The sequence below is a fragment of the Ignavibacteriales bacterium genome (assembly GCA_015709675.1).
Lineage (GTDB): Bacteria > Bacteroidota > Ignavibacteria > Ignavibacteriales > Ignavibacteriaceae > H2-BAC3.
On record CP054182.1, the window covers coordinates 1,211,101 to 1,326,443 of the forward strand.

General features: G+C 45.2%; 95 protein-coding genes and 1 other RNA gene (2 of these 96 only partly in view). 48 read left to right on the forward strand and 48 right to left on the reverse strand.

Annotation, left to right across the window (positions count from 1 at the left end; genetic code table 11):
- From HRU80_04475 to tadA, 6 genes are all read left to right on the forward strand, one after another.
- A protein-coding gene (locus HRU80_04475; protein ID QOJ28169.1) for a carboxypeptidase-like regulatory domain-containing protein crosses the window boundary here: on the forward strand, positions 1 to 1,865 show its 3' portion. The gene continues 553 nt to the left of window position 1, outside the view; the window shows 1,865 of its 2,418 coding nt (coding positions 554–2,418); its start codon lies off the left edge, out of view; its stop codon occupies positions 1,863 to 1,865.
- 236 nt (positions 1,866 to 2,101) lie between these two features.
- On the forward strand, positions 2,102 to 2,485 hold the full coding sequence (locus HRU80_04480) for a hypothetical protein (protein ID QOJ28170.1): 384 nt from the start codon (positions 2,102 to 2,104) through the stop codon (positions 2,483 to 2,485).
- Positions 2,486 to 2,674: 189 nt separating this feature from the next.
- Positions 2,675 to 3,067, forward strand: a complete 393-nt coding sequence (locus HRU80_04485) for a hypothetical protein (protein QOJ28171.1) — start codon at positions 2,675 to 2,677, stop codon at positions 3,065 to 3,067.
- A 326-nt stretch (positions 3,068 to 3,393) separates the two neighbouring features.
- Positions 3,394 to 4,773, forward strand: a complete 1,380-nt coding sequence (locus tag HRU80_04490; GenBank protein ID QOJ28172.1) for a type II secretion system F family protein — start codon at positions 3,394 to 3,396, stop codon at positions 4,771 to 4,773.
- Positions 4,767 to 6,557: a type II/IV secretion system protein gene (locus HRU80_04495; GenBank protein ID QOJ28173.1), complete on the forward strand. Its 1,791-nt coding sequence runs from the start codon at positions 4,767 to 4,769 to the stop codon at positions 6,555 to 6,557. The genes HRU80_04490 and HRU80_04495 overlap by 7 nt, the downstream gene beginning before the upstream one ends.
- Positions 6,558 to 6,667: 110 nt before the next feature.
- A complete protein-coding gene (tadA, locus tag HRU80_04500) occupies positions 6,668 to 7,834 on the forward strand; it encodes a Flp pilus assembly complex ATPase component TadA (protein QOJ30452.1) in 1,167 nt (388 codons plus the stop codon).
- A gap of 500 nt (positions 7,835 to 8,334) precedes the next feature.
- Here tadA and HRU80_04505 read toward each other — a convergent pair whose 3' ends face one another.
- Complete coding sequence (locus tag HRU80_04505) at positions 8,335 to 8,547, reverse strand: hypothetical protein (GenBank protein ID QOJ28174.1); 213 nt, start codon at positions 8,545 to 8,547, stop codon at positions 8,335 to 8,337.
- 48 nt (positions 8,548 to 8,595) lie between these two features.
- Here HRU80_04505 and HRU80_04510 point away from each other — a divergent pair, with 48 nt between their 5' ends.
- The 6 genes from HRU80_04510 to HRU80_04535 are packed head-to-tail and all read left to right on the forward strand — an operon-like array spanning position 8,596 to position 15,309.
- Positions 8,596 to 9,387, forward strand: coding sequence for a hypothetical protein (locus HRU80_04510; GenBank protein QOJ28175.1), 792 nt, complete (start codon positions 8,596 to 8,598; stop codon positions 9,385 to 9,387).
- Between the two features lie 8 nt (positions 9,388 to 9,395).
- A complete protein-coding gene (locus tag HRU80_04515) occupies positions 9,396 to 10,277 on the forward strand; it encodes a hypothetical protein (GenBank protein QOJ28176.1) in 882 nt (293 codons plus the stop codon).
- A gap of 13 nt (positions 10,278 to 10,290) precedes the next feature.
- Positions 10,291 to 11,517, forward strand: a complete 1,227-nt coding sequence (locus HRU80_04520) for a hypothetical protein (protein QOJ28177.1) — start codon at positions 10,291 to 10,293, stop codon at positions 11,515 to 11,517.
- A gap of 3 nt (positions 11,518 to 11,520) precedes the next feature.
- Positions 11,521 to 11,892 (forward strand): response regulator, encoded by a 372-nt coding sequence (locus HRU80_04525; GenBank protein ID QOJ28178.1) that lies wholly within the window; start codon positions 11,521 to 11,523, stop codon positions 11,890 to 11,892.
- The gene (locus HRU80_04530) at positions 11,889 to 14,633 is read left to right on the forward strand and encodes a response regulator (protein ID QOJ28179.1); all 2,745 of its coding nucleotides are present in this window, start codon (positions 11,889 to 11,891) and stop codon (positions 14,631 to 14,633) included. The genes HRU80_04525 and HRU80_04530 overlap by 4 nt, the downstream gene beginning before the upstream one ends.
- Position 14,634: 1 nt before the next feature.
- A complete protein-coding gene (locus tag HRU80_04535) occupies positions 14,635 to 15,309 on the forward strand; it encodes a response regulator (GenBank protein QOJ28180.1) in 675 nt (224 codons plus the stop codon).
- Position 15,310: 1 nt separating this feature from the next.
- Here the strand turns inward: HRU80_04535 and HRU80_04540 are convergent, their stop codons facing one another.
- Positions 15,311 to 16,936 carry a response regulator gene (locus tag HRU80_04540; protein QOJ28181.1) on the reverse strand — a complete coding sequence of 542 codons (1,626 nt, stop codon included), beginning with the start codon at positions 16,934 to 16,936 and terminating at the stop codon, positions 15,311 to 15,313.
- Between the two features lie 51 nt (positions 16,937 to 16,987).
- Positions 16,988 to 18,358 carry a sigma-54-dependent Fis family transcriptional regulator gene (locus tag HRU80_04545; GenBank protein ID QOJ28182.1) on the reverse strand — a complete coding sequence of 457 codons (1,371 nt, stop codon included), beginning with the start codon at positions 18,356 to 18,358 and terminating at the stop codon, positions 16,988 to 16,990.
- 280 nt (positions 18,359 to 18,638) lie between these two features.
- On the opposite strand from HRU80_04545, the gene HRU80_04550 reads away from it, so the two are divergent.
- The 5 genes from HRU80_04550 to HRU80_04570 all read left to right on the forward strand — a co-directional run bounded on the left by HRU80_04550 (position 18,639) and on the right by HRU80_04570 (position 23,839).
- Positions 18,639 to 19,586 carry a hypothetical protein gene (locus HRU80_04550; protein ID QOJ28183.1) on the forward strand — a complete coding sequence of 316 codons (948 nt, stop codon included), beginning with the start codon at positions 18,639 to 18,641 and terminating at the stop codon, positions 19,584 to 19,586.
- A 94-nt stretch (positions 19,587 to 19,680) separates the two neighbouring features.
- Complete coding sequence (locus HRU80_04555; GenBank protein QOJ28184.1) at positions 19,681 to 20,595, forward strand: hypothetical protein; 915 nt, start codon at positions 19,681 to 19,683, stop codon at positions 20,593 to 20,595.
- A 23-nt stretch (positions 20,596 to 20,618) separates the two neighbouring features.
- On the forward strand, positions 20,619 to 22,553 hold the full coding sequence (locus HRU80_04560; protein ID QOJ28185.1) for a hypothetical protein: 1,935 nt from the start codon (positions 20,619 to 20,621) through the stop codon (positions 22,551 to 22,553).
- Between the two features lie 18 nt (positions 22,554 to 22,571).
- Positions 22,572 to 23,279: a hypothetical protein gene (locus HRU80_04565; GenBank protein QOJ28186.1), complete on the forward strand. Its 708-nt coding sequence runs from the start codon at positions 22,572 to 22,574 to the stop codon at positions 23,277 to 23,279.
- 8 nt (positions 23,280 to 23,287) lie between these two features.
- Complete coding sequence (locus HRU80_04570) at positions 23,288 to 23,839, forward strand: hypothetical protein (protein QOJ28187.1); 552 nt, start codon at positions 23,288 to 23,290, stop codon at positions 23,837 to 23,839.
- A gap of 291 nt (positions 23,840 to 24,130) precedes the next feature.
- On the opposite strand, the gene HRU80_04575 is transcribed toward HRU80_04570, so the two are convergent.
- Positions 24,131 to 25,126 carry an NAD(P)H-dependent glycerol-3-phosphate dehydrogenase gene (locus tag HRU80_04575; GenBank protein ID QOJ28188.1) on the reverse strand — a complete coding sequence of 332 codons (996 nt, stop codon included), beginning with the start codon at positions 25,124 to 25,126 and terminating at the stop codon, positions 24,131 to 24,133.
- Complete coding sequence (plsY, locus tag HRU80_04580; GenBank protein ID QOJ28189.1) at positions 25,126 to 25,794, reverse strand: glycerol-3-phosphate 1-O-acyltransferase PlsY; 669 nt, start codon at positions 25,792 to 25,794, stop codon at positions 25,126 to 25,128. The genes HRU80_04575 and plsY overlap by 1 nt, the downstream gene beginning before the upstream one ends.
- 439 nt (positions 25,795 to 26,233) lie before the next feature.
- Here plsY and HRU80_04585 point away from each other — a divergent pair, with 439 nt between their 5' ends.
- The 9 genes from HRU80_04585 to HRU80_04625 all read left to right on the forward strand — a co-directional run bounded on the left by HRU80_04585 (position 26,234) and on the right by HRU80_04625 (position 33,833).
- A complete protein-coding gene (locus HRU80_04585; protein QOJ28190.1) occupies positions 26,234 to 26,404 on the forward strand; it encodes a hypothetical protein in 171 nt (56 codons plus the stop codon).
- Positions 26,405 to 26,415: 11 nt separating this feature from the next.
- Positions 26,416 to 27,249: an IS3 family transposase gene (locus HRU80_04590; protein ID QOJ28191.1), complete on the forward strand. Its 834-nt coding sequence runs from the start codon at positions 26,416 to 26,418 to the stop codon at positions 27,247 to 27,249.
- 367 nt (positions 27,250 to 27,616) lie between these two features.
- Entirely contained in the window at positions 27,617 to 28,600 is a 984-nt protein-coding gene (locus HRU80_04595; GenBank protein ID QOJ28192.1) for a glycosyl transferase, read from the forward strand.
- 6 nt (positions 28,601 to 28,606) lie between these two features.
- The gene (locus HRU80_04600; GenBank protein ID QOJ28193.1) at positions 28,607 to 28,972 is read left to right on the forward strand and encodes an FdtA/QdtA family cupin domain-containing protein; all 366 of its coding nucleotides are present in this window, start codon (positions 28,607 to 28,609) and stop codon (positions 28,970 to 28,972) included.
- Complete coding sequence (locus HRU80_04605) at positions 28,969 to 30,054, forward strand: DegT/DnrJ/EryC1/StrS family aminotransferase (protein QOJ28194.1); 1,086 nt, start codon at positions 28,969 to 28,971, stop codon at positions 30,052 to 30,054. Before HRU80_04600 ends, HRU80_04605 begins: the two co-directional genes overlap by 4 nt.
- A gap of 204 nt (positions 30,055 to 30,258) precedes the next feature.
- A complete protein-coding gene (gene hemW, locus HRU80_04610; GenBank protein ID QOJ28195.1) occupies positions 30,259 to 31,386 on the forward strand; it encodes a radical SAM family heme chaperone HemW in 1,128 nt (375 codons plus the stop codon).
- Between the two features lie 189 nt (positions 31,387 to 31,575).
- Positions 31,576 to 32,241: a methyltransferase domain-containing protein gene (locus HRU80_04615; GenBank protein ID QOJ28196.1), complete on the forward strand. Its 666-nt coding sequence runs from the start codon at positions 31,576 to 31,578 to the stop codon at positions 32,239 to 32,241.
- The gene (locus HRU80_04620) at positions 32,241 to 32,948 is read left to right on the forward strand and encodes a class I SAM-dependent methyltransferase (GenBank protein QOJ28197.1); all 708 of its coding nucleotides are present in this window, start codon (positions 32,241 to 32,243) and stop codon (positions 32,946 to 32,948) included. Before HRU80_04615 ends, HRU80_04620 begins: the two co-directional genes overlap by 1 nt.
- A 159-nt stretch (positions 32,949 to 33,107) precedes the next feature.
- A complete protein-coding gene (locus HRU80_04625) occupies positions 33,108 to 33,833 on the forward strand; it encodes a macrocin O-methyltransferase (protein QOJ28198.1) in 726 nt (241 codons plus the stop codon).
- Between the two features lie 153 nt (positions 33,834 to 33,986).
- On the opposite strand, the gene HRU80_04630 is transcribed toward HRU80_04625, so the two are convergent.
- The 8 genes from HRU80_04630 to aspS form a co-directional block, all read right to left on the reverse strand.
- On the reverse strand, positions 33,987 to 34,235 hold the full coding sequence (locus HRU80_04630; protein QOJ28199.1) for a CopG family transcriptional regulator: 249 nt from the start codon (positions 34,233 to 34,235) through the stop codon (positions 33,987 to 33,989).
- Positions 34,210 to 34,491 carry a BrnT family toxin gene (locus HRU80_04635; GenBank protein QOJ28200.1) on the reverse strand — a complete coding sequence of 94 codons (282 nt, stop codon included), beginning with the start codon at positions 34,489 to 34,491 and terminating at the stop codon, positions 34,210 to 34,212. The genes HRU80_04630 and HRU80_04635 overlap by 26 nt, the downstream gene beginning before the upstream one ends.
- 541 nt (positions 34,492 to 35,032) lie before the next feature.
- A complete protein-coding gene (locus HRU80_04640; protein ID QOJ28201.1) occupies positions 35,033 to 37,099 on the reverse strand; it encodes a VWA domain-containing protein in 2,067 nt (688 codons plus the stop codon).
- 139 nt (positions 37,100 to 37,238) lie between these two features.
- Positions 37,239 to 38,444: a fused response regulator/phosphatase gene (locus tag HRU80_04645; GenBank protein ID QOJ28202.1), complete on the reverse strand. Its 1,206-nt coding sequence runs from the start codon at positions 38,442 to 38,444 to the stop codon at positions 37,239 to 37,241.
- An 8-nt stretch (positions 38,445 to 38,452) separates the two neighbouring features.
- A complete protein-coding gene (locus HRU80_04650; protein QOJ28203.1) occupies positions 38,453 to 39,118 on the reverse strand; it encodes a hypothetical protein in 666 nt (221 codons plus the stop codon).
- A complete protein-coding gene (locus tag HRU80_04655; GenBank protein ID QOJ28204.1) occupies positions 39,118 to 40,095 on the reverse strand; it encodes an aldo/keto reductase in 978 nt (325 codons plus the stop codon). Before HRU80_04655 ends, HRU80_04650 begins: the two co-directional genes overlap by 1 nt.
- Before the next feature lie 21 nt (positions 40,096 to 40,116).
- Positions 40,117 to 40,569, reverse strand: coding sequence for a hypothetical protein (locus tag HRU80_04660; protein ID QOJ28205.1), 453 nt, complete (start codon positions 40,567 to 40,569; stop codon positions 40,117 to 40,119).
- Between the two features lie 89 nt (positions 40,570 to 40,658).
- On the reverse strand, positions 40,659 to 42,428 hold the full coding sequence (aspS, locus tag HRU80_04665) for an aspartate--tRNA ligase (protein ID QOJ28206.1): 1,770 nt from the start codon (positions 42,426 to 42,428) through the stop codon (positions 40,659 to 40,661).
- Positions 42,429 to 42,684: 256 nt separating this feature from the next.
- Here aspS and HRU80_04670 point away from each other — a divergent pair, with 256 nt between their 5' ends.
- Positions 42,685 to 43,083: a response regulator gene (locus tag HRU80_04670; protein QOJ28207.1), complete on the forward strand. Its 399-nt coding sequence runs from the start codon at positions 42,685 to 42,687 to the stop codon at positions 43,081 to 43,083.
- A gap of 517 nt (positions 43,084 to 43,600) precedes the next feature.
- On the opposite strand, the gene HRU80_04675 is transcribed toward HRU80_04670, so the two are convergent.
- Positions 43,601 to 44,206, reverse strand: a complete 606-nt coding sequence (locus tag HRU80_04675; GenBank protein QOJ28208.1) for a hypothetical protein — start codon at positions 44,204 to 44,206, stop codon at positions 43,601 to 43,603.
- An 8-nt stretch (positions 44,207 to 44,214) separates the two neighbouring features.
- Complete coding sequence (locus tag HRU80_04680) at positions 44,215 to 44,778, reverse strand: sigma-70 family RNA polymerase sigma factor (GenBank protein QOJ30453.1); 564 nt, start codon at positions 44,776 to 44,778, stop codon at positions 44,215 to 44,217.
- Positions 44,779 to 45,343: 565 nt separating this feature from the next.
- Between HRU80_04680 and HRU80_04685 the strand changes: the two genes are divergently transcribed.
- Positions 45,344 to 46,081, forward strand: a complete 738-nt coding sequence (locus HRU80_04685; protein QOJ30454.1) for a geranylgeranylglyceryl/heptaprenylglyceryl phosphate synthase — start codon at positions 45,344 to 45,346, stop codon at positions 46,079 to 46,081.
- A 14-nt stretch (positions 46,082 to 46,095) separates the two neighbouring features.
- Here HRU80_04685 and HRU80_04690 read toward each other — a convergent pair whose 3' ends face one another.
- From HRU80_04690 to HRU80_04735, 10 genes are all read right to left on the reverse strand, one after another.
- Positions 46,096 to 46,878 carry a DsbA family oxidoreductase gene (locus HRU80_04690; GenBank protein QOJ28209.1) on the reverse strand — a complete coding sequence of 261 codons (783 nt, stop codon included), beginning with the start codon at positions 46,876 to 46,878 and terminating at the stop codon, positions 46,096 to 46,098.
- Between the two features lie 175 nt (positions 46,879 to 47,053).
- Entirely contained in the window at positions 47,054 to 47,704 is a 651-nt protein-coding gene (locus tag HRU80_04695; protein ID QOJ28210.1) for a T9SS type A sorting domain-containing protein, read from the reverse strand.
- Positions 47,705 to 48,214, reverse strand: a complete 510-nt coding sequence (locus HRU80_04700; GenBank protein ID QOJ28211.1) for a hypothetical protein — start codon at positions 48,212 to 48,214, stop codon at positions 47,705 to 47,707. It abuts the gene before it with no gap.
- A 98-nt stretch (positions 48,215 to 48,312) separates the two neighbouring features.
- Complete coding sequence (locus HRU80_04705; GenBank protein ID QOJ28212.1) at positions 48,313 to 49,476, reverse strand: T9SS type A sorting domain-containing protein; 1,164 nt, start codon at positions 49,474 to 49,476, stop codon at positions 48,313 to 48,315.
- A 98-nt stretch (positions 49,477 to 49,574) separates the two neighbouring features.
- A complete protein-coding gene (locus HRU80_04710) occupies positions 49,575 to 50,738 on the reverse strand; it encodes a T9SS type A sorting domain-containing protein (protein QOJ28213.1) in 1,164 nt (387 codons plus the stop codon).
- Positions 50,739 to 50,836: 98 nt separating this feature from the next.
- Positions 50,837 to 52,006 (reverse strand): T9SS type A sorting domain-containing protein, encoded by a 1,170-nt coding sequence (locus HRU80_04715; GenBank protein ID QOJ28214.1) that lies wholly within the window; start codon positions 52,004 to 52,006, stop codon positions 50,837 to 50,839.
- A gap of 98 nt (positions 52,007 to 52,104) precedes the next feature.
- Entirely contained in the window at positions 52,105 to 53,274 is a 1,170-nt protein-coding gene (locus HRU80_04720; GenBank protein ID QOJ28215.1) for a T9SS type A sorting domain-containing protein, read from the reverse strand.
- Positions 53,275 to 53,298: 24 nt separating this feature from the next.
- Positions 53,299 to 54,534, reverse strand: coding sequence for a T9SS type A sorting domain-containing protein (locus HRU80_04725; GenBank protein ID QOJ28216.1), 1,236 nt, complete (start codon positions 54,532 to 54,534; stop codon positions 53,299 to 53,301).
- Between the two features lie 546 nt (positions 54,535 to 55,080).
- Positions 55,081 to 55,458: a GxxExxY protein gene (locus tag HRU80_04730; protein QOJ28217.1), complete on the reverse strand. Its 378-nt coding sequence runs from the start codon at positions 55,456 to 55,458 to the stop codon at positions 55,081 to 55,083.
- A gap of 29 nt (positions 55,459 to 55,487) precedes the next feature.
- A complete protein-coding gene (locus tag HRU80_04735; GenBank protein ID QOJ28218.1) occupies positions 55,488 to 55,919 on the reverse strand; it encodes an EamA family transporter in 432 nt (143 codons plus the stop codon).
- Positions 55,920 to 56,114: 195 nt separating this feature from the next.
- Here HRU80_04735 and HRU80_04740 point away from each other — a divergent pair, with 195 nt between their 5' ends.
- The 6 genes from HRU80_04740 (at position 56,115) to HRU80_04765 (ending at position 64,820) form a co-directional block, all read left to right on the forward strand.
- A complete protein-coding gene (locus HRU80_04740) occupies positions 56,115 to 56,696 on the forward strand; it encodes a D-sedoheptulose 7-phosphate isomerase (GenBank protein QOJ28219.1) in 582 nt (193 codons plus the stop codon).
- Positions 56,697 to 56,742: 46 nt separating this feature from the next.
- On the forward strand, positions 56,743 to 57,831 hold the full coding sequence (serC, locus tag HRU80_04745; protein ID QOJ28220.1) for a 3-phosphoserine/phosphohydroxythreonine transaminase: 1,089 nt from the start codon (positions 56,743 to 56,745) through the stop codon (positions 57,829 to 57,831).
- Between the two features lie 90 nt (positions 57,832 to 57,921).
- Entirely contained in the window at positions 57,922 to 58,350 is a 429-nt protein-coding gene (locus tag HRU80_04750) for a hypothetical protein (protein ID QOJ28221.1), read from the forward strand.
- A gap of 18 nt (positions 58,351 to 58,368) precedes the next feature.
- Positions 58,369 to 60,957, forward strand: a complete 2,589-nt coding sequence (gene alaS, locus HRU80_04755) for an alanine--tRNA ligase (GenBank protein ID QOJ28222.1) — start codon at positions 58,369 to 58,371, stop codon at positions 60,955 to 60,957.
- Between the two features lie 166 nt (positions 60,958 to 61,123).
- Positions 61,124 to 63,112 carry a T9SS type A sorting domain-containing protein gene (locus tag HRU80_04760; GenBank protein QOJ28223.1) on the forward strand — a complete coding sequence of 663 codons (1,989 nt, stop codon included), beginning with the start codon at positions 61,124 to 61,126 and terminating at the stop codon, positions 63,110 to 63,112.
- A gap of 49 nt (positions 63,113 to 63,161) precedes the next feature.
- On the forward strand, positions 63,162 to 64,820 hold the full coding sequence (locus HRU80_04765) for a hypothetical protein (protein ID QOJ28224.1): 1,659 nt from the start codon (positions 63,162 to 63,164) through the stop codon (positions 64,818 to 64,820).
- Between the two features lie 65 nt (positions 64,821 to 64,885).
- Here the strand turns inward: HRU80_04765 and HRU80_04770 are convergent, their stop codons facing one another.
- Together HRU80_04770 and HRU80_04775 are read right to left on the reverse strand one after the other, a co-directional pair.
- Entirely contained in the window at positions 64,886 to 66,379 is a 1,494-nt protein-coding gene (locus HRU80_04770; protein ID QOJ28225.1) for a T9SS type A sorting domain-containing protein, read from the reverse strand.
- 348 nt (positions 66,380 to 66,727) lie between these two features.
- Complete coding sequence (locus HRU80_04775; protein ID QOJ28226.1) at positions 66,728 to 68,458, reverse strand: T9SS type A sorting domain-containing protein; 1,731 nt, start codon at positions 68,456 to 68,458, stop codon at positions 66,728 to 66,730.
- Between the two features lie 290 nt (positions 68,459 to 68,748).
- Here HRU80_04775 and HRU80_04780 point away from each other — a divergent pair, with 290 nt between their 5' ends.
- The 4 genes from HRU80_04780 to HRU80_04795 all read left to right on the forward strand — a co-directional run bounded on the left by HRU80_04780 (position 68,749) and on the right by HRU80_04795 (position 73,703).
- On the forward strand, positions 68,749 to 69,117 hold the full coding sequence (locus HRU80_04780) for a sulfite exporter TauE/SafE family protein (protein ID QOJ28227.1): 369 nt from the start codon (positions 68,749 to 68,751) through the stop codon (positions 69,115 to 69,117).
- A 127-nt stretch (positions 69,118 to 69,244) separates the two neighbouring features.
- A complete protein-coding gene (locus HRU80_04785; GenBank protein ID QOJ28228.1) occupies positions 69,245 to 71,110 on the forward strand; it encodes a tetratricopeptide repeat protein in 1,866 nt (621 codons plus the stop codon).
- Complete coding sequence (gene clpX, locus HRU80_04790) at positions 71,110 to 72,369, forward strand: ATP-dependent Clp protease ATP-binding subunit ClpX (protein ID QOJ28229.1); 1,260 nt, start codon at positions 71,110 to 71,112, stop codon at positions 72,367 to 72,369. Before HRU80_04785 ends, clpX begins: the two co-directional genes overlap by 1 nt.
- A gap of 152 nt (positions 72,370 to 72,521) precedes the next feature.
- A complete protein-coding gene (locus HRU80_04795; protein ID QOJ30455.1) occupies positions 72,522 to 73,703 on the forward strand; it encodes an asparagine synthetase B in 1,182 nt (393 codons plus the stop codon).
- 99 nt (positions 73,704 to 73,802) lie between these two features.
- Here the strand turns inward: HRU80_04795 and HRU80_04800 are convergent, their stop codons facing one another.
- From HRU80_04800 to HRU80_04830, 7 genes are all read right to left on the reverse strand, one after another.
- Positions 73,803 to 74,051, reverse strand: a complete 249-nt coding sequence (locus tag HRU80_04800; protein QOJ28230.1) for an RNA-binding protein — start codon at positions 74,049 to 74,051, stop codon at positions 73,803 to 73,805.
- A 188-nt stretch (positions 74,052 to 74,239) separates the two neighbouring features.
- Positions 74,240 to 75,583, reverse strand: coding sequence for a DNA repair protein RadA (gene radA / locus HRU80_04805; protein QOJ28231.1), 1,344 nt, complete (start codon positions 75,581 to 75,583; stop codon positions 74,240 to 74,242).
- 4 nt (positions 75,584 to 75,587) lie between these two features.
- Positions 75,588 to 76,316: an NAD-dependent deacylase gene (locus tag HRU80_04810; protein ID QOJ28232.1), complete on the reverse strand. Its 729-nt coding sequence runs from the start codon at positions 76,314 to 76,316 to the stop codon at positions 75,588 to 75,590.
- A gap of 9 nt (positions 76,317 to 76,325) precedes the next feature.
- Positions 76,326 to 77,099 carry a tetratricopeptide repeat protein gene (locus tag HRU80_04815; protein QOJ28233.1) on the reverse strand — a complete coding sequence of 258 codons (774 nt, stop codon included), beginning with the start codon at positions 77,097 to 77,099 and terminating at the stop codon, positions 76,326 to 76,328.
- An 11-nt stretch (positions 77,100 to 77,110) separates the two neighbouring features.
- Positions 77,111 to 77,656 carry a UpxY family transcription antiterminator gene (locus HRU80_04820; protein QOJ28234.1) on the reverse strand — a complete coding sequence of 182 codons (546 nt, stop codon included), beginning with the start codon at positions 77,654 to 77,656 and terminating at the stop codon, positions 77,111 to 77,113.
- The gene (locus HRU80_04825) at positions 77,657 to 79,135 is read right to left on the reverse strand and encodes a response regulator (GenBank protein ID QOJ28235.1); all 1,479 of its coding nucleotides are present in this window, start codon (positions 79,133 to 79,135) and stop codon (positions 77,657 to 77,659) included.
- A 627-nt stretch (positions 79,136 to 79,762) separates the two neighbouring features.
- Positions 79,763 to 82,186: a T9SS type A sorting domain-containing protein gene (locus tag HRU80_04830; protein QOJ28236.1), complete on the reverse strand. Its 2,424-nt coding sequence runs from the start codon at positions 82,184 to 82,186 to the stop codon at positions 79,763 to 79,765.
- A gap of 276 nt (positions 82,187 to 82,462) precedes the next feature.
- Here HRU80_04830 and HRU80_04835 point away from each other — a divergent pair, with 276 nt between their 5' ends.
- Positions 82,463 to 82,741, forward strand: coding sequence for a hypothetical protein (locus HRU80_04835; protein QOJ28237.1), 279 nt, complete (start codon positions 82,463 to 82,465; stop codon positions 82,739 to 82,741).
- Positions 82,742 to 82,789: 48 nt separating this feature from the next.
- On the opposite strand, the gene HRU80_04840 is transcribed toward HRU80_04835, so the two are convergent.
- The 5 genes from HRU80_04840 to hemL form a co-directional block, all read right to left on the reverse strand.
- Complete coding sequence (locus HRU80_04840) at positions 82,790 to 84,160, reverse strand: tryptophanase (protein ID QOJ28238.1); 1,371 nt, start codon at positions 84,158 to 84,160, stop codon at positions 82,790 to 82,792.
- A 653-nt stretch (positions 84,161 to 84,813) separates the two neighbouring features.
- A complete protein-coding gene (locus HRU80_04845; GenBank protein QOJ28239.1) occupies positions 84,814 to 85,872 on the reverse strand; it encodes an IS110 family transposase in 1,059 nt (352 codons plus the stop codon).
- A gap of 214 nt (positions 85,873 to 86,086) precedes the next feature.
- Positions 86,087 to 87,385, reverse strand: coding sequence for an anti-sigma factor (locus tag HRU80_04850; GenBank protein ID QOJ28240.1), 1,299 nt, complete (start codon positions 87,383 to 87,385; stop codon positions 86,087 to 86,089).
- A 3-nt stretch (positions 87,386 to 87,388) separates the two neighbouring features.
- Positions 87,389 to 87,976: a sigma-70 family RNA polymerase sigma factor gene (locus HRU80_04855; protein ID QOJ28241.1), complete on the reverse strand. Its 588-nt coding sequence runs from the start codon at positions 87,974 to 87,976 to the stop codon at positions 87,389 to 87,391.
- An 84-nt stretch (positions 87,977 to 88,060) separates the two neighbouring features.
- On the reverse strand, positions 88,061 to 89,350 hold the full coding sequence (gene hemL, locus HRU80_04860; protein ID QOJ28242.1) for a glutamate-1-semialdehyde 2,1-aminomutase: 1,290 nt from the start codon (positions 89,348 to 89,350) through the stop codon (positions 88,061 to 88,063).
- A 260-nt stretch (positions 89,351 to 89,610) separates the two neighbouring features.
- On the opposite strand from hemL, the gene HRU80_04865 reads away from it, so the two are divergent.
- From HRU80_04865 to HRU80_04885, 5 genes are all read left to right on the forward strand, one after another.
- On the forward strand, positions 89,611 to 91,332 hold the full coding sequence (locus HRU80_04865) for a T9SS type A sorting domain-containing protein (protein ID QOJ28243.1): 1,722 nt from the start codon (positions 89,611 to 89,613) through the stop codon (positions 91,330 to 91,332).
- 285 nt (positions 91,333 to 91,617) lie between these two features.
- Entirely contained in the window at positions 91,618 to 92,787 is a 1,170-nt protein-coding gene (locus tag HRU80_04870; GenBank protein QOJ28244.1) for a DUF3095 domain-containing protein, read from the forward strand.
- Positions 92,788 to 93,150: 363 nt separating this feature from the next.
- Entirely contained in the window at positions 93,151 to 93,837 is a 687-nt protein-coding gene (locus tag HRU80_04875; GenBank protein ID QOJ30456.1) for an FKBP-type peptidyl-prolyl cis-trans isomerase, read from the forward strand.
- A gap of 13 nt (positions 93,838 to 93,850) precedes the next feature.
- A complete protein-coding gene (locus HRU80_04880) occupies positions 93,851 to 95,314 on the forward strand; it encodes a glycosyltransferase family 2 protein (protein ID QOJ28245.1) in 1,464 nt (487 codons plus the stop codon).
- A gap of 26 nt (positions 95,315 to 95,340) precedes the next feature.
- Complete coding sequence (locus HRU80_04885; GenBank protein QOJ28246.1) at positions 95,341 to 96,303, forward strand: DUF4922 domain-containing protein; 963 nt, start codon at positions 95,341 to 95,343, stop codon at positions 96,301 to 96,303.
- 11 nt (positions 96,304 to 96,314) lie between these two features.
- On the opposite strand, the gene HRU80_04890 is transcribed toward HRU80_04885, so the two are convergent.
- Positions 96,315 to 97,415 (reverse strand): AI-2E family transporter, encoded by a 1,101-nt coding sequence (locus tag HRU80_04890; protein QOJ28247.1) that lies wholly within the window; start codon positions 97,413 to 97,415, stop codon positions 96,315 to 96,317.
- A gap of 302 nt (positions 97,416 to 97,717) precedes the next feature.
- On the opposite strand from HRU80_04890, the gene HRU80_04895 reads away from it, so the two are divergent.
- The gene (locus HRU80_04895) at positions 97,718 to 98,377 is read left to right on the forward strand and encodes a fumarylacetoacetate hydrolase family protein (protein QOJ30457.1); all 660 of its coding nucleotides are present in this window, start codon (positions 97,718 to 97,720) and stop codon (positions 98,375 to 98,377) included.
- A 508-nt stretch (positions 98,378 to 98,885) separates the two neighbouring features.
- Here the strand turns inward: HRU80_04895 and ruvA are convergent.
- The 4 genes from ruvA to rnpB form a co-directional block, all read right to left on the reverse strand.
- Positions 98,886 to 99,470 carry a Holliday junction branch migration protein RuvA gene (gene ruvA / locus HRU80_04900; GenBank protein ID QOJ28248.1) on the reverse strand — a complete coding sequence of 195 codons (585 nt, stop codon included), beginning with the start codon at positions 99,468 to 99,470 and terminating at the stop codon, positions 98,886 to 98,888.
- Entirely contained in the window at positions 99,467 to 100,003 is a 537-nt protein-coding gene (ruvC, locus tag HRU80_04905; protein QOJ28249.1) for a crossover junction endodeoxyribonuclease RuvC, read from the reverse strand. Before ruvC ends, ruvA begins: the two co-directional genes overlap by 4 nt.
- Positions 100,004 to 100,026: 23 nt before the next feature.
- Complete coding sequence (gene recJ, locus HRU80_04910) at positions 100,027 to 101,772, reverse strand: single-stranded-DNA-specific exonuclease RecJ (GenBank protein ID QOJ28250.1); 1,746 nt, start codon at positions 101,770 to 101,772, stop codon at positions 100,027 to 100,029.
- 26 nt (positions 101,773 to 101,798) lie between these two features.
- An RNA gene (rnpB, locus tag HRU80_04915) (RNase P RNA component class A) lies at positions 101,799 to 102,226 on the reverse strand.
- A 1,240-nt stretch (positions 102,227 to 103,466) separates the two neighbouring features.
- Here rnpB and HRU80_04920 point away from each other — a divergent pair.
- Together HRU80_04920 and HRU80_04925 are read left to right on the forward strand one after the other, a co-directional pair.
- Positions 103,467 to 104,819, forward strand: coding sequence for a hypothetical protein (locus HRU80_04920; GenBank protein ID QOJ28251.1), 1,353 nt, complete (start codon positions 103,467 to 103,469; stop codon positions 104,817 to 104,819).
- A 116-nt stretch (positions 104,820 to 104,935) separates the two neighbouring features.
- Positions 104,936 to 108,613 (forward strand): S8 family serine peptidase, encoded by a 3,678-nt coding sequence (locus HRU80_04925; protein ID QOJ28252.1) that lies wholly within the window; start codon positions 104,936 to 104,938, stop codon positions 108,611 to 108,613.
- A gap of 347 nt (positions 108,614 to 108,960) precedes the next feature.
- On the opposite strand, the gene HRU80_04930 is transcribed toward HRU80_04925, so the two are convergent.
- The 4 genes from HRU80_04930 to HRU80_04945 all read right to left on the reverse strand — a co-directional run bounded on the left by HRU80_04930 (position 108,961) and on the right by HRU80_04945 (position 113,466).
- A complete protein-coding gene (locus HRU80_04930; protein ID QOJ28253.1) occupies positions 108,961 to 109,698 on the reverse strand; it encodes a hypothetical protein in 738 nt (245 codons plus the stop codon).
- Complete coding sequence (locus tag HRU80_04935) at positions 109,695 to 110,828, reverse strand: Nif3-like dinuclear metal center hexameric protein (protein ID QOJ28254.1); 1,134 nt, start codon at positions 110,826 to 110,828, stop codon at positions 109,695 to 109,697. The genes HRU80_04930 and HRU80_04935 overlap by 4 nt, the downstream gene beginning before the upstream one ends.
- Positions 110,829 to 110,986: 158 nt before the next feature.
- Positions 110,987 to 112,942, reverse strand: a complete 1,956-nt coding sequence (gene ispG, locus HRU80_04940) for a (E)-4-hydroxy-3-methylbut-2-enyl-diphosphate synthase (protein ID QOJ28255.1) — start codon at positions 112,940 to 112,942, stop codon at positions 110,987 to 110,989.
- 8 nt (positions 112,943 to 112,950) lie between these two features.
- The gene (locus HRU80_04945) at positions 112,951 to 113,466 is read right to left on the reverse strand and encodes a DJ-1/PfpI family protein (GenBank protein ID QOJ28256.1); all 516 of its coding nucleotides are present in this window, start codon (positions 113,464 to 113,466) and stop codon (positions 112,951 to 112,953) included.
- Positions 113,467 to 113,684: 218 nt separating this feature from the next.
- Here HRU80_04945 and HRU80_04950 point away from each other — a divergent pair, with 218 nt between their 5' ends.
- Positions 113,685 to 115,343 carry the 5' portion of a DNA primase gene (locus HRU80_04950; protein ID QOJ28257.1) on the forward strand. 225 nt of this gene lie beyond the right edge of the window, so 1,659 of the gene's 1,884 nt are visible here — the first part of the coding sequence; its start codon is at positions 113,685 to 113,687; the stop codon falls past the right edge of the window.

The following is a 115,343-nucleotide window of genomic DNA, read 5'->3' on the forward strand; positions in this document are numbered from 1 at the left end:
ACCGGATCACCCACCGCCGCCAGAGCGTAAACGTGCCTCCGCAAGCCAATTTTGTCGCGTTCGGAACCAATATCAATATATACGATGACCAGGTGCTGCTGCTTGACGAGTTAATATATAGCCCGTTTCATCCGGACGCGCCTGAGTATTATCATTTCACTCTTGAAAAATGGATTAAGCCGGACAGCGTTACCATGATCGCCCGGATCAGGGTTGAACCCGCTTCATCACAGCGGAAGCTTTTCAGCGGTTATGTGGATATCAACGGAGCTACCGGCCGGGTGCTTGAGGCCTCTCTTAAGCCCAATAAAGCCGTGCAGCTTCCTTTCAGCGCTGATCTGAGCTACTGGCAGTCTTTCGGCGAGTTTGATGGATACATTGTGCCGACCGGGCTTCATATAAAAGCGATTGTGCCGGTGGATATCTACTGGGTCTTTGACGCGCGGGTTGATATCTCGATATATACCGTTGCGTACGATTATACGTTTAATAAGAAACTTGACGCGGAGCTTTTTACCCTCAGGCGGGTTGAGATTGACAAGGGAGCGGATGAACTAAACGCTGACTACTGGGATGATAACGGCGTGCTGCCCCTGCGTGAGGAAGAAAAATATGCTTATGAGGAAATACGGCAGCTCAGAGAAAATCCTGACTCCGTTCTTACAAGCACGTTCTTTGACCGGTATATAGGGCCCCTTACCAGAGAGATCGCAAAACTTGACCGCGAACCCTTTTCCGGCTTTGATGATTTCTTCCACTTTAACCGCGTTGGCGCAGTATATACAGGCGCTGGCTTCCGTTACCGGCCCTTTGACCGGCTCAATACCGTCATCAAAGCCGGGTATTCGTTCGCTGATCAAAAACCCCATGGTGATTTTCTGGCTGAGTACTCATTTGATGAGCCGGGCCGCCTGCAGCTTGCGGGTAATATATACAGCCGCCTTAACAGGAGAGATGATCCTTATACGCTGCGCGAACGGGCTATTACGCTGCTTTCCCTTCTCTTTAAGAATGATTATGGTGATTATTTTTATGCATCTGGGTATTCCTTTGAACTGAAGTATGGAATCGGTCAGCTCAGGTTTATCCGGCGAGAAACTTTTGAGCGCCCGACAGTCTTCAAGCTCGGCTTCAGGGATGAAACCCAGCTTCCGGCCGGTGTTAATACTGATTTTGCATTCTTCGGGAGAAAGAGTAGTTACCGGGGCAACCCTGCCGCGCAGCCGGGCCGCCTGCGCTCAATCTACGGTGAGGTGATGTTAAACTATTCACCCGTGCGGAGAATAGGGAATTCTGGTCTGTTTTTATCTTTTGAAACGGCTGATAAAAAACGGCTTACAGGTGATTTTACCTTTTCCAATATCCGGTCTGCATTTTATCTCAGAACGCCCACACTGCCGCTCTGGATGCTTGATTTACGGGTTACGGGGGGCTATAGCATAGGAACGCTGCCCGTGCAGAGATATTATAGCTTTGAGTCTTCAAGTGCCGCCATTGCGCTCCCTGGCGCGCTGAGAGGCATAAAAGAGAAGGAGTTCTATGGCGACCGGTATGCTTCAGTTTTTATAGAGCATAATTTCGGGGAACTGATACCCGGGGTATTACGCATTCCTAATGTGGCTGCTTACGGAATCGAAGTGATCGTGAACGGGTCAGCGGCCTGGAGTGATGTTAAAAACCGGAGTCAGGTTCAAATAACCAATCCGCTTCTCAAAACAACCGCGGAGACAGCCGACAGGTATTACTACGAAGCCGGAATTGGTCTTAACCGCCTGCTCATCTTCTTCCGGTTTGATCTATCAGCACGGCTCTCACAGGTTAGCGGACCCTCATACCGGATTACTTTTTCAACCGCGACGAATTAGAGTTCTGTGCTAACCACCTATTTTTTCCTAATTTCGGGATGCTGCAGGGTGTGAAGAATGCACCGGTAAAAATTACCCCGGAGGTTTTTAAGAAGAAAAGCATTCTCAAAACGGTGCTTGTTTTCTGATAAAAAAGGTCATATTTTATTGCTCTGTCAGTTTCTTTTTGTGGCACGCTTTTTTCTATATAAAGAGAAATTCATCAAACTAAATTTTTTCAAAACACAAAATAAACATTGGGTCAGCAGCAGCTTCTTCTTATTGGAATTACCGTTATACTTACTGGCACAGCTTTGCTTGTGGGTATCAGTATGTACCGCAGTTATGTGACCCAGATTAACAGAGAACAGATATTAAGTGACCTCAATATTATTGGTGCTGACGCACAGGGTTACTACCGGCGTGCCATTCAACAGGGGGGCGGTCAAACCTCATTTCTGAATTATAAAATCCCCTTCGGTTTTCAGGAAAATCCAAGCGGGGTTTATACCATAAAAAGCGTGAGTAAAGATGAAATCGTAATTAACGGGCTGGAGATAGAAGCAGGGGATGACGGTAACCCGATTTCTTATGACGTGACTGTTACCGCGGGGAAGCTAACTTTTACCAAAAACAATTAAAATTCTTGAAAAAACCGGTACTTTTTGGAAAAGGACAGGTAAAAATTACTTGTAACAGTTACCGTTTTTGCTCGCCACGGATATCCATCACCGTTTTTTAGCTTAATTCAAACATCCGGAACTGGCACGATTTTTACATTACTTAACTATAAAATTATTCTCAATCAATAATCTAAAGGAAAAACCACCATGGGTCAGCAGCAATTGCTCCTTATCGTTCTCGGCGTAATTATCGTCGGTATTTCAGTAGTAGTAGGTATTAACCTCTTCCAGACCAGTGCAGTTCAGGCAAACAGAGATGCAGTTATTGCAGACTTAAATGCTTTAGCAGCATCAGCTATGCAGTATTACAAAAAGCCAACCAATCTCGGTGGCGGCGGAAATTCATTCGTTGGTTATGCAATCCCAACCGGAATGGGTTCAAATGCTAATGGTACCTATACAATCTCAGTTGCCGGTAACGCAACAAGCATCACATTCCGGGGTGTAGGAACTGAAAAAGGTGATAACGGTACAGCAGGTGTAACCCACACAGCTGCAGTTACATCAACAGGCGGCATAACCATCGCTAAAACCAACTAATTTTTAGAGATAATACTCTAATTTTTTAGAACAGAGCGGCACACGTTTTTAATGTGTGCCGCTTTTTTATTTTACCATAGGGGGTGAGAGACGTAACCACGGATTCAGTTTCCGGGAGAAACCTGGCTTTTTCCGGTGACCAGCCACCTAAAAAAAGCAGATAGATTCCTGAAATAAGTGACTGAATACTGTGATAAACCTCAGGTTGTGAGCAGGGCTAAGTTATTGAAAAATAAGCAGAAAATAGCCCTGAACTCAACAAATGCTTCAATCTTAGCCAATAATTAATTATATTTCAGGGTTAATGAAAAACAGAAGTTTTATCCATGGTTGAATGCCGTTTCGTCGCTGAAAATCCGTCAGGCAAAGTGCTTTCCGGCAGTCTGGTTGCTGAAAACTTATCCGAAGCAAAGAAGAAAATCAATGCTATGGCGGAGAAAAATCAGCTTAAGATTAAGTCCATTGATAAAAAGGCAGCATGGATTTATACGGCTAAAAAAGGGAACGAAAAGCCGATTAAGGGGGAACAGAAAGCGTTTAACAAGCAGGAAGTAATTGACGCGTTAACCCGGCTTGGGTATGACAAAATCAATGTCAATAAGAAGCTGCTTGATATTAACCCTCCTCCTCCGGTTCAGGATGTGGTCACCTTTGTAAAAATCAGTTCCGAGCTGATGGATCAAAAACTTCCATTCGGCGAAGTGATGAACCTGCTGATTAACGATACCCAGAATAAAACCCTCCGCGATACGCTTAAGGACATCAATAACGAATTAAAAAAAGGGGCGGACAGCCAGGTGGTTTTCAGCCGGTATCAGAGTGTATTCGGGAAATTCACCTCATATATGCTGGGTCTGGCCTCCAAGTCTGGTAATATGGCTGAGATCTACCGTGCCACGGCAAAGTTCCTTGAGCGGCAGATGGAATTTAAGAAGAGTTTAAAGAGCGCGCTGATCAGTCCGTTTGTTACCGTATTTGTATTGATGCTGGCAGTGCTTTATTATATCGGATATATATTCCCGGAAACAGCGCTTATGTTCGCCAAGTTCGGCATTGACCTTCCTCCGATGACTGCCGCAACGCTTGAGCTCAGTGATTTTCTTAAAGCTAATATTTTTCTGATTCTTGGTTCAATTATTGTCCCGATCGTGGTTCTTGGAAGGTTCTTTGCTACACCCAAGGGCAGGATCATGAAAGATAAATATATGCTTAAGATGCCGGTGATGGGCAATCTTATCCATAAAACGGTAATTGAAGTATTCTGCCGGGTGTTTTATACGTTGTATTCAGGTTCAGCAGAAAGCATTGAACCGATCAGAATAGCTGCCGAAGCATCTGATAATGCCTATTTTGAAAGCCAGATTAAAAATGTGGCAATACCTCTGATGGTGAAAAAAGGTATCGGAATAACCGAAGCATTTGCTGCCGCGAATGTATTCACGGAAACCGCGCTTAACCGTTTTCACAGCGGAGAAGAAACCGGCACGCTTAAGAACACAGCCCTGCAGCTTGCCAATTATTATGAAAGTGAAACGGTATTCCGTCTTAAGAGCATCATTGAGCTGATACAGGTTATTATCTCGATGATTATTATGGTTGTCATGATAGGCCTTACGCTGGTTTCAGCAGAAACAGCCACTATTTCACCAGACCCGAACAAAATGAAATCAGTTCTCGAATTTGTAAGAGAGTATCCGGTATGTTAGAAACGAATCTGGAATTCACTGATAAAATCGGTTATCTCCTTTTTAAGAAAGGGATTATCAACAGCGAGGTGCTTGAAAAGGCGCTCCGGTTAAAGAACGAAGACAAATCAAAACAGAAGAGGAATCTCGCGCAGATTCTTGTTCAGGATTTTGGTTATGAGCATGATGCCATTTTTAATGAAGTGGCCAGTCTGTATGCATTCCGCGAAATGGATGTAACCGCCGAAACCATAACGCCTGAAGTAGCCGACCGTATTAAAAAATTTGTAAACGGCGGTGGAGAATCATTAAAGAAAATGATTTTTGAGGTAAAAGTCATCCCCTATAAATATGATGACAGACAGAGGGATAAACTTTTAATAGCGGCCACTGACCCCACTGACCGTAATATCCCGAAAATTGCGTTTGGTCTTAATGCCCGCAAATATGAAGTTATCTATGTCCGCAATAAGGAATATACAAAGCTGGTGGAAAAGCTCTTTCCGCCGGAAAATGAATACCTGAAGCAGCTTGAGGCAAACCCGACCGAGTTTAACGTTGAGATTGAGCAGGAGAAAGACCTCAGCGAGGATGAACTTGAGAATGAAATCAACAAAAGCGCGCTTGTTAATCTGGTGGAAGCAGCGCTTGTTGAGGGAACCCGGAAAGGTATAAGCGATATACACTTTGTTCCCCGTTCAGCAAAACGGACGGATATCATGTTCCGTGTTGATGGTCTTCTGCAGTTATGGCACTCACAGGAGAATACTTCTCCGGAGGCGCTGATCGCGGTGGTCAAAGACAGGTCAAGAGGCATGGACCGTTTTGAGCGCGAGCGTTCACAGGACGGATTTATACAGCGCGAAATTGACGGTACCATTATCCGTTTCCGTGTATCTGATATGCCGATGGTGGGAACGGAACTGAAAAATAAATTTGAATCCATCGTTATAAGAATACTTGATGACAGAAAAGTTATTAAGGATCTGAGCAAACTCGGACTGATGGGTTACGCTAAAGATGCATTTGAAAAAGCAATCAATCAGCCGCAGGGAATGGTTATCCTGACCGGTCCTACGGGATCAGGTAAAAGTACCACGCTTATCGCCGCGTTATATCAGGTGATAGACCCGACGGTAAACGTACTTACCGTAGAAGATCCTGTGGAGTATGTTATTGAGGGAGCCCGGCAGTTAAAGATCGGGCATAAGATGAATTTTGAACAGGCCATACGCGGTATTCTGCGGCATGACCCTGATATTGTGCTTGTGGGTGAGATGAGAGATAAAGAGACAGCCGAAGTTGCCATTAAACTGGCAAACACCGGTCACCTTACCTTCTCCACGCTACACACAAACGACGCACCGAGCGCGGTTTCCCGTTTATATAAAATGGGAATTGAACCCTTCCTTATTGCTTACGCAATTAATATCATTGTGGCACAGCGGCTTATCAGAAAGCTTTGCGTCTGCAAAAAGAAAGTGGATCAGATTGATGATGACTATCTGAAGTCACTCGGTATTAATCCGGAGGAGTTCCGGGGTCTGGACATATATGAGGCAGTCGGGTGCGACAAATGCAGCAAGACGGGATATAAAGGGCGTCTTGCAATTCATGAAGCGCTCTATTTTACCAAAGATCTCAGACAGATTATTATTAAGTCAGGTGAAGAGGTTGATGAGGAAAAGATCCGTATGCAGGCAAAAAAAGACGGAACATTGAATCTGAGAGAATCCGGCCTGGAAAAAGTGAAGCAGGGGCTCACCTCGTTTGAAGAAGTTATCTCCTCGACGATGGAAGATTAACACCGGCGTACGAAATTATCATCCAGTAAGAGAACAAGCAAAGAATATCAGTGATAGAAGAAACCAAAGCAGCGATAAAAAAAATTACCGATGCCATTCCCCTGACCGTAATGGGGCAGGACCGTATCAATTATATCATCGAGCAGTTTAAAAAATTCACTGATGAGGAACGGCTTCTTTTTCTGAAGGTAATAAACCGGATCCTCACCAATATGATTGAACGTGAAGCCTCCGATATTGAGATAGGCGGCTACGGAAACGACGGATTTATCTGGATGCGCATCTTCGGAAAGAAAGAACGGGTTAAAGACCTTCCGCAGTTTACCCTGGATGAATTTGTTGTTCTGATTCTTAATATCCTCAACGAAAATCAGCGCCGTTATCTTATTGTAACCAGAAGCATAGATATGAGTTATACTTTTATCTATGAAAGGAAAAACGTACCGGTACGTTTCAGAGCAACGGTCTATTTTGATCTTGACAGCATCGCGTTAAATATGCGTGCTATTTCATCGGCAGTCCGCTCTATTGAATCAATGGAATTCCATCCCAACGTGCTGAAGGTAATGAGCCATATGCATGTGAAGTTCGGGCTTACGCTGATAACCGGTATTACAGGTTCAGGAAAGTCTTCGACTCTTGATGCAATCATTGATTTTCACAATAAGCTTGATACTGCTCACATAGTTATCATCGCGTCCCCCCTTGAGTTTGTACACAAGTCAAACCGGGCAATCGTGCGGCACAGGGAAGTGGGAAGGGATGTGCTGACCTTTAAGGATGGCGTTATCCAGTCATTGCGCCAGGATCCTGATATTATCGTTATCGGTGAAATGAGAGATCCGGATACCATTATGGCGGCTCTTGAGGTAACTGATACCGGCCACAAAGTTTTTTCGACACTCCATACATCTTCCGCGGTTGAGTCCATTGACCGCATCATCGCTGAAGTGCATCCAAATGAGCAGGACAGAGTGCGCAACAGACTGGCAGATGTGCTCACCTGCGTGGTCTCGCAGAAACTGGTTCCGACCATTAACGGTAGAGTTGCGCTTGCCAAGGAAGTACTGCTTGTGAACTCGAGCGTCAAAGCAGCCATCAAGAACAATAACACCAGTGAAATATATATGATGATCAATCAGGGAGGGCAGGTTGGCATGCAGACCATGGAGCAGGATCTGAAGCGGCTCTATATGCAGAAGAAGATTTCTCTTGAAACCGCGATGAGTTTTTCGAATAATAAAGTACGTATGCAGCAACTCTTAACGGCGGTCTGATGGAGCAGTTCGTCTGCATCTATTGCGAGGGAAATGATTCTAAATTTGCGGTCTTTGAACGGGACAAGGGAAAACTGCGCCTGATAAAAACCGCATCTATAGATTTGTTTAAACCCTCCTCAGGCGCGCAGTCTGAGATGCCGGTATTTGATGCAGGTGAAGGTGAACTTACCCTTGAGTCGCTGGCAGGCGATATGCTTTCCCAGAACATGAATGACTCTGTCGGGGGAGGCGGCCAGCTTATCGAAGGAGTGGTTAACGCGGAGCTCGCGGGAATAAAACTGCATCAGTGCAAGTTTGTGCCTATCCTTACCGAACCGGCGCTGTTTTACCAGACTTCAAATAAAAAAGGGACAACCGGAGCCATACCTAAGTTTACCCAGGAAGTAACATCAGAAGCCGAGGGAAAACTTAAATCAAAAAAGAAAACCACCAAATCTGATGAGTCTGTCGGCCAGGTTGAGATAGCAGAGGGAGCAACGCTGCGTGTCCGCTTACGTTCAGATACCAGCTGTATTCAGCTTGTTAACAAGCTTGCCCGTTTTAATAACCGGCGTTTTTATAAAATCAGCTCTGTTAAGAGTGCTGAAATATCCCTTGCCACCTATGTTGCCAAACGGAAGAAATTCTTTCCGGATGACTATTCCCTTGTTGTATATATCGGTAAGGAATACAGCAAGCTGATTTTTCTCTATGGAAGAAAAATCAAGCATATCGGCTCAACGCTTGATATCGGAACAACAAATCTGCATACCTACGATGTGTATTTTTCCAAGATACTGCTCGAAATGGAAAACGGCGCGGTGCCGAATCTTGATAATATCATCGTCTGCGGTGAGGATGTTTCTGAGAACCTGGTGCTCTCCTTTTACGGTACCTTCCCTGAAATCAATGTCAGCCGGCTTGAATTTGATGATGTTGATATATCAGGCCTTTCAGAAACAGACATAGAAAAAGTTTCCTCATTCAGCGTACCCATAGCGGCGATGAGTGAAATACATGAAGAACTGATAAAGAAAACCCCGGGAATCAATCTGATTCCGAACTGGGTAGTGGAAGAACAAAAACTGTTGCAGTTTGCCTGGCATGGGTATCTGATGCTTCCTCTGCTGGTTCTGGTTCCCATTTTTATAACGCTGCAGATACTCACAGGGAGCACGGAGCTTAAGGGGATTGAGAATGAAATCAGGGTGAAAGAGCAGTTAAAGCAGCAGAATCTTGAGATTGTTGCGCAGATAGAAGCTCTGGATGGCAGAATAAACAGTTTTGATCAGACACAGACCATCCTGGACTCAGTGAGCGTGGGGTCTGAGGTCTGGGGCAGAACCCTGAACCGTTTCTCCTCACTCGGAATTGAGCGGAGAGGATTCTGGCTGAGCAAGATATCCATTGATGAAAAGAAGTTTATACAGGCAGACGGATATTCGCTTAATACCGATATCCTGCCGCAGGTCACTGCACGCCTGGACTCCGCGACGCTGAAAAGTGTTTATTATGAACCGATACGGGAAAGCGATGCATACCGTTTTCAGATAACGCTCAGGGAACAATAGGCAGAGCGATGGACAGAAAACTTAAAAATACACTCGCGCTTGCCGGTCTGGTAATACTGCTGGCAGCACTCGGCTTCGGATATATATATCTGTTTCAGCGTCCGGAAATAAAGGAGCGGACGGAAGTACTGAACCAGCTTAAAGCGCAGGAGTTTGATACGGAATCGCTAAACCTGCAGCTTGCCGAAAGAACCGAACGCGCCCGCACGCTGGACTCAATACTTGCCGCAAGGAAGTTTAATATTCCCGTAAATATTACCACGCTGCAGTTTTATGAATTCATGAATATGGCAACCAAGCTGATATCGCGTGATGCACGTGTTAATATCGAATATATTGAAACAATGCCTGAACGGGAATTCTTCTTTCATAGATACAAAGTTGACGGCGTTGCATCGTATGCGGATCTTTATCAGCTCATCTATGCAATTGAACAGAGCAAAGAGCTGAAAAAGATACTTGAACCGGAATTTACCAACTATGTAGATCCGAATGTTGAAAGCACGCCCCGTTTTCTTGTGAATTTTTCCTTTTCCGTGAAGGTGTATTTTTCTGATAATGACCGGTTTACTACTGTCGGTTACTCAGAAAATATGCTTAGAACCAGCATGCGGTATGATATATTCTCCCCTCTGATTGCAACCAGTGTGCCGCTTAATTCTGAAGGGCTGCTTGATGTGCAGGGAGCAAAACTGCTTGCTGTGGTTCCGGAGGGGATTTTTGTGGCGGATTCAAAAGGAGAAACCTATCTGCTGGCTGAAGGGGATAAAGTGTATCTGGGTTATCTGACAAAAATTAATTACGAACAAAACACCGCGAAGTTTATTCTGAATAAAGGGGGAATTGTTGAAAATCTGGTGCTTGTCCTTGAAAAAGAGAAACGGAAATAGAGTGAGCTGCCTTATGAAAACCATACAGAGTTTCCTCATCCTGCTTTTACTGCTGCATATACCCGCAATGGCACAACCGGGCATAGAAAAACAGTTAGGCGAATATGTGCCGCATGATGAAGTGGTATCCATGGCTTCATCACTTCCCTTCTCGAAGGCAATAGAACTGATGAGCAAAATCAGCGAGAAGAAAACCGGCCGGCCGATTGTTACTACCTTTCAGCGTGAAGATCCCATTGGTCTTGATATCATTAATGTGCAGTATGAAAAAGCGCTGCTGATGATTGTTCAGTATGCGGGTCTTATACTTGAGTATAAGGAAGATGTTATCATCATCAGAAGAAAGGTAGATACTACCGAAGAAATAAAGCCTGAGGTATATGCAGGCGTTGATTCTCGTGAAATTAAAATATCGGCTATCTTTTTTGAAGCTGATGTAAATGAAACCCGTGAGCGGGGTATTAACTGGGAGCTGGCTCTCTCAGGCAAGGGATTCAATTTCGGAACGGGGGCAACCACGACCGGTCAGGTTATAACGGACGGCGGAAGCGTGACATCCGATTTTAAGATTGGCACATCATCAGAGTTTGGCGCCGGAAGTTTATTCGGTGAAGCGATGACCCTATTCCGGTTTTTTGAATCTGAAAATATCGGAGAAATTATCGCAAGCCCGACCGTTACCGTCCGTAATAAACGGCTCGGGACTATACAGAGCGGGTCAGACTTTTCTATTAAGCAGCGTGATTTTGCCGGCAATGTAACCGATCAGTTTTTCTCGACCGGATCCATTATTAACGTTACGCCGTATATATACACTGAAGACGGTGTTGAGTATATGCTGCTTGACCTGACGGTTGAGCGAAGCTCAGGTTTTCCTTCAGAACTTTCCACGGAAATCCGCAAAACAAAGGTTACCACCCAGGTGCTGATGCTGGACGGTGAGTCAACGGTTATCGGGGGGTTGTATCTGAATGAAGAAAAAACCGTGCGTACGGGAATTCCCGTCCTGCGTGATCTTCCCTGGTGGGTGCTTGGTATCAGATACCTTACCGGAAGCGACCAGGTCAGCGTGATAAAAAAAGAGCTGGTTATTGTAATCAAGGCAGAGTTTGTGGCAACCCTGAAGGAGCGCCTTGCTATGCCTTCTGAGGACGGAATTGTGGACAAAGAGGTTGAGTCGCTGCGTGAGCGTATCCGGAAATCAAAAGAGAACTCGCTGAGAAACGAAAAAAAGGATTAAGTCTTGCAAAAAATCCTTATCGTTGACGATGATGTTCAGCTCTGCGCTGCTCTTTCCGAAGAGTTTTATCACCGGGGGTATATAACATCCGCGGTATATACTGCTGATGACGCAATAGATCAGGTAAAGAGTTTTAATCCGGATATTATTTTCCTTGATCTGAAAATGCCCGGCAAAGGGGGATTCGATGTACTCAGGGCGCTGAACTCTTCGAGCAATTCCATCCCGATTATTGTTCTGACAGCGTACGCGGATGTGCGAAGCGCCATTGACGCGGCAAAACTGGGGGCATCAGATTTCATCAGCAAGCCCTACAACTTTGAGGAACTGATGAGTGCCGTAAACCGTCTGACCGGAACCAAATCGTTGTCATGAAAATTAACGTCAGGATAATCCTGATTAATTTCGTAATCGTAGCGTTTATCCTGACCGGCGCGGGAATCACTTTTTATTCAATTATGATTACGGTACTGCGCAATCAGCAGACAGCGTCTCTGAACAGTGCTGTCGCGGACCTGAGCTTGATGCTTTCAGAACTGAATGAAGAAAACAACAGCTATTTTGATATATACAAGAAGGAACAGACGCTGCTAACGCCGGGGGATGATGAAGCGTTCAATTTTGTATTCAGACTTCACTCTACAGGGGATATTCATTCTCATGATGTTTTATACGTAAAAGGAATCCCTGTACCGGAAAAGACCTTTAACATCAGAGAATTTGCCGAAAACAACTCCGCGCTGGTGATAAAGCTGAGCCGTAATCAGGACGGTCAGGAGTATCTTTACGGTTATCTTTTTACACAGCCGCTTCTGAACAGAATTGCAAAAAGAATAGGGGCGGATGTAGCCGTATTTGACAATAGTCTTGTAACAGCACTTTCCAATGAACTGGTCAATCAGCAGCATTACTATGTGCTGTCACAGTTATTCAGACAGATTCAGCGTGAAAAGCCGGGAGTAATTCTTGGCGGCACACCGGAGTTTTCGTATATCCTGTCATCCCTTTATCAGGTTGGAAAGGATACGTATTCAAATAAGACCATTGATCTGCTTGTTTTCTCCGGTATAGCCGAACTAAAAACACTGCAGGATAATCTGCAGGATATTCTGATACTGCTTGGCATAACGGGCGGTATTCTCTCGATCATTCTTACCATTATTTTTACTTCACGGCTCAGGCGGCAGATTATCCGTCTGAATGATATAACCAATATTACCCGCTCCGGTGATTTCAGCAAAAGAATGATTGTGGAGACGGATGATGAACTCGGGCAGCTGGGCAATGCATTTAACGTGATGCTGGACGAACTTGAGAAAAAAGAACGGCAGAAGAATGAATATACCGATTTTATTACGCTCATTAACCGCAATCCCTCGCTTAAAGAAGTAGCCGATGCTGTCCTGAAAAACATAGTGAGAACCGGCGGATTTTCTTCAGGAAGAATATGTATTGTTTCTTATGAACGTCTTCAGGTGATAGCTTTTTTTGGCGATATGGCGAAGGATATATCCCCCGAAGATGAAGAGATCTTTAAGGAAGTGATCAGCACTAAAACTGATCTGCTCTTTTCGGTTAAACATGAGAACGGCAGTCCGGGGCATGAAGTAAGAGAGCAGTTTTTTATAACTCCGGTGATTTACTCCCAGGAAGTAATAGCACTGATACATCTGGTAACGCTTTCGGAACTGGGGCAGGAAGCGCTCGATTATATGAATAAAATACGCGAGCAGCTTGCAGTGGGATTTATGAATGCAATCACGCTGAGCCGTCTGGAAGATCTGGTGCGCGAGCTGAGGATTCTGAATGAAGAGTATCAGATTCAGAACGAAATAGTTACAAAACAGAATCAGCGCCTGAAACATCTGCATGAGCAGTTAACAGAGAAAGCGGCCGAACTTACTATTCAAAAGAACAAAGCAGAAGAATCAACCCGGCTGAAGTCAAATTTTGTGGCAACTATCTCGCACGAACTGCGGACGCCGATGAACGCAATATTGGGACTGACCGAGCTGATTTTGAATGATCCCACTCTCAGTTATAAGAACCGTGAGCGGCTGGAAGTTGCACTCAGAAGCGCGCGCCGTCTTATCACTCTGATTAACAGCATACTGGATATTTCCCGCATTGAATCAGGACGTATTGATATGAAGGTGGAGGAGTTTTCTGTGAAGGAATTTCTTGCCGAGCTTGATAACTCGGTAAGACCGCTCGCTGAAACAAAAAGACTCCCCTTCAGAATGGTTAATACAATTGACGATGAGTCTGAAAAAATGACAACCGACCGGCATAAACTGATGCAGGTAATGATAAATCTTTGCGGTAACGCCATAAAATTTACGGAAAAGGGATTTGTTGAGCTCAGGGTCTTTTTAGCTTCACCCGAAGAAGTTATCTTTGAGGTTGAAGATACAGGAATTGGCATAAGTCCGGAAGAGCAGGAATATATTTTTGAAGAATTCCGGCAGGTTGACAGCTCTCTCAGCAGAAAGTATGAGGGAAGCGGACTTGGACTCTCTATTTCACATAAATTTTCATTACTTCTTAAAGGAAAACTTACGCTTCAGAGTAAACCCGGCAGTGGAAGCACGTTTACTCTTACACTGCCCCGTCTCCTGAGCGGATTTCCTGTGGTTAGCCAGGCAGCGGCAGGCGCCGGAATGATATATACCGAAGAAAAAACGGGGGCTGATGGAAAAACAAAGACCGGCGGTGAAAGCAATGATGCGTATCATGGCGGATACCTGGGTGAAATTCTGATTGTTGACGATGATCCCGATACACTTTTTACGCTGAACGAACTGGTTAAGAAAAGCGGATGCAGCACTCTTCTGGCAAAAAACGGAGAGGAATGCCTGGAGATTCTGGAATCAGCGCTGCCGGATATGATTCTGATGGATCTGATGATGCCGCGGATGGACGGTTTTGAGGCTGTAAGAAGAATTCGTGAGGACAAACGGTATGAACAGGTTCCGGTCATTGCTATAACAGCAAAAACCATTGATGATGACGGAGACGAACTGCTGAGGGCGGGCTTTACCGGATATATACGGAAACCCTTTGACGCGGCAGCACTGATTTCAAAAATTAAGAGAATATTTAAACCAAAAAAGTAACATGAAAAAAATTCTGATAATTGACGACCAGCATGATAATGCGCTTATCCTTTTTGAACGCCTCACGCGGGAGGGGTTCAGAGTTCATATTGAGTATAACGGAAAAGACGGTATTTCTTATGCCAATGCGGAAAATCCTGATCTGATCCTGCTTGATATAATGATGCCCGATATGAACGGACTTGAAGTCTGCCGGCATCTGAAAAATAACCCCAGGACTGCGTTTATTCCTATTATACTGGTTACCGCCAAGAATTCTCCCCAGGATACCGAAGAGGGCTTTAAGGCAGGCGCTTTTGATTATATAAAGAAGCCGTTTGATAAACTTGAATTGTTCGCGCGCGTGAAAAGCGCTATCAGGCACAGGGAAACACAGGAACTGCTTCTTGAAGCTGAAAAGGTTTCAACATACATGGCGACGGTAGTTACCACAAATCATAAAATAAAGCAGCCGCTTACCCTCATCAATCTTGCAGGGACAGCCATTAAACGGGAACTAACCAAAGAGGAAATTATCAGGGAAAACATCGCGAAGAAACTGGAAACCATTGAAGCTGCCGTGATGGATATTAAGGATGTGCTCGAACAGTTAAACCGGATTGAAAAGCCCCGCATTTCCGAATACGTCCGCGATATCAAGATGATTGATCTTGAACCGGATGAACAGGAAGAATAAATTAAAGCAGCTCTTTTATGGTAGCCAGCATGGTCTCAAAATCATACGGCTTATGAATAATTGAGCTGATGTTCAGGTTTTCCACCGGAAACTTATAACTGAATCCGGTACTTCCGGTAGAAAAGATAATAGGAATAGTATAGTTTAGCTGTCTAACCTGCGTTACGGTTTCAAGGCCGTTAAGCCCCGGCATATTGAAGTCTATGATCAGCAGATCAACTTTAATTTCATCTCTCATTATGCGCAGGACCTCTTCTCCGGACTTAACCTTCAGAACGTAATAATCATGCGACTCAAGAAGTTCGCCAAGCAGATCACAGAGTTCCTCCTCATCATCAGCAATCAGAATAATGGGAGCAGAAGGAACTGCCTGTTTTCCCATCTTTACCATTGACGGAATATATATATCAAACCGGGTGCCGTGCCCGGGTTTGCTGCGCACTTCAATGTGCCCGTTGTGTCCTTTGATGATGCCGTAAACCACATATAAACCAAGCCCGCTGTTTTCTTCGCTCCCTTTAGTGGAAAAGAAGGGGTCAAAGATCTTTCCGAGATCCTGTTCGCTTATTCCTTTGCCGGTATCAGCAACGGAAAAATGGACATAATTTCCTTCCGTTAAAAACGGGAAGCGGACTGCATTTACGGTATTCACCGTCAGGTTTTTTGCTTCTACTTCCAGAATTCCCTTATCACTCATCGCCTCACGGGCATTGATGCAGAGATTGAGGAGTACCTGAAAAAGCTGCGTGCTGTTGCCGTGAATAAGATCAGGTTTTTCATCAGCGGAGATGCGAAGATCAACTGAAGGGGGAAAACTGTCAGATATCATTCTTGAAATCTCTTCTATCAGAAATTCAGGATGAACTATTTCCTTAAGTTTTCCTCCGCTCTTTCCGTATGAAAGGAGATTCTTTGTAAGGTCTTTTGCGCGGACTGCACCGCGTTCAATGGTAGTAACAAGCCGGAGGATATCTTCCTGGTCTTTCGCTTTTCTCTTCAGAATGGCAACGCTTCCGAAGATGCTTGACAGTATATTGCTGATATCATGAGCAATACCGCCTGCAATCTTTCCTATGGTTTCAAGTTTCTGTTTTTGCGCGAGACGGTTTTCAAGATAACGGTGATGCTGGACTCCATGCAATGAACGGAGAAAAATTCCCGCGAGTGCACTGTGTCTTCCGGTATCAGAAAAATCAGGTTCAGTAAAAACTTCTGCGGCTCTTCCGAGAAGGATATATCCGTAGCTGATATCGGCAAAAACAGCAGGAATGCAGGTTAATGATTCAGCCCCGAGCACTGCATGCAGATATCCGTAAACCGGGTGAAGTGAATCATTGATGATAATTTTTCCCCCCTCCTTTAATGTCTCGCTTATAATGGTATCGTAGCAGCGTTCAAGTTCGTAATGTATGAGCGGATTGCGGCTCAGGTAATTAAGCGGATCATAGTGAGTGGTGAGAAATTCTCCCTGGCTGGTTTTTGTGCTCAGCATGGCAAAATCCGCCCCCGTTGCAAGCATTACATCCGCAAGAAGAGACTCTGAAACTTTGTTAAAAGCATCCGGTTCAAAGAGTCCCGTGATAAGCTTTTCAAGCCGTTCAAGTTCTATGTTAAGTTCGTTATTCATGATTCCCGTTCTTGTGTTCCGGTTAAGATCTCCGGAACGGTGACTGCTGTCCTATTTTTCTAAATTATATTTTTTAATTTTTGTATAGAGAGTTTTCTGGCTGATGCCCAGGTGCAGTGAAGACTGCACACGGTCCCAGTCATACTGATCAAGCACTTTTTTTATATGCTGCTTTTCAACGTCTTCAAGCGAAAGCTGCGCGGAAAACTCTTCGGCTGGCGGGTCAGGTTTAGCAGAAGATATTTTTGCCGGAGTTTTTGCTGAAGGAAGATAAAGATTATCCGGATATATAACGGGGCCGTCGCTGAAAATGATTGCCCGCTCGATAATATGCTCGAGCTCGCGAATGTTTCCCGGAAAGTCGTAACTCATAAGAATTTTTTTTGCGTCTTCAGAGAGAGTCTTTGGTGTTCTTATGGGTGACTTTGCCGCAAGAAAATGGTTTGCCAGTACCGGTATATCCTCTGCCCGGTCACGCAGCGGAGGGATAACCAGGGTAATAACATTAAGACGAAAGAGCAGATCTTTCCTGAAATTCTTCTGGTCTGATTCTTCCATCAGATTCCTGTTTGTAGCTCCCACCACCCGTACGTCAGAGCGGAGAGCGTTAAGTCCTCCCACTCTCCGGTATTCACCGTTTTCAAGAAAGCGAAGCAGCTTGGGCTGAAGATTCATGCTGGTCTCGCCGACTTCATCAAGAAAAAGAGAGCCGCCGTTTGCAATCTCCACAAGACCTGGTTTTGTATTTTTTGCATCGGTAAAAGCGCCCTTCTCAAATCCGAACAGTTCGCTTTCGAAAAGGGAATCAGGCAGTGATGCACAGTTAATAACTACAAATGGTTTTTTACTCCGCTCTGAATTTTGATGGATGAATTCCGCCATCAGTTCTTTTCCGGTTCCGGTTTCCCCCTCGATCAGGATATTTGAATCTGACCGGGCTGCTTTAAGAGCAAGATTGATAACATTTTTAAGGGCCTGGCTCTCACCAATGATCCTCAGAGGAATATCAGAATGAGTCCGCTTGCTCAGCAGTTCATTTTTTATCAGCAGATCCTTGTGTTCAAGCGCTCTCCTGACCGAAACAAAAAGATTCTCAACATTATAGGGCTTGGTCAGGAAATCATAAGCCCCGATCCTGATACATTCAACCGCTTTGCTGATATCCATATCTCCCGTGAGAATAATAACAGGGAGCTGCGGATAGAGATCTTTTGCCTTTTTTAAGACCTCTTCACCTGAGATTGGCCTCATTCTGAGATCAAGCAGGAGCAGGTCATAAGGCTTTTTGCCAAGAAGTTCCAGAGCGGACTCCCCGTTCGAGACAGCATCCACTTCATAGCCGGCTTCTCCGAGCTGCTCGGTCAGCAGATAACAGAGCCCCTGATCATCATCAGCAGCGAGAATTCTTGGTTTTAAGGTCATTTTCCAACAAAATAAAGCCCAAATATAATAAAAGGGGGGATATTGCCCTGCCTGCTGCGATACGATGTGATATAGATTCCAACTGACAGGTCTGAACGATGGGACAAACTTTATCTCTTTGTTTTTTGTCTAATGTCTTGAATCAGATTCCAGACGGTTGACCGAATTTTCAAGACAGATCAGCTTCGGGAATACCCCGAAAATCATTCAGAATGAAGGATTATTCTGGCACAATGTATGTATTACAGGGTATGAACAGTTATTCACAAAAGGAGATACAATGAACAGGTTAAAAAGATTTTTTCTCATACTACCGCTTCTCATCTTTGGTTTGACGGGATGTTCTGAAAACACAACGGACCCCGGTTCACAGGTTATTACTGATGATCAGGCGCTTCAGGAACTTGCGCTTGAAGATTCATCAGTACTTTCGTTCGAGCAGAACTTTAATGATGACGGAGCGATGGGTTTCTTCTTCGGAAAAACGCAGGAGGCAATTTATCCGCTTAAAATCGGAAGAAGAATCAGCAGCGTTACCAGGCAGTTCAGCAGAGAACTTATTGGTGACAGTGCTTACGTTACGGTAACTTCAACCTATACGGGAGTGATGATTATTGCAGCCAGTTTTGAACCGGTTACACCGGGAGATACGACGGTTACTGCTGATACGGTTATTCAGAAACCATTTACCTCTGAGGTAGTAAGAAAACTGATTTTCCGCAAGGTTAACAATAACCCGAACCCCCGCAATAACTGGAGACTTGTTGCAGTCTCTCTGCCTTCCGGAGGAACGGTAACCAATAATGTGTCTATCAACAAAGCAGTGCTAACCTACGCCAATGGTGACTCACTCGTGATTACCAATCCGAATGATTTTTTCCTCTCACGCAATCCCTCCGGCGCAAGAAGGGACATCCCAGTGCTCAACCGGAATGCGACCGTTACTTTGAGGGTAGAGATTTACAGCACTTATGCTGATGATGATTTTGTAATACTTACCCACGGAGCCAACCTCCGCGGATTCTTTAGAGTTAAAAAGCGCCTTGAACTGATTTCCTCTGAACCGTCAGGAGCTGGATTTGTCAGAGTGTATTCTCATACCTTTGCTTCGGGCAGTGCTCCGGGACACTTCCACGCCATAATTGACGCAATGCCGCGCGGTGTAGTGTTTGATTCAGGCGCCGCGGTAGAGAATAAATCCTGGGGAGTTCCTTATATCGTCAGATAAATGAAGTTTGCTCTGCCGGGCCTTTTCTGAGAAAATCAGAGAAGTCCGGCAGGGAATTTTTGATTAGACTGATTACAATGGTAAATTTAAGGTTATGAAAAAAATAGTCCATATTGCAGCAATACTGCTTCTGATGCTTTACGCCGGATGCGGCAAGCCCAATCCGGTTGAACTGGAAAACCCCGCAGCCACCGGCGATGAACAAAGTGTTATCGAAGTGATTTCGGCGAATCCGGAGCAGACCACCTCCCCGTATGGTTATGATACAACAGCATTCTTCCGGCCGGAAGATGTATCGCTGAATTATGGATCTGCACTTTTTATTGCACGTAATCAGCTTTTTACCGGAGATTCGGTTTCAGTTACCAGTTTCGCGGAGCTTTATCTATATGACCGTACGCAGCCGGTTCGTGATCAGAACAACAGAATAATTTCATACAAAACCAAAAAAGCTGATTTCCTGAGAATCAATAATTTTCAGGCGCGCGAAGTTGCTCATATGATGGGCTGGAGGCGGGGCGGTGTAATTACCGATACCCTGCTTGGTCCTAAATACCGTCTGTTCGGAAGAAGAGGACATATGAGTCCTGATTTTGAACTTGGCTCGTCAGCCAGTATGGATATACGGATAAAACTGCCGGGACAGGGCCCGGTGCAGATCAGCTCTTCGCTGCCGGTGGATATTACAGGTAGTGTAAAACGCATACGGCTTAATGGCGCGGATGCCATGCAGATTAACTGGAACAGCATACCCGGCTCCGGTGAGGTTGAGGTGCTAATCGGCGCGCGTCTGATTGCAACAGGTCAGATGATTCCTTTTTACCGGATTAAAACCCGTGATGATGGTCAGTATATAGTTCCTCCTTCGCTGATGCGGGCGATTCCGCCGGCACGCTTCGGCCCTCCCGGTGTAACTCTGCTCAGAAAAAAGCAGATGGTTTCCCCGTTGCTTGAGGAGGGATTATATATTGCCGCATTTTCTGCATACACAATCAGGCCGGGGAACTGATCAGGAATTTACTTCTGGTAAGTATGATTGCCGTTATGACAATTCAGGCACAAAGCAGATTCGGAGTTACCGGAGTATATCCGGTAAGCTCCTCAGGTACAGCTCTCCTCACTCCGATGGAGTCACTCCCCTGGATGAACCTTCCGCTTAAGGACTGGGGATTTATGCTTGATGCCGGAGCCGGATTAAACGGAGATGCAAGCGGCCAGCTTTATGCGATTTCCCTGGCTAAGAGAGAGGGCAGTCATTCATTTCTCCTCAGATATACTCCTGGATATATTCGGGAGTTTTCTCTGGTGAAAAGCGATCAATATCTTTCAGGGACAGGCGGTAGTTATCTTACAGCGCTTCTTCAGTACAGGGAGCTGTTTGGCGCAGGATATGGATATGAATTTGATGAAGATTTCTCCGCGGGGGTTACCCTGCGGAATTTCAGCCGTAAAACCGAAGATAATTCCGTTGGTGTCGTATTTACTTCCGATACCCTTTATCTGCTGAGTGAAAAGGAAACCGTTACACGCAGCCGCTGGCAGTTTGATCTTGGCGCCGCATACCGTTTGTTGCCGGGTCTGATGATTAATCTTTCTTCCCATAATCTCTATCTGATCAGCCAGGAGACAGAAGGGGATATATACAACTTTTCGGATGCGGTGAAATTTTCCGCCGGGGCTGACTGGAAACCGTTTGCTTCACTTGGTGTATCATTTGCGGGAGAGTCAGACGGATCGCTGCTGGCAGGTGTCTGGTGGAGCGGAGGGGCAGGCAAAGTTCAGTATACCGCCGGTTCCGGATGGTTTTACGATAACAATTCCTCTGATGCATCCGGATTTCAGCCCTCAGCAGCATTCAGATACGGAAATGCCGGGCTTTCAGCAGGGGCGGTGATATACACGAAGAAAAGAACGAGCAGTCAGGAAGAATTCGAACGGAACAGGATTACCTCCCTGATTAATGACGGATATTCAGGAGACCGGTTTACCATATCACTGCAATATTTTCTTGAAGCACGCAGTTCCGGATCTCTGACGGTTGAGGATGTAACAGTAATTGAAAATATCTATACATCCCTCGCGGGTGAATATGCCGAACGCCCTTTCGCCTCAGCGCTTGTACGTAATCTTTCCGGCAAACCGCTGAAAGTGAGGATCGGAAGCGCCATTCAGGGGTACCATGAACAGCAGATTTTTTCTCCCGCGGTGTATATTCCTTCAGGAGATACTCTGCGGATACTGGTATATACTCTGGTAACGGGGGGGTATAATGAGAAAAAAAGCGTACTGGCGCAGGTAAAATTCTCTTTTTACGCCGGAGATGAGGGAGAACCGGAAGAAGAGATAGTAAAGCCGGTTCTTCTCTACGGGATAAACGCCTGGAACGGCAGAACCCGGGATCTGAATTATTTCATCGGAAGAGATATACAGGAACTTGGCAGCCGGGCAAAACAGATTATTTCGGATTCGGCGGGGTTTGCATTTGAGACTCAGCAGGCAAGACAGTTTGCTTATATCAGGGGACTCTATCAGACCATTGCAAAGGGATTAAGTTATGTCTCTGATCCTCTTGCGACTTCAGATTATGTTCAGTTTCCTCTTGAGACAATGCAGGTGAGAGGGGGAGACTGCGATGACCTGAGCGTACTCTTTGCCGCGCTCTATGAAAGTATTGGAATTGAAACGGCCCTGATTGATTATTCCGCTTCCTCAGGAATGCGGCACGTAACCGTGATGGTAAATACCGGTCTTTTTCCTGAGGAAGCATGGATGATAACCTCTAATGAACAGAAATACTTCATTAAAAAAGATATATATGGCGACGACAGAGTCTGGATTCCGCTGGAGGTTACGGAATTCAGGGGGTTTAATGAATCATGGGAGGCAGGCGCGGAGCGGTTTTCACGCGAGGCGATTCAGGAGTACGGACTGGTAAAAGGCACCGTAACGCTGATTGATGTTTATTGATAGTAACAGGAGTTTGTGATGAATACAGCAGGAATTATTAAAACACTTTTTATGACGCTTCTGGCAGTGGTTCTGATCCAGAACGTATATATTGCTCAGGAGTTCCGGGCAGAGCGAGTTACTGGTGTGGTAAAAGCGCAGAAAGGATTGTCAGAGGAGTTTACTCCGGTTACTGAAGGAATGATTCTTAACAAGAACACACTGCTGCTTACCGACAAAAATGCATCACTAAGCCTTTCAGGAGACGGTGTACGCTTCACGCTCAAGCCGCAGGCGGCACTGCATCTGAATGATCTGAGAAGAATGACAGTGGAAGAACTTCTCATGGCTCTGGCACTGGAGGAAATTCTGGATGCAGGAACCAGGAACGAAAAAAGCAATCTGAAGAATACCGCTATTTATGGAACGGAATCCGAGAAGAGTAATTCTGGCGGAAACTCCGATCTTGGTGTGCTGAGACTTAATGGGGCAAAGCAGCTGGCTGAAAACGGCTTTACCGAAACAGCAATTATTACGGCAAAGGATGTCTTCAGGAAATACCCTTCAACCGCAGGGATGGCAGATTACAGAATTTTTTTCGCGCAGCAGCTTATTAAGCATAAATTGTGGCGTGAAGCACTTGATGAATTTACGGCAATCCTTAAATTGGATATGGGTTCCCGGGAAAAACAGACCGTTACTGAATCTATTGAATACATCCGGCAGATGACAGCCGCGAAAAAATAAGGAAAGCCATGAACATTATACTTGCAGGTGACTCCCTGACAGAAGGGATGAATGTAACAGCACATTTGCCGGGTTACCGTGTGCTGAATAAAGGGGTCTATGGTGATAATCTTGAGGGGCTGATATCAAGGATTCACAGAGATGTAATCAGTAATAACCCTGACTTGCTCTTTATTCTTATCGGCACGAATGACTTTGCTCTGGGCAGAAGCAACGCGGAGATGATGATAAGCTTTAAAAAGATGATTGACCAGCTTGCCGGTTCTCTCCCGGACTGTTCAATATATATATCTTCTCTTCTGCCAACACGGGAGATTGAGAACCGGCCCAATGAGAGGATTGAAGAAATTAACCGTCATCTTGAGGTGCTGGTTAACGAGGCGGGTTTTGGGTTTCTCCCCCTGCACGAGATATTTACGGACGAAAGCGGTATGCTCCGTAAAGAGGCAACTACCGACGGACTTCACCTGAGCGAAAAAGGATATGATCTTTGGGCGGAAGTGCTGGAAAAATATATACGGTTTCACCTGTCAGAAAGAAAAAGCGCAGTATCTAATTAGTAGTTAGGAATTAGTAATTAGTAATCAATGTACAATTTACAATGTACAAAGGGTAATCATAAGTCCTTGAATATTTGTATTCTTTGAAAATAGTAATGATAGCATCAATTGGTTAAGCGAGGGATTTAAAGACATTCCTGATGATTTTTGAAAGGAAAAGGAGATAAACCGATCTAGAACCAGTTATCCGGGCGGTAAATGAAAGTAAGATGAGTAACCAACGTCTCCGTTGTTTCAAATTATTTTCTTAATAATTCTCCACTCTCCATTATCAACTATCAATTAGAAAAACTATTCCTCTTTTTTGTCTCTGGTCATCAGGTCAAATGTTGCCTGACGGGGGTCTTTATCTTCAAAGAGGATATTATATACTTCTCTGGTAATAGGGGTATCAATTTCATATTTCTGAGCCAGCATGCGTGCGCTTCTGCTTGTCTCAACTCCTTCGGCAACCGCATTCATTCCGGCAAGGACTTCCTTCAGTTTCATGCCTGAGCCGATCTTTTCACCAACATAACGGTTACGGCTGTGCCGGCTCATGCAGGTAACAATGAGATCGCCGATTCCGCTGAGCCCGGCAAATGTTTCCGGGCGTGACCCCATTGCAATGCCAAGACGTGAAATTTCCGCGATTCCGCGCGTCATAATGGCGGCTTTAGTATTGTCTCCAAACTTCAGGCCGTCAATAATACCGGCGCCGATGGCGATGACGTTTTTGAACGCTCCGCCCAGTTCAACACCGATGATATCGGTTGTGTTATATACACGGAAATAAGAATTGGAAAACGCATGCTGAATGACGCGTGAAGTTTCCTTGTCGGCTGAGGCCGCAACAACCGTTGTCGGGATATTTACCGATACTTCTTCCGCGTGACTCGGGCCCGAGAGTACTCCGATGCAGTTGCAGTCTGTTTCTTTATATACATCATGCAGCATCTGGGACATAGTCATCAGCGTCCCCTTTTCAATACCCTTCGAAACACTTACCAGAATGGTTTTTTTAATCATCTCATAAGGTATCTGTACCATCACACTGCGAAGGAACTGTGAGGGGACGGCAAGGACAATCAATTCCTTATCAGCAACTGCTTCGAGCAAATTGTTCGAAATAGTCATGCCCACGGGAAGAGGAATACCGGGCAGATATTCCGGATTGCTTCTGGTTTCCGCCAGAATCTTTGCATAATCAGTTTTGTATTCCCAGAGCGTGACCTGGTGGCTGTTATTATGCAGCACGATTGCTAATGTTGTTCCCCATGCTCCCGCACCCAATACCGCAGTTTTCATCAGGATGAGGACTTTCCTGAGAAGGAGATTTTATTTTCTGTACCGCTGATCAGACGTGATATATTTTTTCTGTGGGTGAAAACCACAAAAAGGGAAATAACAATGAGAAACGGTAGCAGCGTCCAGTATCCTTCAATATGTGCATCAAACAAGTTTTCGCGGATAATGAGTGTTACCGGAATACTGAGCGCTCCGATCATGGAACCGAGTGAAACATAACGCCAGATAGAAACTATAATAATAAAGAGGCCGATGCCGATAAGGAGATCAACAGTGGTGACCGCGGCAAGAATGCCAAGTCCGGTTGCAACACCTTTGCCTCCCTTAAACCCTGCAAATACCGTAAAGACGTGACCGAGCATAGCTGCGCTTCCGGCAATTAACTGAACCAGAGTGAAATCATCAAACGGGGTTGCATTGGTAAAAGGGAAAACCTCCATTGGAAGCCGGGCAATAAAGACCACGGCAATCACCCCTTTTAATGCATCAATAAGAAGTACCAGAAGGCCAAACTTCCAGCCAAGCACGCGGAAGACATTGGTGCCTCCCATGTTTCCGCTTCCATGTTCCCGGATATCAATACCTTTTACCAGACGGCTGATAATGATACCGGTAGGGATCGACCCGACAAGGTACGACAAGATTACGATAACGAGCAAAAGCAACATTCCTTTTGAGCCCTTCTTAAAGGATTAAATGAATAGTGAACATTAAAATTAATGAGAGGTAAAATGACAAACAAGCGGAAAAACAATGTTGATTTGATGCGGTTTTTGGCCAAACGAATAGTGTAAAATTCTTCCCCCGGGGGTACCCAAGTAGCTCCGCTCCGGCCCTTGTTTTAGCACAACACCTGTGTCTTGTCCTGATATAAGTTTACACTTTGGAACAGAAAAAGTTCTGGAAAGGAACCCAAAACATGAGACAGGCACCAATAGTCAAGAGGTACAGCGAAGCCTTTAAGAAGCAGATCATCTCTGAGTACGAAGAGGGAAAAATGACTAAATTAGCCATAACCAATAAATACGGTTAGGCGGCAGTACGCTCAACAAGTGGCTGGTTGAATTTGGTAAACATGAATTACTCGGAATAACAATAAAGGTTAGCATGAAAAAGGAAGTTGATGAACTCAAACGGGTCAAAGAAGAGAACAAAAAACTAAAACTCGCTCTAGCGGATATGACCATTGAGAATCGCCTGCTGCAGAAGGAGATCCAGTACCGGATTTCACTAACTGAGCAGCCGCAGGTGTTAAAAAAAAAGATAAAGCCAGAATAATCAATTTGTTGATGAAAGAGGATAACACGATTCCTGTTAGCAAGCTTTGCCAGTTTTACCAGATAAGCCGGCAATATTACTATCAGGAACGGGTGCGGGAAATGCAGGACAACCAACAGGAACAGGTAGTCAAGGAACTCATTCAGATGATCAGAAGAGAGCTTCCACTGCTTGGCGGAAAGAAATGCAATGCTTTTCTGAGAGAGATGATTCAGCAGGCAGGCATTAAATTAGGCCGGGATCGGTTTCTTGAGATTTATGAAAAATATGGGTTTAAGCTGCACAGAAAGCTTAAATATATTCGTACAACCAACTCAAAACACCATTTTTACAAGCATAAGAACCTGATTCAGGACTTTCAGATAACAGCTCCGAACCAGGTCATGGGAAGTGATATAACCTATATCCGCCTCGGAGACGGAAGATATCTGTACCTGTTTCTGATCATGGATTTATATTCCCGAAAGATTGTAGGATATGACTTAAGCCGGTCACTGGGAGTAGAGGGAGGCATTCGTGCCCTTCAGATGGCTTTAAGCAACGGAGCCAGTTATCTGTATCATCATTCTGACCGGGGGATACAGTACTGCTCAAATGAATATACCAAACTGCTGGAATCCAGGGGAATCCTGATCAGTATGAGTGAGAAAGGAAACCCGTATGAGAATGCAAAGGTTGAGAGACTAAACGGGATTATCAAGCATGAGTTTGGCTTAGCAGAAGTACTGGGAGGAGAGGAACTAGCCAGGAAAATGTTAGAGCAGGCAGTAAAGAATTATAACACCCTCAGACCGCATTTAAGTCTGGGATATAAAACACCGGAGCAGGTTCATGCAACAGCTTGAGCAAGAAAGCAGGAAGCAAAGGTAAAAAAACAGCAGCCTGAAAAAAGCGCAATCCCCCTCCCAGCCTTTGTCGCTACGCTCCAAAGGCTGGGAGGGGGGGGTAACCAAGAAACTAAATACCCAAAGAACAGCTAAACAGATAAATAAATAACTAATAAATAGTGTAAAGTAATTTCAGGACTTGACACTGCCCATTTTTCATTGTTAATTCTTCATCTTTTCATCCTGCAGCGGCGGGTCATTATCCCTTCTCCATTATCCATTATCAATTAATTTTCCTTTATCTTTCAGGTCAGATTTATTAAGATTTCACTGGTTTTGAGAGCTTTTTCACCCGTTTTTATGCGAAAATCATTGTCAGGCAGGAATGCGGTATAATTTCTGCACCCTGTTTGATTCCAATTACCTGACCCGGGGGCTGGCGATGCACCGCTCGCTGCTGGAGACCGGGGCAGATTTCCATCTCTACGTTTTTGCCTTTGATGACCGGACAGCAGCGATTCTGAAAGAACTTCAGCCAGAGCATATGACGGTTATCACACTTGCGGAATTTGAAGATGAAGACTTGCTGCGTGTAAAGCCGGAGCGGACAATTGCTGAGTACTGCTGGACTTCCACTTCCTCCACCATCCTCTACTGCATACGCCGGTTTAATCTTGACCAGTGCACCTATCTGGATGCTGATCTTTATTTTTATTCCTCCCCGGCGGTGATTTTTGAAGAACTGGGGGAGCAGTCAGTCCTTATCACCGAACACCGGTACTCGCCTCAGTATAACAAGGCTCTCAAAAGCGGAAAGTATTGTGTGCAGTTTGTTACGTTCAGGAATAATCAGGACGGCATGGCGGCCCTTCAGTGGTGGCGCGACCGCTGCATTGAGTGGTGCTATAACCGCTATGAGGATGGAAAATTCGGCGATCAGTTATATCTTGAAGACTGGCCCCGGCGCTTTAATGGCGTGCATGAACTGCAGCACCTGGGGGGCGGACTTGCCGCCTGGAATGTGCAGCAATATACATTCACCAAAGCCGGCAGCGCAATAAGCGGAAGGGAGATCACATCAGGGAAAAACTTCCCCGTGATATTTTACCATTTTCACTATCTCCGTTATTATGAAGATGATCAGGTGGAGCTGGGCAGAAGAACCCTTGTTCCGGAAGTAATAGAAATCTTTTACAAGCCGTATATACAGAAACTGGAAAGCATAAAACAGGAGATAACTGCCCGCTTTCCGGGATTTGACCCGAACGGAGCCCGGCCCCGCCCTTCCGGTCTGAAAGAATTTTTAGTAACCCTCTGGCGCAAGGCAGCCGGGGTATATCATATTTATCCATTGCAACATTTTCTCTGATACCGAATGGCCCATATTATTAATCTGACTACCCGTAGTGACAAGCGGGGCAACCTGACTGTGATTGAGAAAGAAATTCCTTTTTCCATCAAACGGATATTTTATATATACGGAGTTGATGATTCCGTCCGCGGAGGGCACCGCCACAAGGAAACCGTGCAGGCGGCAATCTGCATTCACGGCTCCTGCATTGTCTCGAATGATAACGGAAAAGAAAAACAGGACTTCCTGCTCGACCACCCCAATAAATGCCTGATCTTAGAGCGGGAAGATTACCACACCATGCACCACTTTACCCCCGATGCGGTGCTGCTGGTGCTGGCCTCAACTCCGTTTGATCCTGCTGACTATATCTATGAGCCGTACCGATGATTGACTACGAAAATCTGGCGAAACTGAACCGCCCCTTCTTTGATGAGATGAAACAGAGCTTTAACGACACTCTTGAAGGGGGATGGTATATCCTGGGTGGGCGAGTAAAAAAATTTGAAGAGGAATATGCTGCCTTCCACGGCATGAAACACTGCATCGGGGTGAACTCCGGACTTGATGCCATGGTGCTTGCTCTTAAGGCATTCGGCTTTCCGGAGGGTTCGGAAGTGATTGTTCCTTCCAACACCTATATAGCAACCATACTCGCGGTGATGCAGGCGGGGCTGAAGCCGGTAATGGCTGAGCCGGACATCCGCACATATAATATATCTCCTGCGGAAATTGAAAAGAAGATAACGAAGAAAACCGCGGCAGTGCTTCCGGTGCATCTTTACGGCAAGTCATGTGATATGAAGTCCATCCTTGAACTCAAGGAAAAATATGGGTTTAAACTGGTTGAAGACTGCGCTCAGAGCCATGACGCAAAGCAGTATGGCAGACTGACGGGTACCTTTGGCGAGTACGGCGCATTTAGTTTTTATCCGACAAAGAATCTCGGAGCTATTGGGGACTCAGGCGCTATTCTGACCAATGATGATGATCTTGCTCTTGCAGTCCGCCGCCTGCGCAACTATGGCAGCGATGTGAAGTATTATAATGAGGTGCAGGGCTATAACAGCCGTCTTGATGATGTTCAGGCGGGATTGCTCTCCGTCAAACTTAAGCATCTGAAAGAGATCACCGCGCATAAGCAGAAGCTGGCAGATCTCTACCATCATCATCTTAGTGATGCATTTATCAAACCGGTGCGGGAAGAAGGTTATGAGGATGTGTTTCATATATATAACATCCGCCATCCGGAGCGGGACCGGCTGAAGCAGTATCTGCTTGAGAGAGGCATAAAGACAGAAATCCATTATCCGGTAGCGCCCCATCATCAGAAAGCGATGAAGGGAGTCTTTGAAGGAAGCTATCCCATATCGGAAGAGATACATGCAACCACGCTTAGTCTGCCGGTATCCTTCTGCCATACGGAAGAAGAGATCATGCAGGTGATTGAAGCATTAAACAAGTTCATATGAATTATGAGTTATGAATTATGAAGTAGGAATTGATTACGTGTTCTCAACTTTTAACTTTTCACTCTTAACTTTTAACTGAATTGATGGCACGCGGATTTTACGGATGCAAGCAGCGCGGATTTATGCGGATCGGAATTTAATTATCCATTATCCATTATCAATTATCAATTATTCTTTTACTAATTACTAACTACTAATTACTAATTGAAGACCGCCGGTCTGTATGTCCACGTTCCTTTCTGCGACCACAAATGTGTCTATTGTGATTTTTATTCAATTATCACAACGGACAATGTATCTTCCTATCCGCAGGCGCTGTTTAAGGAAATTGAACATTACGCGGAGCAGTTTGCTGAGTCACATGATTTTGTGACGATCTACTTCGGCGGGGGAACTCCCTCGCTGATGGAGCCGGAGTATCTGGAATCCATCATTAATAAGCTGCATAAACATTTCCGCATTTCGGCTGACGCGGAGGTGACGATGGAGACGAACCCCGGTACGGTTTCTAAAGAAAAGCTGATTGCGTTCCGCAAGGCGGGGATTAACCGGGTGAGCATAGGCATACAGTCGTTTCATGAAGATGAGCTGAAGTTCATGACGCGCATACACAGCTCTGAACAGGCACAGAAAACAGTTCGTGAGGCGGCTGAAGCAGGATTCGCCAATATCAGTGCTGATCTGATCTTTAATCTCCCCGGGCAGACAAAGCTGAAATGGAAGGAAAATCTGGATACACTGTTCACTCTTCCGGTTTCTCATCTTTCTGCATACAGTCTGATACTTGAGCGGGGCACCATACTTAATAAATTAGTGCTCGATAAAAAAGTTACGCTTAATGATGATGATCATGATGCTGACCTGTATGAATACACGATTGATTATATTACAGGTAAAGGATTCAATCAGTATGAAGTTTCTAACTTCGCTCTGCCGGGATATGAGTGTATTCACAATAAACTTTATTGGGAGTATGATGACTATCTCGGACTGGGAACCTCAGCGCATTCTTTTATGAACGACAAGAGGTGGTGGAATATCTCCAGTTTAAAGCTGTATCTGGATGCGGTGCGTGAACAGGGGCATCCGCGTGCGGGCTCTGAAGTACCGGATCGTCAGATGCAGATTACCGAGTATATCATGCTTGCACTGCGCGCAGGCGGACTTGATATATCAGCCTTCATCAGCCGTTTTGGCGGGACGGAGTATGAGATCCGCCGGCCTGAGCTCGACCTGATGCAAAAAGAAGGATTCACCATTCTTTCGGCAGGGAAAATAAAACTCACACCGAAAGGATACGCGATGTGCGATGAACTGCTGACTAAATTATGAATTATGAATTGTGAATTGTGAATGGTGAATTGTGAAGTATGAAGTATGAATGTGAATGTGAATGTGAATGTGAATGGTGAATTGGTTTTATTTCCTTTAACAGTTCGCGCAAAGATGCAAAAAAATTGTACATTATTCATTGTTCATTGATTACTAATTACTAACTCCTAATTACTAATTAAAAAAGTTATGTTTGATTATCCCGAAGGCAACGACAACCGCAAATATGACTATACCGGTCATGAGGTGCTTGAGCGCAGGGAATTTCCTGTGATCATGGAAATGGTGCGCCAGGGCTCATCAGTCTGCGATCTTGGCTGCGGCAACGGTACGCTGATGGTTAAGCTTCGTGATGAACTCGGCTGCAAAGTAAATGGTATGGAACTTGCCGGAAGCGGAGTAGAAGTGTGCCGTAAAAAGAGGCTTGAGGTTCTTCAGGGTTCTATTGATCAAACTCTGCCATGGGGAGATAAGGAATTCGACTATGCTGTCTGCAATGTAACGCTGCAGATGGTTGAGCGTCCGGAAAAACTCCTTGAGGAAATGGAGCGCATTGCAAAGTATTCCATTATCAGTTTTCCCAACTTTGGCTATTGGCGCAACCGGATTGAGATGCTTCTGAACGGCAAGATGCCGCGAAAGATGCTCTTCGGATACAACTGGTACAGCACCGGTCACATCCATCAGCTCGGCCTGGCTGATTTTCTGGAATATATATCCGGCCGGCCGGGTGCAAGCGTTGAAAAAATTGTACCTGCTCCAACGGAGAGTGTTTTTGCAGATTCCCTTGGGGCAGTGTTCCCTTCTCTCTTTGCGTATATACCCGTCATCCTTATCAGAAACGAAGAGAAGTGATGCTGAAGAAACTGATTCAGAGCCAGTATTTTAATCCGGGGCCGCTTGGCATTATCGTTAATCCCTTTTACATCGCCCGGCGTTCCCTCTATCTCGGCATCAGAGAACTGGGCAGCTCCGTAACGGGAAAAACACTTGATGTTGGCTGCGCTACCAAGCCATATGAAAATCTCTTCCGGTCAGAGATATATCACGGATTAGAGATTGAATCCACGGTGCACAGTGAGGAAAGCAAAGCTGATTTTTATTATGACGGCAATGTGTTTCCGTTCCGGGACGGTGAGTATGATTCCGTGGTGACAAATCAGGTTCTTGAGCATGTCTTTAACCCCGATCAGTTTCTGAGTGAGATAAACCGTGTGCTTAAACCGGGAGGCACATTACTTCTCACGGTGCCATTTGTGTGGGATGAGCATGAGCAGCCCTATGACTACGCACGCTATTCTTCATTCGGGCTGAAATCGCTTCTCGAAAAACATGGCTTTGAAATTCTCCGGCTGCATAAAACCGTACCCGATCTGCGTGTTCTCTTCCAGCTTCTGAACGGATACCTCTATAAAGTCTCCGCGTCAAAAGGATTTCTCATCAAGCAGATTGTCCAGTATCTTCTGATTTTCCCTCTTACGCTGCTCAGCTTCATTGCGCTTATCCTGCCGAGGAACCCAGATTTTTTCCTCGACCAGGTTGTGCTGGCACGGAAAAGGTAAAACCCCTTTAACCGAACAAAGCTTTTACGCACAGGAAGTTCGCCTGAATGGCAGGTTTTAAGTAAATTGAGCCCTGAAAATTCAATAATTGGCGGTGATTCAAAAGGTTTTCCGGCCAACTAATAGTTTCTATTTTTTTGAACAGATAAAATTTTTCGCATGCTGCTTAAGCTTTATTTCATACGCAAGATTAAGGGACTCTTCATCCGGTTCCGGCTGCATTTTCTTGTTAATCCGTTTTTTTCATTTTTTCTTAACCTGATTTATCTGGGCAGGCTGAGCCAGTGGTGCAGGGAAAATATGAAGCTGCCGTTTAATGATTTTTACAACGGTTCGGTTAAGTATCAGGACCGGATTCAGCTTCATGAGTATTTGCATAAAACTCATGTTGCCAATGACGCGATTGATTATCTTGAGTTCGGTGTTGCGGAGGGACTTTCGTTTGGCTGGTGGCTGAATTGGAACACTAATCCAGAATCAAGATTTTACGGATTTGACACCTTCACCGGACTGCCGGAAGATTTCGGTGTGATGAAAAAACCAGATTACGATACCGGAGGAAATTTCCCAAAAGTGAATGACTCACGTGCATCGTTTGTGCCGGGTTTGTTCCAGGAGTCATTAGAAAAGTTTTTGCCGTCATATCAGAGTAACCGGCGAAAAATCATTCACATGGATGCTGACCTTTATTCCTCAACGCTGTATGTACTTACACGATTATATCCTCTGCTGAACAACAATGATATCATCATCTTTGATGAGTTCGGAGTGCCGACACATGAATTCAGGGCATTCACTGATTTTGTTCATGCCTATAATTTTAAGTATGAAATCCTCGGAGCCAAGAATAATTTTCTGCAGCTTGCAATAGTTGTGAAAAAGTAGGTTACATTTGTAGGGACAGGTCGCGACCTGTCCTAAGGAAGAACGGCTTTCTGCTGCGGCTATATATATAATGCTGTCAGACAGATTGTCATCTGTCTGTACGAAACATAAATCCCGATTGCACTGCTTGTACATTGTTAATTGTACATTTCTTCATTCTTCATTCTGTTTTCCCCCGTAATGCCCGGAATAGCTGTCTAACAGGTTACGTATTACCTTTTGATATTTGCTTCCGTTCTTCTTAGCAATTTTCTTAAAGAATTCCAGACTTGACCGGCTGAGGTTTATGGTGACCTTTACGGTGTCATCTTTAAGGACCAGGTCTTCCGGACGGGGGAGAAAGTCGCGTACAACCTCAACCTCTCCGATTTCACCTTCACTGTATGTTATTTTCTTTTTCATAAATCTGTTTTCCTTTTCTCCAATAACCGGCGCCAAAAATTCTTATTGTGCCGGAGCGGTACGTGAACCGCACGGTTAAAATTTCTCCATCCGTTTTACCAAAACAAAAGAACCGTTCCTCGGTCCGGCTGTGATCAAGATCCCGGGCAATAATTCTTTTAGGATCCTTGAATGCAAGCTGTGCCTCCTCAAACGAAACTCCGTGTTTGGCCTGATTGAGCTGGTTCTTTTCTGCATCCCATTCGAACTGTGACAAGTCAGAGATTCCATATAATCATACATACAAAAGTACATATAATTATATTTATAAGCAATGTTTTTGCAGGATTTTAGCTAAAATCTTTCAGGATGGAAAATCGGATGAAATAGAATTTTATCCTCATCCGGCAAATTCTAGTCTGATTTAAGAATGTAATCCAGAATATTAGCCGATTTATTGTAATTTCTTGCATGTGCCAGTTGTTTAGAAGTTTGGAGATTCTGGATTTCTACAATTACATCATTATTGCCTGATTTGAATGCTTTTGTTCGCAATCCATCCGTACAGACACGCTGCGGCGTGTCTCTACATGGCTGAATTTATGAGATATCGGAATGGTTTTGTATTTGTCGGGACAGGTTGTGATCTGTCCTGATGAAAAAATGGCTGGTTCAATAATAATCTCACCACTTCATGGTTGGTTCAATATTATGTTTTCTATTATTCCGTACAGACACGCCGCGGCGTGTCTCTACAAAACAGGGGTCAGCAGGGAATTAGATTTGTTTCAAGGTTTCTGTACATTGTAAATTGTACATTATTCATTATCTATCGTCAATTCTTTTTTGCTGACTCGTGCAACTGCCATTTCGGCTATTGCGGTGAGAAGGGCCAGAAGGAGAAAAAACTTCCACAGTTCTGTGCCAAAACGTGCCTGATTGATTTCTTCCGTAATCGCAGCGCCGTAATCAAGTATAACCGGCTCGTTTGCTGCACCTGATTTTTTGAAATATTCTTTCAGCTGCTCATCTTCGGCAGATGTGGTTCTTGATTCGGCCGGATCATGATTCACGCTTTTCCGCTCAAGTACTTCGCTGCCGCTCAGAAGATCATAGACACCGGTACGTCCGGTCGAGCGAAAGGTGAAGAGTCCGGATTGTATCTGATCGTCTGATATATACTCGTCATCCCCGGATGGAAGGCTTAGTTTAAGCTGATCTTTTTTAGCGGATGGAACGGCAAAGCGGAGCGCTTCACCGGCCATCAGGGATGAGTCCTTCTGCCCCGTGCCTGAGAGATAATACACTGATCGGTAGAGCATGGGCACAAATATCCCTTTGAGCGGAAGATTGCTGTATTCAAGCGAGGGGGGGATGGTAAAACAGAGTATCCTGCCGTTCCCGCTTCTGTGTTCAGAAAGTGCAGCGGTTCCGTCAGCGAGGGTTATGACGGATTTTCCTCTTCCTCCGGGGAAAAACTGGAGGTAGCTGTATATATCAGGACTGGCGGCTTTTTCCTTCCCCTTCTCAAATATTCCCGTGAAGAGAGGATGATTCAGCTCAGTCTTGTCAAAGTAAAAAGGCCGCGCGGTATTGCCGGGACTTCCGGCAAGCACTCCCGGCTGCGGCAGTCCGAGTGAAAGCAGAAAACTTCTGTATATATCCGGCTTTACCCGGGCTGAAGGAAAAAGCAGAATTCCTCCTTTGCCTGTTTCCAGATATTTTTTGAATGGCTCGGAGTTAACAGCGGCTGCACCGGTCACCAGGACGATGGCATTATAGGCGGAAAGATCAGTTCCCGATGCTGAGGAAGAGGATCTGACTGTGAGGGTAAACTTTTCTGTGCCGAATGCTGCCTGCAGAGCAGGCTTCAGGAATTCGATATCTGAGGCGGTGTCATGCAAAAGCAGCGCGTTTAGCTGACGCGGTATATAGAATGACGCATAGCGGAGATTATCACCGGTAATATCATCCTCCTCAAGTCCTGCGGTCACGGTTACATGTCCGGTTACGGTAAGGGGGATATCAAAATCAACCGGAAGCGCCGCTCCCGGGCCCAGGGTTACGCTTTTCTGTGCCGCGCGTTCTCCGTTAATATATACGGAGATGATGCAGTCACTGCTTTTGTCAGATGAATGGTTTGCGGCCGTTACGGTTACGCTTATGGTTTTACCCGGTTCAAGAATCTCAGAGTTGACCCGCAGATCGTCAATGCCGGCGTTATAGATACCCTCCTTTTTCACCGGAATAAGATAGGTATGCACCCGCTCGCCGAGAACTGAGCTCAGGTCGGTTGCGTCCCCGGCTGATGGAAAACCACCCTCCTGAAAATCTGAAAAGATAAATATCTCCCGGTTATAGTTCAGTGATTGTTCAATAAGGGGAACCGCTTTAAGCAACGCATCCCCGGTTTTCCCTTTTGCCGCACTGATCTCAAGATCACGTATCTTCTTTTTAACTTCGGTCAGGTTTTTTGTGAGCTGTATTTCCGGTATGTTGTCTGCTGTAGTAATCACGGCAACCTCATCCCCCTCCTGCAGAGTGTTCACGAGCGCAAGGGCTGAGGATTTTGCTTTATTGAACAGGGAGCCGTCCTTATCTATTACATCCATACTGAAGGAGTTGTCAATAATGAGGATGGCTGTGGTTTTGGCGGAAGAAGTGATGCCGGCAACCGAGACTCCTTTAAGTGCCGGGCGTGAAAAAGCAGTAACCAGAAACAGTATAAGAAGAACGCGCAGCAGCAGAAGAATCCACTGCTTCAGTTTGATTTTTCTGATCTGATTTTTCTGCAGTTCCTTAAGAAAGCGGAGCGTACTGAACTCAACCCGCTGAAGCTTGCGCAGATTGAGTAAGTGGATAATAACGGGGATCCCCGCAGCCAAAAGCCCGAATAAAAAAGCCGGATTTAAAAAAGTCATAATGGTATATAAAGCTCAGAATCAGTTTGGATATAAATTACAGGAAATTCTTAATTTTCTGCAATGGAGAAATAAGACAGGGATTCCTGCCTGCCCCTGCTCTCTACCTGCTCACAATCAGCATGGATACATCATCATTAAACTCCTGGCCGCCTTTCCAGCGGATGAGTGAGTCTTTGAGCAGAGGAATCAGATTTTTAACTTCTCCTTTGCCGTAAAAATCCATGAAGCGCACAAGACCGTCCGTTCCGAACATCTGATCAGCGCCGTTTGCGCACTCTGTGATACCATCGGAATAGATGATAAGTTTGTCCCCTTCATACAGTTCAAGATGGTGCTCTTCAAAGGTAACTGCATCAAGTATGCCTATGGGCATTCCTTTGCTTTTAATGAAAGTTGCCTCACCCCCCTTTCTTATGAGCAGGGGAAGAGTGTGGCCGGCACGCGCGATTTTAACTCTGCCGGAGGATATTTCAATAACACCGAATAAAATAGTAAAGAATCCGGAGGTATCTTCCGGTTTGAAGAACGCAGTGTTAAGATGGCTGAGGAAATTTTCGATGGATATATTCTCAAGCGACTGAGTATTTCTGAATTCCGGCGTCAGAATCCTTGAAGCGGCAGCCTCGGCAGTAAACATCTGGCTCAGCGAAAAAGACAGCATTGCGGAGGGAATACCGTGCCCTGCCACATCAAGGAGATAAAACGCGATATAGTTTTCGTGTATCTGATAAAAGTTCAGTATATCACCGGCAATAAATTTAGACGGAAGAAAAAGCCAGTCAAACGCATAGTTGCCGATAACAGCATTCTGGCGGGGGAGCAGTTTTTGCTGCAGGGCTGCTGCTGCCTCAAGATCGCGCTGAATCTGCTGATAAGCGGCGGTTAATTTCTCGTTGGCAACTTCAAGAATCAGATTTTTTTCAGCAAGATTTTTTTCAAGCTGCAGAATCCGCTCTCCGTTTGCAACCCTTACTTTAAGTTCCTGCGGATTAAATGGCTTAACGATAAAATCATCCGCGCCGGCCTCAAGCCCTTCAACTATCTCACTCCTCCCCCCTTTGGCAGTGAGCATAATGATATATACATAGCGTGAAGTAATTTCATTTCTGATGGCTTTTATCAGTTCGGTGCCGTTCATGCCGGGCATCTCCCAGTCTGTAATTACCAGACTGATATTGCTGTTCCGCATAATCTTCATCGCCTCATTGCCGTCATTGGCGGTGAGGGTGGTGTGGCCGAGCTGGCGGACCAGATTTTTCAGAACAAAGAGCGCTTCTTCAAAATCATCAACAAGAAGGATTTCCATAAAACGTTTCAGCCCTGCAGAGTTTCAAGAAGCTGTTTCATGATGCGCTGCCGCTCATTTTCACTGCTGCTGCCAAGCATCCTGGTTCTGGTTTCATTCAGCTCAGGTGAGTTATCCGTCACGAATCCATTCATCAGCCGGAAGGAAAGTTCTTCGGCCTGGCTTTCCTCCATCCATCCGCGGAGTGATTCTATATCATAATCGGGGTTCAGTTTCAGGACGGCTTTTTCAATAAAACTGAAAATCTCATGTTTCAGACCTGAATCCGTTTCTTCGGATATATCCGTCAGGCGGGTGCCGTCAACAAAATCATACATGGTGAGGGAGCGGAGTTCCTCTGCTGAAAGTTCTGATGCATTCTCACGGAAAGAGTTGCCAAGCCGCTCAGAGGCGATAATCGTCTTTGCTTCTATACGCTCCTTGCCGGTAATTTTACAGACCAGAGTATCTTCGGCGGTATATTCATACTGCTCAACGTACGCAATTACACCAAATTCAGACATGCCGTCATCATCTTCATAAAATACCGCGAACTCTCCCTCCTCCTCAATCATATCTTTCATCAGACTGTATATGGGCTCAGAGTCAATTTCCATGACGATTGAGTTATGCGGCATCAGGACGATATCCATCCGCAGAAGGGGGAGAAATATATCTTTTGCTTCGTCAGCCATCAGTTTCCTTCGTTGAATACGGAACGGACAAAGGCAAATTCATCCGCGGTGAGAGGTTTATCAGCAGCGCTAAGATTCATTTTTACCTGCGCGAGCGACCGGAAGCCGGGGATAACTGCCGCGGTCTGTGTATATACCAATAAATATTGCAGGGCCGCACGGGTAAGGGCTTCCTGAGAATCACCAAAATGCTTTTTAAGAGCTGCTATCTTAGGTTCAAGTTTTGTCAGATTTTCTACGGAGAACCGGGGAGCCGTCTCGCGGTGGTCACCGGGCTCAAATTTTGGAGGATTATCCTTGCTGTATTTTCCGAGAAGAAGCCCCTGCGCAAGGGGTGAAAACGCGATAAATGAAATGCCGAATTCGTCAAGCATTTTTCTGGTGGGGGTGCCTTCGCGGAGGAACTTATCATCAATCGCATTGGCGCTGCTCTGCAGTGTGTCGGGTTTTACCCTGGGGATCAGTTTTACAAAATCATCATGTGAGTAAGCTGACTGTCCGATATATCTGATTTTGCCTTCTTCTTTAAGTTTATACATAACAGCCACTGCGTCATCAAGATACATATCCCCCTGACCGAAATCTCCGTGATGAAAATAATAAAGGTCTATATAATCCCGTTTCAGGTTTATGAGTGACTGCTCGCACTGATGGCGTATGTGCAGCGGTTCATAAGCGTGTTCTGCTGTCCCACGGAACCAGCCGACCTTGGTTGCAATGCTCACCTTATTAGTCAGATTGCCGAGGATGCGCGCGAGCATCATTTCAGCACGTCCGTTGCCATAAACATCCGCGTTGTCAAAATGTGTCACCCCCTGATCTATGGCGTAATGAATTGCTGCCTTTACTTCATTCTCATCCACATTGGCCCAGCCGTTGGGACGTCCGTCAACCCAGTTGAGCCCGCCCATGGTCCAGCAGCCGAGACTGATTTCTGAAATGTGAAAATCTGTTTTTCCTACTTTTCTGTATTTCATTATATATATCCTTGTTACGTCTCAGTGAGGAGCCGGCACGCCGGTCTTCTCAGCAAGTAAATAGATGTATTGTTTCCACGCGGCCGATACTTCACGGTCGCTGAAAATGGTTTTACTTTTCATAATCATAAACTCCGGGTCATGCTCCGGCTTTATCACGGTCTTTTCCCCCCGGAAGGTCTGAAAATATACTTTTCTGATGAAGCTGTAACGAACATAGATTTCATCAGGATAAAAGAAAGACTGTCTGAGGGGTATTACTCTCATTCCGTCATCTTCCATAATGACCTGGCAGGGAACAGAGGCAAATCTGAAATAAAAAAACAGAACGGTGGCGGTTACCAGCGGAGTAAGCACAGCGCTCAGAACGGTAACCAGCTCCATTCTGGCCGTATCTCCTGGGTCTGAAGTCAGAACCAGTATCAGAGGTATCAGCAGCAGAAGCATGGGTACCGTGATCAGAATAAACTGCACAGGATTTTTTGACAAATGAAAAGTGAATTTCATAGATGAAAATATACAAAATAAAAAGGGCTGCCTGAAAGCAGCCCTTGTAAATTAGATTACTGGCGAACCCTGATGTGCAGCTCTTTTAGCTGATGTTCGTCAACCGGGCTGGGGCAGTCATCCATCAGAGAGATGCCTGAGGCGGTTTTGGGGAACGCAATCACTTCACGCAGGGATTGCAGACCGCCGAATATCATAACCAGACGGTCAAACCCGAAGGCAAATCCGCCGTGAGGAGGTGCGCCATATTCAAATGCATTCATCAGGAAGCCGAATTTTTCATGAGCTTCTTCCTCAGAAAGACCGAGTGCCTTAAACATCTGCTGCTGAAGGTCTTTATTATGAATTCTGATGCTTCCGCCTGCTATTTCACTGCCGTTTAGCACCAGGTCATACGCACGGGCGCGAACCCGGCCGGGGTCAGTCTCCATATATGGTAAATCCTCCAGCTTAGGAGAAGTGAAAGGATGATGCATAGCGAACCACCGTTTGCTATCCTCGTCCCACTCAAAGAGAGGGAAGTCAGTGACCCAGAGAAGCTTTGGTTCTGTGTCCGGTTTAATCAGTTCCAGGCGGCGGGCCATTTCAAGACGCAGGGTGCCCATAATATTCAAAGTCTTAAGGCGCGGTCCGGTAAGAATGAAAAGAAGGTCCCCCGGTTTTGCATTCATTGCGGTCACCAGGTTCTTTTGTTCTTCTTCGGTGAAGAATTTCATGGTCGGAGCTTCCAGCCCTTCTTCCTTCACGCGAATCCAGATGAGTCCCCCTGCTCCGTGCTTTTTCACAAAGTCTGTAAGGACATCAAGCTGATTACGGGTATAGTCACCGCATCCCTTTGCATTGAGTCCGGTTATCACACCCTTATTATTGAGTGCATCCTGATATACTTTGAAGGTGGTATTCTTAAATACTTCATTCAGGTTTACCATCTCAAGATCAAAACGCAGATCCGGCTTGTCTGAACCGTAGCGTTCCATAGACTGGTCAAAAGTCAGGCGCGGGATGGGTATCTGGAGCTCCCTGCCCCAGGCATCGCGATAGAGGTTGATCATGAGTCCCTCCACGATTTTGAAGATATCATCCACATCCACAAATGACATCTCCACATCTATCTGGGTGAACTCAGGCTGACGGTCAGCGCGCAAATCCTCATCACGGAAGCACTTTACTATCTGAAAATAGCGGTCAAAACCGGATACCATCAGAATCTGTTTATACTGCTGTGGGGACTGAGGCAGAGCGTAGAACTTACCTTTATGGACCCGGCTCGGAACCAAGAAGTCCCGCGCTCCCTCAGGAGTGCTCTTCATCAGCACCGGAGTTTCGATTTCAACAAAATTGTTTTCGTCAAAGTATTTGCGGACAATCTGAGCCATTTTGTGGCGCAGGAGCATGTTTTTCTGCATATCAGGCCTGCGCAGGTCAAGATAGCGGTACTTAAGCCGCAGTTCTTCAGATGCTTCGCTCTCCTCTTTAATCTGGAACGGAGGCGTTTTTGCCTGATTCAGGATTGTCACTGAATCGCCGAGAACGTCAATCTGTCCAGTCGGTATTACCGGATTTGCAGTTCCTTCCGGTCTTGTGCGTACGGTTCCTTCTATGGAAACCACAAATTCACTGCGCAGATGCTTTGCCGCATGATGCGCTTCCTGGCTGATGTGCGGTTCAAATACAACCTGAGTGATGCCATAACGGTCTCTCAGATCAATAAAAATAACCCCTCCCAGATCGCGCCAGGTATCAACCCAGCCGTTCAGGACAACGCGTTCACCGATATTTGATTCTCTGAGCTCACCGCAGGTGTGAGTTCTGCTCTTAAAAAACATGACTTTCCTTGGGAAATTTTTATCCGTCTCTGTTCTTGAAAATGGGATTCAGGCAGGTTCCGGATTGCAATAAATTTAAAACCGGTGCGCAATTTACGGATTTGCAAGGTGAGTTTGAAGGAAAAAATCGGCTCTCACCTTGCGCAGAATGCGTTTATCCTGTCAAAAACAATCATTTTTTTTGTCCGCTCTTAGAAAACTTGTAATTTAGAGTTGTTGTTAATTTTATTTTGTAACAAAGTGTGTTAAGAAGTTGATGGCCGAGTCTGGTAAATACAACGTTCTGCTCGTAGAAGATAATATTGAAAATAAGGATGTTATCACCTATTTCATAAAAAATATGTGTCAGGTGGATACTGCTCCGGACGGCCCCACTGCTGTTGAAATGGTTAAAAACAAACAGTATGACTGCGTTCTGATGGACATCAACCTTGGGCTGGGTATGAATGGAATTGAGGCAACAAAGAAGATCAGACAGGTGGCCGGCTATGATAAGACGCCGATTATTGCTGTGACTGCTTATGCCATGGTAGGCGACAGGGAGGTTTTCCTTGAAGCCGGATGCACCCATTATATTTCAAAACCTTTCACCAAACAGGAAATTCTCTCTCTTCTTAAGACTGTCCTTGAAGAAGAGGAACACGATACTATCTGATAAGAAAAAGAATTTAAGCCGTCTTCCGCTCCGCGCGGAGTGACGGCTTTTTTATTTTAAATGCCTTCATCCCGGGGATATATAAAGATTCAATGTACAATGTACAATGTACAATGTACAATGTACAATGAATACTCTCAAAAACTCTCGTAGATTATGCAGATGGAACACCACATCGTACAGACAGATGACAATCTGTCTTCATCCCAACATTATATACTACGCAATTAGCACGCGGATGATACTGATGCTGACGCAGCACGGATTAAAACGGATCGGAAAATTTTTTGCTGAGTTGTGCGGTCTTTAGGTCCCTGTCCCCCGAGCGAAGCCGAGGGGTAAAAGTTTCCCGCGGATTATGCAGATGAACGCAGATATATAAATCCCCGCCACAGTGTTTATATTCCCTGCTAATTACTAATTTCTAACTACTAATTACTAATTATTTGGTGATATATAAACCCCGGTGCAGTGTATATATCCTTTACTAATTACTAACTGCTAATTACTAATTAGTTTACTCTGTCTTCCGGAAAATCCTGTTCTTAAGACTGTCTAACTCTTTTTTATCTGAAGAAGACATCTTAAACATCAGTGGATCGGTTTGTTCCTTCTTCAATGAGTCTGCAATGGCAGGTTTTGATGCTGCTCCGCGTGCTGTGAATCCGGATGGATCGGGGTCTGCCGGTGTTGTGGTAAGTTCCGGACCGGTTCCCTTACTGTTGTTACCGGATGAGGCAAGATTATCCTGCGTTCCTTCGGCTGGCGTATTATCAGGCACCGGAGGAGGCGGTACGGTTATATCGTCCGTACTTACGGCGATTACATCAGGACGTTCTTTAAGAGACTGATTCCAGGGATTGGCTTCATCACCGCTGCCCGGTCTGACCATCACAAAGGCGATCACTGCAACGGCGAGTCCTGCAGCCGGCCAGAGTATCAGTTTAGAAAATATTTTTGAAAAGAAACTCTCCTCCTGCTTTTTCTCCTTGTGGGCCTCCTGATTAATTCTTCTCATCAGGTCAGCTTCAAAGCGCGGAGGGGCATCCACTTTTTTCAGCGATTTAAGCTGACGGATTACTCCTTCAAATTCCTTTTCATCTTCGTGTAAATGATTATTCATGATAAAACCTAATCGTTCCTTAATTCCTTTAATAACTCCTTAAGCCGGGCTCTTCCGCGGTTGATACGTGATTTTACCGTACCTACTTCCAGTTTAAGCATCTCGGCGATTTCTTCGTAAGAGAGTTCTTGTATATCCCGGAGGATAACTGCCTCGCGGTACACCTCGTTGAGCTGCATCAGCGCATCCTGGATCATGGTGTCCATAATACCGCTGTCGGTCAGTGTATCCGGTGTATGTCCCGAATCAGGAAGATCCATTGTTTCGTTTTCATCTCCGTAGGAGTTAATCGAAACAATTCTGCGCCGTTTCTTTTTCAGCAGTTCTGTTTTTGCCAGGTTTCCCGCGATGGTATAAACCCATGTCGAGAATTTTGCGATCGTTTTATAGGTGTGCTTGTTTTTGTACACCTTAATAAACGTTTCCTGAACAACATCAGCCGTTGCCTCATAATCCCCGAGATAACGAAACACAAAGTTCGTCAGGGGATTTTTATAGCGCTGAACAAGAATCTCAAAAGCACGGACGGTCTCCTGCTGCTGAAATTCCAGGATCAGTTCTTCGTCGGTCAGCGAGTAAAGATTTCTCTCTGTCAACTCCGGTTATACTTCCATTTGGTTAAAAAAGTTTCAGGATGATTTCTGCTGCCCATCAGCCGGAATCAGGTCACACGAAAACCTGCCTTTTGAAAGCAAACAGAGCCGAAAATTACGGAAAATAAGGGTTTTATAATAATGTATTCTGCCACCGGTTCACCTCCTCCGACGGGTCGGAGCGGTTACCGGAATCAGCGCGGTCCCCGAGCGGTCCTCGGCTACGCTCGGACACCGGAATTTGGGCGGTTCACCTCGACTCCGCTCGGTGACCGGAATCTAGGCGTTCCCCGAGCGAAGTCGAGGGGTGGTTCTCGAGCGGTCCTCGGCTACTCGGCCCCCGAGCGAAGTCGAAGGGCGGACACCAAAGCAGAGGGATGGAGACCAAAGTCGAAGGGTGGTCCCCGAGCGGAGTCGAGGGGGAATTTCCTTGAAAACAGCAGTATTATTCCGCTTAAAACACGGATAAGGAAAAGGAAATTTTTTATCTTTGGGATGTGAATAATTATTATGGAATTTTCTGAAAAACAGCGGTTTAGCAAGTATTGATGCGTATCTGAAGGAGAAAATCACCTCCGATGGCGCTGCTTATCTTATTCTGATTGACCCCGATAAGATCACTACAGAAGAAACTCCCCGCTTCATTCGCGATTGTGAGGAAGCCGGAGTGGATGGTTTTCTGATAGGGGGCTCTCTGATGATGCATGGTGACCTGGACAAAGCTATCAGCGATGTTAAGGAATGTACCAAACTGCCGGTAATTATCTTTCCGGGAAGCATTAATCAGGTCAGCGCCAAAGCCGATGCTATACTTTTTATCTCATTGATCAGCGGAAGAAATCCCGAGCATCTGATAGGCAAGCATGTGATGGCTGCTCCGCTGATAAAGCGCTACGGACTTGAACCCCTCCCGACCGGATATATGCTGATTGAGTCGGGCGCCAAGACCACTGCAGAATATATCAGCGGAAGTTCCCCCATACCGCGCAATAAGCCGGAGATAGCTGCTGCCACTGCCTTAGCTGCACAGTTTATGGGGATGCGGTATGTCTATCTTGAGGCCGGCTCGGGAGCAGAGCGGCCGGTACCGTTCGAAATGGTGAGGTTAGTAAGTGAAATGGTGGATATACCGGTCATAGCAGGGGGCGGAATACGCAATGCAGAAACCGCCGCGGAGATGGTCCGCAGCGGCGCAAAAATTATCGTAACGGGGAATTATTTTGAATCACCGGAAAACAGGCCCCGGTTAAAAGAGTTCAGCAGAGCAATTAAAGGGAAGTGACCGGGTATATATACTCAGTCATCTTTCCTTCTGTAGTCATCATCAAACTCATCATCGTCAAAATCCTCTTCGTCATATTCATCTAACGGCAGATCCTCTTCAAGATCAGGATCTATATCCTCATCCTCGCTCTTTACCGGTTTCTTTTTTGTGCGGAGCGCTGAGGCCTCTTCCTCGGCTTTGGTGAGCGCTTCAATAAAAGTCTCCACCGGCTGCGCACCGCTTACGGCAAACTTATTATTAAAGATGAAGAAAGGAACGGCACGGACTCCGGTTCCCTTTGCCGCGCTTTCCGCATAACGGAGCTCTTCGGAGAAAGTCTCGTCATCCAGACAGGCCTTGGCTTCTGAGCGGTCGAGCCCGGCAGTTTCGGCAACATCGAGGATGTTTTCCTCCTTGCTCAGGTCAATACCGTTAACGAAGAATGCATCAAAAAATTTCACCTGAAGCTCGTTCCCCAGGTTTTCCATCTGTGCCAGAGCCAGAAGTTTGTGCAGCCGGAAGGTATTTGGCTGGACTTTCTGAGCGGTCAGATTGAAGTGTATTCCGGCTTTTTCAGCCATTTCAACCACCACTTTTTCGGCTTTTTCAACCTTTTCGGGACTGCCGAATTTGGCGTTCATGTGCTGGATGCGGTCAACGCCGGCTTCATCCAGATCGGGATTTAACTGAAAAGGATGCCAGCGGATGACAGGGTCAAGACCGGTTTTTTTAATTGCGCGTTCAAGATGGGTCTTGCCGATATAACAGAATGGGCAGACCACATCGGATATAATGTCTATTTCTACTTGTGCCATGGTAATAAAATTTAATAATCAGTATGTAAATGTACGATGAAAAATTGATTCCGGGAGGTGCAGATTCTGATCACGGATTAACAGATTGCACGGATTATTGACCGCGGAATTAACGGATTATGCTGATGGCAGGGAGTTTTTTTTCCAGTAGGGTTCTTTGCAGGCAAGCTTTTATCTATTTCAGATACATAATCTTTTGTGAGTAGATACCAGATTCTGTTATCAGCGAAGCAATATATATGCCGGAGGCCGGAAACCCGCTCACCATGACCGTGTGATAACCGGCCGGGTATTTCCCTTTAGCCAGTGTGCGTATTTCACTCCCTTCTATGGAATAGATTTTCAGAGAAATACTCATTTCATCCGGCAACCGGAATGAAAGGGTTGTCTCAGGATTAAAAGGGTTGGGATAGTTCTGATAAAATTCGATTTCTTTTGGAAATTCCACCGATGATTCTTCTTTTGTGCCTGTTAAAACTGAATCTCCGTTTTCATCAATTATCAGTCTGCTTACATAATACTTAAACACACTGTCATAATTTGCAATAAAGATCATCTTTTTGCGATCGGGAGTAAGATAGGGGAAATATTCTGATCTTCCGGCATATTCTCCAATTTGATATAAACTGTCTGACATCCTGCTTAAATTCAATACTTTGAGTTCCTTTGCAGCAGTTATTGTATCAGATATATATTGTAAATAGATATCGTTATTTATCATAGAGCCGGTAGCCAGATATGCCCGTAATCCATTCTTATACAGCCATATTCCATCAAACCACCAAAGTCCTTTCCCGGGCTTTGGATACTCATAATTGGGAACCATTTACCATTGACCATTCTTGCAAGCCGGGTTCGCCCTCTCCACAACAAACATTGTGCTGTCGTTCAGAAAATTGATACAGTACCAGTAGGGGTTAACATTGAAACCGTTGTCATAAAAAACCTCAGGAGTGCCCCACACGCCTGTTGAATCATTAAACCGGCATTTATACATCTTGAAGCTGCGTAAATCGGTAAAATACAGGGTTTTTTTGTCAGGGGTTAAAACAGGATAGTCTGGTGAATAGTTGGGAATTCCATAGAGAGGACTCAGCATCTTCGGCCCCTGCCAGTTACCGGCTGAATCCTTGTAGATAAAATAAACATACTGAAATCCGTAAAGCAGAGTATCACCGGTGGAAGTAAGACTAAATGGGCTGTATGGTAATTGCGCCAAACTATCCGGGAGCAGTTTTTCCGGTTTGCTCCACACCTCCGGGGCCAGAGGGTAAGTGAACTGTGCAAACAGGGAAATACCTGAGAGCAGAAATGTGAATACTATTTTAGACAGCATTGGTATTTGCCACTTTCGTTACGGCTAACCGCGAACATAAGGAACAGTAAAGAAAAAGAATACTATGGCGGTTAGAACTATGCGCAACATTTTTCCTCCTATTTTATGTGAAGTATCTTTTGTGAGTAGATGCCTGATACTGTTATAAGTGATGCAATATATATGCCTGACGCCGGAAACCCGCTCACCCTGACCGTGTGATATCCAGCCGGGTATTTCCCTTTAGCCAGTGTGCGTATTTCACTCCCGTCTATGGAATAGATTTTCAGAGAAATACTCATTTCATCCGGCAACCGGAAGGAAAGGGTTGTCTCAGGGTTAAAAGGATTTGGGTAGTTCTGATAAAATTCGATTTCTTTTGGAAATTCCACCGATGATTCTTCTTTTGTGCCTGTTAAAACCGAATCTCCGTTTTCATCAATTATCAGTCTGCTTACATAATACTTAAACACACTGTCATAATTTGCAATAAAAACCATCTTTTTCCTGTCGGCACTCAGATAGGGGAAATATTCTGATCTCCCTGCATATTCCCCAATTTGATATAAACTGTCTGACATTGTACTTAAATTTAATATTGTCGTCATCAGGATTGAAGTATCTGAATCATTCATATACTTTAACAATATATCAAAGTTTTGAGTTTGCCCTAATGAGTAGTATGCACGAAAACCAGTATGATTTAACCAAATACCATTACTCCAGAATAAACCCTGTCCGGGCTTTGGATACTCATAATTTGGGAACCATTTACCATTGACCATTCTTGCAAGCCGGGTTCGCCCCTCTCCCACAACAAACATTGTGCTGTCGTTCAGAAAATTGATACAGTACCAGCGTGGGTTTACATTAAAGCCATTATCATAAAAAACTTCAGGAGTGCCCCACACGCCTGTTGAATCATTAAACCGGCATTTATACATTCTAAAACTCCGTAAATCGGTGAAATACAGGGTCTTTTTGTCAGGGGTTAAAACAGGATAGTCTGGTGAATAGTTGGGGATTCCATAGAGAGGACTCAGTTTCTTCGGCCCCTGCCAGTTTCCGGCTGAATCCTTGTAGATAAAATAAACATACTGAAATCCGTAAAGCAGAGTATCACCTGTGGCAGTAAGACTAAATGGGCTGTATGGTAATTGCGCCAAACTATCCGGGAGAAGTTTTTCCGGTTTGCTCCACACCTCCGGAGCCAAGGGGTAAGTGAACTGAGCAAACAGGGAAATACCTGAGAGCAGAAATGTGAATACTATTTTAGACAGCATTGGTATTTGCCACTTTCGTTACGGCTAACCGTGAACATAAGGAACGGTAAAGAAAAAGAATACTATGGCTGTTAGAACTATGCGCAACATTTTTCCTCCTATTTTATGTGAAGTATCTTTTGTGCGTAGATACCTGATTCTGTTATCAGTGAAGCAATATATATGCCGGAGGCCGGAAACCCGCTCACCCTGACCGTATGATAACCGGCCGGGTATCTCCCATTAGCCAGTGAGCTTATTTCTCTTCCATCTACTGAGTAGATCTTCAGAGAGATACTCATTTCATTTGGCAACCGGAAGGACAGTGTTGTCTCAGGATTAAAAGGGTTAGGGTAGTTTTGATAAAATTTGATTTCTTTTGGATATTCCACCGATGATTCTTCTTTTGTGCCTGTTAAAACTGAATCTCCGTTTTCATCAATTATCAGTCTGCTTACATAATACTTAAACACACTGTCATAATTTGCAATAAAGATCATCTTTTTGCGATCGGGAGTAAGATAGGGGAAATATTCTGATCTCCCTGCATATTCCCCAATTTGATATAGACTGTCTGACATCCTGCTTAAATTCAATACTTTGAGTTCCTTTGCAGCAGTAATTGTATCAGATATATATTGTAAATAGATATCGTTATTTATCATAGAGCCGGTAGCCAGATATGCCCGTAATCCATTCTTATACAGCCATATTCCATCAAACCACCAAAGTCCTTTCCCGGGCTTTGGATACTCATAATTTGGGAACCATTTACCATTGACCATTCTTGCGAGGCGGGTTCGTTCTTCTCCGACTACAAACATTGTGCTGTCGTTCAGAAAATTGATACAGTACCAGCGTGGGTTTACATTAAAGCCATTATCATAAAAAACTTCAGGAGTGCCCCACACGCCTGTTGAATCATTAAACCGGCATTTATACATCTTGAAGCTGCGTAAATCGGTGAAATACAGGGTCTTTTTGTCAGGGGTTAATACCGGGTAATCTGGTGAATAAGCAGGAATGCCATAGAGAGGACTCAGCTTCTTCGGCCCCTGCCAGTTACCGGCTGAATCCTTGTAGATAAAATAAACATACTGATATCCATAAAGAAGGGTATCTCCTGTTGTTGTCAGCGTAAAACGATTAAATCGTATATGCGCCATACTATCCGGGAGCAGTTTTTCCGGTTTGCTCCACACCTCCGGAGCCAGGGGGTAAGTGAACTGAGCAAACAGGGAAATACCTGAGAGCAGAAATGTGAATACTATTTTGGACAGCATTGGTATTTGCCACTTTCGTTACGGCTAACCGCGAACATGAGGAACAGTAAAGAAAAAGAAAACAAGGATTGTTAGAATTATGCGCAACACTTTTCCACCTATTTTATGTGAAGTATTTTTTGTGAGTAGATACCAGATTCTGTTATCAGCGAAGCAATATATATGCCGGAGGCCGGAAACCCGCTCACCCTGACCGTATGATAACCGGCCGGGTATCTCCCTTTAGCCAGTGTGTTTATTATACTCCCGTCTATGGAATAGATTTTCAGAGAAATACTCATCTCATCCGGCAACCGGAATGACAGGGTTGTCTCAGGATTAAAAGGGTTGGGGTAATTTTGATAAAATTCGATTTCTTTTGGATAGTCCTCTGATGATTCTTCTTTTGTGCCTGTTAAAACTGAATCTCCGTTTTCATCAATTATCAGTCTGCTTATATAATACTTGGATACACTATCATAATTTGCAATAAAGACCATCTTTTTACGGTCGGGGGTAAGATAGGGGAAACTTTCTTCTCTTCCTTTGTAATGACCGGATAAAAACAGACTGTCCGATTCTGAGCTGATGTTGAGTATTTTCGTTTCGGCAGATGTGGTAACGGTATCATAAATATATCTAATGTATAGTTGCCTGTTAAAAGTAGTCGTTCCGCTTGAGCTAAAGTATGCCCTCATGCCTGATTTAAACAACCAAGAACCATGTCCCCAGGCAAGTCCAAATCCGGGATTTGGATACTCATAATTTGGAAACCATTTACCATTGACCATTCTTGCGAGGCGGGTTCGCCCCTCTCCCACAACAAACATTGTGCTGTCGTTCAGAAAATTGATACAGTACCAGTAGGGGTTAACATTGAAACCGTTGTCATAAAAAACCTCAGGAGCGCCCCATACCCCCGTTGTATCATTAAACCGGCATTTATACATTCTAAAACTCCGTAAATCTGTGAAATACAGGGTTTTTTTGTCAGGGGTTAATACCGGGTAATCTGGTGAATAAGCAGGAATGCCATAGAGAGGACTCAGCTTCTTCGGCCCCTGCCAGTTACCGGCTGAATCCTTGTAGATAAAATAAACATACTGATATCCATAAAGAAGGGTATCTCCTGTTGTTGTCAGCGTAAAACGATTAAATCGTAAATGCGCCAAACTATCCGGGAGCAGTTTCTCCGGTTTGCTCCACACCTCCGGGGCCAGGGGGTAAGTGAACTGAGCAAACAGGGAAATACCTGAGAGCAACAATGTGAATACTATTTTAGACAGCATTGGTATTTGCCACTTTCGTTACGGCTAATCGTGAACATAAGGAACGGTAAAGAAAAAGAAATCCACGATTGTCAAAACTATATGTAACATTTTTCCTCCTATTTTATGTGAAGTATCTTTTGTGAATAGATACCAGATTCTGTTATCAGCGAAGCAATATATATGCCGGAGGCCGGAAACCCGCTCACCCTGACCGTATGATAACCGGCCGGGTATCTCCCTTTGGCCAGTGTGCGTATTTCACTCCCGTCTATGGAATAGATTTTCAGAGAAATACTCATTTCATTTGGCAACCGGAAGGACAGTGTTGTCTCAGGATTAAAAGGGTTAGGGTAGTTTTGATAAAATTTGATTTCTTTTGGATATTCCGCCGATGATTCTTCTTTTGTGCCTGTTAAAACCGAATCTCCGTTTTCATCAATTATCAGTCTGCTTACATAATACTTAAACACACTGTCATAATTTGCAATAAAGATCATCTTTTTTCGATCGGGAGTAAGATAGGGGAAAGTTTCCTCCCTTCCTTTATACTGCCCGGATAAAAACAGACTGTCCGATTCTGTGCTGATGTTGAGTATTTTTGTTTCCGCGGATGTACTAACGGTATCATAAATATATCTAATATATAGCTGCCTGTTAAAAGTATTCGATCCGCTTGAGCTAAAGTATGCTCGCATTCCTGTATTAAATAGCCATGAACCATGAATCCAAGACAGTCCAAATCCGGGATTTGGATACTCATAATTTGGAAACCATTTACCATTGACCATTCTTGCAAGCCGGGTTCGTTCCTCCCCGACAACAAACATGGTGCTGTCGTTCAGAAAATTGATACAGTACCAGTAGGGGTTAACATTGAAACCGTTGTCATAAAAAACCTCAGGAGTGCCCCACACACCTGTTGAATCATTAAACCGGCATTTATACATCTTGAAGCTGCGTAAATCGGTAAAATACAGGGTTTTTTTGTCAGGGGTTAAAACAGGATAGTCTGGTGAATAGTTGGGAATTCCATAGAGAGGACTCAGCATCTTCGGCCCCTGCCAGTTACCGGCTGAATCCTTGTAGATAAAATAAACATACTGAAATCCGTAAAGCAGAGTATCACCGGTGGAAGTAAGACTAAATGGGCTGTATGGTAATTGCGCCAAACTATCCGGGAGCAGTTTTTCCGGTTTGCTCCACACCTCCGGGGCCAGAGGGTAAGTGAACTGTGCAAACAGGGAAATACCTGAGAGCAGAAATGTGAATACTATTTTAGACAGCATTGGTATTTGCCACTTTCGTTACGGCTAACCGCGAACATAAGGAACAGTAAAGAAAAAGAATACTATGGCGGTTAGAACTATGCGCAACATTTTTCCTCCTATTTTATGTGAAGTATCTTTTGTGAGTAGATGCCTGATCTTTGTTATAAGTGATGCAATATATATGCCTGACGCCGGAAACCCGCTCACCCTGACCGTGTGATATCCAGCCGGGTATTTCCCTTTAGCCAGTGTGCGTATTTCACTCCCGTCTATGGAATAGATTTTCAGAGAAATACTCATTTCATCCGGCAACCGGAAGGAAAGGGTTGTCTCAGGGTTAAAAGGATTTGGGTAGTTCTGATAAAATTCGATTTCTTTTGGAAATTCCACCGATGATTCTTCTTTTGTGCCTGTTAAAACCGAATCTCCGTTTTCATCAATTATCAGTCTGCTTACATAATACTTAAACACACTGTCATAATTTGCAATAAAGATCATCTTTTTGCGATCGGGAGTAAGATAGGGGAAATATTCTGATCTTCCGGCATATTCCCCAATTTGATATAAACTGTCTGACATCCTGCTTAAATTCAATACTTTGAGTTCCTTTGCAGCAGTTATTGTATCAGATATATATTGTAAATAGATATCGTTATTTATCATAGAGCCGGTAGCCAGATATGCCCGTAATCCATTCTTATACAGCCATATTCCATCAAACCACCAAAGTCCTTTCCCGGGCTTTGGATACTCATAATTTGGGAACCATTTACCATTGACCATTCTTGCAAGCCGGGTTCGCCCCTCTCCCACAACAAACATTGTGCTGTCGTTCAGAAAATTGATACAGTACCAGTAGGGGTTAACATTGAAACCGTTGTCATAAAAAACCTCAGGAGTGCCCCACACACCTGTTGAATCATTAAACCGGCATTTATACATCTTGAAGCTGCGTAAATCGGTAAAATACAGGGTTTTTTTGTCAGGGGTTAAAACAGGATAGTCTGGTGAATAGTTGGGAATTCCATAGAGAGGACTCAGCATCTTCGGCCCCTGCCAGTTACCGGCTGAATCCTTGTAGATAAAATAAACATACTGAAATCCGTAAAGCAGAGTATCACCTGTGGAAGTAAGACTAAACGGGTTGTATGGTAATTGCGCCAAACTATCCGGGAGCAGTTTCTCCGGTTTGCTCCACACCTCCGGAGCCAGGGGGTAAGTGAACTGAGCAAACAGGGAAATACCTGAGAGCAGAAATGTGAATACTATTTTAGACACGATTAGTATTCCTCCTAATCCTGAAGAATTATTATAATCAGAGAACCCAATTTTCTGCGTTTTAGAGCACGATAAGTCCAGAAAAACAGGGAGAGTACCTGAAATTAAGAGGCAGTACCTGAAAACCGCCTGCTGCCCATTAACTATGGAAGAAAATTAATAAACGTTTTGCAAACTTCCAAGCAAGGGCCGCGGACTAGACGGATTGTACCAATTTTGAACACGAATTGCACTAATTCCGAACACGAATTGCACTAATTCCGAACACGAATTGCACTAATTCCGAACACGAATTGCACTAATTCCGAACACGAATTGCACTAATTACGAACACGAATTGCACTAATTACGAACACGAATTGCACTAATTACGAACACGAATTGCACTAATTACGAACACGAATTGCACTAATTCCGAACACGAATTACACTAATTAAAAACACGAATTGTACTAAATGTTCAAATATAATTCGTGTTAATTAGTGTTCTCAAATTCGTGTTAATTAGTGTTAAATTTGTCGCGTGACGGCTGCTGTCTTCATTACCTATAATACTATTCTCTTGTATCTCAAACTAGCTTCTCCGAAATTTACCAATATTCCAAGCTTATTGCCTGATGCCGCAAGATAGTTAAGTGTCTGTGCAATATGCTGATCGGTCAAAGCAGATATTGCTTTTACCTCAAGAATAATTTTATCCATTACTACAAAATCAGCAAAGTAACTGTGAGCGAGTAATTGATCTTTGTAGTAAATCTTATACTCTCTTTCTCTCTTAAATTCTATTCCGGCAGTGTAAAACTCATGTTGCAATGCATCTTTATATACCGCCTCAAGGAATCCGCATCCTAAACTCCTGTGCACCTCAAAGCATTTCCCGATTATCAGATAGGATTCTTCTTTGTATATAAGATTGTCGGTCATATAGGCCTTTTTTAATTAAACGAATTATGTCAAATCGTCAGCACGATGATTCCCCCGATGGTCATGAGCATGCCGATGATGGTTTTGAGGGTAAGGGGTTCGCCGCCAAGGATGATTCCCATAAGTGCGCCGAACAGGGGTGAGGTAAAAGCAATGGGCATTACTTTGGTCAGGGGGGCTCCTTTGATGGCCGCATAAAAACAGAGCATCCCGACTGAACCGGCAACCACCCCGCCGCCGATGACCATGTAGGTCAGCGCTTTAGGCCCGGCAGTGGCAATTTTACCCCAATGGGGAAAACTGACCACCCCCAGAATGATAAGCGCGACAAATGTCCGGATGGTGATGCCAAGCTGAGGGGGGAGATTTCCGAGGTGAAGCCCCTTTTTTTCAAAATATCCGCCGATTCCCCATGCCATTGCTGTTAAAATTGCGTAAATAATAGGTTTATATGATTCCATAAAAATCGCTGTAAAAGTGAAAAAAATACCCTCAAATTTACCGAAAATCCCCCGCCTGCCGGAGTAAATTCGGCTTTTTCACCCCTCTTAACCGGGGAAACTTCTGCGGAATCTTTCTTATATTTTCATATTGTTTTTATCGATTTTAGGCAATTTCCGGTCAGGAATCTGCCCCAAACTAAAGCAGGATGATATTTGGATAAAGTACAGTTTTTTAACGATTCCCTTAAAGAAAGCAGCGAAACCAAACTGAAGATCATGGCTGAGTGCCGTGAGCCGGTTCTGGGTGCAATTGATGCTCTGGTTGCTGCATACAAAGCAGGTCACAAACTGCTCCTCTGCGGCAATGGCGGAAGCGCTGCTGACTGCCAGCACATCGCAACGGAGTTTATGATACGGCTTAACCATAAGATTGAACGGCCGGCACTTGCTGCCATCGCGCTTACAACAGACTCTTCCAATCTGACTGCGGGGGGCAATGACATCGGTTATGAAAATGTTTTCGCGCGGAATGTTGAAGGGCTCGGTGCAAAAGGTGATATGCTGATAGCTATTTCAACCAGCGGAAATTCACCAAATGTGATTAAAGCAGTTGCGAAGGCAAAAGAAAAGGGAATGGTAACCGTCGGATTTCTTGGAGGCAGCGGCGGTAAACTGAATGACCAGGTGGATATACCCATTGTTATCCCATCCTCCAACACGCAGCGCATTCAGGAAGGGCACATTACGGTGGCCCACATCATCTGCGAACTGACAGAACTTGAATTGTACGGATAATATATATCCGGACACTAAACGCATCATAGAATACAGGAAATGAATCATGGAAAAAAGAATATATAATTTCAGCGCGGGACCGGCGGTGCTCCCTGAACCGGTTCTTAAAGAAGCACAGGAACATCTCTTCACGCTTCCGGGTGTGGGTATGTCCATTCTGGAAATCAGCCACCGCTCAAAGAAATTTGACGAGATTATTGCCAATGCGAAAAAGGATATGGCAGATCTGCTTGGTGTGCCTGATGACTATGCAATCCTCTTTCTTCAGGGGGGAGCATCATTACAGTTCTCAATGGTACCGATGAATCTGATGCCTCCGGTTAATAAAGCCGATTATATCGTAACAGGAACCTGGAGCCAGAAAGCAGTAAAGGAAGCAAAGCGTGTTGGTACGGTTAATATTGCCGCGTCAACTGAAGCAGAAAACTTTAAGAGAATTCCAGCACAATCAGAGTTAAAGCTTGATCCTGAAGCAGCGTATGTTCACTTTACCTCAAACAACACCATCTTCGGAACACAGTGGATGAGTGAGCCGGAGGTAGGCAATGTACCGCTCATATGCGATGCATCATCAGACATCCTCCACAAGCCGATTGATATACGCAAATACGGTCTGATCTACGCCGGCGCGCAGAAGAATATCGGTCCTTCGGGTGTTGTTCTGGTTATCATCAGAAAAGACCTGCTTGAGCGCTCACAGAGCACCCTGCACACCATGCTGAACTATAAGATTCAGGCGGAGAATGATTCTCTCTACAATACACCGAATACTTTTGGTATATATATCATCAGCTTAGTCGGCAAGTATCTGAAAGGACTCGGCGGCCTGGAAGCAATGTATAAGATGAACAAGGAAAAAGCCGGTCTGCTTTATGATTGTATTGACAAGAGCGGCGGTTACTTCCGCGGGCATGCTGAAAAAGGATCCCGTTCGCTTATGAATATCACCTTCAATCTTCCGAGTGAAGAACTGGAAAAGAAGCTGATCTCCGAGGCAACCAAAGCCGGCTTTGACGGCCTGAAAGGACACCGTTCAGTCGGCGGTCTCCGCGCATCAATTTATAATGCATTCCCGAAACAGGGAGTTGCGGATCTGGTTGACTTCATGAACACTTTCATGAAGAATAACGGATAATACTCATTATCAGGGGCGGAGCATTTTTTTCCGCCCCTTTACAATTCTCCTGCATTACATAGAAAATTTACATATAAGAAAGAGCGAATCATGAAAAAGACAGCGGGACTCCTTCTGCTGGTATTGCTATTTGCCGGCTGCGGGTCAGACGAAAAACCGTTTGAAGTATATAATCCGGAAGTATTTTCCTTCTTCCTTGATGAGGATAATCTCTGGGAAGTTAACGCCAGCGCGCAGGTGCGCGGTTTTCAGCAGAATGAAGAGAATAAGCAATTCAGACATCACATATCATTTTCGGTTGATCTGATTCTCTCTGACGGAGCTAAAAAAGAAGGGGTTTACTCAGGCGATCTGCAGGATATGCTGAGTGAGAGAATCTCTGATCTGCAGCTTGAAGCTCAGTTTGAACTGGACAGCACCTATACCGCTCCCGGTTATAAGCTGGTATGGAATGTGAAAGACGAACTTTCTGGAAAAACGATAACGAAGGAATCTGAGTTTAAACTCAGCGAGGAATAAGAGAAACAAACAGTATATATGACATCAAGAGAGATCAGACAGCAGTTTTTAGATTTTTTTAAGAGTAAACAGCATACCATTGTGCCGAGCGCACCGGTGGTGCCGTTTGATGACCCCACTCTGCTTTTTACGAACGCAGGAATGAATCAGTTTAAGGATGTATTTCTTGCAACAGGAAGCAGAAGCTACACACGCGCGGCGGACACACAAAAGTGCATCCGTGTCAGCGGAAAGCACAATGACCTTGAAGAAGTAGGGCATGATACCTATCACCATACCTTCTTTGAAATGCTTGGCAACTGGTCATTTGGTGATTATTACAAGAAGGAAGCTATACGCTGGGCGTGGGAGCTGCTTACAGAGGTCTGGAAACTGCCTAAAGACCGTCTTTATGCAACAATATACCGTACCGATGATGAAGCAATGGAGCTTTGGAAATCAGAAACGGATATAAAGCACTCTCATATATTAAAGTTTGATGAGAAAGATAATTTCTGGGAAATGGGAGAAACCGGTCCATGCGGTCCATGTTCAGAGATTCATATCAATCTGAGTGATAATCCTAATGATCCGACCTTAGTAAATGCCGGCTCGCCGCTTTGCATGGAAATCTGGAATCTGGTTTTTATTCAGTATAACCGTGACGAAAACGGCAAGCTGCATGAGCTTCCCGCAAAGCATGTGGATACCGGAATGGGTTTTGAGCGCGTTACCGCGGTGCTGCAGGGGAAAAGCTCCAATTATGACACCGATGTATTCATGCCGCTTATTAACGCTGTTTCACATCTCTCTAATGTGAAATATGAAAAAGAAGAAGATCAGATCCCGATGCGGGTTATTGCTGATCATATACGCACGCTTTCTTATGCTATTGCAGACGGCGCTGTGCCGGGCAATGAAGGCAGAGGATATGTGCTGCGCAGAATACTTCGCCGTGCTTCGCGCTACGGAAGAAAACTGGGTCTTAAAGAACCATTTTTATATAAGCTGGTTGATATACTGAGCGAAACCATGGGTGATGTATTTCCTGAAATTGTTTCACGCCAGGATCATGTAAAGCGAATCATCAAAGCTGAAGAAGAAAGTTTTAACAGAACGCTGGACAAGGGTATATCTCTTTTTGAGCACATTGCTGCTGAGATGAAAAAGCAGGGGAAAAACGTTATCCCCGGTGAAGATGCATTTAAGCTGTATGATACTTTCGGTTTCCCTGTTGATCTTACGCGGGTTATGGCTCTTGAGCAGGGGATGAGTGTGGATGAAGCCGGTTTCGAAAAGCTGATGGAAGAGCAGAAGAACAGAGCCCGCGAGGCTTCAAAAGAAAAGTTTGCTTCCGTGAGCGTAAACCTTACAGGACTGGATGGCTTTTCACTTTTCGGCGCTGAGCAAACGGTATTCACCGGCTATGAAGATCTTACCTCTCATGCAGTCATCAAAGGGGTGAAGAATGAAGATGAGGCAGGATATATCATTCTGGATAAAACTCCCTTTTATGTTGAAGCGGGGGGACAGATTGATGATACCGGTACTATAAAAGTAGCCGAGTATCAGCTTGAAGTGGTTGATGTGGCAAAGATTGAAGGTAAAACTGTTCATGCCGTAAAAAATGAAAGCGGCGCGCTGCTTGAACCAGGCATGGAAATCACCGCATCTGTTGACCGCTCCCGCAGATATGAAATCATGCGAAATCATACCGCAACACATTTAATGCATTCGGCATTAAGAAAAATTCTCGGTACCCATGTCGGGCAGGCTGGTTCCTATGTCGGGCCTGACCGCTTACGGTTTGACTTTACCCATTTCTCAAAAGTAAGTCATGATGAGCTGAATGACATAGAAGCAATGGTCAATGACTATCTGCTGCAGAATATACCGCTTCAGCATCACCGCAATATGCCATTTGACGAAGCAAAGAAGATGGGCGCGCTTATGTTCTTTGGTGATAAATACGGCGACTTTGTGAATGTGGTGCAGTATGGTGATTATTCAATAGAATTTTGCGGCGGAACGCACGTCCGCAATTCAAGTGAGATAGGATTATTTAAAATTATCAGCGAGTCATCCATATCAAGCGGTGTAAGAAGAATTGAAGCGGTAACCGGACTTGGTGTTGAACGGTGGATCCGCCAGCGGCTCGAAAAAGAGCATGAGCTTGAATCGCGCATACTTGAACTGACTTATACACGGAAAAAACTGGAAAAAGAGATTAACGATCTGAAACTGAAAGAAAAGCTTTCTCTGCTTCCGGCATTGCTCCGGAATCCGCAGACTGCTGCCGGAGTTTCCATATATACCGGAACGATTGATGATGCATCAGTTGATGATCTGAAATTCTTCGGTGATGAGTTCCGCAACCGTATGAAGGAAGGAGTAGGGCTGCTTGCTTCAGTTCATGAAGGCAAAGTGGGTCTGGTCTGCGTTGTTTCCGATACGCTTATCAAAGAAAAGAAACTCTCAGCCGGAAAGATTGTAGGAGATATTGCGAAAATCCTTGGCGGCGGGGGAGGCGGCAAGCCGCATCTTGCAACGGCAGGCGCGAAGGACACAAGTAAAGTCGGTGACGCACTCAAACAGCTTTCCGCCATTGTTGCCGGATATCTTTCCTGATTAAAATCTTAAAGTAAGAGGGGTGAGGTCAACAGGCTTCACCCCTTTTTTTATGCTGTAAATACGGTATCTGTTTCCGCGATTCAGTATTAAGTTTTTTCCTGCAATTATCCCTTTTGAATCTTGCATATTTCCCATAACTTTAAGAAACTATCTTGAGGAATTCATGAACCGGTTTGTTTCCGTTTTTATACTTCTTGTTTTTGCTTATGCAGTTCCGGTCTCCGGGCAGTGGGCGAATAATCCTAACAACACCTTTGCCGTCTGTGATACCACAGGAGAGCAGGCGCTGGCAAAGATTGCAGTCCGGCCTGATGGCGGCAGTTATGTGAGCTGGTTTGATACCCGCAACGGAGGTTATGCTGTTTATATGCAGAATCTTGATCTCCATGGCAACAAACTCTGGGCAAGCGGAGGGCTGCTCATCAGCAATAATCCGCAGAATACTTCTCTTGTTGATTATGATCTTGAAGTTGATAACTCAGGAAATGCTATTGTGGCATTTACCGATATTCGTGAAGGTTCACTGAAACCGTATGTATATAAAATCAGTCCTTCAGGTCAGTATCTCTGGGGCGGAAACGGTGTTGGTCTCTCCACCAGCACAGCATATCAGGCAGATCCCAAAATAGCCGTGCTTAATAATGGAAACATTGTTGTTATATGGATAATTGCACAGAACCCCTATAAAATCGGGATGCACCTGCTCTCTCCTGAAGGCGTAAAACTCTGGGGTGATGAACAGAAAATGCTTAATGACCCGACAGCAGGCTTCAGTTACCCTGATGTTGTTCCTTCAGACAGCGGTTCATTTATGGTACTTCATACCGTAACAACCGGCAACTTCCCGGCACAGACGGTTAAACTGAGAGCACAGAAAGTTTCTGCCGCAGGCACGGTGCTCTGGTCAACACAGGTGCAGGATAACGGAAGAATAGCTGCATTCTCAAAACCAAAAGTCATCAGTGATAAACTCGGGGGAGGAATTATTGCATGGCATGATGACCGTGATCAGAATAACATTCAGGCACCTTTTGCCCAGCGCGTGAAAAGTGACGGAAGCATTGCTTATCCGGTTAATGGCGTTGAACTGGCTGCGTTTAACAACCAGCATAAGTTTAATCCCGTGGTGAGTTTTGATCCTGCTGATCAGAATTTATTTGCATTCTGGCTGGAAACAGACGGCAATCAGAATTCACACGGAGTTTCAGGACAGATGGTTAATGCATCGGGCTCACAGCAGTGGGGTGCGGCAGGAAAAATATTTAAGCCGCTTTCCGCTCCGTTCACCATCAGTCTCAGTTCGTTTAATACCTTCTGCGGGGCGGGACGTATATATGCCTTTTATCTTAACGGGACGACCGGCGGAATGAATAATTCGGTTGAGGGATTCGCGGTTAATACCAACGGAGATTTCCAGTGGACCGGTGACTTTGTAACACTTTCTGCCCAAAGCGCATCAAAACTGCAGATGACAGGCGGCATAGACCCGATGGGAAACAGTAAGCTGGTCTGGGGTGATACCCGCACCGGAGATGCCGGTATATACGGGCAGGATATAAGTCCGGGCGGCCAGCTTGGCAATCCGGTTATCCCTGTTGAGCTGGTTTCCTTCCGGGGGTGGTATGAACAGGATGCTGTTCTTCTGAACTGGTCAACTGCAACGGAGACAAATAACAGCTTTTTTGCGATTGAACGCAGAGGAGATGCTGATAAGGAATGGACAGAAGCCGGCAGAGTCGCGGGTGCCGGTACTGTTACACAACCGAGGAATTATGAATTCCGCGATCAGGTTCCGGCAGGGATATATACCTACCGCCTGAGACAGACTGATTTTGACGGCACGGTATCTTACTCAGCGGAAATTGAAGTTGATGCATCTGTTCCGGCTGAATTCATGCTGTATCAGAACTATCCGAATCCGTTTAATCCGTCAACTGTGATAACATTTTCACTTCCGGAAGCAGGTCAGGTATCATTAAAGTTATTTGATATGCTGGGGAGTGAAATCGCTGTACTCGCGCAGGGTATTTACTCAGCCGGCAGGCATACTGTTGCGCTAAATGCTGAATCACTCTCAGCAGGAGTATATTACTACCGCCTTTCTGACGGCAGCGGTAATGTGATGACCAGAAAACTGATGCTGGTGAAATAAACCCTGACGTATATTCTCTTAAGGGTTCTTTTAATATCAATGGGCATTGATGAAGTTTGAAGATTTAAAGTCTTTTCCATTCTTAATTTTTGCGGTGGCAGGCACTTCGGTGCTTGCCTTCCTGCTTTTCTATCCGCTTCCGTTTCTTGCAGATGACTATTTTCTGATTTACGCCGCGAAGCAAAATCCTTTTCCAATTTTTTCTGACTGGATTGGAGGGGAATCCGGTATGTACAGACCGGTGATTATCCTCAGTCTTGCTGTTCAATATTTCATTCATGGCAATGATCCAACGGGATTCTATCTGCTTAATTATGTGATTCACATATTGAATAGCCTTCTTTTATACTATGTTCTTAAACGGGTATTCACTGAGCATCTGGACATTTCGGATAATTATGCATTTACTGCTGCTTCTGTTTACTTCTTTCTAAGGATGCAGGGGATGACTAATATTTTCTGGATAAGCGGGCGGACGGAGCTTTTCAGTGCGTTCTTTGGTTTACTGGCGGTTTATATTCTGACCAAAGAGAAAGCCGGAATAAAAGAATATACTTGGTCTGCTTTATTGCTTCTTCTTTCATTGTTATCGAAAGAAACGGGAATATTATTTGTGCCGTTGATAGCCGGTATGATCTATTTGCAGACTAAAGAGTTTACTGTTTCCATGTTCCGGCAGATGCTGCCGATGGCTTTTATCTTAGTGTTGTATATTTTACTGAGAGAGTTTGCACTCGGACAGGATTTTCTTAAACAGTTCCCTGAAGTCAGACTCTTTACAAAAGGTTACTGGACAAACGGATTAGGTTCCCTCTTCTATTTTACCGATTTATCAGAAGTTAATTTTTTCCGGAAGTTTTATCATGTCAAGGGGTGGATAATAGCGGTATTTACTATGCTCCTTTTGGCCGGAAGCATGCTGGGGTTATTTTATATAATTCGCCGAAGAAGAGTTATTCTTTTCAGTCTTTTGATTATGGCATCTGTGCTGGGACTGGTGCTTTACTATAATTACTATCCGAATTTCCGGCTGTCGTATATACAGTCTATCCCGTCAGTCGGAGCGGTTGTCATTTTACTTTATTCATTTCCTAAACGTTTAAAGAAGGTTTTTGTTTATATTCTTCTCATAGCGATGACCTTTTCAGTTTATAATGAAATGCTGGCAACTGAAAAAATAGCTAAACTTGACCGGGAAGCCAAAGAACTTTTTATGAATACGGAAACCGGAGAACGGGATGTATATGTAATGCCTGCTCTAAACCATTTGTCCCATAAATGGTCAGCCATCCTGTTTGAATATACTACTACTTTCTGGAAAGTGGGAATTATTGATCCTTTTAAGACGAAAAACCGGTTTATCCGTACACATTACTATGACAGCAATGCAGCAGATAGTGTCATCTATAACATTCACTATACCCGGATTGACTCCGTTACTCTAGTTGCGGAAATTACCAATGCCATGGGACGGTTTAAGGAGTATGCTGAAAATTATGCTGAAGTTTATCATAAAGATTCAACTATGGTAATAAAATCAAGCAGTGTGACTAACTACCGCCGGAACCGTTCTTATGGCTACAAGATAGAGATACTGTTTGATTATGAGCGCGTCACCCGTTATTCCCCCATGGTGTATATCGGTACCCGCTATGGAGCAAAGTTGGTTTTATTAAAAGACCTGCTTGATGGTAAGGTAAAAATATAGAAGTAATGACTTTATAAAAAAAAGCGGCTCAAATCTGAGCCGCTTTTTTGTTTTGAAGATATTGTTTACTTCATCAGTATCAGTTTTATGGTCTGACTTTGTCCGTTTGATGTCAGCCGGGCATAGTAGACCCCGCTGGTCAGTTTATAGGAACCGGCATTCAATATGGCTGTATGGCTCCCGGCTTCGTGATAACCTGAGGCAAGTTCTGTTACCGTGTTTCCGAGAACATCATAGAGTATAAGTTTTGCGATACCGGCGCCGGAGAGAGTATAGTTTATCGTAGTTGACGGATTAAACGGATTCGGAAAATTCTGCCGCAGGGTAAAATCGCCGCTCTGCAGGACTCCGGTCTCAGCAGCGCTGGTAAGGACACTGGTGTAGGTGGCTGCCACATCATCAATGCTGATATTAATTTGATTTGTCCTTTCATAACTTACCATCATATGTCCGGTTTTCAGCCGCTCAGAAGGATTAACAATAGTGCCGGTCATAACCAAAACGTTATCCATATACAGCCGCACTACCTGATTTGAACCGCTGGTGATTACCTCAACTTTTGAGCGTGTGCCGGGAACATTTGAGGATGTTCTTGCCACAATTACCGGTTCATAAAATCCGTCCGCGTAACCGATATAGACGCTGTCATCCTCCCAGAAAACGGTTATATAGTGCTTCAGATCAGACCCGCGGGAAACAGCGCCGACTCCGTCTGAGCCGAGTGTTCCGGATCCGGTTGCTTCAAAGGTAAAATCTCGCACTGCTCCGACCGGAGGAGCGGCAAGAAGTGTGGTCGGATTAACGCCGTTATAGGTGAAGTTAAGTTTCCCTCCGGAAATATTTACCGACTGTGCAATTACGTTGAAATCACCGAACCTGCTCCAGGGTGAAATAGGATTGCTGAAGTCGTCCGAGAAAGAACCCGGAGTTGATACATACGGATTGTAATTTATTTCAATCTCATCCAGTGAAATATTGTACGGATTACCGTCTCCAAGGACGGAGATATACATTGAACCGGAGAAAAGGGAAGGGTCTGCATTGGGGATTGTGCCCTGATAGATAGTTGTCCCGCTGATCTGCACGGCTACTATCAGATCATTACCTGAGCGGATACCGCTGAGCTGCATTCCGGTATATACGGAAGGCATGGGTCCGGAATAGAGCATGGTATAGCTTGGGTTGGGGTAAGATTGTATATCAACCGTGTAAAAAACCCTGACCGTATCATTTTTTATCACCACGCCAATTTCAGATTTGAAACCCGCCCTGCCAATAGCTCCCTGAATAATATTATCGGAGCCGCTGCTGTTGATCCGGTAAGTAAAATCACCGGTTGTGGCCCCAAGCGGAAGCATGATATTTATCATATCCTGTGAGGCAGTGCTGATTACCATTCCGCCGTTCTGTACGGAAACATCAACATCGGCTGAAAATACTGCGTATCCTTCCGATCCGCCGTTATCAAATGTCTGAAAATAACGGTGTGAGGTTACCTGTGATGAGAGGGGAAACGCCAGAGCTATGATAAGTATGATGAGTTTTGCTGTGAGATTCATGATTACCTCCTGTAAGGTATTGAGTAGTGTGTGAGTGTGAAGCCGGGATTTCTGCTCCTGCCGGTTGAGCACGAATTATTCTGATAATTCAGTTGGGCAGGGCTTTGGTCCGGTCGGAAAGGTTTGAGAGTAAAATTTAATTCAGGGAACAATCTTGAGGGAATGAAAGATACCGGCACTAAAAACCCGCCGTCAGTTAGAACTGCCGGAGCCCCATAAAACTCTGTTCTTGCATTGTGCATAATTACTGCTCTTCATTAGGGAGAAGAATTTCAGTATCTGTTTTATTTAAAATACAAAAGGCACCGGTTTCACGGTGCCTTTTAAATCACACAATTGTGTGAAGAATTATTTCATCAGAACCATCTTTTTGGTCATGACAACAGCATTATCTGCTGTCAGACGGTAGAGATATATTCCGCTCGGAACAGTAAGACCGGTAATGGATTTTGCATCCCACTGGGCGCTGTAGCTTCCCGCAGACATCTGCTGATTTACCAGAACGTTTACTAACTGACCGTCAACAGAGTAAATTTCCAGACGGACTTTAGCATCCTTTGCAACCGCAAACTTAATAGTAGTTGTCGGGTTAAACGGATTTGGATAGTTCTGTGCCAGAGTAAATGTTTCCGGGGTGGTATTTGATTCCTGTTTTATGCCAACGATATTATACATAATCTGATAATATCTCCAGAGAGTATCAGCAAGCGCGATATCGGTAGCTTCTGCCCAGTTGGTTAAGCTTGCATCGGTAATACCAAAGTTCGGACCAAACCCGCGGGTACCCTGACCGTTACGGTGGCAGGCAGCTGCGCAGGTATTAATCATACCGTTGGTAGAAGTTGCCAGATCAAGAGTAGCACTCGGACGAATAACGGTAAAAGCATGGCTTGAAATGTCATATGCTTTTGCAGTGACCGCGGTGTGGGTCATATGGCAGTTTGCGCACTGTGACATTGCCTGCAGGTGCTTTGAGTGATTGTTTCTTCCGTTGGTTTCGGCGGCTTTATCAGCATGGCACTTTACGCAGCCAACACCCGGAGTCATGGAGTTAAAGTCTTCTTTCAGCTGATGAGGGAATGCGGTTTCCTGATGAGGATCATGGCAGGTAACGCAGGTCATTCCTGAACTTTCACTGAAGTGAGCTGAAAATTTGTAATCCTGAGACTGCTGGTGATGCTGTTTTGAGGATTTTCCGTCAGGCCAGAGACCCGGAGCTTCAATGATGTAATTGGCGAGAGTTTCGCCGGGCTGGAATACTTTTCCGGTTGCTTCGTCATAAGGATATTCATGAGTTCCGGCATTGCTCTTTCCTCTGAAGTGGCACTGAGCGCAGACTTCAAGTTTTCTGTCATAACTGAGGCCAGTAAGAGGGTTGGCATGTCCGCCGCCGGCAAATCCGGTTGTATGACCATGGCAGGATTCGCATCCAACAACAATATTCTTTACTGAATTGCTGTTTGCCCATCCATAAACCCAGGAGGTATCACTTCCGTTTACTACTTTGTTAACGGTGTTGGTATTAGTGCCGGGAACAACGTGGCATCCTGCGCAATTTTTATCCCAGGACTTTGTTCTGAAAGTATTGTCAATTGGTTTTAATGCACCAGTGGAGGTGAACCAGTTTTGCGGATTATAGCTAACCCATCCGCCTGATGAATTATCTTTATATTTATTCAGGTTCCACTGAACCGGAGGCATATAATAGCTGTCGCCGATCTTAACCAGATAGCGCTGTTTCCAGCCGCCGCCATAAGTGAAAACAACCTGATACTCAACCATACTGCCGGAAGCAGGATTCAGCTGGATAAAATAATTAGATCCGTCAACGCGGAAGGTTACCGTTGCGTTTCCGTAGGAAGCACCCATGGAAACGGTCTGGGTATAATTTCCCTTCATTGTTGTGGCTGAAGGGGGGAGATGAATCTGGCTATGGAGAGTTGCTTCCCAGCTTGAAAAACCGGGGAAACTTCTCAGCGGGCCGCTGTGGCACATCTGGCAGTTTTCAACACCCTTGTAGTTCTGCGGAACCGCGAGGGAGGCAAAAACAAATACTAGCAACAGTATTTTGTGTAACATGAGAACCTCATTCGTATTATTTATGATGTAAAACTTTACTGGCTGATTTACTGAAAATTCTGAGTCGAGTCACTTTCGCAGAATATCCACCTGTAATCAGCCTGCTGAGATTTTCTATCAAATATTGAACCAAAATTCCTTTGAAATTTTACGCCTATTAACATTCCGCAAGAATCCCTTATTTTAAGTGAGGGAAAGTTCAAATCTTTTCCCATTTTATGGAAAAACCGCTGCCCGGACCGGGTAAAAGACGGTTTACTTTTTTACTATCAATGTATCAGAAAGAATCTATGGATGCAGGACAAATTGTAGTTTTACTCGGAATCGGTCTGGCGGCTGGTGCAGCGAGCGGGCTGCTGGGAATTGGCGGAGGTATTCTTATAATACCCGGGCTGGTTTTTTTGCTTGGCTTTTCACAGAAAATGGCTCAGGGAACCTCACTTACTCTTTTGGCTCTGCCGATAGGTCTTCTGGGGGTCATGAATTATTATAAAGCCGGTTTTGTTGATATAAAAGCGGCTCTTTTTATGGCGGTTACGTTTGTGATTGGCAGTTATTTTACTTCAAAGATTGTGGCAGATCTGCCCGAACTTACTGTTAAACGGATTTTTGCCGTGTTTCTGTTTCTTTATGCCATGAAGCTGTTTTTTAATAAATAAGCGAATTCCGCTGACGGACGTATTACCCAATCAGTGTGGAATCTCCGGCATGGTTCGGGCGTCCAATATGCATGCCGGAAGATGTTTTTTCCGGAAAATTTACCTCATTCATTAGAGAAATCATTATTTGCGTTCTGAGCGATACAGATTAGTTTATCTTCTGCTGGTACTGCTTTTGGCTCCGGCAGGAACGATTTTACCCCAGGGTTACGATGACTCAGGCAACCGGTTTATGCTGGCGCAGAGTTATGAGCAGGCGGGGGATTTTGCCCGTGCCAGGATGATTTATGAAGAACTTTACGCAAAACAGCCGGCAAATCAGCAGTTTATTATGGCGCTGCACCGGGTATATACGCAGCTAAAGGAACATGATAAGGCGGTTCAGATTCTGGAAAAAGCGGTGCGGCAGATTCCGCGGGATATGAATCTCTATTCACTTCTGGGCAAAAGCTACTATGCTCAGGGGCGGGAGTCCGCGGCTGATTCACTCTGGCGGTCATATATATCATTCAATCCCGGTGATCCGGTTGCGTACAAGGTTTTTTCCAACACCGCGCTTGAACTGCGGGATTTTGAATTCGCGCTGAGCATTCTGCGGTTCGGTAAAGAGAATACAAAGAACATCAAAGCGTTTGCGTTTGATCTGGGCTATCTTTATTCCATCACCATGCAGTTTGAACAGGCTGCCGAAGAGTATGCCGGTCTGCTGGCGGTCTCGCCGGAGCAGTATTTCGCGGTACAGTCACGCGTACTAACATATATCCGAAAGCCCGATGCGGCGGAGTCAACGCTTCGGGTGCTTTCACGACCGGAATACTCCGCCAGCCGTGAGGTAATGCGCCTGCTCGCTGAAATTTATACCGAAACCGGTGAAACAGGAAAAGCATTTGATCTTTACAAAGAACTTGACCGCAGCCAGAGCCGGAACGGAGAAGATATATATTCCTTTGGCATGCGGCTGTATAACGACAAACTCTATAAAGTTTCGGCGGATGTGTTCAGCTATTTGCTTGAAAGCTATCCGAAAGCGCCGCAGATGCCTCAGTGGCGTGTTTCCTATGTCCGCTCTCTTGAGGGAACGGTCTATCAGCAGTCTGAAGCTCCTGAGAACAGGTGGATACCCTATCCCCGGCTGAGTGATGATGCAAAGTCGAAGTATCAAAAGGTTGCAGAACTCTATAAGGAAATTATTTCCGTATATCCCTATGCCGAGATTTCTGTTGAGGCAAGAATCCGGCTTGGCGCGGTATATCAAGAACTGGGGATGTATGATGAGTCATTGAGATATTACTCCGTTGTTATTAATGATTTCCCCATGTATCCAGGAGCCCGTGCTGCCTACCGGGGAAAAGCAGAAGTGCATCTGAGACGGGGGGAATTGCAGGAAGCTGAAAACATCCTCCTGAAGGCAAATGGGCAGCCAGGTCTTGCTCCTCATGAACTGAGCAGTCTGAATTTTCTTCTGGCGAAATTGAAGTTTTACCAGGGGGATTTTCCTGCATCCTCGGAACTTCTTGCCGGGATAACCAGAAGCGGCAGTGATAACACCGCAAATGACGCGCTTGAACTTTCCATGATGATAAACGGAGCCATGAAGGACTCCCTGGCACTGCTTGAATTTTCCCGTGCCGAACAGCTTCTGGCAGGGGGAAAATTTGAGGAGGCGGAACAGAGGTACAACCTGATGCATCTTAATGAGAAATTTCCCTTTTTGCTCAGGCACACTTCTCAGGTCAGAATTGCCCATATAGCGGTTTCAGCCGGCAGATTCAATGAAGCAAAGGGCTTTATTGACAGCATCCTGGCAAAGGAGAAGAATATTTTTGCAGATAAACTGATGTTTCTGCTTGGGAATATGCTTGAATATGGCATAAAAGATACCCCTGCGGCAGTCTCGGTTTATGAGGATTTTTTAAGTAAATTTCCGAAGTCAATTTTTACAGAAGAAGTAAGAGAAAAACTCGTACGTTTAAGGAATAAGAGCAGCTCATAATGGGAAAAAAACCGGGCGGTAAGCCCTACAAATGTTCGTTTTGCGGCCGCAGCGCCGGAGAAGTAACCAGTCTGATAGCCGGACCGGATGTATATATCTGTGATATCTGTGTTACCAGCAGTGTTGATATCCTGAAAAGCAATATAGCCGCATACAGCGCCCCGAAGGCAAAAAAGGACACCAGAAAACTCACCCCGGCAGGCATAAAGGAAATTCTTGACCAGTTTGTCATAGGCCAGGACCGCGCCAAAAGAACGCTTTCGGTCGCGGTGTATAATCATTACAAAAGAATAAACTCAGACAATGTGTTCTTTGAACTGGATGATGTTGAGATAGAAAAAAGCAACATTCTTCTGCTGGGCCCGACCGGGGTAGGTAAAACCCTGCTTGCTCAGACGCTGTCGAAAATTCTGGATGTTCCCTTTGCTATTGCTGATGCCACAACCATAACCGAAGCCGGTTACGTCGGGGATGATGTGGAAACCGTTCTGGTGCATCTGCTTCAGGCTTCTGATTATAATCTGGAGCGGGCGCAGAAGGGAATCGTATATATTGATGAAATAGACAAGATCGCGCGGAAGAGCGAAAGCACTTCCATTACCCGTGATGTTTCAGGCGAGGGAGTGCAGCAGGCACTTCTGAAAATACTGGAAGGAACGGTTGCCGGTGTTCCCCCGAAAGGCGGCAGAAAGCATCCGGAGCAGAATCTTATAAACGTTAATACAAAAAATATTCTTTTTATAGTCGGAGGAGCGTTTGAAGGAATTGAAAAAATCATCGCTGCCCGCATTAATAAAAGTAAATACGGCTTTGCCGCGGATATAGACCAGAAGCATCATTTAAATGATGATGAACTGCTGCAGTCTGTTGCCCCGGAAGATCTTCTCCGCTTCGGTCTGATACCGGAACTGATCGGAAGAATACCGGTAATTGCTCCGCTCCACTCCCTGAGTGAAGAAGCGCTGAAGAATATCCTGCTGAAGCCGAAGAATGCCATACTCAGGCAGTATAAAAAGCTGTTTGCGTATGAAAATATCGAACTTGAATTTGATCCGTTTGCCATAGACGCGATGGTTAAAAAAGCTATCGAGAGGAAAACAGGTGCACGCGCGCTGCGTTCCATTGTGGAGGAGTTTATGATTGATATCATGTTTGATCTTCCCTCGCGTGAAACTCCCTGCAAATGTATAATCACCAGGGAGGTGGTTGAGGGGGGTGCTGAACCGATATTTATCGAAGGCGAAAAACAGTCCGCCTGAAACGGAGTATATATTTCATCAGCGGAAAGCCCCATCCGGGCTTCCGCTGATATCCATTCTTTCAACAATACCTTATCATGATGCCAAAGATCCTTGTACTGATACTGCTTGCGCAGAGTTTTTTCCTTGCTCAGGATAAACTGCTCATTTATATGGACGGAGCGCAGACAAATCACCTGAAAGCATACGGCATCACCTTCCGTGCTCTTGAGAAGAATCTGAAAGCTGACTGGCTGCTTAACTACCGGGGCGGCTCTTTTATGATTGACTACTCCCGTGAGATTGAAACAGAATGCCGCATTGAAGGTGTCTCCTTTGATGTGATTAGTTCATCCAAAATGGTGGATATTTATTCCCTGGTGCAGAGCGAGGATGAAAATATGGAACTGATCCGGCTTGAGAAAGCCCCGAAGGTAGCGGTTTATGTGCCGCCCGGATTTGCCCCCTGGGATGACGCGGTAACACTCGCGCTTGAATACGCAAAGATTCCGTATGATAAAATCTGGAATGAAGAGATCCTCCGCGGTGATTTATCCAAATATGACTGGCTGCATCTGCATCATGAGGATTTTACCGGTCAGTACGGAAAATTTTATGCCAGTTTCAGCAATGCTCCCTGGTATATAGAGCAGCAAATCCGCTACGAAAATGAAGCAAAAAAGCTGGGTTACAAAAAAGTTTCTGATATGATGCTTGCCGTGGCTGCTGAAATGAAAAGCTTTATAAGCAGCGGCGGATTTATGTTTGCCATGTGCTCTGCCACAGACTCCTATGATATATCACTTGCCGCGCACGCGACCGATATATGCGAAAGGATGTTTGACGGAGACGCGGCGGATCCGCAGGCGCAGTCAAAGCTTGATTTTGGAAATGCGCTGGCTTTTGAAAACTTCCGGCTTGAGACCAATCCGTATGTATATGAATACAGCAGCATTGATATACAGCCGGGCGAAATTCTTGACATGCAGAATGATTATTTTACCCTGTTTGAGTTTTCCGCGAAATATGACCCGGTTCCCACCATGCTCACGCAGAACCACGCGAATGTGATCCGCGGCTTTATGGGGCAGACCACCATGTTCAGGCGGGAATTTATCAAGCCGTCAATAGTTATTATGGGAGAACGTGCCGGTACTGATCAGATAAAATATATACACGGGAATTTCGGGAGAGGTACGTTTACGTTTTACGGAGGACATGATCCGGAAGATTATCAGCACGCGGTAGGGGATCCGCCCACTGATCTGAATCTGTATAAGAACTCACCGGGTTACCGGCTGATTCTTAATAATATCTTATTTCCTGCTGCTAAAAAGAAGAAACAAAAGACGTGAAAAAAAAGGGGCGCCTCACTTTGAAACAATCGCGGACATCTACTATCAGGACAGAACATCGAAAAGGAACACCCCCCACCAGAAACAATCAGATGACCGTTAACGAGCTTTTGCTTCGTTGACGATAATCTTGCGTCCGTTCAATTCAGAACCATTTAACGCTTGCATCGCTTTTTCGGCTTCGGCATTGTCTTCCATCTCAACAAAACCAAAACCTCTGGACTTGCCAGTATCACGATCTTTAATGATCCTGGCATTTACAACCTTGCCATAGGGCTCGAATGTTGATTTCAGAGAATCATCACCCAAAGTCCATGGAAGATTACCGGCGAAAAGTTTTACAGCCACTAAGAACCTCGAAAAAAGAACCAAAAAAATGAATTAACGTTGCGGGCACAAAAACCCGCTTTGCAAGATAAAGAGAAATTTCCAAAAAGCAAGAACTTTAACAAAAATTTAACATTAGTCAATAGAAAAATTTGTGGGGTTTAATCTTTATGGGGCAGTACAATCGGTGAACGATAGAAACCGGATACTCAGAGGGTCTGCAGCGCCGAGGAAAGACTTTCTGCCGGAATCAGACGGGCTGATTTTGAGGAGGCGGCAGAATAGTTTTTTGAGGGTAATACAATCTTCTCAAACCCCAGTTTCTCTGCTTCAGAGATTCGTTTGTCAGCGTAATTAATACCCCGTACTTCACCCCCGAGTCCAACTTCACCCAGCAGCAGTATCCCCTTATTCACCGGCTGGTCGGTAACGCTTGACCAGACGGCGGCACAGACAGCAAGATCAACTGCCGGCTCCTCGATTGTAACTCCCCCTGCTATTTTAAGAAAGACATTGTGGCTGGAGACCCGTACTCCGGCCCTGCGTTCAAGTACAGCCAGAAGAATTGAAAGCCGGCGCTGATCAAAGCCGGTGCTGATCCGCTGAGGATTTCCAAAGTTGGATGGGGTAACCAATGCCTGTACTTCTATAAGTATTGGGCGCGTACCCTCAACGGCCGCAGTTACCACTGAGCCGGATACTTCTCCGCTTCTTTCAGAAAGAAATACTTCGCTTGGGTTAAGGACTTCCCGCAAGCCATTTTCTGACATTTCAAAAATACCAAGTTCGTTTGTGGAGCCGAAACGGTTCTTGATTGCACGCAGGACACGATAGTTGCCGCCGGTTTCAGGTTCAAACTGGATGACTGCATCAACCACGTGCTCGAGCAGTTTTGGCCCGGCTATATATCCTTCTTTGGTCACATGGCCAATCAGCAGTACGGCAAATCCTTTTTTCTTTGCATCATCAAGAATGCCGGCCGTGCATTCACGGATTTGCGTTACGGTGCCGGGGGAGTTTTCAAGGCGGGAGTCGTACGTGGTTTGTATTGAATCTACAATCAGTACTACAGGTTCTTCCTTCTGAACGGCATGAAGGATATTGTTAAGCTCTGTTTCAGATGCCAGGACGATATTTTCCGAGCGCACATTAATCCGGTCGGCACGGAGCTTTATCTGCCGGAGTGACTCCTCTCCTGATATATACATCACTTTTCCTGCAATGCCGGAAGCGGCCTGAAGCACGAGTGTTGATTTTCCGATGCCTGGGTCTCCGCCTATCAGAACAACTGAGCCGGGGACCAGCCCGCCGCCAAGCACGCGGTCAAACTCACCGAGGCCTGTGGTATATCGTTCTTTTTCATCAGCGGATATATGCTTTAAGGTATATAAGGAAAAATCTTTTGACGGAGAGGCTGAGCGTGAATTTTTTTTGTCTTCCGCGATTTCTTCGACCATAGTATTCCAGCCGGAGCACTCAGGGCATTTCCCAAACCAGCGAAGCGACTCATAACCGCATGATGAGCAGACGAATTTTATTTTCTGCTTTTTCAAAGTCTCAGGAGAGTGCTTTTACAATTTGCGGAAGGATTTCTCCCGCTTTGCCTTTGAGGAAAAGATCAGCATATTCAGTGAACTCCGTTTCAACCGGATTGATTTCCACCACATATACTCCTCTTTTTATTGCTGTGTGCGGCAGTGATGCCGCGGGATATACGATGGATGAGGTCCCGACGGAGAAGAGTATATCTGAACTGATTACTTCATCTTCCGCTCGTTCAAATACTCCTTCCGGAAGATTCTCGCCGAACCATACCACGTCAGGCCTGATAAGCCCTCCGCAGGTACAGCGGGGAGTTCCTTCAATGTGGAGTTCAGCCGGATGATCATAGCGCTTCTTGCAGGAGAGGCAGTAGTTCTTTAATATATTACCGTGCAGTTCAATCACGCGGGATGAACCTGCACGGTTATGAAGATCGTCAATATTCTGGGTAATAACGGTTACGCTGAACTTTGATTCCAGGTCTTTAATGGCATGATGCCCCGGATGCGGAAGGCACTCGGTGATAATCTGCCGGCGGTGCTGATACCACTCCCACACCATTTCAGGGGAGCGGACGAACGCTTTGAAATTGGCAAGCTCCTCCGGGCGGAATTTCTTCCAGATGCCGTCTTCACCGCGGAAGGTTGGTATGCCGCTCTCGGCGGACATGCCCGCGCCGGTAAAGAAGGTGATTTTTCTGGCGGAGCCAAGTTTATCAAGAAAGACCGGATTCAGTTCAGTCATGGATATATATTACTTATTCTTAATTTCTTCAAGAAGTTTCTTTGCGTCACCCGCAAGTTTCACATCATCCTCATCTGCCACGGGAATTGAAGGGATCTTCTGCAGGGCCTGACGCGCGCTTTTATAATCATCATCAGCTATATATGCCAGAGCCAGATCATAATGAAACATCCTGAAATTCGGGCGCAGTTCAATGGCTTTCTTTATTTCAGCAATTGCAACCTTTAAATCACCCCAGCCCAGACCGAGAGGGAGCCGGACGAAATAAGATTTTTCACAAACTTTGGTATGGGTTCTGCCAAGCACATAGTGAGCGGTTGCCTGAATTTCGTTTCCGCCATTGCCGAGTTTGATTGCTTTTTCAAGATCTGCTTTCACATCCTTTACCAGTCCAAGTGCATCCCATACTCCCTTAAAGAGAGCAATACGGCCGTTCACAATAGCGCGGCGGAGGTAGGTTACGGATTTATCCGGAGCGAGTTTTACTGCTTTATCGGCATACGTGAATGCCTGCTGGTATTTTGCAAGTTGTTCAGCTTTCTGAGCATCGGTGCCTGCCGGGAGGTGTTCGCCGATATCAACATAGGTACGGCTCAGGCGCCAGTAAATTTCCCAGTTATTGGGGGAAAGTTTATCAGCAGCAAGATATTTTTCAAGAGCTTCGCTGTTTTTGAAGTCCTTAGTAGCAAGCTGATCTCCCTGTGATATCAGTTCTTCAACAGTCTGTGTATATACCAGTGCTGAGATGAGAAAAAAGAATATAAGCAGTAAGTATTGTTTCATACGGTACTCCGTTAAGTGATAAGGGTTTCTTCAGGGCGGCTGAGGACTTCGAACATGCTTCCGTCAGGGAAGTGTGTTACGATCGTGCGGTTCAGCAGTTCGATAGCCACCGCGAATGATTTTTGATTTGATTCTTCTACGATAATACCGGTGACCTCGGCAAATGGTCCGCCGGTAATGCGGACTTTAGCCCCCTTCACTAATCCGTTCATGACAATAAATTTTTCTCCCTTGTTCAGGAAACTTCTCAGGTTTTCAATTTCCCACTCGGGAATGCGCGCCGGCCTGCCATGCTCATAGAGGCAGCGGACAATGGAAGGCTGCTGCAGGGCGAGCGTGCGCTCTTTTAGTGTGGTATATACAAAAATATAGCTGGGAATAATAATGCTTCTGATTTTCTTCGTACGGTCAGACCAGACGCTTACTTTCTGAATGGAGGGGAGATAGGATTCAATACCGGAGCTTTTAAGCTGCATTTCGGCCTTGAATTCCGATCTGGGTTTGGTATAAAGGGCAAACCATGCCCGTTCATCTTCTTTTAGTAACAGTTCTTTCATCTAAGCGAGAATTGAGCGGAGAGCTTTTACCATCTGCTCATTTTTGTAGGGTTTGGTTAATACATGCCGAACCCCGAGTTTGAAATATTTATTTTCCGTATCGGAATTTACCTCATCAAGAAGAACCACAAAAGGCGATTTTAGCCCGCTTTCTCCTTTTTTTATGGCTTCGATTAACTGAATGCCGGTCATCAGCGGCATATTATGATCGGTGATAACCAGGTTCGGGTGCTTGTCAGTTATGATGGTAATAGCATCGTATCCATTCTGAGCGTTAAATACCGTAAAATCAGGGAACGTTGCTTTGACCGCTTCTTCCAGGTGTTCAGCTTCAGCGTGGTCTTTCAGAACGATAAGCATTGTGTTAGAGGGGATGGGTACGGTGAAGTGAAACTCCGATCCGCTTCCTTCCTCAGAATAAAACCAGATATCACCGCTGTGATTGGTGATAATCTCTTTGACGAATGCCAGCCCGAATCCGCTGCCTTTTTCTCCTCTGGTGCCTTCCTTGGAAAAATTCTTTTCAAGGTTAAAAAGTTTTTGCTGTTCATCCTGCGGTATGCCCACACCGTTATCCTTGACGATAAACTCAACCTGGGACTCATTAAAGGTACCGGCAATGATTTCAATAACCGATTCCTCGTACGAAAATTTAATGGCATTATTCAGGAGATTGACAATTGCCTGAGTAATCAGCCGCTCATCAGCTTCGATATAGAGGTCGCTCCGGACATCAACACGGATTTCAATGTTCTTTCTGATGGCGTTGCCGGTCAGTGAGCTGACGCAGTTATAAACCAGGGCCGCGGCATTCAGCCGCTGAGGTTCAATGCGGAGCGAGCCTGTGCGAAGGCGGGACCAGTCCAGCAAGTAGCTGATAAACTGCAGCTGATTCTGAGATGCATCGTATATATAGGTAAGGTATTCGTTCTTTTCCTTCTGGGAGAGGGCCGGTTCATTCAGCAGGATTTCAGAAAAGCCGAGTATGCTGGTGAAAGGGGCGCGTAGATCATGTGAAAGGATATTAATAAACCGGTCTTTAGAGGCAATCTGCTCTTTCAGTTTTTTTACCTCTTCCTGCAGCAGCCCCTCGCTGTTTTTTTCCGCGGAAATATCGGTCAGGTAGCCGGTGATATGATACCGCTCTCCGGAAGGATCCTTTTCACAGTGCAGATACTCCTTGACCCAGATCATCTCCCCCGATCTTGACATCAGCCGGTAAATAAGAAATGACTCGACGGATTTTTCTCCCCCCGCAAAAAGGTTTTTGTGGCTTCTGAGCACCTGAGCTGAATCTTCCGGAAAAATGATATTCAGGATACGGCCCGGGAGCCCGCTGATTTCGGCTGAGGTATAGCCGGTTATCTTCTTGATACCCTCTGAATAGCTAAGCATCAGGGAGGTGTCAGAAAACTCTCCTGTTATCAGAGCGATATCAATTTGCCTGAGCGCAGCTAAAAACGGTGAACCAACCGGCATTAAATCCTTGAGAACCCTTTATTATTAGTGAAAAACATCCCAAATATAGCAATCTTTTATGATTGAAGAGGGGGGAATTGCGGGTTTTGAACGGTTCCGGAGTGGTCCTCGACTTCGCTCGAACATTGGTAAGTGGTCCTCGACTGCGCTCGGACACCGGGAAGGGTCCTCGGCTCCGCTCGGACACCAGGGAGGGTCCTCGGCTTCGCCCGGACATCGATGAGGTTCCTCGGCTCCGCTCGGACACCGGATGGTCCTCGACTGCGCTCGGACACCGGTAAGAGGTCCCCGGCTACGCTCGTACATTGGTGAGTTGTCCTCAGCTCCGCTCGGACACCAAGGAGGGTCCCCGGCTTCGCTCGGACTCCAAGAGGGTCCTCGGCTTCGCTCGGACATTGGTAAGGGTCCTCGGCTCCGCTCGGACACCGGTAAGTGGTCCCTGGCTTCGCTCGGATACCGGGTAGGAGACAGTGCTTCGGGCATTTACCATTTATAGAACCTTTGCAGTATATGCGATTTCTCAGCCGCTATTTTCATTAAAATAAAAAAGCCCCGGAAATACCGGGGCTTTTATGATGAAAAATTAAGAATTAAACCAATTCAAACTTCATACTTCAAAATTTATAATTATTTAAGCAGAGTCATCTTCTTTGTAATGGTCTGTCCCTTGCCATAGCTGAGTTTATAGATATACACTCCGCTTGCATAATTTGTACCGTCAAAGGGAATGGTATATCTGCCGGCCTGGTATCTTCCTGATGCAAGTGTTGCTATTTCCTTGCCGAGGATGTCATATATCTTTAAAGTGATTTCACTTTGTGCCGCTAGCGCGAATTCTATCATGGTCACAGGGTTAAAAGGATTCGGGTAATTCTGGCCAAGTGAAAATGATTCAACAGCTCCGGTGTTTATCATGATGACCTGAGAGTAGGTATAACTTCCGTCCAGATCCTTTTGCTTAAGCCGGTAATAAACACTGCCGTCTGATTCAGGCTGGTCGGTAAAGGTATATATATTCCTCTCTGTTGAGGTTCCGGCTCCGGGGACAAATCCGGCTGAGTGCCAGCTGTCGTTCTCTGGTGACTGTGTGTTTCTTTCAATTTCAAAGCCGGCATTATTGGTTTCAGTTGCGGTTACCCAGGTGAGAGTTACTGTGCCGCCGGTATAATGGGCAGTGAATGAAGTGAGTTCAACCGGGATGGTGGGGTCGGCGTTGGTTTTAAGTATCATGCCATCAGTGCCGGCAATCCACATTTTGCCTTCAGCGAACTGGATATCGCGTGTTGACTGTGATGAACCGAGCAATGCGGGATAGCGATTCCAGGTTTCACCTCCGTCGAGGGTGAAATATATATCACCGCCTGAGGCGCCAAACCAGCCGAGCTGCCGGTTAACAAAACGGACAACGTAGATGGTTGTAGCCACCGGACTGGTAATTTCGGTGAAGTTGGTTCCGTTAGTGGTCTTCCAGATCTTGCCGGAGCTTCCGACCACAAAACCGGTATCAGGGTTAAAGAAGTGCATTGAGTAAAGAGTTGTGGTACCGAGTGTTGGCATTTGCGCAAAGGTACTGCCGCCGTCAACGGATTTGCTTATTCTGCCGCCTGGTCCGAGCGCAAAAATTACCGACGGGCTGGCGATATATATATCATAGCATGCAGCAGAGCCAAAGCCGGCAGGAAGAGCAGTCCAGGTTGAGCCGCCGTCCGTTGTTTTGGCAATCTGTCCGCTGGCATACGCGGCAAAGCCGGTATTGGCATCAAGAAAGTCAATGTCATAAATAATGCTGGTTGCAACACCGGTACCGGTATTCAAAGCCGTCCAGTTTAGTCCGCCGTCCGTTGTTTTATATAGACCAGTCGGACCTTCAGACCCGATATATCCGGTCTGTTCGTTAAGGAAACAGACAGAATAGATACGCGTTGTTGTTGAGAAGGAGAGTTTATTCCATGTCATGCCGCCATCGGTGGTTTTTAACAAATCTCCGAAGGTGTTGCCTGAGGCAATACTTCCTCCAACAGCATATCCGGTCTGTACTGTCGGGAAAGAAATGCGCTGCAACTGCTCCTGGCTGGCTGCATTCATCAATGGCTGAAACGTCAGGCCGTTATCGGTACTGGTCAGGATTGTTCCGGCATCGCCTGCAGCAATAACCCTGTTGCCGGAGGCGCCAAGTGAATAAAGACTTTTCCGGGAATCTGTCTGCACTATTGACCAGGTAACCCCGTCATCGGTAGAACGGATAATTCTTCCGGTAGTTGTGGAAGCAAAAGCAAATCCGCCGTCGGCAAAAGCTGTTTTATATATAATGGTGGTAGTGGAACCGATAGTAAATACCTGGGTCCAGGTGGTACCGCCATCTGAGGTACGATAAATCAGTCCTGAGGCAGTTGATACCAGTCCGGTCAGTGCATCTTTAAAGGTAATGCTTCTTACGGCACCGCTGTTGCCTGCAAGAAGTGAAGAGATATCACTCCAGGTAGTTCCAGCATCAGTTGTTTTTACCAGCCGGCCAGTGGTTGCGGAGGTGGAACCAAGAAAACCGGTTGAAGGGCTTATAAAGGTTATAAGGTAATGAGTAACGGTTCCATAATTTATAGAAACCCAGGTAGCACCGCCATCCATGGTTTTAAGAATCGTTCCGGATGCGCCTGCAATATAACCGGTATCATTATTAACAAAGTTAATGCCCCAAAGCGAACCGGTAACACCCGAAGCCTGCTCTGACCAGGTTGCTCCGCCATCAGTGGTTTTGAGTATCATTCCTTCTGATCCGCATGCGTAGCCGATAAGAGGGGAAGGAAAGGATATCGCGGTAATGTTTCTTTCCAGGGTATCAGCATTGGTTACGACCCAGCCGGTACCGCCGTTGGCAGTTCTGGTTATCGCACCGCCGTTTCCTGCCAGCAAAAAGTTTGATGCGGAAAACATGACAAGATCATTATGATCAGCACCTGTCGGAAGAGGATTCTGCCAGACAGGCGGAAACATTTGGGCATGGATTGTTACGGTGAGAATGAGAAAAGTAAGAAAAGGAAAAAGAGTTTTCATGCTCTGCTCCGGATGAATGTGAAACTGTTACATGAAAAATACTGAAGAATTGAGAATTAACATAGTTAAATAGTGATTGGTGCTTAGTTCTTGGTGCTTAGTGCGTGGTTCTTGGTCCGGAGGTTCAGGCGCATGGCCAGTGGTGCAGGTTTGCGGTACTTTGAGTAAACTTCATTAATTTTGAGTTTTGATCTCAGGTTGCATTTCCTGAAGATCAGATTTTACACTATAGTATAACTTTAAACTTTCAATTCGCAAACTTCTTCGAGACTGCATATGAAAAACCGGTTATTATTATTCACTGCTCTTGCCGCTGCACTCGTACTTTCCGGCTGTGCTCCTTCACCTGATATTTCAGAATGCCTCGCTGCAGAGCCCTACGGATTCTGGGGAGGGCTTTGGCATGGCATAATTGCTCCGGCGAGTTTTGTTCTGAGCTTGTTTTTTGAGGATATTGCCATGTACGCGGTGAATAACAACGGAGGATGGTATGACTTCGGTTTTGTTCTTGGCGCCGGAATACTCTTCGGCGGAAGCGGCAAGGCAAGCGGATAATATATATAAAGGCCGCGCCCGCCCTAAGGCACGGCCTTCAGCAAAAAATCAGAGCGGCTTGAAGGTCGCGGTAAAATGCCTGAGAATAGGGGCTTCCCAGGTGATGGCATACCCGCGGAGCTGATGCCGCTTGTTATATACTTCCATGATAACTTCAATAAGGAAGTCAACATGGCTCTGTGTATATACACGGCGTGGTATGGCAAGGCGAACCAGTTCCATCGGCGGTGAAATAAGACTGCCGTCCGGAGCATATTTGCCAAACATCACGCTTCCGATCTCAACGCTGCGGACTCCTCCTTCAAGATAGAGAGCGCAGACGATTGACTGCCCCGGATAGTGATGGGGCGGAATATCCGGCAGAAAGCGCTTTGCGTCAATATATATAGCGTGGCCTCCGGGGGGTTCGATTATCGGAATTCCCGCAGCCACTAATTTCTCGCCGAGATACTCAACGCTGCGGACGCGGTACTGCAGATAATGCTCATCCATCACTTCATCCAGCCCGATGGCAATTGCCTCAAGGTCACGTCCGGCGAGTCCGCCATAAGTGGGAAATCCCTCGGTAACAATCAGCAGATTACGGCACTGCAATGCCAGTTCATCATTATTAAGCGCCAGAAAGCCGCCGATATTCACCAGCGCGTCTTTTTTTGCGCTCATGGTTGCTCCCTGGCAGAAGGAGAACATCATGCGGCAGATATCGGGGATGGACATATCAGCAAAGCCGGGTTCCCGTTTTTTGATGAACCATGCATTCTCGGCAAAACGGCAGGCATCTATATATAAAGGGATGCCATACTTTTTGCAGATCCGCGAGGTCTCCTCAATATTCTTCATTGAGACCGGCTGTCCGCCGCCTGAGTTGTTCGTAATGGTAAGCATAACAAGGGGAATATGTTCCGGGCCTTTTTCTTTGATAAAGGCCTCAAGTGCAGGGAGATCTATATCTCCTTTGAAGTCAGCACGCTGTTCGGGATGTTTGCCTACTTCGGTAAGAAAATCAAACGCTTCAGCGCCGGTATATTCGATGTTAGCCCGTGTGGTGTCAAAGAAGGTGTTAGCCGCAAAATATTTACCTTTGCCGCCGAGGATGGAGAAGAGGATTTTTTCAGCAGCGCGTCCCTGATGCGTCGGGATGATATTGGTTAATCCTGTTATCTCTTTAACCTTGCTTTCAAAGGCGTAAAAACTTTTTGAGCCGGCATAGGACTCATCACCTTTCATAATACCCGCCCACTGATTAGCGCTCATGGCTGAAGTGCCGCTGTCAGTAAGGAGGTCAATCATTACATCATCAGCATGGATGAGAAAGGGATTGTATCCGGCGGTTTCCAGGATTTTTTCCCGCTCCGGGCGTGTGGTAAAGCGGATTGGCTCGACGGATTTTATTTTGAATGGTTCAATGATGGTCTTCATATTTGATAATTAGTAATTAGGAGTTAGTAATTAGAAATCAATGTACAATTTATAGTGTACATGTTCTTTGCGGCTTAGCGTTTTTGAGCGAACCGCTCAGGTTAACGGGCCGCAGATTTTTAACGGTTGCCTGGTGCGAAGATTCACTTTTAAATTAGCAGTTAGTAATGAGAAATTAGTAAACCTGAAACTCTGCCTGTTAATCTTTTGTGCCTCTGCGTAAACTGCTCCGCAAATGGGCCGTCTATAGAAAAGAAAGTCAAGAGAAAACAGTAATCCTGTAAAGAATTTTACAAAATTCAGTCTCTGACTTGGGGTTTCACAAGCCACGTTCTTGAAAATGCCAACCAAAATGTACCAACTCAGAGTTTCCCCCTTGGGTTCATGGGTTCTTCAACTGCTTTCTTTATTCGCTTTTACTTTATAAGTTTTTCTATGCGTCTATTTGAGCCATGCCAATGTTTCAGGCTGCTACGATAAATTCCAGAATTAAACCGGAAGAGGATTAATCGCGGATATGTGCTATAAAGAAATTATTCTTTTGCAACGGGCCATTGTGAATGCTCTCTTCCTTAATACTCTAGTAAGCGTGTTTACTGTCTCCATGAGAATGTTCTTTGCCGGTAAACAGAATGGTATCTAATTGGATATGTTTACTTCTTGGATTTCACCTTTGTTTTTTTACTGATAAATGGTTTTTCTGTTTTGAGAATGCCAAAAGTAACCCTTGCAACATACCGTGCTACAGCATTCCTTGCATTGTGCTGGCTTACACCTCTTTTTAGCAGATCCTTGTAAAGAGCCGATAATTCATTCTCACCGTTAATGCAAGTTGAAGCAGCAACCTTAAATGCCTGTTTGAGGATTCTGCTGTATCGACCTTTCCTGTGCCCGTAAGTCTTTCCTCCGCTCTGTTTAACGTGAGTAACCAATCCGGAGTAGGCAAGAAATTTTCCAACACTGTCGAAGCGTTTAACATCTATAACCGTTCCGAGGATGGTTACTGCACCAATTATACCGATACCAGGTATGCTCATCAGGTTTTTCAGAGTTTTGTTTTTCTTACACAGCCCGGTGAAGAGAACTTCAAAATCCTTCTTCTGCTTCTCATACTGCTGAATATCTTCTTCCAGTTGGTTGAGGATAAACTTTGTACTTTCTTTCTCTGCTTTAGAAAGATTCCGGGTTTTCCGGGAAAGTCCGTCCTGCCCAAGAAATGCTGTTTTCTGATTCTGGAGCCTTACCCCTCGTTTTATCAGATCACTGTAAGCGCTGATATATTTTCGCAACTCAAATTCTTCTTTCTTTGCATGGTAAGTTTCCTTGAGCATGCCGTTATAAAGCAAGGTGCTGAGTTTTTGAGCATCAATAGGATCAGTCTTTGGCCCCTGGGTTAACAGTCGGTTCTGATAAGGATCACAGATAACCACTTTTGCAGCGTAATCGTACAAATTGACAAAGAGCCAGTGAGCCGGAGAGCTTTCCTCTAAGGCAATAATGGTTTTACCGGACAGACTCTTGAGCAGTTGCTGAAGCTGCTTCAGAGAGCTTGGGTGCTCGGTTACCCGGATACGGTTCTGATAGGGTGCTCTTATCATTGCAATTGCCATGGTGCTTTGCGACCAGTCAACGGCAAGATAATTATCGTATCCTGCATATTTGTTGACCACTGAATAACTTTTGCCGGTCAGTTGTTTTTTTATAAGTTTCATGAGCGGTTTCCTTAGTTTAATGAGATGTCAACTGTTATGGTGAATAAAATTCACTTTTACTACACCTTAAATTAAGTGAAACCGCTTTTCTAATTTATCGCGGATCTTAAACGGATGCTGAAGCAGCACGGATTTACACGGATCGGAACAGGGCAGTTGTATTCTGCAAATTTGCAATCCCTCCTTAATTGAAAACATTACTAATTACTAACTGCTAATTACTAATTCTAACTGTTCCGCTTAGCTCAACTTCCTTTGACGGAGCAGAAGGAGTGGTTCCTACCGATTCACGGGTCACAAGGAAAGTGAGAGACTTCTCTTTTGAAAAATCGCCGCTGATACTCACTGGTATATATCCGGTTGAACTGGAAGAGACTTCAATACCGATGAACAGCGCTGAACGCGATCCTTTTACCCAGAGCTGATACACTTTCTGATCCTGCGGAGGAATGATGCGGAGATCATTCAGGATGAGCTGTCCCTGCCGCAGTGAAGGGCTGTAGAGCAGTTTTCCATAAGCACTGCTGCCGGTTCCCGGACTGAGTTTAACAAAAAGAACATCTGACTGTCCAAGCAGGGTAAGCACCTGCTGCTGGCGGTCAAGCTGAACCAGTTTGGCATCATACTCAGAAGTAATGCGGGTTATTTCAGCAGGCAGGCCTGTTTTAAGCGAGTTGATTTTCTGTTCAAGCAGATAGTATGTGGTATATATTGCTCCTGCCAGAATGAGCACTGCAATAATAAAAAACGCAGGCGGCACACCTTTTTTAATAATAATGGGCTGATCAGAAGGAGCAGCGGGGGAGTCCGTCTGGGTTATCAGCAGCGGGGTAGAGTGAATCCGCTGCTGCGGTTCCTCCTCCTGATGATGTATATGCGGGCTTTCCTGCCGGAGAGGTTCTTCTTCCTGCTGATACTGCTGAGGTTCTGCGGGGGTCTCCTGCGTGGTTTCATGGATATGCTCATCAATTGCATCCATGTTCAGATGGAATCCGCCGCCCGCCGGCTGTTCCTGCGGAACTTCGGGAATTCTGATCTGCGGTATATCCTGGCGGAATTCTTCCGGAGGTGCTTCAACAGGGCGTTCTGAACCGGGCTCGGAACTTCTCATTTCCACCTGAGTGCGCTGAGTTGGACGGCCTGTTCCGGAATCAGAGTGATGCCTCTGCGGAGGTTCAAATACCGGGGCTGGCTTGGGAGCAGCAGCCACAGGCACGGGAGGCGCAGGTGCCGGTTCACGTACCGGTCTCTGCTGTTGTGCCTGAGCCAGTTTCTTTTCTTCTTTCAGACGGTATAAACGCTGGGCTACTTTATTTTTTACGGAAGCCGCAGGGTCTTCAGTCTGCAGGAATGAGGGGAGCAGTGCGGCAAGATTCTGGAATTCGCCAAGCTCCACCCAGTTAAAATCGCTGCTGCCTTCAAGATACTCGGTCAGTTCAATGAATTCATCTTTATCAAGACATCCGAGCGCGTAAGCGTGTATATATGAATTGTATTTTTCCTGGTCTGACACGGCTTATTCCCCTCCTTTCAGAAGATTATCCTTCAGGTTTGTGAGTGCTATAACGATTTTTGATTTCACCGTCTGCACGGGAATTTTCAGTTTAGCAGCAATTTCATCCTGTGTAAGCCCTTCGTAGTAGGCAAGATAGATGACATATTGCTGCGCGTCGGTAAGTTTATGCAGCGCTTCCTCGATATTCCCTTTTATCTGCAGCGCGGTCGCAAGATCAAGCTGGTCAATTTCAAGAGAAAGCCTGGGCATGATGAAATAATTTTCGTATTCATCAGTGTATTCATAATTCTCAAACTGATCCGGCTTCTGGCGGCGGATGGTATCAACGGCCTTATTTCGCGCGAGATTAATCAGCCAGCAGTAAGCATTTCCGCTTTCCCTGTGATAAAAGCGGATCTTTGTCCAGATAAGGACGTAAACATCCACCAGTACTGATTCAGCCAGCGCCTGATCTCCGACGATCTTTTTGATGAGAGTATAGAGAATGGATGAATACCGGTTATAAAGCGCTTCAAGCGCCCGTGAATCTGACTGGGCGACCTTCTGCATCAGGTCAGCATCTGATAGATCTGAATAAGAGACTGCCAAAGCTACTCCCTATCGTTTAAATGATTTATAAAATTAGTCATATATACAAATTCGTTATGTACTGAAAACCTTTTCATAAGGCGGTCAGAGGATTTTTTTAAGCACGCGGCCTGCCGCTGCAATGGTTTCATCTATATCAGCTTCCGTATGGGCGGTTGAAACAAACCATGCCTCATACTGAGCGGGAGGCAGATAGTGTCCCTCCTCGAGCATACCGTGGAAGAATTTTCCGTAGAGAGCCGTGTCAGATGTAACCGCTGAAGCAAAATCAGTAACCGGATGTTCGGTGAAGAACATGCTGATCATGGAGCCGACGCGGTTAATCGTATAGTTTTTTCCTGCCGAGCGCGATGCTGCTTCAAGTCCTTTGTGCAGCCGCAAAGTTAGTGCCTCAAGGCGGGTATATATACCGGGATTCTGCTGAATATACCGGAGTGCGGCAAGTCCTGCAGCCATGGCAAGGGGATTGCCGCTGAGAGTGCCTGCCTGGTAGACCGGGCCTGCCGGGGCAACCTTCATCATAATTTCTTTTTTGCCGCCGTATGCGCCGACCGGAAGGCCTCCGCCAATAATCTTTCCGAAGACGGACATATCAGGCGTGATGTCAAAAACTTCCTGTGCGCCTCCTTTTGCAAGCCGGAAACCGGTCATCACCTCATCAAAAATCAGAACAATGCCTTCTTTTGTGCAGAGTTCCCGGAGACCTGTCATGAATTCTTTTGAAGGCAGCACCGTGCCCATATTGCCCACAACTGGTTCGATAATGATTGCGGCTATCTCCCCTTTATACTTTGCAGCCAGTTCTTCTACTTCCTGCAGATTGTTATATGTTGCGAGCAGGGTATCAGCAGCGTTGCCTTTGGTAACTCCGGGGCTGGTGGGTACACCGAGGGTGAGAGCGCCGGAGCCGGCTTTGATGAGGAAATAGTCACCATGGCCATGGTAGCATCCTTCAAACTTGATGAATTTATCGCGCCCGGTGAAACCGCGGGCAGCCCGGATGGCAGACATAGTGGCTTCGGTTCCGCTGTTTACCATTCGCACCATTTCAACCGAAGGAACAAGCGAGGTAATCAGTTCAGCCATTTCAACTTCCAGACCGCACGGGGCTCCGAAAGAAACCCCTTTTTCCAGCTGATTCAGGATGGCGGCTTTAATAAACTCAGGATTATGGCCAAAAAGATGCGGTCCCCAGCTTCCGATGTAGTCCAGATAGCTGTTTCCGTCAACATCCGTAACCCTTGCGCCGCTGCCGGAAGCAAAGAATACAGGGGTGCCGCCAACTGATTTAAAAGCGCGGACCGGGGAATTTACCCCGCCGGGGATGAGGGTTTGTGCCTTCTCAAAAAGCTGCTTGCTGGTACTTATCTGCATAAGAATAGAAAATCCGGAATTTATGAAAGATAAACAATAAATATAGCCATTTGGAGGGAGTTTTTATGCCGTAGTTTACCCCTGGGGCAGAAAAGAAGTCACCCCCTGAAAGCGGTTGTCAGGGGGTTTTATTCCGGAGAATGCCCGGTTTTTAATGGTGTTTGGAAATCTTTTTTTTTTCGTAATTTTACTTGCCGGATTGCTCACCGATTCCCGGTTCTGGCTTTCCGGCTGATTTACCACAAAAGGAGAGCAATCTCATGAAATATATATCCTTGTTTACTGTCCTCATTCTCACAGCCCCTCTTTATGCCCAGTTCACCGGATCGGATACTATTCCATCGGTTCAGGTAATTACCATCGGTGATATAGTTCTGCCTTTTGAGCATAACGGAAATATTGCCGATGCAAATTATAATGGTGTAAGCGGAGGAACCTATCTTGGCAAATCATTGATATTCTCAGCAGGATTTGCGTTATCCGGCAAATACGGCGACTCGGTCTTTGCAAACGGAGTGAATAACTCCTCACGTGTTACTGACTATGTCCGCGGAATGGCAGGCGCCGATTCAAATGACAACCGCGCAGGCATATATAAAATTACAAAACAGGATACCGCGTTCGGAACCTCCTGGAAGATGTATAAATACGCTGTTGAACTTGGAGCGCTCTATTATGACGGCAACGGTGACGGATTATATAACCCGGTTGATCTGAACAGCAACGGCCAGTGGGATGCAAATGAAGACCGTCCTGATTTTCTTGGTGATGTTTTTACCTTTACGGTATTTAACGACGCGCAGATTCCTTCACGCCGAAGGTTTAACACCGTTCCGCCGCTGGGAATCGAAATGCAGCAGTATATATACGCGTGGCATATCCCCTCTGATTATTACAAAAACCTCATCTTTATTAACTATCGAATGGTCAACAAAGGAACGGCGGCGGATGTGATTGACTCTGCCTACTTCAGTATCTGGTCAGACCCTGATATGGGCAATTACGCAAACGACTTTATTGGAAGCGACAGTCTGCGGGAAGGCGGGTATGTATATGAGGGAGAGCCGGATAATGTATGGGGAGCTCAGCCGCCGGCTTTGATGTACCGGTTCCTGCAAAAACCCTATTCATATATCCCCGGGGTAAGTTATTCTGATGTAAACAGCAATGGATTGTATGATGAAGGAACAGATATTGCTCTTGATTCGGTTATCATCCATTATGGAACGCTGCGGGGAACAAAAACTGTGCGCGGGGCAGTGTTTACCCGCCAGAATTCTGTAACGCAGCTGATGAGTTCACATCCCACCCATGGCGATCCAAATACGTTATGGGAAATGCGGAATTATCAGATAGGGGGCAGATGGAAAACTGGTACGCCAATTGATGTGTGCAGCTGGGGATTTGGAAACGGCACTTCTCTTGCCAACTGTGCACAGATTAATCCGGCATACTTTTATTCCGGATATCCTGAAAACGGTACCGGCTGGCTCAATAGCGGTCAGGCGGATCAGCGTATTATGGTTTCAGCCGGACCATTCCGGATAGAGAAGAATAAACCGGTTGATATTACGGTTGCGTATCTTGTCGGGCAAGGGAACTCAGCCATGGGCTCGGTTGCTGCCATGCGTGAAGTTGCTGATTATGCTCATCAGATATATACCTCAAATTACGCGAACTTTGTAACCGATGTTAAGGATGCTGAGGCCGGACTTCCGCAGAGATTTACGCTTCAGCAGAATTATCCGAATCCCTTTAACCCGGAAACGAATATTCATTATTCCCTGACCTGGTCAGGAAATATAAAACTTGCCGTGTATGATATACTTGGCAGAGAAGTGAAAGTCCTGGAAAGCGGATATAAAGGAGCAGGTTCATATAACCTGAAATTTAATGCAGCAGATATTCCCAGCGGAGTGTATATCTGCAGATTGACTACGGAACAGGAATCTGCCGTTATTAAGATGATGTACATAAAATAAATGTGAATTGTGAATTGTGAATTATGAATTGTGAATTGTGAATTGTGAATTGTGAATTGTGAATTGTGAATTGTGAATATAAGGGGACTATAAGCGTTAATCAAAATGGCTTTCAATCCGCCCTCTGGTAATTCGGAGGGCGGGTTTTTTATCCCGCACAAAGGCGCTAAGAAATTATCCGGGAAATACTTTGACTTGTATGGATTACTCACCTGACGGCCGCGGGGAACTGCACAAAACTAATTATTTTCTGTACATTGTTCATTGTAAATTGTACATTAGTTTATGACAGATTCAAAATCTTTTTATACTAATCTGCCTTTCATTCATACGATTGAGGAAATCGGGATGGATGAATATTTCCGTGAGCTCCCTGAAGACTGGGTTATTATCATCACGGACATCAAAGGCTCAACTAAAGCTATTCAGGAGGGGAGGTACCGGCAGGTAAATACCATCGGTGCTTCGGTAATTGCTGCAGTAAAGAACAGGCTGGGGAATCTGGAGTTCCCGTTTGTTTTTGGCGGTGACGGTGCCACGCTGCTGGTGCACCGTGATTTTCTTGAGGAAGTACTTTCGGTGCTGCACGGACTTAAGGAGCAGTCAGCGCTGGTCTATAAACTTGAGCTGAGAGTAGGGTATATCTACTACTCTGAGGTACTGAAGCGGGGAGCGAAGGTGATGATTTCAAAAATGAAGTATTCTGATTTCTTTTATCAGGCAGTGTTTAAGGGAGGAGGGCTTGAAACTGCGGAGACGATTATAAAATCAGGAAGTTATTCTCAGAGTAAAACAGAAACTCCGGTAAAAGCTGACCTGACGGGTCTGGAATGCCGGTGGGAAGACATAAAACCCCCCGGGGGTGAGGTAGTGGCTATGCTGGTGAAGTGTGTCTCCCGGACACTTCCGGAGTCTGATGTATATATGAGCGTTCTTGCCTTCCTTAAAGAACTTGAAGAAGAGGAAGAAGGATTCCATCCGATCAAAAACGCAAGACTGAAACTTACACTCAGCATCCGGCGGTTCCTGAATGAAACCAACGCAAGAGTAATGCCTCCGGCAATGCTTCGCAAAATTGCTTATCTTGCTAATCTTGTTTATGCGGTCATCATGGGTAAGATTCTGATGAGGTTTAATGTTTCAACCAGCCAGACCAACTGGGGGGAATACAAAAAATATCTGATCATCAATACTGATTACCGGAAGTTTGATGAAATGCTTCGTATGGTTATAAGTATCAAAGAGGAAAAAAGAAAACGGCTGGAAAATTTTCTTGAATCACTTTACCAGCGGGGACATATTGTCTATGGAATGCACATCTCTGAAAAAGCCCAGCTGACCTGCCTTGTTTCAAAATATGAAAAAGACCATATCCACTTTGTTGATGCAGCCGGAGGGGGCTACACCTCAGCAGCGGTGCAGCTCAAGCAGCAGTTAAAAGGAATTATCAATTAATGATTGACGTGCTGAGTGAGTGAGAATCAGGACGATTTATATGGACTCCGATAAACATCTATCATTTTTTGAACCCCTTTCCCGGGTGACCGCCTAATAGCGAATCAGCAAAACCACACCTATTATGATTTCGCAATTGAGCGATCCCAGCGAGTATTTTGGCAAGGTTCCCGCAGATTTCGCAGATTGTCGCAGAATTTGATGCGATATTGACAAAATTACTAGAATCATTGCTCTCAAGCGAGAATCGTTAGTATCCTTTATCCATTTCCCTCTGTCTATTTTAGTAAAAACTTTCAGCCCGGCTGCTTATCTTTAAAGCTAATTTATTTTAAAATTCTCGGAGATCGAATGAAATTTAATATGATTGCCGTCCTGCTGGTTGCGGGGCTGGGCGTTGTTTCCTGCCAGGATGCAAAAGTCTCGAAAAGTGATTTTAAGACCCAGAAAGACAGCGTTTCTTACAGCATCGGCGCTGATATCGGTAAAAACCTCAAAATGAATGACCTGGATGTTGACCTGAAAATGCTCTATATGGGCATGAGGGACGCAATGCTGGACTCCTCAACCGTCCTGACCGAAGAGGAAATGCAGGATGTGATGGTCCGTTACCAGACAGAACTAATGGCAAAAAAGGATGAAAAAAACCAGATGATTGGAAAACAGAATAAAGAAGCAGGGGATAAGTTCCTCGCTGACAACGCAAAAAAAGAAGGTGTGGTCACTCTCGCCAGCGGCCTGCAGTATAAGGTAATCACCAAGGGCAACGGCAAATCGCCAAAAGCCACCGATAAAGTTACTACCCACTACCGCGGTACCCTGATTGACGGAACCGTATTTGATGAATCCTACAAAAGAGGTGAGCCGATTCAGTTCCCCGTAAACGGTGTGATTGCCGGATGGACTGAAGTGCTTCAGCTCATGAAAGAAGGCGATATCTGGGAAGTATATATTCCCTCGAATCTCGCTTATGGTGAAAGAGGAGCCGGCGCTGATATCGGCCCGAACGCCACTCTGATTTTTACAATTGAACTGATTAAAGTTAATTAAGATACTCCCGGCCATGAAAAAAGCATCTGTTTTTCTCCCTTACAGCGGACAGGAATTCACCAAAGAAACCATTGCCAGTCTGCGCAAATCAGCTCATACAGGCAGTATATATCTTATCACTTCTGACAGCTCGCTTATACTGCCGGATACCACCACCCTGGTTTCAGGCAGAGGACTTCTTTCATCAGAAGCGATGGAGCTTGCCGCAAAGCATGCCGCGGATGAATACTTCTTTTTTGTCCGCCAGGAAACAAAGATCGAAATGGGACAGTTTGCCGTAGAACGTTTTCTGCAGTCGGCGGTGATGAGCGGAGCAGCAATGCTTTACTCTGATTACTACGAACTTGCCGGAGAAACAAGAAGCGTGCATCCGGTGATTGATTACCAGTACGGCAGTCTGCGTGATGATTTTGATTTCGGAGCGCTGCTGCTGTTTCATACTGCATCATTCAGAAGAGTGATCGCCGCGGAGAAAACAGATTTTACTTTTGCAGGTCTTTATGATATGCGTCTGAGACTGAGCGCGGAAAACCTCCCGCTCAGAATCGGCGAATATTTATATACAAAGGTTGAAACGGACACCCGCAAATCAGGCGAAAAACTGTTTGACTATGTTGACCCGAAGAACCGCGCGTATCAGATTGAAATGGAGCAGGCCTGCACTCTTCATCTCAGGAGGATTGGCGGATATCTTGAGCCGCAATTTACTCCGGTTGAATTTGCCTCAGGATTCAAATATGAGGCTTCGGTTGTAATTCCGGTTAAGAACCGGGTGAAAACGGTTGCTGATGCAGTGAATTCCGTGCTTAATCAGAAAACTAATTTCCCTTTTAATATCATTGTTGTTGATAACTTCTCAGATGACGGTACAACGGATATCCTCAGGGAACTGGCTGCAAAAGACAGCCGTCTGATTCACCTGATACCAGAGCGGAAAGATCTTGGTATTGGCGGATGCTGGAACACCGCCGTGCATCATCCTGAATGCGGACGCTTTGCCGTTCAGCTTGACAGCGATGATTTATATAAAGATGAAAACACCCTGGCGGTGATTGTTGCAAAATTCCATGAGGAAAAAGCAGCGATGGTTATCGGCAGTTATCAGATGACAAACTTTAAGTTGGAAGAAATTCCCCCGGGAATTATTGACCATAAAGAATGGACACCGGATAACGGACGGAACAATGCACTGCGCATTAACGGACTCGGCGCTCCGCGTGCATTCTATACACCGGTGCTGCGTGAGCTGAATCTGCCTAACACCAGTTACGGAGAGGACTATGCCGCAGCAATTGCCATCAGCCGTGATTATCAGATTGCCCGCATCTATGAGCCGGTATATCTCTGCCGCAGATGGGAAGGAAATACTGATGCCTCACTGACCATACAGCAGCAGAACGCACATAATTTCTATAAGGATAAAGTCCGTACCTTTGAGCTTCTGGCACGCATCCGGAAGAACAGCGGTCTGATATAACATCTGGCAACTGATATATATTTCTGATGTCCTCTAAACTTCACCTGCTTCAGGAATTTTTTACCCGGCAGACGGCTGAGTGGCCGCTTGCCGGGGATAATTTTGCCGCGCTTGCAGACTGTCTTGTAAAACAATTCAGCGTGCGTGGCAATACGGTAAAGGTGCAGTTTAATCCCGGCAGGATAGTATCAACCGCAGCAAAAGTGGATACCAAGAGTATATCCGAGCGGAAATGCTTTCTCTGCAGAGAGAACCGGCCTAAAGAGCAGCACGATTTCCCGTTTGGTAATGATTATGTGGTGCTGATCAATCCCTTTCCTATCTTCCCTGAACATTTCACCATTCCTAAGACTGCTCACGTAGACCAGAAGATAAGCGGAGAGGTAAAGGCTCTTGTTGAGATGACAATGGAGTTTGGTGATGCGTACTCCATTTTTTATAACGGTCCCCGCTGCGGCGCTTCAGCTCCTGATCATCATCATTTTCAGATGGGAACCGCAGGGTTTATGCCGATGGAAAAAGAAGTACCCGGACATCTTTCGCTCCTGAAAGTGAAAGATAAACAGGGATATACTGCTGATGCCATACATGACGGACTGAGGTCATATATACGATTCGTCCTGAATGACACTGCCGCTATTGATTCATACATCAGTGAGGTTGAATCGTTTATCAGATTCTATCAGGAGTTCAGCGGTGAAGCTGCTGAACCGATGATGAATATCGTTTCTTTTAAGCAGAAGGAAACAGGAAAGCTGTATCTTCTCATCCTGCTGCGCAGGAAGCACCGTCCTGATGTATATTTTGCTGATGAACCGGAGCGTCTGGTAATCAGCCCTGCCTCAGTGGATGTCGGAGGAAAGATTATTACTCCCCGCAGGGAAGACTTTGACCGGATAAATGAAGAACTGATTACCTCAATTTTTGATGAGGTTTTTGAGGATAACGCACGCCTGAAAGAAATTTTTACCGCATATACTGAACGGTAGCATCAGCCGTTTTACTGCTGTACTCTGTTGCTCATCAGCTGATTAATGAACTGCAGATTACGGCTCTGGCTGTTTGAAATCATAATTTTGATGATGGCAGTCAGAGGAACAGCCAGCAGCATTCCCGCGACTCCCCATATATATCCCCATACAAGCACCGAAAGCAGAATAGCGATTGGGTTAAGTCCCAGATTTTTTCCCACAAATACCGGTTCCAGAACATTAAAGAAAATGGTCTGGATCAGAATAATGATAGAACCGATGAGCAGCGCGTAACCCGGGGCATCATATTGAATAAGCGCCATCAGGACCGGCAGAACAAGCGAGAAGACAGAACCGATGGTTGGGACAAAATTGAGCAGCACGGTGAGAATTCCCCACACGAGTGGGAAGTCCAGACCGATCAGCCAGAGCACCAGCCCCATTACCACCCCCGCGCTCAGATTGATGGATACCTTAGTTATGATATACCGCTGAATCTGCTGCGTGATTTCCCTGAACGTTGCCTCAAGCCGTGCTTCATTGTAATAGCCCGGCTCTGATAAACTTTCCGTCTCTTCAGGACCGGCAGCCTTCTCCGTCACATACCGCTTTTTGATAGCTGTATATATTGCTTTGTGTCCGCTGACAATGAAGGCAAAGAAGATTATTATAAAGAATACCATCGTTGTCAGGTCGGCCGCAAAAGAGAGGAAATCAGCAGCAAGGGTTTTATAATCGAGCCGGTCAATCACCCGTTCAAGGTTGAACTTTCTGAAGTAGGGGTCTTTTATGCCAAGCGATATTGAAAACTCCCGCACAACCAGATTAAGTTTGTTGTAATATGCGGGGAGATTATCACCGATCTGTATGAACGAGGTATAAAGAATTGTTCCTGCTCCGGCGAATATGACGGTTATGATGATCAGATTAAAAGGGATGACCAGAAAAAGGGGAATCTTCTTTGCCGTAAGCCAGTTGTTCAGCGGCGAGAAGAGGAAAAAGAACATATAGGCGACAATGAACGGGAGAAAAATATGCTGCAATTCCTTAAGGGTCAGTCCGAGCAGCACAATTCCAGAGATAACGATAAAAAACTTTACCGTGGAAGAGGTAGTGGGAATGAGTTTCATACCGGTTCTAAGCTGCCTATAAGATTAAGATTAAACTGCTTTGCAAATTTACATCACAGAAATCATAAACAAGAGAAAATCTGTTTCCCTGTGTTTTGGATAGGATAGTCAGCCTCCCCGGAACATGGGCCGCGGATTAAAACGGATGCAGAGCAACGCAGATGAAAACGGATCGGAAGATTGTTGGTATGAGTTCCGCAGAAATCAGCGTAGTCTGCGGGAAACCTTTTTCTCTCCCGTTAAATGAAGAAAACCCGCCAATTGGTATCTTTAAGCTTTCAAAAATAAATTTCCTGGCAAAAATGAAACACTATATAAAAGAACAAAACGGATCAAAAACTTTTGAAGTCGGCAAGATGGTATGTGTCGGGCGGAATTATGCAGCCCATGCAGCCGAACTGGGTAACGAAGTCCCGGAATTTCCCCTGATTTTCATTAAACCCGCCTCGGCAATGATTCCAAACGGAAGCAAAATGAGGAAGCCGGACTGGTCAGACGAAATGCACCATGAGGTTGAACTGGTGCTGGTCATCGGTAAAACCATCAAGGATGCTGACGAGAAAAAAGCGGAAGAGGCAATTGCCGGATACACGGTTGGGCTGGATATGACTCTGCGGGACTGGCAGATGAAGCTGAAGGAAAAAGGGGAGCCCTGGACCCTGGCAAAGTGCTTTGATGACTCAGCCATGGTCGCCGATTACATTTCTAAAGAGAAACACAAACTGACACTTAAGGAAAAGATTACACTCGAGGTAAACGGCACCCGCCGCCAGGATGCCGAACTTGATCTGATGCTTTATAAGCCGGTGCAGATAGTATCTTTCCTCTCAAAAAGAATGACACTTGAAGAAGGAGATTTAGTGTTTACCGGAACCCCGGCCGGAGTGGGCAAGGTTGTTCCGGGCGATGTGATCACCGGAGCGATTGAGGGAATAGCAACATTGCGGGCAGAGGTTATATAGTTAGTAATGAGCAATATATAGATATATCTCATCCGGGCGGATATAGGGTAATCCTGAAGGGATGACATTTGACACAAGCTTCGCAACATTAAACGCAAAGGAAGCAAAGTTTCGCAGAGTTATATATTGTTCGAAAGTTGGGTGAGAACAAATAACATTAGATAATGTCACGCCTTCGGCGTTTTGGATTGTATGTCTTGGTGTGATTTCTATAATAATATCACGCCCTCGGTGTTTTGATTTGTATGTCTTGGTGTGATTTCTATAATAATGTCACGCCCTCGGCGTTTTGATTTGTATGTCTTGATGTGGTTTCTACAATAATGTCACGCCTTCGGCGTTAAAAAGAAAACTTTGCAGAGAAATATAGAAATCCCGAAGGGATGAAATTACTGTAGAAAATCAGTTACACGAAAATAAAAAAATCCCGAAGGGATGACATTATACTTAAGATAGGCGGATTTAACAGCAAAGGATTCGCAGAGGTAAATCCATACCTCTTACTTCATCATCGCGAAGCGAATTTGCGGAGAGCTGTTTTAAGCAGCTCTTCGATTGATATATCCGGAGTTGTTCCTAATATATCACGCACTGCCTGTTCGGCATTCTTCTGATTATATCCGAGCGCGATCAGTGCTGATACCGCTTCTGAACGGATTCCGGCAGGTGCAGCACCAGCGGCTGATGAGGGAACCGCATCCACTTTTTCGCGCAGCTCAAGCACCAGACGCTCTGCTGTTTTTTTGCCGATGCCGGGTATGGTTGAAAGCCGGGCAGTATCCGCGTGTGTTATTGTACGGCGGAGTTCTTCAGCGCGGATGCCGGAAAGAATTGAAAGCGCTGACTTTGCACCGATGCCGCTTACCGAGATCAGCAGTTCAAACATGGCTTTTTCTTCCTCGCCTGAAAATCCGTAAAGACTGATGGAATCTTCCCGCACTATTGTAGATATATACAGCTGGACGGTTTTCTTTCCGCTCACCGCTTCAAACGTATTGAGTGAAATATTAACCAGATATCCCACTCCGTTTACATCAATCACCAGCCGTGTGGGCGCGGCGGAAAAAATCTCGCCTTTAAGATATCCTATCATTCTATTACTCTTCCGGGATTTTTCTTAATAAAGTCGCTCCAGTTCTTCGGGGCGCCTGCTGTTTCTGTTTTTCTGAATGAGTGGCAGAGTGCAATACCGAGAGCATCGGCAGCATCCGGGGTCATTGGCTTGTTTTTAATATTAAGGATGGTCTTTACCATAAACGCAACCTGCTCTTTGGCAGCGGCACCGTTTCCTGTAACGGATTTCTTTACCTCCCGGGGCGAATATTCATAGACGGCAAGCCCCTTGTTAACCGCGGCAACAATTGCAACACCGCGCGCGTAACCAAGCTTTAGCGCGGACTGCACATTTTTCCCGAAGAATGCTGTTTCTATGGCAAGTTCATCAGGACGATATTCATGTATCTTTTTCTGAAGTCCGGTATATATCGCATGCAGACGCTGGCTCATGGGCAGGCCGGCTTTAAAGGTAATTGCGCCTGCGTCAAGCAGCTTCAGTTTTCCTTTTTCCGAGGAGATTATTCCCCATCCGGTGCGGACTGAGCCGGGGTCAATGCCGAGGATAATCATTCTGCTGCCGGTGTCCTTGCTGCTTAACCGGCTTTATTGCTGCTTACCGCCTGACCGGACATCGCAAGATCCTTCAGTTTTAACTGCGGAAAGCGTTTGCCGTCGCGGGTGTAATAGTCAATGCTGAAAACCGCCGATATATCTCCCCCCTCAGCGGTGAGTCGTTTTGTATCGTCGTTCAGCATGTTAAAACCGATAGAATCAAAATCACGTTCAGAATCTTTATCGCGCAGTGTTGCGGCAAAATGAATGCTTTTAAGAAAACGCGCGGCACCTCGGCGTATATGCACATTATCTGACTTAAATACCGGACGATGGTTCCCCGGACCAAAAGGCGCGAACTGTTCAAGAATCCGGATGAACTTTGGTGTTATTTCAGAAAGGGGAAGTTCCGTGTCGATCTCGATGGTTCTGGTTTTTGATTCATCGGAGATTGATTCCATAACAATCCTGTTGAACCGTTCTTTGAACTCTTCCAGTTTGTCAAGTTCAACGGCAAGACCTGCGGCTGCCTCGTGACCGCCGTAATGAAGCAGGATATCCTCACAGTTACGCAGGGCATCATATATATTGAACCGGGAGACGCTGCGTGCGGAACCTTTTGCCACACCGTCAACCGTGGTGAGCATGATGGTTGGTTTATAATATTTTTCAACCATGCGCGAGGCAACAATACCGATCACGCCCGGATGCCACTGTTCATTATGCAGCACGATGGAGCACTGTTCCGCGAGCATCTCAGAATTTTCAACCTGCAGACTTGCTTCATTCCAGGTGCCTTCATCAATCTTGCGGCGCTCGGTATTTTCTGACTCAAGATCCTGCGCGAGCCGGTCAGCCGTTGCCTGATCATTGGTAATAAGCAGTTCGACAGCTATCTTTGCGTCACTCAGGCGGCCGGCTGCGTTGATACGGGGAGCGAGCGAAAAAACAATCTGCCCTGAGCTTAGATATCCGTCCGGAATGCGGCTGGTGCGGATGAGAGCAGCCACACCGGGGCGGGGATTTTTATTAATAATCTGCAGTCCGGCGGTAACCAGAATCCGGTTTTCATCAGTAAGGGGAACAATGTCAGCGGCTCCTGCCAATGCAACCAGATCCAGATATTTCATCGGTTTATCATGCAGACCGACGCGTTCAGATATACCCTGCGCCAGTTTGAATGCAACTCCCGCGCCTGATAAATATTTAAAGGGATAATCACATTGCGGTTTAAGGGGATCAAGCACCGCGAAGGCAGCCGGCAGTATATCTTTCGGCTTGTGGTGATCGCAGATGATCAGTTCAACCCCGAGTGATTTTGCATAATCAGTTTCTTCGATGGCGGTAATGCCGCAGTCAACGGAAATCATCAGGTTGGTGCCTATGGAGGCAGCATAGTCTATACCCTGTGTGGATATACCATACCCTTCTTTCATCCTGTTCGGTATATAATACTCAACCTGTGCACCCAGTTCTTTAAGGAACATATACATCAGCGCGGTGGAGCAGGTGCCGTCCACATCATAGTCGCCATAGACAAGGATCTTCTCATTGTGGGTAACGGCATGAATCACCCTGCCGGTGGCGGCTTCCATGCCGTCCATCAGAAAAGGGTCGTGAAGATAAGAGAGGTCAGGGCGGAAAAACCTTTTCGCCTCATCAAAGGTTCTGATGTTTCTCATAACCAGAAGCCGGGCGAGACTCTGCGGGATGTTGAGCGCCTCAGAAAGATGTAGCACATCCTTCTGATTGTCCGGCTCAAGAATTTTCCAAACATTGTTGCTCATTGTTCCTCCGCACAACAGCAAAAGAATAGGAGACCAGCCCGATAAGCCGGATTTTGTACCCGAAGGCGGCAATCATTTATCTGGGAGTGCCATTACTGACACCCTCGTGCGGTCTACCCGGAAGTAAGGAAACGGACGGTTCCCGGCGCCCGAAAGCGCCATTCTTCCTGCTTGACCTTGCTCCGGATGAGGTTTTCCATGACGGCAATACCCCTGTAAAGGGATATTCCGCTCCCTTTTAAGGGACCGGCCAGGTTACCCCGGCCGCGGTAGGCTCTTAACCTGCCTTTTCACCCTTACTCTGCATTAAGCAAAGCGGTATCTTTTCTGTGGAACTTGTCTGTGGACAGCGGCTTGCGCCATCTGCCCCCCGGGGGTTACCCGGCATCCCATCCGTCGGAGTCCGGACTTTCCTCTATGTACCTACGTACACAGCGATTGCCTGAGCTGATCTCGTATCTTTTCTATTGTAACTAAGCTTAAAATGAATTAATAATTAATTATAATGAGTCCAATATAATAAATAGCCGGCTCATTGTCAGTACACGGGAGGGCGGACAAGGATAGCGGATTAAGCGGATTACGCGGATTGCACGGAAAAAATCGTTAGGGACAAGTTGCGACCTGTCCTATACCATGTTTTGCCACAGCAATTGCATGGTCTTGACCTGCCTCATTGTCGTTGTCGTCCTTTGATGGATCTGAGACGCTGCAATCGCCGTGATGGTTCATGTGATTATACATATCTGTGACGGCGATTGCAACGTCTCTACGAAAAAATGAATATCAATTTTGTAGAGACGTCGCAAATGCTAACCGGATATTTTGCTAACGGCAATGTTTTGCATTTGCGGCGTCTCAGGGGAGATAGATTGTAAACACCGGTGAAACGCAGACACACAATGAGACGACGCAATCGTAAAAATAATAGGTATATAAAAATCTGTCACAGCGAATGCAACATCTCTGCTAAATTAATAAATCAATTCATAATCCAAACTTCATAACGCATAATTCTTAATCGCATTTGCGGCGTCTCAGAGAAAACATTGAGGTTATTACCATATGTGGGTTTGAGACGACGCAACCGCGGTTCGGGTTTGTATCTTTATATATATTATCAGCAACGATTGCAGAGTCTCTGCAGAGTTTATAAATTCATTCATGCTTCATTCCGCCGCGGCGGCTCACAATTCATAATTATTTTTGGAAATCTTTGTTTTTGAGCTAAATTACAAACATTTTGGTAAAAATACATATTTTCTGAAAAAATTGCATTTTTTACTTGCATCATGTATCTTTTTTTTTATTATTTTTAACTGAGTTCTAAAAGAAATTAATTAACTCCCCGGGTGAGAGAACATTTGGGAAGTAAATTCTGGGTACTTCAGGGAAAAATTTTCTCCGATTACAATCCTGCTTTTTAGATTGATTTCTGTTGTTTTGTTTTCAGATACAGTTTTAATCAATTCTATTGATTTAAGCTGTCCCGTTCGTATTTGATATGTATTTGTTCAAATAAACTGGAGTGGACGAATGGCTTTTCAATATAGGTTCCTTTATAAACTGCTTCTTTTGGCGGTACCGGGGCTTACTGCGCTTTTTACTTTCCATGATCCTCCTCAATATTACGCCTTTCCCTGGCTGAAAATTACTCTGTTTATTTCTTTTCCTATTATTTCATTGGTAATTCTATGAAACATTTACTTAGCATAAAACTTAAACTCACCTCATTTTTCTTAATCTTCCTTCTAGTGTTATTACTCTCTTCCGGCTGCCAGAAGCCAACCGAGCCGGTTATAACTGATCCTCCGCATGTTACAGCCAATACCATGAAAATAGAATATTTATGGGCAGATTTTGAGCGGATTGCTCTCGGTCTTAAGAAAAGCCGGCTTGACAGCAGCAATACCTTTACCTACGAACTGCACCGGAAAGATGAAAACGGCGCAAACCAGATGATTTATAAAGGAAGGTTACTGAACGATACCACCATTACCGACAGCGGCGGGCTCAGCCAGGAAAAAATTTACCGCTACCGGTTTCTGGGCTATACCGACAGCACCAAAATTTTAGACACCGCTGTTACCTTAACTGCAAAAGTATTAAGCCCCACGGGGCACAGTTTTATTTGGGAGGTTGACACTCTCGGCGAACCTGGTGATGCAGGCATAAAAGATTTATGGGGGATGGATGAGAATAATGTTTGGGGGATAGGCGGAGCATTATTACCTACTGGACCATCAGAATTTATGAAATGGAATGGGCAAACTTGGCAAGGTGTTCCTGGGTTCACTAGTTTAATCTTAAATGGTATTTATGGCTTTTCTGCTAATCAAATCTGGGTTGTTGGGAATGGCAATTATAACTGGGGAGGTGCTGCTTTCTGGAACGGTACAAGTTTCACGGAATACAAATTTGATGCAGATAAACCGGAGTATGCCGATACGATTTATGCCCTAAACGCTGTCTGGGGCAGTGCCCCCGATGATGTGTGGGCAGGTGGCTCAGAAGGTACTTTAATACACTGGAATGGAAGCAATTGGAAAAAAGTACAAAGCCCGACACGGTTAAGAATTTCTGACATCTGGGGCAGGTCGTCAAATGACATTTATGCAATTGGGTTCAGCTTACTGGGTAAATACGAACTATTGCAATATGATGGTCTTAGATGGAAACTTGTAACAGAAACGATGCCTCCTGCAAGTAGCTATCAATTGAGTACAATATGGATTGATAAAAGCGGTGGGGGGGTTATTGCAGGAAGTCGCGGTTTTATGAAAAATGGTAATCATTGGGAATTGATGGCAGGATCGGATTTTTCACGGATGACAACTGTCAGAGGAAGTGGAATGAATAACATATTTGCTTGCGGGCAATATGGCAGACTACTACATTATAATGGGGAGAGTTGGTTTCGGATCAGAGATTTTGAAGGAGGGCCACCGCTATTCAGTATGGATGCAATAGCTGTTTTTGATAGTTTGGTGATAATAGGGGGGAAATCCCATTCCGGAGTTCCGGTCTGGATAGGAAGAAGAAAATAAGAAATAAGCAGCCACAGAGGTGTTAGCGCACCCCTGCGGCCGGGAGTGAGCATAACAAATGACCGTCAGCTCACTCCTAATTTAATAACAAAATACATTAAATGTTAGGAGAAAAAATGAAAACAAAGCTTTTTTTACTGCTGTTTGTAACGGTGACTTCGTTACTCCGTGGTCAGCCCAATGACACATATTGGAGCTCACAGCATTGGCTGCGCACAATTTCGGTTGATTCACTATGGACACACGCAGGTACATATGGCTCGTCCAATATTATTATTGCAGTGATAGGAATGGGTGTTGAGATAACTCATGAGGACCTTGCAGCAAATATTTGGGTTAATAACGGTGAAGTGCCAAATAATTTCATTGACGATGATGATAATGAATTTATTGATGATGTAAACGGCTGGAATTTTGTTGAGAACAGCAATGATGTTAACCCGGATGCTTTAACTTCAAATCATAGCCATGAAACAAAGGTAGCAGGTCTAATTGCTGCGGTCAGAAATAACTCGAAAGGAATCTCAGGAATTGCACCCGGCTGTCGAATTATGCCTGTTAAATTCTGGTCACATCAATCCACAAAAGAACAAAATTTTGAGAGGTTACCCGCAGCTTTACTCTATGTCAGAGATATGCAATTACTTTTTCCGTCCAAAAGATTTATAATAAATTTAAGCTATCAATTAACTGGAATATCAGTGGCAGACAGCATTGCAGTCTATAACGCATTACTCGAGTGTCACTTAGCAAATATCCCGATATTTGCCGGACCTGGCAATGATCATAATGATCCTGTGAGATTCCCTGCAAATGTTCCATTCGTAAATAGTGTTTCTGAGCTTGGTGGCGGAGAGAATAATGATTTTACAGTAATAGGATCAACAAACAGGGGTGCCGAGAATGATTTTGCCGCTCCGGGAACTGCTCAATATACAACAGCAGAAAATAATAGTTATCTTTTGTTTGACGGCGCATCAATGTCGAGTCCGGTTGCAGCAGGAGTAGCAGCATTGTTACTTTCTATTAAGCCAGATTTAACACCTGATCAACTTACAAGAATACTAAGAGAAACCGCCTCACAAGTTGGCGGAGTTGATTATTACTGGAATTCTCAGTTACCAGGTCAGTCAATCGAATTAGGTTACGGTAAAATTGATGCTTTAGAAGCAACATTAAAAGGAATGTTTGATGTTACATTCTCAAACAACGTAGAAGGTAATACAACCTCCTTTGGTCAGATTAAGATAAACAATACTTGGTATCCTACCAGTACTTCGCTTCCGTTTATTGTTGCTGATGCAATCGAAACAGAAGCTGAAAACACACTCTTTAATTACAATGGCTATTCGAACCGGTTTTATAGTTGGAATTATACTGAATCTGCAATTTATGATAGAGCTTTTAATAATTCCTTTAAAGCCATTTCTGAATATTCAATCATTAATGCACTCTACAAAAAAACCAAAACCCTCACCATTAAAAACTACCTCGAAGGCGGGTCTGCGGGACTCATCAAATTTGGTGAAACCGGGTCTGGAAGTATCACTGGCGATTTTAAGGACAGAAGTTCCGGGTATCAGGAGAATGCATTTTATTATAATTTTAATCAAAATGTCAAAATCGAATACAAATCCGAAGCATATAACACTCATAGCAATTTGTTTGGCACTAACTGGAACTTTTTTAAATGGGAAAATGGCTCAGGTTCAACAGTCAGGCAGGAACAGATTAACAGCAATACCTCTTCTGAATGGAAGGCAATGTATAAGGGAGTGAGCAGGAGTGATAATGCTGCCGGTTTCAGCAATACCAGCCAGAGAAAATTTGTGCGTGATCTGGCAGGAAACCTTCACAAGGTCTATGAAAGTATGGACAATGTGTGGTATGAACTGAGTACCAACAACGGCAGCAGTTGGAGCATAATGAATGGCGGCGCTCCGCTTGGTGCATCGAAAAGCAAACTCCCCTCCATTGATAACTTTGGCAATAGTGTTGTGATAGTTTTCCAGGAGGAGACAGCATCAGGGAGCAAAATTTCCCTCAGAACATTTAATCTTAGCAGCGGTTCTTATTATGCTGATATTTATACTACTCTTGCATCATCGGTAGGGCAGTATAGCATTAATGCAAATCCGGCAGTAACCTGGGGTTACCTGCGGCAGGGTATAGCAGCATATCAAAATGGCACTGAAGGTCAGGAGGGTATTAAATTTGCTCATTTTACCATTTCAGAGCAGGTACCCTGCAGTTTGACCATTCATACACATGATGATCTCGGATATTATCCGGTAATAGAAACATCAGAATATTCAGTAACTCCGTCAGTTTATGGGGATGATAATGGCGGAGGTCAGTTTGCAGTTGCCTGGGAGGAAATTGACAAAAGCAATGCCGAATATTCAGATATTTATTGTATGTTCCTTAAACGGGGCAGCAATAATACGATCACTTTTCATAAAGTGTTTAATGTTTCAGCCGGAAGAGGATACACCAAAAACAGTAACCCCTCATTGGTAACCGTATATATAAACCAGCCGGATTCAGTCCGCGCGCGGCTGAGCTGGGTCGGGAGCAGAGAGATAGTAAGTGAGGAGGAATCTTTTGAAAAGGGAACCGGGACGGAGACCGTTACTTATGAATACAGGACAATGTTTGCTGACCCTGAAAATACAGCAAATACCTGGGTATTTGGAAATGAAGTTGACGGAACCAATATGAACATTACCGTAAACGGATCTTACCAGGTAAATGGTTATATCATAAGCTGGAGCGAGGATGGAGGAAGTGCAGTTAAATGTATAAACTCCAGTCTAAATCCGAACAATATAAAAAATATGGGAATCAGCGGTAAAGATGTGCAGATTAATAACAGTTACAGCGGGACCTCTTCTATGTTCGGTTTAGGATTTCAGACTCCGAGTTTACCATACAGCTTTGCACAATCAGCAGCAATAAGCAGTTTGGGGTTAAACAAAGAACAAAACGTGCTGATCAGTAAAGCCAGAGAAGGAGTTATACTTAAGGATACAGCGCAGTTCTATTTTAGCTTAGGAGATATTTCTGTTGATGGAAATGAAGTTGAGTTTGTGGAGCTCAGCGATACGGCACAGTTACATAGTATCTCCGATTTTAACCAGTATCTGCAAAGCAAACCGTTTATGATGTCAGAAAGTAAAGTATTGCAGTACAGTGTGCAATATGGAGTGAGTGATTCGGCAGAGGCAGGCAGTGTGCTGGCAGCAGGTGAGAAAATCAGATATAGAGTTGAGTTAGTGGAAAGTGATGGCGGTACAGTATTGGGGACTTTTGATGATGTAAGTTATACAAGTGATTACAGCGGCAGGTATAATAATATATCCTATGTGGTTTCAGCTCCGGGGATGGCTGAAACGAGTGTTTATCTGCGTTTAATAATGGAAGACAATACAGGTTCAAAGTACTCTTTATCGCAGAAATTCGCAGAACCGGATAATATCCGGAAGAGAAAGCACAGAGCTATTCAGATTGAAAACGGAACCAACCCTTATGAGTATTCGCTTTCACAAAACTACCCGAACCCATTTAATCCGGTTACTGAGATAGAATTTGCGCTCCCTGAGCAAAGTGATGTCACCTTAAAAGTATTTGACATACTCGGTAAAGAGATCGCAACCCTTGCTTCCGGCAATTATTCAGCAGGAAGATATACCGTTCCTTTTGACGGCACTAATCACGCCAGCGGAGTATATATTTATAAACTCAGCTACGGCAAGGGGCAGAATATTACAAGGAAGATGACACTGCTAAAGTAATTGTGAAGTATGAACGATTAATTATGAATTATGAATTGGTTTTAATTTATAATTCTTAATTTTTAATTAAAAAAAGCCCTGGTTTTTAGCCGGGGCTTTTTGTTTCTAAATAGTTTGCTGCGCCTCTTATTAACGCAATCCGCCGCGGCGGAAAACGAAATTCAATGCTAAGCAACGCAGAGTTTAAGACCATTCACCCCAAAAGATCGCGCAAAGCCGCGAAGATGCAAAGTTATCTTTAAACACAATATCAGCAAAGTTGAATGTTAAGTATTACAGAACTTATGAGTAGTTTAAAACACAAAGCGGAGCCGGGTTGGGGCTCCGCTTGAATTAAAAGGGGCTCTTTAAATTGCGAATTCTTTTTCGACTTCTTCAGTGATGCGGTCGGAGATGAGTATGCGTCCGCAGTATTCACAGGTGTGAATTTTATCTTCTTTTCTGATTTCAAGAAGGTTGTTCGGTCTGATAACACTGTGGCATCCGGAACAGGATTCTCTCTTGATGCTGGCAACCGCTTTGCCTCCGCGGGCTTTGCGTACGCGCAGGTAAACATTAAGATCAGGTTTCTTTATCTGAGCTTCAACTGTCGCGCGGCGGTCTTCCAGTTTTTTTCTTTCTTTTTCTGATGCTTTCTGAATTTCAGCCAGTTCCGCTTCTTTCTCTGCCAGTTCCTTCTGCATATCCTTTATCTCCGGCTGCATCAGTTCAATATCCTCAGCCAGATTTACTGATTTGGTTTCAAGATGTTCATTTTCAAGCACCATTTTTTTTATGGTGTCTTCTGCATGATCTATCTGCTTGCTGAGTGCATCATAAACTTTATTGCTGCGGACAGAGAAGCGCTCTTTCTGCGATTTATTGATGGTTTCTTTCAGCTTTTCTGCTTCTTCCTTATTCTTTTCGATGCGGACTTTTATATCCTGAATCTCCTGCTGCCGTTCTTCTATGCCTGACTGGCGGAAGCGGATTTCTTCTTTGATATGATTAATGCTTGCGGGAAGATCGCCTAATGAGGCCTGAAGTTCATCAAGCTGGTCATCAAGCAGCTGCAGTTCGTATAAGGTAGATATATATTTCTTCAATGTAAGTACTCCGTTGATTTATAAAAATAGTTCACAGGGTTGGTGGTACCGCTGTAGATAAAAGTCTGAATTTCATTTTCCTGAGAGGCGGTAAACCCCTCAATTCTCTTTTTGATATATGGAAGCACGGGTGCTTCGGTTTCATAGTGTCCGGCGCTGATAAGCATGATCTTTTCACCGGCATCGTGAAAGGCATGGTAGCGGACATCCGCGGTGATGAATGCATCCGCTCCGGCAGCAATAGCTTTTGGGAGCAGTTCTGATGCTGATCCTCCGCATACAGCCACACGGCTGATAAATTCTTTATTTCCCTTGGTATAGGTGAAGAAGGGGTTTATTCTGGCAGCAACCATTTCAAGAAATGCATCATGAATAGCCGGAGCTGGCAGATCGCCGATGATACCAAACCCGTATGCTTTAGTGTTGGTTTTCACCGGATAGATATCATAAGCCGGCTCCTCATATGGGTGTGCGGTTTTAAGAGCAATGATGGCATCCTTCAGCTGCCATTCATACAGCAGAACTTCAAGCCGCTGTTCGCTTACAGATTCGCGTCTTCCTTTTTCTCCCAGAGCTGGGTTAGCATTTTCAGAGCCGAAGAAAGTGCCGGTTCCTTGGGAGGAGAAAGAACATTCGGAATACTCACCGATAACTCCCGCTCCCGCGCTGAAGAGTGCAGAAGATACTTTTTCAAGTGCGGTATCAGGAACAAAAACGGCAAGTTTAAATTGTTTTACATCCGGTGAGGGTTCCAGGAAACGGGTATTTTTAAGTTCGAGAAGGTCTGCCAGTGCGGTATTTACTCCGCCGAGGGTAAAATCAAGATTTGTGTGATAAGCTAAAAGTGTAAGGTCGTTTTTGAGGGCAAAGGAAAGAATTCTGGAAATTTCGTCGGAATCGGTATTAATCTTTTTCAGAGGACTGAAAATAAGCGGATGATGCGAAATGACAAGGCTGCACTTTCGCTTTAAGGCCTCTTCAAGCACAGGGAGGGTACAATCCAGAGAAATCATGATATTTGTAACCTTAGCTTTAAGAGACCCTGCCTGAAGACCGACATTGTCTCTCTCCCATGCCGCTCCCGGCGGCGCCCACTCATCGAGGAATTTTACTATATCCTTTACAACCATACTTTGGAAAAAAAAATGCACTCTGGCAATCAGAGTGCATTTTTCCTTGTTAAAACATCAGATTTTTGCACGCAGGCAAAAATGTTATCAGCAACCGTAAATTATTTTTCGTTTTCACTAAAAAGCAACTTACCAAAAAAAACTGAATTTTTCAAGAATCAAGCGGAAATTATTTTACTTTCTACCCAGTTTCCGTCCTCCCTGATCAGCTCTATCAGCTCATCCACGGCATTTTCGGTATTCACATTGCGCTTCACGATATTTTTACCCCGGTAGAGGGTAATTTTTCCGGGGCCGGAGCCCACGTAGCCATAGTCGGCATCAGCCATTTCACCCGGACCGTTTACTATGCATCCCATAATCGCAATTTTTACCCCCTTCAGGTGCTCAGTTCTTTTACGGATACGGTCGGTGGTTTCAACCAGGTCAAAGAGTGTTCTGCCGCAGGAGGGGCAGGCAATGTATTCGGTTTTTGAGATCCGCACGCGGGCTGCCTGCAGGATTCCGAATGAAATCCGGTTAATATCTTTGGGACTCAGACCAGAGCAGTTTAGCCATAGGCCGTCGCCCAGTCCGTCAATCAGAAGCGCTCCTGCATCGGTGGATGCGTGAATGCGGAATGTTTCATCATTTACCTCATAACCCCGGCGGATGATTACCGGAGCGGTGATGCCATGATTCATAAAGTCAATGAACATCCTTCTCTGCTCGGCCATTCCATGGGGATTGGAAGTAACGAATACCGGTATGATGGAGTTTTCTTTTTTCAGCAGTTTCAGATGTGCATCTGTCAGGTCATCTATGTTCATCTCAACAAAACTGAAAAGGGGTGCTTCATCCTGCTCTGAAAGATATTCAGTAAAGGTATAATAGGGCTGTCCTTTGCCGAAGAGGTTTTTCTCTTTCCAGAAGGAAGCTTTATATATCGCTCGGAGTCCGTTCGGTATGTCAAAAGGAAGTTCCTGTTCTCCCATGTAAATAAAGTCAGACGCGGAGTCCAGCATGTTCCATTTATCACTCGGCTCATCATAGAAATAACCAATCTGATTCAGGTCATTTGGCTGAGAGATGGCAGTGTGTGAAAGGTCCGCAACCACGCGGGGCACATTTGAGCCGCCAATGCCGATCATCTCCGAAGAAGTTCTGCGTGTATATACAAACGGATCTATGGGGTTTCCGTCAACTTCTTTAATCGCGGGGTGATTTTCACGCCCGTTATATCTGGATGCAAGTGAGATTGCAACCGGGGCTTCAAATTCCGGTTCTTCAGTTAGTGAAACGCGGATGGTATCGCCTATGCCGTCTTCAAGCAGGGCACCGATACCAACAGCCGATTTAATGCGGCCATCTTCACCGTCGCCGGCTTCGGTAACACCAAGATGAAGGGGATAATTCATTCCTTCCTCTTCCATCTTCTGAATGAGGAGCCGGTATGCCTGAACCATCACCTGAGTGTTGCTTGCCTTCATGGAAAGAACAATCTCATGATAATCGTTATCGCGGCAGATGCGGAGGAACTCCAGCGCGGATTCAACCATGCCAAGCGGTGTATCACCATAACGGCTCATAATGCGGTCGGAGAGTGAGCCATGGTTTGTGCCGATGCGCATTGCGGTACCGTATTCTTTGCAGATTTTTACCAGCGGTGTGAATTTTTCACGGATGCGGTCAATCTCTTCTTCGTACTCAGCATCGGTATATTCAATCACTTCAAATTTCTTTTTGTCAACATAGTTGCCCGGGTTAACGCGCACTTTTTCAACGATGCGCGCGGCGAGTTCCGCTGCATTGGGTGTGAAGTGGATGTCAGCTATCAGGGGAACATTGTATCCTCTTTTGCGGAGCTCTTTTTTTATCTCAGCCAGATTTTGTGCTTCATTCATGCTGGGTGCGGTGATGCGCACGTATTCACATCCGGCGTGCACCATGCGGATGGTCTGCTCAACTGTTGCGAGGGTATTCATCGTATCCGTGGTGGTCATGGATTGAATCCGGATCGGGTTCGAACCGCCAATGGGGATATCACCGATTTTAACTTCCCGCGTTTTGTAACGGGAATAACGTGTAATGGAATTACAATATTTTTTAAACTCTGCTAACTGTTCTGTATTCATTGAATTACTTATGTTTTCAAAAGACTGCAATAGTTCATCGCGAATGTCGGGAGGGATGCAGCACCCCGTCCGGTTATAATCTTTCCGCTGATGACATATTCTTTATCAGTAAAATTTACTCCGGCTTTAATTAGTTCCTGCTTGTAAAGAGGATTGCAGACCGCATTCAGTCCGGTCAGGACTCCGCTTCTGGCCAGGACAACAGGGCCGGAGCAGACCGCCCCGATCACTTTTTTAGACGCATAAAATGCCTTCACAACCCGGTCAAATCCCCCTTTTATTTCAGTTTTCAGCCACCCCTCACCGCCGGTTATAAGGAGAGCGGCAAAATTTGATGCGTGAACCTGGAAGAGGTGAATTTCAGGCTGAACTTTGGTACCGTTCAGGCCGGTAATCAGCGATCCGGAGGAAGATGCAACTGCAACGGTGAATCCCTTTTCAGAAAGTGCCTGCTTCATAAAGCGGTACCCTTCATCGGCAAAACCTGACGGGGGCAGAAGCAGGAGAACTGTATTTTTAACCAAAAGTCTTTACTTAAAATGCCTGAATGTTACTATAATAATGGTTAATTTTGACACCGGGATAACGAAAAACCCGCATCCCGATACACACAAAATCATAAAATGCTGACAGGAAATATAACCAGAAAATACATGGCTTCCGGCCCCGCTGCTGAGGCCGCAAAGCTGCTTTTATGCCGTTTTAATTACGGGGAGCGGTGCTGATGCGGATTTCTGAGCACTTGATTGAAGAAATCAAATTTAAATCTGATATTGTCGAGGTTATTGAATCGGTTGTCCGGCTGAAAAAGCGGGGTAAAAACTATCAGGGGCTCTGCCCTTTTCATAACGAAAAGACTCCTTCTTTTAATGTTAACCCTGAAAAACAGATTTATAAATGCTTTGGCTGCGGCAAGGCAGGCAATGTTATTTCATTTCTGATTGAATATAAAAAGATTTCATTTCTTGATGCCGTGCGTGAACTTGCAGACCGGCTGGGTATAAAAATTGAGTATGAAGATGCCGGTGATAAAACCAAAGTAAGCGAGCGGGATGAACTGTATGAACTGAACAGCGCCATTGGCAGATATTTTTATGATCTTCTGATGAAACATCCTGATGCACGCATTGCGCGGGACTATCTGCAGAGCCGCGGCATCAAACAGCAGACGATTAACACCTTCGGGCTCGGCTATGCATTAAGCGGCAGGACAGAACTTTTTCACTGGATGAAAGCGCAGAATCTGGATATACAAAAAGCGCTCTCGCTCGGGGTAATCGGCGAAAATGAACGGGGCACCTATGACCGCTTTGCCGGGCGTCTTATATATCCCATCTTTGCTCCCGGCGGCAGAATAGCCGCTTTCGCGGGACGAATTCTTGAAAAGCGTGATGATATAGCCAAGTATGTCAACTCCCCTGAATCCATGATCTACTCAAAGGGGAAGATTCTCTACGGCATTAATTTCACCAAGGATGATATACGCAACCTTGACTCAGCGATCATCGTTGAGGGATATATGGACCTGATTTCCCTCTATCAGCACGGAGTGAAGAATGTGGTCGCGGTATCAGGAACTTCGCTCACTGATGATCAGGTGCTGCTGCTGAGCAGATATACCAAAAGAGTTTACCTTATCTTTGATGCTGACAGCGCGGGAGTGAGGGCGGCAATGAGGAGCATTGAAATTCTGCTGAAGCTTGATTTTGACATCATGATTGTTGACCTGGACAAGGGGGAGGATCCTGATTCGTATATACAAACGCACGGGCGCGAGAAGTTTGAGGACCGTGTGGCAAAAGCCATTCCTTTTCTGGAGTTTCAGTACCGGATTAAAAAGCAGGAGGGGGCATTTGACGATCCTGGTAAAACCAGCGAGGCAATCCGCGATATGCTCCGTCCGCTTGCCAGGATGGGGGATATACTAAAGCGTTCACTTTTACTGCAGGATCTTGCAAAGCGGACGGGACTGCGGGAAACCGTGCTTGACGACGAACTGAAGAAACTGGTAAAGGATCAGCAGCGGTCTGACCAGCGGGAAGAAAATTACCGCAGGGAAGAACAGAGGCATGAAGTTCCCGCTGAAAACAGGACGCTTTTCACTCCGTCCGTTCAGAAGCCAAGAAATATTGCCGAGCAGGAGCTTATCAAACTTCTTTATGAAGGTGATCTGAATACAACAAGCGTTATTGCTGAAAACATACACCCGGAGGATTTCATAAATCCTCTCCATCAGAAGCTTTCGGTTATTGTATATACTGAGTATGATGACAACAATGACATTTCATTTAAATCGCTTAACACCAAAATTGAGGACGAACAGCTCCGCGAGTATCTTTATTCGCTGACGATGGATCAATATACCATCTCCGAACGGTGGAATTCTGATTTAAAGGGATGG

Excerpts from the sequence above, each read along its gene's own strand:
- HRU80_04530 (QOJ28179.1), top strand. The coding sequence starts at position 11,889 with ATGAAAATTAACGTCAGGATAATCCTGATTAATTTCGTAATCGTAGCG.
- HRU80_04605 (QOJ28194.1), top strand. The coding sequence starts at position 28,969 with ATGATTGACTACGAAAATCTGGCGAAACTGAACCGCCCCTTCTTTGAT.
- HRU80_04700 (QOJ28211.1), bottom strand. The coding sequence starts at position 48,214 with ATGCTGTCTAAAATAGTATTCACATTTCTGCTCTCAGGTATTTCCCTG.
- HRU80_04615 (QOJ28196.1), top strand. The coding sequence starts at position 31,576 with ATGTTTGATTATCCCGAAGGCAACGACAACCGCAAATATGACTATACC.
- HRU80_04765 (QOJ28224.1), top strand. The coding sequence starts at position 63,162 with ATGAAGTTTGAAGATTTAAAGTCTTTTCCATTCTTAATTTTTGCGGTG.
- HRU80_04535 (QOJ28180.1), top strand. The coding sequence starts at position 14,635 with ATGAAAAAAATTCTGATAATTGACGACCAGCATGATAATGCGCTTATC.
- HRU80_04485 (QOJ28171.1), top strand. The coding sequence starts at position 2,675 with ATGGGTCAGCAGCAATTGCTCCTTATCGTTCTCGGCGTAATTATCGTC.
- HRU80_04505 (QOJ28174.1), bottom strand. The coding sequence starts at position 8,547 with ATGCTTGATTTTTCTTCCATAGAGAAAAATCAGCTTGCTGTATTCCTT.
- HRU80_04870 (QOJ28244.1), top strand. The coding sequence starts at position 91,618 with ATGACAGATTCAAAATCTTTTTATACTAATCTGCCTTTCATTCATACG.
- HRU80_04585 (QOJ28190.1), top strand. The coding sequence starts at position 26,234 with ATGAAAAAGGAAGTTGATGAACTCAAACGGGTCAAAGAAGAGAACAAA.
- HRU80_04810 (QOJ28232.1), bottom strand. The coding sequence starts at position 76,316 with ATGACTGAACTGAATCCGGTCTTTCTTGATAAACTTGGCTCCGCCAGA.
- HRU80_04600 (QOJ28193.1), top strand. The coding sequence starts at position 28,607 with ATGGCCCATATTATTAATCTGACTACCCGTAGTGACAAGCGGGGCAAC.
- HRU80_04495 (QOJ28173.1), top strand. The coding sequence starts at position 4,767 with ATGTTAGAAACGAATCTGGAATTCACTGATAAAATCGGTTATCTCCTT.
- HRU80_04720 (QOJ28215.1), bottom strand. The coding sequence starts at position 53,274 with ATGCTGTCTAAAATAGTATTCACATTTCTGCTCTCAGGTATTTCCCTG.
- HRU80_04710 (QOJ28213.1), bottom strand. The coding sequence starts at position 50,738 with ATGCTGTCCAAAATAGTATTCACATTTCTGCTCTCAGGTATTTCCCTG.
- aspS (QOJ28206.1), bottom strand. The coding sequence starts at position 42,428 with ATGTTTTTTAAGAGCAGAACTCACACCTGCGGTGAGCTCAGAGAATCA.
- HRU80_04645 (QOJ28202.1), bottom strand. The coding sequence starts at position 38,444 with ATGGAAATCCTTCTTGTTGATGATTTTGAAGAAGCGCTCTTTGTTCTG.
- HRU80_04775 (QOJ28226.1), bottom strand. The coding sequence starts at position 68,458 with ATGTTACACAAAATACTGTTGCTAGTATTTGTTTTTGCCTCCCTCGCG.
- HRU80_04820 (QOJ28234.1), bottom strand. The coding sequence starts at position 77,656 with ATGAAAGAACTGTTACTAAAAGAAGATGAACGGGCATGGTTTGCCCTT.
- HRU80_04885 (QOJ28246.1), top strand. The coding sequence starts at position 95,341 with ATGTCCTCTAAACTTCACCTGCTTCAGGAATTTTTTACCCGGCAGACG.
- HRU80_04620 (QOJ28197.1), top strand. The coding sequence starts at position 32,241 with ATGCTGAAGAAACTGATTCAGAGCCAGTATTTTAATCCGGGGCCGCTT.
- hemL (QOJ28242.1), bottom strand. The coding sequence starts at position 89,350 with ATGCAGATAAGTACCAGCAAGCAGCTTTTTGAGAAGGCACAAACCCTC.
- recJ (QOJ28250.1), bottom strand. The coding sequence starts at position 101,772 with ATGAGCAACAATGTTTGGAAAATTCTTGAGCCGGACAATCAGAAGGAT.
- HRU80_04655 (QOJ28204.1), bottom strand. The coding sequence starts at position 40,095 with ATGAAATACAGAAAAGTAGGAAAAACAGATTTTCACATTTCAGAAATC.
- HRU80_04865 (QOJ28243.1), top strand. The coding sequence starts at position 89,611 with ATGAAATATATATCCTTGTTTACTGTCCTCATTCTCACAGCCCCTCTT.
- alaS (QOJ28222.1), top strand. The coding sequence starts at position 58,369 with ATGACATCAAGAGAGATCAGACAGCAGTTTTTAGATTTTTTTAAGAGT.
- HRU80_04750 (QOJ28221.1), top strand. The coding sequence starts at position 57,922 with ATGAAAAAGACAGCGGGACTCCTTCTGCTGGTATTGCTATTTGCCGGC.
- HRU80_04815 (QOJ28233.1), bottom strand. The coding sequence starts at position 77,099 with ATGAAACAATACTTACTGCTTATATTCTTTTTTCTCATCTCAGCACTG.
- HRU80_04875 (QOJ30456.1), top strand. The coding sequence starts at position 93,151 with ATGATTGCCGTCCTGCTGGTTGCGGGGCTGGGCGTTGTTTCCTGCCAG.
- HRU80_04735 (QOJ28218.1), bottom strand. The coding sequence starts at position 55,919 with ATGGAATCATATAAACCTATTATTTACGCAATTTTAACAGCAATGGCA.
- HRU80_04840 (QOJ28238.1), bottom strand. The coding sequence starts at position 84,160 with ATGAAGACCATCATTGAACCATTCAAAATAAAATCCGTCGAGCCAATC.
- HRU80_04520 (QOJ28177.1), top strand. The coding sequence starts at position 10,291 with ATGAAAACCATACAGAGTTTCCTCATCCTGCTTTTACTGCTGCATATA.
- HRU80_04595 (QOJ28192.1), top strand. The coding sequence starts at position 27,617 with ATGCGGTATAATTTCTGCACCCTGTTTGATTCCAATTACCTGACCCGG.
- tadA (QOJ30452.1), top strand. The coding sequence starts at position 6,668 with ATGGGGCAGGACCGTATCAATTATATCATCGAGCAGTTTAAAAAATTC.
- HRU80_04570 (QOJ28187.1), top strand. The coding sequence starts at position 23,288 with ATGAACATTATACTTGCAGGTGACTCCCTGACAGAAGGGATGAATGTA.
- HRU80_04625 (QOJ28198.1), top strand. The coding sequence starts at position 33,108 with ATGCTGCTTAAGCTTTATTTCATACGCAAGATTAAGGGACTCTTCATC.
- HRU80_04675 (QOJ28208.1), bottom strand. The coding sequence starts at position 44,206 with ATGAATAATCATTTACACGAAGATGAAAAGGAATTTGAAGGAGTAATC.
- HRU80_04490 (QOJ28172.1), top strand. The coding sequence starts at position 3,394 with ATGGTTGAATGCCGTTTCGTCGCTGAAAATCCGTCAGGCAAAGTGCTT.
- HRU80_04825 (QOJ28235.1), bottom strand. The coding sequence starts at position 79,135 with ATGCCGGTTGGTTCACCGTTTTTAGCTGCGCTCAGGCAAATTGATATC.
- HRU80_04935 (QOJ28254.1), bottom strand. The coding sequence starts at position 110,828 with ATGGTTGTAAAGGATATAGTAAAATTCCTCGATGAGTGGGCGCCGCCG.
- HRU80_04670 (QOJ28207.1), top strand. The coding sequence starts at position 42,685 with ATGGCCGAGTCTGGTAAATACAACGTTCTGCTCGTAGAAGATAATATT.
- HRU80_04770 (QOJ28225.1), bottom strand. The coding sequence starts at position 66,379 with ATGAATCTCACAGCAAAACTCATCATACTTATCATAGCTCTGGCGTTT.
- HRU80_04705 (QOJ28212.1), bottom strand. The coding sequence starts at position 49,476 with ATGCTGTCTAAAATAGTATTCACATTTCTGCTCTCAGGTATTTCCCTG.
- HRU80_04760 (QOJ28223.1), top strand. The coding sequence starts at position 61,124 with ATGAACCGGTTTGTTTCCGTTTTTATACTTCTTGTTTTTGCTTATGCA.
- ispG (QOJ28255.1), bottom strand. The coding sequence starts at position 112,942 with ATGAATACAGAACAGTTAGCAGAGTTTAAAAAATATTGTAATTCCATT.
- HRU80_04515 (QOJ28176.1), top strand. The coding sequence starts at position 9,396 with ATGGACAGAAAACTTAAAAATACACTCGCGCTTGCCGGTCTGGTAATA.
- HRU80_04890 (QOJ28247.1), bottom strand. The coding sequence starts at position 97,415 with ATGAAACTCATTCCCACTACCTCTTCCACGGTAAAGTTTTTTATCGTT.
- HRU80_04795 (QOJ30455.1), top strand. The coding sequence starts at position 72,522 with ATGGACGGAGCGCAGACAAATCACCTGAAAGCATACGGCATCACCTTC.
- HRU80_04545 (QOJ28182.1), bottom strand. The coding sequence starts at position 18,358 with ATGACCTTAAAACCAAGAATTCTCGCTGCTGATGATGATCAGGGGCTC.
- HRU80_04575 (QOJ28188.1), bottom strand. The coding sequence starts at position 25,126 with ATGAAAACTGCGGTATTGGGTGCGGGAGCATGGGGAACAACATTAGCA.
- HRU80_04560 (QOJ28185.1), top strand. The coding sequence starts at position 20,619 with ATGATTGCCGTTATGACAATTCAGGCACAAAGCAGATTCGGAGTTACC.
- HRU80_04555 (QOJ28184.1), top strand. The coding sequence starts at position 19,681 with ATGAAAAAAATAGTCCATATTGCAGCAATACTGCTTCTGATGCTTTAC.
- ruvA (QOJ28248.1), bottom strand. The coding sequence starts at position 99,470 with ATGATAGGATATCTTAAAGGCGAGATTTTTTCCGCCGCGCCCACACGG.
- HRU80_04550 (QOJ28183.1), top strand. The coding sequence starts at position 18,639 with ATGAACAGGTTAAAAAGATTTTTTCTCATACTACCGCTTCTCATCTTT.
- HRU80_04925 (QOJ28252.1), top strand. The coding sequence starts at position 104,936 with ATGAAAACAAAGCTTTTTTTACTGCTGTTTGTAACGGTGACTTCGTTA.
- HRU80_04730 (QOJ28217.1), bottom strand. The coding sequence starts at position 55,458 with ATGACCGACAATCTTATATACAAAGAAGAATCCTATCTGATAATCGGG.
- serC (QOJ28220.1), top strand. The coding sequence starts at position 56,743 with ATGGAAAAAAGAATATATAATTTCAGCGCGGGACCGGCGGTGCTCCCT.
- HRU80_04565 (QOJ28186.1), top strand. The coding sequence starts at position 22,572 with ATGAATACAGCAGGAATTATTAAAACACTTTTTATGACGCTTCTGGCA.
- HRU80_04830 (QOJ28236.1), bottom strand. The coding sequence starts at position 82,186 with ATGAAAACTCTTTTTCCTTTTCTTACTTTTCTCATTCTCACCGTAACA.
- HRU80_04845 (QOJ28239.1), bottom strand. The coding sequence starts at position 85,872 with ATGAAACTTATAAAAAAACAACTGACCGGCAAAAGTTATTCAGTGGTC.
- ruvC (QOJ28249.1), bottom strand. The coding sequence starts at position 100,003 with ATGATTATCCTCGGCATTGACCCCGGCTCAGTCCGCACCGGATGGGGA.
- HRU80_04695 (QOJ28210.1), bottom strand. The coding sequence starts at position 47,704 with ATGGTTCCCAATTATGAGTATCCAAAGCCCGGGAAAGGACTTTGGTGG.
- HRU80_04630 (QOJ28199.1), bottom strand. The coding sequence starts at position 34,235 with ATGAAAAAGAAAATAACATACAGTGAAGGTGAAATCGGAGAGGTTGAG.
- HRU80_04540 (QOJ28181.1), bottom strand. The coding sequence starts at position 16,936 with ATGAATAACGAACTTAACATAGAACTTGAACGGCTTGAAAAGCTTATC.
- HRU80_04895 (QOJ30457.1), top strand. The coding sequence starts at position 97,718 with ATGAAACACTATATAAAAGAACAAAACGGATCAAAAACTTTTGAAGTC.
- HRU80_04590 (QOJ28191.1), top strand. The coding sequence starts at position 26,416 with ATGAAAGAGGATAACACGATTCCTGTTAGCAAGCTTTGCCAGTTTTAC.
- HRU80_04780 (QOJ28227.1), top strand. The coding sequence starts at position 68,749 with ATGGATGCAGGACAAATTGTAGTTTTACTCGGAATCGGTCTGGCGGCT.
- HRU80_04715 (QOJ28214.1), bottom strand. The coding sequence starts at position 52,006 with ATGCTGTCTAAAATAGTATTCACATTGTTGCTCTCAGGTATTTCCCTG.
- HRU80_04650 (QOJ28203.1), bottom strand. The coding sequence starts at position 39,118 with ATGGCTGACGAAGCAAAAGATATATTTCTCCCCCTTCTGCGGATGGAT.
- HRU80_04920 (QOJ28251.1), top strand. The coding sequence starts at position 103,467 with ATGAAACATTTACTTAGCATAAAACTTAAACTCACCTCATTTTTCTTA.
- plsY (QOJ28189.1), bottom strand. The coding sequence starts at position 25,794 with ATGTTGCTTTTGCTCGTTATCGTAATCTTGTCGTACCTTGTCGGGTCG.
- HRU80_04880 (QOJ28245.1), top strand. The coding sequence starts at position 93,851 with ATGAAAAAAGCATCTGTTTTTCTCCCTTACAGCGGACAGGAATTCACC.
- HRU80_04690 (QOJ28209.1), bottom strand. The coding sequence starts at position 46,878 with ATGGCACAAGTAGAAATAGACATTATATCCGATGTGGTCTGCCCATTC.
- HRU80_04835 (QOJ28237.1), top strand. The coding sequence starts at position 82,463 with ATGAAAAACCGGTTATTATTATTCACTGCTCTTGCCGCTGCACTCGTA.
- clpX (QOJ28229.1), top strand. The coding sequence starts at position 71,110 with ATGGGAAAAAAACCGGGCGGTAAGCCCTACAAATGTTCGTTTTGCGGC.